Here is a 113290-nt window from a genome sequence, read left to right on the forward strand (position 1 = left end):
CCGGTCGCCCGCGGAGAGCAGCACGTCGTCGGGGCCCTGGTACGGCCACCAGGACGGCAGCGACAGGTTCCGGCGGACGCCCGCGTCCAGGCCGCCGGCCAGCACGGCCAGCCCCAGGGCAAGCAGTGCCAGGCCGGTGACGGCGAGCAGCAGCCGGTTCGCCACGGTCCTCGGCGTCCTCGGCGTCCTCATCGTCTGATCACCCCTTCCCGGCCCGGCGGACCTGCACGGACAGCCGCGGCGCCCGGGCGAGCCCGAGCTGCTCCACACCCTCCGCGAGCGCGGCGGCCAGATCGGCGCGGACCTGGTCCGGCTCGCGGAAGTGCGAGCGGGTCCGGGCGGTGATCCGGCGCCGGCCCACCACGACGCGGGCGGTGCGCACCCCGGGCACCGCCATCGCCCGGTCCCGCAGGGTGAGCGCGGCGGCCCGCCGGTCCAGCCCCGCCCGGACGCCGCCGGGGGTGCGGGCCATCGGCAGGACCGCCCGCTCACCCGGGGTGACGGCGAGTACGACCAGCCACAGGCCGAGGAGGACCGTGCCGCCGGCGCCCGCCCGCAGCCACAGGTCGTCCAGCGGGCGCTGGGCCAGCTCGTCGGCGAGCCGGGTGCGCCAGGCCATGGCGGTCCGGCCGGCGCGGACCGCGGCGAGGTCGTACAGCAGCAGCCCGGCGCCGCCGAGCACCGCCAGCGCGGTGACCGCGGCGGGCAGCCGGCGGGCCGACCAGAACCGCCCGGCGGGCACCCGGCCTGCCGCGGCCGCCGACCCGGCGTCCTGGCCCGGCCCGGGAACGGCCCCAGGGCCCGGCCGGCGAGCGGCCCCCGGCCCCGGCCCGGGAGCGGCCACGGGGTCCGGCCGCCGGGGCACGGGGTCCGGTCGGGCCTCGGAGTCCAGTGGGGGCGCGGTGTCCGGCCGGGCCTCGGGGGCCAGTGGGGGCGCGGTGTCCGGTCGGGCCTCGGGGGCCAGTGGGGGCACGGTGTCCGGTCGGGCCTCGGGGGCCAGTGGGGGCACGGGGCCTAGCGGAGGCGCGGGGTTCAGCGGGGGCACGGGGCCCAATAGGGGCGGCGCGGGGTCCGGCGCGGCCGTTCCCGCCGGGGCGGGCATCGCATCGGGCCGGGGGACGGGACGGGGCCCGGGCACGGCCGCCCGCCCGGGAAGTGGGCCCGGCTCGGGAACCGGGTCGGACTCGGAGACGGCCGTCGGCCCGGGCGCCCCCTCGGGTGCGGCGACGGGACCGGGCTCGGGGACAGCCGCCGGATCGGGCGACGGATCGGATCCGGGCACCGGGTCCGCGTCCGTCACCGGACCGGGCACGGGCACGGCGGCCGGCCCGGCCGCCGGCTGCGGCACCGGGTCCGGCCCGGGGTCCGGCAACGGTGCGGGAGCCGGCTGCGGCACCGGGCCCGCTCCGGGGTCCGGTGCCGGGTCCGGGTCCGGGCGCGGGGCCGCTGCGGATTCGCTCATGTCACTCTTCCCTCACTCGCCTGCCGGACCACCGAGGAGTGCAGTCGCGCCACCTCCACCGTGACCTCCGGGACCCGCATGCCGGTCAGTTCCTCGACCCGGGCGGCGACATGACGGCGTACCGACCCGCCGGCGGCACCGAGGTCGAGCGGGTAGCCCAGCTCGACCTGGAGCCGCACCCGGGCGGTGCCGCGGCGCGCGGAAACCGACACCGAAGCCTGCGGGAGCCGCCGTACGACCGGCGCCGGCGCGTCGCCGGCGGCGTCCGGGAGCGCCTCCTGGGCCGCCTGTGAGGCGATCTTGGTGAACACCCGGTCGGCGATCCGCAGCGCGCCCCGCCGCCCCGGCGGAACGGACCCGGGGGTGGCCGGCCGTGCCATCAGCGCCGCCGGTCACGGCCGCCGCGGAAGAACTCCCCCGGCTCCATGCCGCCTTCGAGGAACTTCCCCGCGACGAATCCGAGCGCCCCGAGCGCTCCCACCAGCAGGAAGGCGGAGAAGCCGCCGAAGTACGCGGCGAATCCCAGCGCCATTCCCGCCACCAGCCCCACCAATGACATCTGCACCAGACCATCCCTCCTGACGTCCTGATCCTTGGACCCGCGCCGCCGCGCATCCTCACGCGCCAACCGGGCGAAAAGTTTTACGACTTGGCCGCGTGAGGACGGGCGTCCTGCCGTGTCCTACCCTCTGACAGGGCCCAAGGCCATGGTGCGAACAAGGAGATTCGCGTGACGACCAAGACCACATCCCCCGCTGCCGTCGCCCCCCGCACCGCCTCCGACGACCTGCGGCAGCCCGCCGCGGACGCCCCCTCCACCGCGGTCGAGAAGGCCGAGCAGCCCGTGCCGCTGCGGCCGCCGGCCGAGCGGGGCAAGACCTCGATCTCCGACTCCGTGGTGGAGAAGATCGCCGGCATGGCGGCCCGGGAGGTCCCCGGCGTGCACGCCCTGGGCGGCAGCCTGGCCCGCACCCTCGGCGCGGTGCGCGACCGGGTGCCGGGCAGTCGGCCGAACGTCACCCGCGGGGTGAAGGTCGAGGTGGGCGAGCGGCAGACCGCCGTCGACCTGGATCTGGTGGTCGAGTACGGGGTGCCGATCGGCGACGTCGCCGTCGACGTCCGGGAGAACGTGATCGAGGCCGTGGAGCGGATGACCTCGCTGGAGGTCGTCGAGGTCAACATCGCCGTGATCGACGTCCGGCTGCCCGACGACGAGGACGACGAGAACGAGGCGCGCGTCCAGTAACGGCCCGCCCGCGGGGCCCGCACGGGTGTGCCGCGCCCCGCGGGGCCCGCACGGCCCGCGGCCGGGGGCGTGCCGGACCGCGCCGGGGGACGTGCGGGCCGCGCCGGGGGACGTGCGGGCCGCGCCCGGCCCGGTGCCCGCGCCGGGCGCTCGCGGGGCGGTCGTGGGGCGCTCGCGGGGCGGTCGCGGCACGGCGGCCCGCGAGCGGCGGACAGGACAGCGAAGACCGGAGGATGGTGAACGCGACGCCGACCCAGCCGGCCGGTGGTGGCGACGGCGGCCACCGGCCGACCGCGGAGGTCTCCGGGCCGGCCTCGGAGCTCTCCGAACGTCTTCTGACCGCGCGCGCCGCCGAGGGCGACGACGCCGCCTTCGAGACCCTGGTGCGGCGGCACGGTCCGGTGCTGCTCCAGTTGGCCCGGCGGCTGCTCGGCAACGACGGCGAGGCCGAGGACGCGGTGCAGGAGGCGTTCGTCAGCGCGTGGCGCCGGCTGCCGGAGTTCCGCGGGGACGCCGCCTTCGGCACCTGGATGTACCGCATCGTCACCAACCGGTGCCTGAACGCGCTGCGTTCGCGGCGCCGCACCCAGCCCCTGGAGTCGGTCCCCGAACCGGCCGCCCCGGAGCACCAGTCGTCGCCCGCGCGGGCTGCCGAGTCGGCGGCGTCCGTGCACGCCCTGGCCACCGCCCTGGCCGGGCTGACGCCCGAGCAGCGCGCCTGCTGGGTACTGCGTGAGCTGCACGGTCTGCCCTACGAGGACATCGCCGCGGCGGTCGGCATCGGCGAACCCGCCGTGCGCGGCAGAATCTTCCGGGCCCGGCGCTATCTCACGGAGGCGATGGACACATGGCGATAGGGGGCGACCGGAACCGCTCCTCCCCGGACGGGTCGCCGGCCCCGGGTGCCGGCGACGACGAGACGCTGCCCTGCGGCGCCCGGCTCGCCGCCCTGTGGGAGGACCGGTCGGCGGTGGCCGGGCACACCGGCTGCCCGCACTGCCGTGCCGCACTGGACGACCTCGCCGTCCTCGACCGGGCCGTGGCCGGGGCCCTCACCGCCCGGCCCGGCCCGGCCCACGGCGCCGGCGGCCCCGGAGGCGACGGCGCGGGGCCCGCCGCCCGGGCCCCCGGCGACGACCTCGCGGACGCCGTCACGGCCCGGGTGATGGACGTGGTCCGGACCGAGCTGCGGCCGGGCCGCACCCTGCCGCTGGGCGGCGCGGACTCCGGTGACGACTGGATCACCGAGGCCGCCGCCGCCCGTGTGCTGCGCGCCGCCGCCGACGCCGTCCCCGGGGTGGCGGCCGGGAGCTGCCGGATCGGCCCGCTGCGCCTGCCCGCGTCCGGGCTGCTGCCGCTGCCCGGCACCCGGCTGCCCAGGGGCCCGCTGCGGGTCCGCCTGGAGGTGGCGATGAGCGCCCGCTGGACGGTGCCGGGGGTGGCGGCGCTGGTCCGGGAGCGGGTCGCCGCGGCGGTCGACCGGGAGTTGGGCCTGGAGGTGTCCGCGATCGACGTGTCGGTGATCGACCTGTTGGACGAGCCGGGACCGGGCGACGGCCCGGCCGGGGCACGGAGGGGCGCGCCATGAGCCTGACGGCCGGACAGCGGCGCATCGCCGCGGCGGCGGCCGGGGCCGCCCGCGAGGTGCCGGGGGTGGCCTATCTGAGTCCCGGCGCGGCCCGGCGGCTGCGGCGGGCGCTGACGCGCTCCGAAGCGGCCGGGGCGGGCGAGGAGAGCGCCGGGGTGCGGGTCACGCCGTACGGGGACCGGGCCGGGTGGACGGTGGAGGTGTCCCTCGCGGTGTTCGCCGGGCACCAGGCGGCCCGGGTCGCCCGGCAGGTGCGGGCCGGGGTCACGGCCGCGGTGCGGGAGGCGGACGGGGACCGGGCGGAGTGCCGGGTGGCGGTGCGGGTCACGGTCACCGCCGTGGTCTGAGCCGGGACGGGGCCCTGGCCGACTCCAAGCCCCCGGTCGGCTCATGCGCCTGGCCGGGCTCCGGCTCCCGGCCGGCACAGGCCCGCGGCCGGCTCCGGGCCCCCGGCCGGCTCCGGGCCCGCGGCCGGATCAGGCCAGTTCTCTGGGCGGGGTGCGGTTCTCGTCGACCTTCTCGGTGCGGACCAGTTCGCCCCACACCACGTAGCGGTAGCGCGAGGTGTAGACCGGGGTGCAGGTCGACAGGGTGATGTAGCGCCCGGCCTTGGTGCGCCCGGACTCCTTGGGGATCGGGTCCAGGACCCCGACGTTGAACTTCGAGGTCTCGCTGAGCTTGGCGTAGACCTTGTAGACGTACCAGGTGTCGCGGGTCTCGAAGACCATCACGTCACCCTTGTCGAGCCTGTTGATGTTGTGGAACTTGGCGCCGTGGCCGTCCCGGTGCGCGGCCAGGGTGAAGTTGCCCTTCTCGTCCCAGGGCATCGCGGACTTGATGGGCTTGGTGTAGAAGCCGGCCACCCCGTCGTTGAGGATCCCGGTCGAGGTGCCCCGCTTGACCAGCACCTCGCCGTTGTCCATCGCCGGTACGTGCAGGAAGCCGATGCCGTCCTTGGTGTCCAGCTTCCCCGGCCCCTGGGCCCAGACGTCCCGGACGTGGTTGCCCTGCCGCTTCGCCTCCCGGTCGGCGAGCACGTTGGTCCACCACAAGGAGTACACGACGAAGAGCGCGAGCAGCACCCCGACGGTGATCAGCAGCTCGCCGAAGACGCTGATGGCGAAGGCGATCCGGCCGCGGGTTCGGCGCGGGGCGGGAGTCCGCGGCGCCGCCTCGTCCTGTCTTTCCTGCTGCTCGGTCCGTGCCACCGCGTCGTACTCCGTTCGTTGCTCAGCCGACCAGCGCGTCCGGCTTGCCCTCGCCCCGCGGCCGTTCCTCGACCATCTTGCCCCAGACGATCATTCGGTACGTACTGGTGAACTCGGGCGTACAGGTGGTCAGTGTGATGTACCGGCCCGGCTTGGTGAAACCCGAGCCCGGCGGGACCGGCCCGATCACCCCGGTGTTGGACGGCGAGGTCTGCGGCAGGATGCTCGCCATCTCGTACACGAAGTAGGTGTTCTGCGTCTCCACGATGATCTCGTCACCGGGCTTGAGGCGGTTGATGTAACGGAACGGTTCGCCATGGGTGTTGCGGTGTCCGGCGACCGCGAAGTTGCCCTTCCGGTCCCAGGGCATCGCGGTCTTGAGCGAGCCCTGGCCGTAGTGCCCGACCATGCCCCGGTCCAGCACCCTGTGTTTGTCGATGCCCTCGGCGACCGGCACCTTCACGTCCAGCTTGGGGATGTACATGATGGCGAAGCCCTTGCCGGGCGAGAAGGTGTCCGGCGCCCGCTCGGCCCGCTGCTCGGCCCACCGCTTCTGCAGGCTCCTGGCCTCCTCGTCGGCGATCGCCTTCGCCCTGATGTTGGACCACCACAGCTGGTAGGTGACGAAGAGCAGCATCAGCACGCCGAGCGTGATGAAGAGTTCACCGGCCAGCCGGCTGAGCACCACCCCGGTGCTGTCCTTGCGGGCGCGGGCGGCGCGTCTGGCCTCCAGCCGGGTCAGCGGGGCGCGGCTGCCCGCCGGGGCGGGCGCGGCTCTTCCGGGCGGCCTTCCGGGGGAGGGGGCGCCGGCCCCGCGCCGGCCGCCGCGACGGGGCGCCTGCCGGGCCGCCCGCCGCCGGGCGGCGCGGCCCTGGGCGGGGAGTGAACCGGCCGGGGCGGGGAGTTCGGCGCGGCGCAGCGCGACGGTCTCGTCGTCGGCGACCGGCACCGGTGCGCGCGCGGTGGCCGGGGCGGGCGCGGTGGCCGGGGCGGGCGCCGGGGCGGGCGGTTCGGGTACCGGGACCCGGAGGACGGCGGTCTCCTCGTTGCGCGACGGGGCCGCGGGCACCGGCGTGGCCGGTCGGGGGGGTGCCGGGGCCCGGAGGGTGACGGTCTCCTCGTTGCGTGACGGCCCGGCCGCGGGCGCCGCCCGGCCGGTGGGCGGCGGCTGCTCGGGCGGCAGCGGGCCGGGCAGCGGGCCGACGGGGGCGGCCGGTGGACCGGGTGCCGCCGCGCCGGGCGGCAGCGGGTCGGTCAGCGGGTCGTCGAGCCGGTCGACGGCCGCCGCGAACGCGTCCTGGTCCCCGTACGGGTCGTAGCCGTACGGGACGGGCTCCGGGGCGCCGCCCTGGGAGGCGCCCTCGCGCTCGGGGCGGACTGCGGTCACCCGGCGGCCTTGCCGCCGACCTTGCCGACCACCGGTGCCAGACCCTCCGACCGCCGTACCGCGTCCTGGTCACCGCACATGGCGAGCCAGTTGGCGAGCATCCGGTGTCCCCACTCGGTGAGCACCGACTCGGGGTGGAACTGCACGCCCTCCACCATCCGGTCGCGGTGCCGCAGGCCCATCGGGATGATCCGTCCGGGGTCCGGGGTCTCGGTCCAGGCGGTGATCTCCAACTCGGGCGGCAGGGTGTCGCGTTCGACCGACAGCGAGTGGTAGCGGGTGGCGGTGAACGGGGTCGGCAGGCCCTGGAAGACCCCGGCGCCCTCGTGGAGCACCGGCGAGGTCTTGCCGTGCAGCAGTTCCGGGGCCCGGTCCACCACCCCGCCGTAGGCCACCGCCATGGACTGCATCCCCAGGCAGACCCCGAAGACCGGGACACCGGTGGCGGCACAGTGCCGCACCATCTCGACGCAGACGCCGGCCTGCTCCGGGGTGCCGGGCCCGGGGGAGAGCAGCACGCCGTCGAAGCCGTCCTGGGCGTGTGCCAGGGCCACCTCGTCGTTGCGCAGCACCTCGCATTCGGCACCCAGCTGGTACAGGTACTGCACGAGGTTGAAGACGAAGCTGTCGTAGTTGTCGACGACCAGCACGCGCGCGGGGCTCATCGGTCACCCGCCATTCCGTTGTCCACGGTCACGTCGTTGAACGGCAGCAGCGGCTCGGCCCACGGGAAGACGTACTGGAACAGCACGAAGACGGTGCCCAGCACCAGCAGCAGCGAGATCAGTGCCCGCACCCATGCGTTGCCCGGCAGATGCCGCCAGATCCACCCGTACATGCCGTCCCTTCCGTCGGTGCAGCACCAGAGTAAGGGGCGCGGCAGGCCGCCGGAGGCTCAGTCACCCAAAGCCGGGGACTCGCGGCGGCCGGGCGGGAAGAATGCTGTCCGGGTGCACCCACCCGGGCCCGGCCGGGGCCGTCGGCCCGACCACGGGGCGCGGTGGCGCGGGACCGGACGGGGTGGCGCGGGACCGGACGGGGTGGCGCGGGACCGGGCGGGGTGGCGCGGGACCGGACGGGGTGGCGCGGGACCGGGCGGGGTGGCGCGGGACCGGACCCGCCGTGCGCCGGCGGCCCGGCAGCGGCCGGGCGGTCACCGGTCCGGGTCCGGGTGCGGGCCGGGCGGTCACCGCGGCCCCGGGGACCACCGCCCCGGCTCCGGCATCGGCACCGGCACCGGCACCGGCACCGGGCTACGGGACCGGCTTCGCCTGCTGGAGGTCCACGGTGCCGGAGTAGCCGGGCAGGGTCACCGAGCCGTGCTCGTCGACGTCCCAGCCCAGGCCGTACGCCCGCACGTACTCCTTGTAGTTCCCGATGGCGGGCGAGGCGTCGAGCGCCCGCCGCAGCGTGTCCCGGTCGCCGACCGCGGTCACCTTGTAGGGCGGGGAGTACAGCCGTCCCTGGAGGATCAGGGTGTTGCCGACGCAGCGGACCGCGCTGGTGGAGATCAGCCGCTGGTCCATGACCCGGATCCCCTCGGCGCCGCCCGCCCAGAGCGCGTTGACCACCGCCTGCAGGTCCTGCTGGTGGATGACGAGGTCGTTGGGCTGCGGGTCGGGGACACCGGGCACCAGCGGGGTGGCGTCCGGCGGCGCGTCGGTCAGGGTGACTGTCAGCCCGGCACCGCGCACCGGGCTGGTGCCGGCCGCCTTCTCCAGCGCGGCGAGGCGGGCGTCCTCGGCCGCGGTGGAGTCGTCGTCGCGGCGGGCCAGCCCGTCGACCTCGGAGCGCACCGTCGCGGTGCTCTCCTCCAGCCCGGCGTTCTTGCGGCTGCGTTCCTGGATGAGGTCGGAGAGCCGCAGCATCGATTCGTCGCTGCGCAGGTCGGTGCCCTTGGCGGTGTTGAAGCTCATCCAGAAGATCAGTCCGGCCAGTGCGAAGACGGCCGCGGTCAGCAGCCGGACCGGCCGGAAGGACCGGAACGAGGGGCGTCGTGGTGCCGGGTCGGGGAAGTCAGCAGAATTGCTCAACGTACCCTTACTCCTTACGACGCCGCGGAAGCACTACGCTAACGGACGCCCGGGGGATGGTAGTGCTGCCCCGTCGCCGTCCGGCCCCGGTGCCGCCAGCCGTACAGATTCCGCGCGGTCACGCAGCGCATCGACAGGAGAGTTCCTCGTGCCGAAGTCACGGATCCGCAAGAAGGACGAGTTCACCCCGCCCTCGTCGTCCTCGGCCAAGCAGGCGACCAGCATCAGCCTGCACACCGGACACCGCTGGGTGGCGCCACTGATGCTGGCGCTGTTCCTCATCGGTCTGGTCTGGATCGTCCTCTTCTACGTGACCGAGACCAAGCTGCCGATCGAGACCATCGGGAACTGGAACATCGTGGTCGGCTTCGGGTTCATCGCCGCCGGGTTCGTGGTCTCCACGCAGTGGAAGTGACCGGCTCGCCGGTACCTCACCCCTGAGGTGTCCACAGAGTTATCCACAGCAGGGGAAAACTCAGAAGATCTGTGGATAACCCCTGCGAGGTTGACGCCGGTCTGACTGGTCGGACAGACCGGCGCCGCCCGCCGCCCCCAGGACTGCCTGGGGAAACACAGATGAGCGCGCCCCCTGGGCAGATGTTGCAGATGTTCTCCACAGGATGCACAACTTCGGTCATCCGCTGTGGACAACCGATCAGCCGGCGAGCTGGACCGTCCGCACGACGATCGTCACCAGGATCAACAGCAGGACCAGCGCGGCGGTCCCCCACTGCACCAGATCGCGCCGCTCCCGGGGTGCGTGCACCAGGCCGTAGGCCACCGCCGTGCCCGTGATCAGGCCGCCGATGTGGGCCTGCCAGGCGATGTTGCTGAAGTAGAAGGTGATGAGCAGGTTCACCGCCAGCAGCACCGCGACCGGCCGCATGTCGTAGTTGAGGCGGCGCATCAGCACCGCGGTCGCCCCCAGCAGTCCGAAGATCGCCCCGGACGCGCCCAGGGACGCCTGCGCCCCGTCGGAGACGAGGTAGCTCAGCGCGCTGCCGCCCAGCCCGGACAGCAGATAGAGCGCGAGGAACCGGGCCCGGCCCAGCGCCGCCTCCAGCGGCGGGCCCAGCCACCACAACGACAGCATGTTGAACGCGATGTGCATCGGCTCCTCGTGCAGGAAGGTCGCGGTCAGCAGCCGGTACCACTCGCCCTCGGCCACCCCCACTTCCTGCACCGAGCCCGGGTCGAAGGCCCTGCCGACCAGCAGCAGCTCGTCCAGCAGCCGGTCCCCGACGACCAGCACGGCGACCCACATCGCCACGTTGAGGCCGAGCAGGACCTTGGTGACCAGCCGCGGGTCGTCCGCGATCACCCCGCCCGCGACGGTGCGCGGCCGGGCCGCGTCCGGTCGCGTCCAGCGCACCGCGCCGGACCCGCCGCCGGACGCCGCGGAGGCGCCGGCCGGACCGCGCACGCACTCGGGGCACTGGAAGCCGACCGAAGCGCTGATCATGCACTCCGGGCAGATCGGCCGCTCACAGCGGGTGCAGCTGATACCGGTCTCCCGGTCCGGGTGCCGGTAGCAGCAGACCGCCTGGTCTTCCATGTCTCCCCTTGCCCTGCTTGCTCTGTGCGATGCTCTCCGGCGCGCGCGGTTCCACTGCGCGCCCCGCCCCACCTGCCCTCAAGACGGACGGGCGGCGCCCCGGGTTCCCGGGGCAGGCCGCGGCCCGTCCGGCGTCGCGGCGCTCCGCGCCCCGCGCCCGGCCCGGTTCAGCCGCTCCGGTGCTCCACCACCACGGACTCGATGACCACGTCCCGCAGCGGCCGCTCGGTGCGCGGATTGGTCGGGGTGTCGGCGATCCGGTCGACCACCCTGCGGCTCGCCGCCTCGGTGACCTCGCCGAAGATGGTGTGCCGGCCGGTGAGCCAGGCGGTCGGGGCGACGGTGACGAAGAACTGGGAGCCGTTGGTGTCCGGCCCCGCGTTGCCCATGGCCACCAGGTACGGCCGGTCGAAGACCAGCTCCGGATGGAACTCGTCGGCGAACTTGTAGCCCGGGTCCCCGATGCCGCTGCCCAGCGGGTCGCCCCCCTGGATCATGAACCCGCTGATCACGCTGTGGAAGACCGTGCCGTCGTACAGCCGGTCCGTCGTCCTGCGTCCGGTCGCGGGGTGGACCCACTCGCGAGCGCCCTCCGCGAGCTCGACGAAGTTGCGGACCGTCCTCGGCGCGTACTCCGGCAGCAGGTGGATCTCGATGTCGCCCAGGGTGGTCTTCAGGGTGGCGTAGAGCTGCTCTGCCACGATCCACCTTCCGTAGTTCTCAGCCGCGCCGGGCTCCCGCCGCCGGTTCCCACCGGCCCCGGCTCACCGGCGCGCTCCGATCCTCGCACGTCCGCGGGGACGAGGAGTAGCACGGCGGGGCTCGCCCCGCCCGCCGCCGGGCGCCCGCGGGCTCCGGCGGCGCGCCGGCCCCCGGAGCGCGCGCCGGGGCACCGTGTGCCCGGGGACAGAGCGGGCGGGGGCGGGTGCGGCCCCGAGCGCGCGCCGGGGCACCCCCGGGCCGGCCGGCGCCGCACCGTCCACCGGCGGCCCGCGTCCACCGGTGACCCGACCGCCATGACCCGGATGCCCGGCCGCGCATGCCGCCCGGCACACCGGCAGGCATGATCTTCAATGAGGCGGAAAGATGACACTTCGCCCAGTAGGGGACGGCCCCCGAGACAGCCGAGCCCCGGAGGACGCCACCGAGGAGGATGATCCCGTGACCCGCACAGACACCGTGCGCGCCGCGACCGGCACCGCGAAGGAGAACGTCCTGCACGCCGCGGAGGTGGTGGCGCCGTACGCCGGCACGGCGAAGGAAGCCGCCACGCACTACGCCCACCAGGCCCGGTCGCGGCTCGGACCCAAGGTGACGCACGCCGCGCACCGCGCCCAGCACGCCACCGCGGCCTGGTACCACGGGCCGGTCGCCCGCCAGGTCGAGAGCGCCCGCGCCGCCCTGCCGCCCGGGGTGGACGCCGCCGCCTGCCGTGCCGCGGCCCGCACCCGGGATGCCGCGCGGCACGCCGCCGACTACACCACCCCCCGGGTCCAGCACGCGCTCGCGGTCGCCGGCCCCGCCCGGGACGAGGCCCTCGCCCGGGGCGCCGCCGCGGTGGCCGCCCTGCGCGGCCAGGTGACCGCGGCGGAGATCGGCAAGCTGGCCAGGCGGCGGGCCCGCCGGGCCCGCAACGTCCGCGCGGTCAAGCGCGTCACGGCCGTCGGGCTGCTGGCCGGCGGCGCCCTCGCCGCCTGGAAGTGGTGGGACAAGCAGGCCAACCCGGACTGGCTCGTCGAGCCGCCCGCGGCCACCGAGGTCGACGAACGCACCACGTTGACGTCGGTGGACGGCGACAAGCCCGGCCCGGTCCGGCTCGACCCGGAACTGCAGGCCCGGTCCGACACCCCGCCCGAGGAGCGCGACGGCGGCAAGGAGGGGTGAGCGTCCCGCGGCCCGGCGGCCCGGGGCGCGGAAACGACGAGAGCCGGGTGGACCCGATCGGGTCCACCCGGCTCTCGTGTGACGTGCGTGGAGCCTAGGAGAGTCGAACTCCTGACATCCGCCATGCAAAGACGGCGCTCTACCAACTGAGCTAAGGCCCCGTCGCCGATCAGGATACCTGTTGCCGGTCCCCTTTCCCGACCGGGTATCGCTCGTGCGTGCCACCGTCCGTAGGATGCCTCGCGAGATTCGCGGCAGCGAAGCGAAGGGGAGAGAGCGAGATGGACGCAGCACAGCAGGATGCCACCGCCCGCGCACGGGAGCTGCAGCGGAGCTGGTACGGGGAACCGCTGGGGGCCCTCTTCCGCCGCCTCATCGACGACCTCGGCCTCAACCAGGCCCGGCTGGCATCCGTCCTCGGTCTTTCCGCGCCCATGCTGTCGCAGCTCATGAGCGGTCAGCGGGCGAAGATCGGCAACCCGGCGGTGGTGCAGCGGGTGCAGGCGCTCCAGGAGCTGTCCAGCCAGGTCGCGGACGGCCGGGTCAGCGCCGCGGAGGCCGCCGAGCGCATGGAGGAGATCAAGAAGTCGGCCGGCGGATCCGTCCTCAACACCCAGCCCACCGCCAGCACCGGCGCGCCCACGGTGCGCCGCGTGGTGCGGGAGATCCAGTCGCTGCTGCGCTCGGTGTCGGCCGCCGGGGACATCATCGAGGCCGCGGACTCGCTCGCCCCCACCCACCCCGAACTGGCAGAGTTCCTGCGGGTGTACGGCGCCGGGCGCACCGCCGACGCCGTCGCCCACTACGAGTCGCACCAGAACTGACCGGCGGTGACCGGCTGAACCACCACCGGTCGCACCTGGATCTCACCGAGCAGGGACGGACGAACGGACGGGCGCGGGCAGGCGATGGGCGAGGTCTTCGCGGGTCGGTACGAGCTGGTGGACCCGATCGGCCGCGGCGGCGTGGGAGCCGTCTGGCGCGCCTGGGACCAGCGACGACGACGCTACGTGGCGGCGAAGGTGCTGCAGCAGAGCGACGCGCACACCCTGTTGAGATTCGTCCGCGAACAGGCGCTGCGCATCGACCATCCGCATGTGCTGGCGCCCGCGAGCTGGGCGGCCGACGACGACAAGGTCCTGTTCACCATGGACCTGGTGGGCGGCGGCTCGTTCGCCCACCTCATCGGTGACTACGGGCCGCTGCCGCCCCGCTATGTCTGCGTACTGCTGGACCAGTTGCTGTCCGGGCTGGCCGCGGTGCACCAGGAGGGGGTGGTGCACCGGGACATCAAACCGGCGAACATCCTGCTGGAGGCGACCGGTACCGGACGGCCGCACGTGCGCCTCTCGGACTTCGGCATCGCCCTGACCAAGGGCGAACCCCGGCTCACCGAGGCCGACTTCGTCATGGGCACCCCCGGGTACTTCGCGCCGGAGCAGATGCAGGGCGCCGACCCGGACTTCCCGGCCGACCTGTTCGCGGTCGGTCTGGTGACGCTCTACCTGATCAGCGGCCACAAGCCCGACGCCGAGGCGATAGTGCGCCGGTTCCAGGAGCAGGGCGTGCCACCGGCCCCGGAGGGGGTGCCGGAACCGCTGTGGCAGGTCGTCGCCACCCTGCTGCAGCCCGACCCGGAAGCGCGGTTCCGGACCGCCACCGGAGCCCGGAAGGCCCTCGCCACGGCCGTCGAGCTGCTGCCGGAGCCGGGCATCGACGACGAGCTGATCGAGGTCTTCGACCACCTCGGCCCACTGCCCGCCGGCTACGGTCCGGACGGGCCGGAGCGCAAAGGGTCGCGTTCGCATCGCAAACCCCCGTCCGCGGAGTCCACGACCGTCTCCCCGGTGCCGCCGGCGACTCCGCAACTGCCGCCGCCCGCCCCGGACACCGGTGGCTTCCCGCTCCCGCCGCCCCGGCCGGACATGATCAGCCCCGGGCCCGCGGCGGTACGGCCCGCCCCGGACGCGCCCGGGCCGGCCGCGGGCCCGGCGGCCGGGGAGCCGGGCCCGGGACGGCGGGCGCCGGCGGCCGGGGCCCCGTACGGTGGCCGGCCGCCGCACCCCGGCCACTACGGCGAACCGGTGCGCCCGTACGACGGTCCGCTGCCGCCGGGGGGCACCGTCCCGCCCGCCCGCGGGCCCGTCCCGCCGCCGGCCGCCGCGCCGCCCGGTGGCCCGGTGCCCCCGCAGGCGCCGCCGCGGCCGCACGGCGCGGCACCCCGGGGATACGGCGCCGCCCTCCCGCCGGACCGGCCGTACGGATCTCCGGCCGGCCGCTACGGGCCCGCCACCGGCGGCCCCGCCACCCCGGCACCGGCACCGCCCGGGGCCGGGCCGGCCGGAGCCCAGACCCCGCCGCCCGGCCCCGCGCCCACCCCGCCACCGACACCGACGCCCACTCCGTCGCTGACACCGACACCGACGCCCACCCCGTCGCTGACACCGACACCGACGCCCACCCCGACCCCGACGCCCGCCTGGCCACCGGCCGTACCGTTCCCCGGGCAGACGACCGGCCCCGCCGCCCGACCCCACGGGACGCCCCGGTGGCAGCCGACCGCCCAGGCCGGGCCGGCCGGGCAGATGGCTCCCGGGGCGGCGGCGCGCAGGCCCGGGCCGCCCGCGAGGGTGGTCGTCCCGGTCCTGCTCCTCGCGGCGCTGTGCTTCGTCGTCGGGGCCTGGGCCTGGCTGGCCTCGGGCTGACCGGCCAGGCGCGGCGGGCCCGGCGATCACCGGACCGCCGGCCCGCTCGGTGACCGGTGGCCGCACCCGGACCCGGCCCGTTCCCGGCCCGTCCCCAGCTCGTTCCCGGCCCCGCCCCGGGGGTGGTGCCGTCCCCCGGCCGGGCCGGCGCCGTCCCGCGTGGCACGGCGGCATGGCGCCGCCCCGCGGCGGTCAGCCTCCCGCGGCGCCCGCCCGGCGGCGCGCGATCACCGTCCACCACCCGAGCCCCAGCAGCAGCGCGGTACCGGTGCCGAAGCCCGCGTACGCCACCGCCCGCAGCGCACGGTTCTCCCCCTCGCCCGGCGACGCCGCCGTTCGCGGCCCGGTCGGCGGCTGCCCGAGGCCCGCTCCGGGGTCGCGGACGTACTCCGGTCCGGGCTGCCGTTCGCCGTCGACCACGACCCGCAGGGTGACCGGCGCCGTGTCCCCGAAGTAGTCGGCCGCGTCCGGGTGCAGGGTCACCGCGAGGTAGTACTCCCCGGCCAGGCTCACCGCCTCGACCTCGCTCTTCGCCCGCGTGTACCGGTTGCCGTACGCCACCGGCGCGGTGCGCTCCAGCACGTCCTCGGCCCGTTCGCCGCGGTACGGCGCGAAGCCGCCGCGCCGCACCAGGCCGTGCATCGGGTTGTACAGGCTCACCCCGAACGCGTCCCCCAGCCGCCGTTCCCGGCCGTCGTCCGCGCCGCCGCCGGCCCGGTCCGCGGGCGAACCGCCTGCGGGCGGCCGGGCGCCGGGCAGTTCGGCCTCGGCGTAGAGCTGCTGCCCCCAGCCGAGCGGCACCCGGAAGAAGCGGGTCTCACCGGGGGCGATCCGGGTCTTCCACACCCCGGTGGACACCAGCCCGGCGGTCCGGAAGTCGGTGCCGCCGGCCCGCTCCCGGGCGCCCGAGGCGTTCCGTTCCGGGACGGCCGGCGGCTCGGTGCTCCAACTGCCCGGCGACGGCGGCGCGGTCGGCCCGCCCTTGACCGCCGGTTCCTGGGCGAACTGCAACTCCAGCGGCCAGCGGGCCGGTTCCCGGTCGTCGTCGCGGCCGCCGGTGCGCTCCACCGCGAAGTCGTAGGTGCCCGCTTCCCGGCAGGGCGAGGCTCCGCCGGGCCGGGGGATCCGCGCGGCGTAACCGGCCAGCGGATAGGCGAGGTCGACCGCTTCGGCGGTCGGGCGGGCCTGGTCGCAGAGCTTGCCGTCGGCGCTCACCAGGGACAGCTTGACGCCGTCGCTGAAGGCGGAGACCGGCGAGCCGGGCCGGGGCACGGCGACCGCCGACACATAGGCGGCGGACTCGCCGTCCAGCCGGACCCGGTAGTGCCGGGTCTCACCCGCCCCGATGGAGTCCACGTAGCTGCCCAGCGGCATCATCGTCGGCGCGTTCCCGGCGGTCGCGGTGCCCCGGATCTCCCGGCCCTGCGGGCGGTAGGCGGCGATCTCCCGGTCACCGTCGGCCGGCGCGGCCCCGGCCGGCCCGGGGAGCCCGGTCACCGCCGCGAGCGCCACCGCCGCCACCAGGCCGGACCTGATCGCGCCGCGGTCCTTCATCCCGCCCCCATCGCTCGTCGTGCCGTCCGTCGCGGGCCCGGGGCCGTCGGCCGGGCGGCGACCGGTCGTTCGCGGCAGTGAACCCACTGCCGCGGGCCGACGTCAACGGGGCCCCGACCGCCATGGCGGTCGGGGCCCCGTTACAGGACTTTATGCCTCAGACACCCGAACCTGCGGGCACGGAGTCGGTCGCCTCCGTCCACAGATCCTGCTCGGCGCGATCCGCCTGGATCTGGCGGTACACGAGGAGCCCGCCGATGGCGGCCAGTGCGACCAGGAGAAGCTTCTTCACCGCGCGACCTCGTCTTTCGTTGACGTAGGGGACCTCTGGCGCCCGATGATACACACCGCCCGATATCAATCGGTGACCTATACCCAGGCAGAAGCGGCAACAACCTGCCGTATCCGGAAGCCGTATGAGATCCGGCCAGTAACCCGCCAGTAACCAGCCACCCCCCGGGCGGTATCCGCGCCACGGGCGGCCTCAGCGCCCGCCTCGGCCCCGCTTCCGGCCCGCCCGCCCCCGGAGACCAGGCAGACCGCCACAGCGCCTGGAAGGGCCACCGAGGGCACGGTGGGGCGCCCTCCGGTGAACGGGCCCGACCGGACTTCCGTCGAACGGCTGCCCACCGCACATCCGGCCGCCGTTCCCGGGCCGCGGGACGCACCCGCCGGAACACGGCACCTCCGCGGGCCGACCGGCGGCGGAACGTGCGGCGGAGCGTCCGGCGGCCGCCCGGGACCGCCACCGCACCGGCCGGGAACAGCGAAGAGCCCCGGCCACAAGGGCCGGGGCTCTTCGCTGCGGTGCGGCTACCAGGACTTGAACCTGGGGCCTCTTCCTTATCAGGGAAGCGCTCTAACCGTCTGAGCTATAGCCGCGCGTTCGCTGCACCGAAAGATTAGCGCACCACCTGCCCTGTCCCAAAATCGGTTCCCGATCGGTCCCCGGCGGGTGGTGCGCCAGCCCGCTACTCGTCCTCCGCCAAGGTCAGCTCGACACCGCCGACGAAGCCCGCGGACAGGTTGTAGATGAAGGCGCCCAGGGTGGCCAGCGCCGTCGCGAGCACCACGTTGATCACCGCGATGATCGAGGTGAACCCCAGTACCCGCGGCAGCGACAGGAAGGACTCCAGGTCGAAGCCGGTGCCCTTCTGGCCCTCGGTGGCCTCGCTGATGGTCCCGCCGACCGTGCTGAAGACGCCCATCGCGTCCATCACCATCCACAGCACCGCCGAGGCGACGACCGTGCAGATGCCCAGGGCGATGGCGAGCAGGAAGCTGACCTTCATCACCGACCAGGGGTCGACCTTGGCCACCCGCAGCCGGGCCTTGCGGGTCCGCGGCAGGGTACGGCCGGCGGCCCCGGAGGCGGCCTGCTTGGGCCGCCGCGCGGTGGCCTTCCGGGCGGCGGTCCCGCCCTGGGCCCCGCCCGCGGCCGCCGGCGGGGCGTAGGCCTGGGGCGGGTGGTACGGCTGCGCGGACTGCTGCCGGGCAGACCGCTCGCCGGGGAGCGGGCCGGCCGCGAACGGCTCGTACTGCGGCCCTCGGGCATCCGTCACGGTTCGCGTTCCCCCTTGGGAGGCGTCAGCCGTGGAGCCACCGGCGCCCGCCGCGGGCGCCGGTCCGGTACCGGACCGCCCCTGGCCGTCCGCACCGCCGCCGCCCGCCGGGGCGCCCGTGGCTCCGCTCACGACTTACTCCTCGGTCTCTTCGGCCGCGGGCGGGGTGCCCTCGGCCGTCACCTCCGGCTCGGCACCGTCGGCCTCGTCGGTCGCGTCGACCTCTTCGGCCTCTCTGCCTGCCTCGGCGTTCCGGGCGATGCCCACGACGGCATCGCGCTTACCCAGGTTGATCAGTTGGACGCCCATGGTGTCACGGCCCGTCTCCCTGACCTCGTTGACCCGCGTGCGGATCACACCGCCGCCGAGGGTGATCGCGAGGATCTCGTCGTTCTCCTCCACGACCAGCGCGCCGACCAGCGAACCGCGGTCCTCCACGATCTTGGCGGCCTTGATGCCCAGGCCGCCGCGACCCTGGACGCGGTACTCGTCCACATTGGTGCGCTTGGCGTACCCACCGTCGGTGGCGGTGAACACGAACGTACCGGGCCGCACGACATTCATCGAGAGGAGTTCGTCCCCCTCGCGGAAGCTCATGCCCTTCACACCCGAGGTGGCACGGCCCATCGGCCGCAGCGTCTCGTCCGTCGCGGTGAACCGGATGGACTGCGCCTTCCTGCTGATGAGCAGCAGGTCGTCGTCGGCCGACACCAGCTCCGCGCCGATCAGCTCGTCCGAGCCGCCGCCCGCCTCGTCCTCGGTCTCCCGCAGGTTGATCGCGATGACACCGCCGGAGCGCGGCGAGTCGTAGTCCTTCAGCGGGGTCTTCTTCACCAGGCCCGCCTTGGTGGCGAGCACCAGGTACGGGACCGCCTCGTAGTCCCGGATCGCCAGGATCTGCGCGATCCGCTCGTCCGGCTGGAAGGCGAGGAGGTTCGCCACGTGCTGGCCGCGGGCGTCCCGGCCGGCGTCGGGCAGCTCGTACGCCTTGGCGCGGTACACCCGGCCCTTGTTGGTGAAGAACAGCAGCCAGTGGTGGGTGGTGGAGACGAAGAAGTGGTCGACGATGTCGTCCTCGCGCAGCTTGGTGCCGCGCACGCCCTTGCCGCCGCGCTTCTGCGAGCGGTAGTCGTCCGTCTTGGTCCGCTTCACATAGCCGCCACGGGTGATGGTGACGACGATGTCCTCCTCGGCGATCAGGTCCTCCATGGACATGTCGCCGTCGAAGGGCACCAGCTGGGAGCGCCGGTCCTCGCCGAACTTCTCGACGATCGCGGTCAGCTCCTCGCTGATGATCTGCCGCTGCCGCTCCGGGGAGGCGAGGATCGCGTTGTACTCGTTGATCTTCGCCTGGAGCTCGTCGTGCTCCTGGATGATCTTCTGGCGCTCCAGGGCGGCCAGCCGGCGCAGCTGCATCTCCAGGATCGCGTTCGCCTGGATCTCGTCGATCTCCAGCAGGCCCATCAGGCCCTCGCGGGCGACGTCGACCGTGTCGCTGCGCCGGATCAGGGCGATGACCTCGTCGATCGCGTCCAGCGCCTTGAGCAGGCCGCGCAGGATGTGGGCCCGCTCCTCCGCCTTGCGCAGCCGGAACCGGGTGCGGCGGACGATGACCTCGACCTGGTGGGTGACCCAGTTGCGGATGAACGCGTCCAGCGACAGGGTGCGCGGCACCCCGTCCACCAGGGCCAGCATGTTGGCCCCGAAGTTGGTCTGGAGGTCGGTGTGCTTGTACAGGTTGTTGAGGACGACCTTGGCGACGGCGTCCCGCTTGAGCACGATCACCAGGCGCTGACCGGTGCGCGAGGAGGTCTCGTCACGGACGTCCGCGATGCCGCCGATCTTGGCTTCCTTCACCAGGTCGGCGATCTTCTGCGCCAGGTTGTCCGGGTTGACCTGGTAGGGCAGCTCGGTGACCACCAGGCACTGGCGGCCCTGGATCTCCTCGACCTCGACCACCGCGCGCATGGTGATCGAGCCGCGGCCGGTCCGGTACGCCTCCTCGATGCCCTTGCGGCCCACCACCAGCGCGCCGGTCGGGAAGTCCGGGCCCTTGACCCGCTCGATCAGCGCGTCGAGCAGTTCCTCGTTGCTCGCGGCCGGGTTGGCCAGGAACCACTGGGCGCCCTCGGCGACCTCGCGCAGGTTGTGCGGCGGGATGTTGGTCGCCATGCCGACCGCGATCCCCGCCGAGCCGTTGACCAGCAGGTTCGGGATACGGGACGGCAGAACGGTCGGTTCCTGGTTACGGCCGTCGTAGTTGTCCTGGAAGTCGACGGTCTCCTCGTCGATGTCCCGGAGCATCTCCATGGCCAGCGGTGCCATCTTGCACTCGGTGTACCGCATGGCGGCGGCCGGGTCGTTGCCCGGCGAACCGAAGTTGCCGTTGGAGTCGACCAGCGGCATCCGCATCGACCAGGGCTGGGCGAGCCGCACCAGCGCGTCGTAGATGGAGGTGTCGCCGTGCGGGTGGTACGTACCCATGACGTCGCCGACGACGCGGGCGCACTTGTAGAAGCCCTTCTCCGGTCGGTACCCGCCGTCGTACATCGCGTACAGCACGCGGCGGTGCACCGGCTTCAGGCCGTCCCGCACATCGGGCAGCGCGCGGCTCACGATCACGCTCATCGCGTAGTCGAGGTACGAGCGCTGCATCTCGGTCTCGAGTCCGACGGTCTCGATGCGCATCGCCGCCCCCTCGGCGGCGGCAGCGGCGGAGGCCTCGGCAGGCGTAGGGGTGTTCTCGTCGGCCATTGCTGGTCAGTGATCCTTTCGAAGCGGTCCGGCGACGGGCCGACTCAGATGTCGAGGAAGCGGACGTCCTTGGCGTTGCGCTGGATGAACGAGCGCCGGGCCTCGACGTCCTCACCCATGAGCACCGAGAACAGGTCGTCCGCCTGGGCGGCGTCGTCGAGGGTGACCTGGCCGAGGACGCGGTGGTCGACGTCCATGGTGGTCACGCGGAGCTCTTCGGCGTTCATCTCGCCCAGACCCTTGAAGCGCTGGACCGAGTCGTCCCTGATCCGCTTGCCCTGCTCGCGGCCGGCCTGGATGAGCGCGTCCCGCTCGCGGTCGGAGTAGGCGTACTCGAAGTCGTCCCGGCCCCACTTGATCTTGTACAGCGGCGGGCGGGAGAGGAAGACGTGCCCGGCCTCGACCAGCGGCCGCATGAAGCGGAAGAGGAAGGTCAGCAGCAGGGTGTTGATGTGCTGGCCGTCGACGTCGGCGTCCGCCATCAGGATGATCTTGTGATAGCGGAGCTTGCCGATGTCGAAGTCGTCGTGCACCCCGGTACCGAACGCCGAGATCAGCGCCTGCACCTCGTTGTTCTGCAGGATCTTGTCGACGCGGGCCTTCTCCACGTTGAGGATCTTGCCGCGGATCGGGAGGATCGCCTGGTACTGCGGGTTCCGGCCGGACTTGGCCGAACCGCCGGCGGAGTCACCCTCGACGATGAAGATCTCGCACTTGGTCGGGTCGTTCGACTGGCAGTCGCTCAGCTTGCCCGGCAGCGACGCGCTCTCCAGCAGGCCCTTGCGGCGGGTCAGGTCGCGCGCCTTGCGGGCCGCCACCCGGGCCGTCGCGGCCTGGATGGACTTGCGGATGATGTCCGCCGCCTCGTTGGGGTTGCGGTCCAGCCAGTCGCCCAGGTACTCGTTGGTGATCTTCTGGACGTAGGTCTTCGCCTCGGTGTTGCCCAGCTTGGTCTTGGTCTGGCCCTCGAACTGCGGCTCGCCCAGCTTCACCGAGATGATCGCGGTCAGGCCCTCGCGGATGTCCTCACCGGTGAGGTTGTCGTCCTTCTCGCGGAGCAGCTTCTTGTCCCGGGCGTACCGGTTGATCAGGCTGGTCAGCGCGGAGCGGAAGCCCTCCTCGTGGGTACCGCCCTCATGGGTGTGGATGGTGTTGGCGAAGCTGTAGACACCCTCGCTGTACTGGGTGTTCCACTGCATCGCCACCTCGACCGAGAGCATCCGCTCCTTGTCCTCGGCCTCGAAGCCGATGACGGTCGGGTGCACCAGCTCGCCCTTGCGCGAGTTCAGGTACTTCACGAAGTCGACGATGCCGCCCTCGTAGTAGTACCGGACGGCGAGCGGGTTGCCGTCCTCGTCGACGTGCGCCTCGCGCCGGTCGGTCAGCGAGATGGTCAGCCCCTTGTTGAGGAACGCCATCTCCTGGAAGCGCCGGGACAGCGTCTCGAAGGAGTACTCGGTGGTCTCGAAGACGTCCGCGTCGGCCCAGAAGGTGACCGTGGTGCCGGTCTCGCCGACCTGCTCGTTCTTGGCCAGCGGAGCCGTCGGCACACCGAGCTTGTAGTCCTGGGTCCAGCGGTAGCCGTCCCGCTTGACCTCGACGGCCACCCGGCTGGACAGCGCGTTGACGACCGAGACACCGACACCGTGCAGACCACCGGAGACCGCGTACCCGCCGCCGCCGAACTTGCCGCCCGCGTGCAGCACGGTCAGCACGACCTCGACGGCCGGCTTCTTCTCCACCGGGTGCAGGTCGACCGGGATGCCACGGCCGTTGTCCACCACGCGCACCCCGCCGTCCGGCAGGATCGTGACGTCGATGGTGTCCGCGTGCCCGGCGAGCGCCTCGTCGACGGAGTTGTCGACCACCTCGTAGACCAGGTGGTGAAGGCCGCGCTCGCCGGTGGAACCGATGTACATACCGGGGCGCTTGCGGACCGCGTCCAGACCCTCCAGGACGGTGATCGCGCTGGCGTCGTACGACGGCGGCGGTGCCGATGCCTCGCCGTCGTCGCCGGACGGGATGTTCTCGTTGAGGTTGCCGGAATCGGCCACGAAGCGCCCTTTCTGGCACAGCACAAGCCGTCTCCGGGGCTGGCGGGAGCGGCTGCGTCGTTCAGTGCTTGTCGACGTGTCCACGCGAACTACGCGGGATTACCACCAGTCTACCGGTAGCAGCGACATGAATGGGGGTTTGCGGGCGCCTGAGTACCCATGTGCCGCCCTGAACCTCCCGCAGCCGACTCCCCATATCTGGGTACGGGCTCCAAGAGGCTCACACCGGCACTCAGCGCTTCCGACTGTCAACCGCGGGCTACCGTGACCGGGGTCACGCGACAGCCGCCGACGAACCGGTTGTCCACACCCCTGGAAGCCCCGGCACACCACCCCATCGCATGACCATGCGAGCACGTGTGCGAACCGGTACGGGCCGCCGACGGGTGCGGCTCGGGACCGCCCCCGGCTCAGCCGTAGGTATCGCCGTAACCGGTGCTGCCCGGCGCCCGCAGCGGCCCGTACCGGCGCGCGGGGCCGCCCGGCCCCTGCACCTTGATCAGCCGGACCGTGCCCTGCCCCAGGTCCTGGTTGAGCCGGGCCACCAGCTGCGGCGCCAGCAGCCGCAACTGCGTCGCCCACACCGTCGAATCGCAGCTCACGGTCAGCACCCGGGCGTCCTCGTCGTACCGCAGCGGCGCACAGTGCTGGGCCACCTCCGGCCCGACCAGCTGCGGCCAGCGGCCCATCACCCCGCCCACCGCCGCCGGGGTCTCCCAGCCCCGCTCGGTGATCAGCCGGTTGATCGCCGCGCCCAGCGGCAGCGGGTCCCGGCCGTCGGCGCGCGCCCCCGACCGCAGCCCCCCGCGGCGCGCCTGCTTCCGCTGCTGCGCGGCGGCCCCCCGCGCCCGGGCCTGCTCCTTCGCCGCCCGCAGCGCCACCCGCGCCAGATCCACCCCGGAGGGCGCCGCGGCCGGGGCCCCCACCGGACCGGCGTCCGGGGTCCGCGGGCCGTTGACCGGCTGCTCGCTCATACCCGCTCGACCGTGCCCTCCGCGACCGCGTACCGGGCGCCGCGCAGCACGTCCGGTACGTCGTCGTCCACCGCCGCGGTCACCAGGACCTGCTCGCCCGGCGCCACCAGCTCCGCCAGCCGCTCCCGCCGCCGCGCGTCCAGCTCGGCGAAGACGTCGTCCAGGATCAGCACCGGGTCGGTGGACTCGGCCCGCAGCAGCTCGTACGAGCCCAGCCGCAGCGCCAGCGCGTAGCTCCAGGACTCCCCGTGACTGGCGTACCCCTTGGCCGGCAGCTGCCCCAGCCGCAGCACCAGGTCGTCCCGGTGCGGGCCGACCAGGGTCACGCCGCGCTCGATCTCCTGCTTGCGGGCGCCGCCGAGCGCGTCCAGCAGCACCCCGTACAGCTCCTCCCGCGTCCCGGCGGTGAGCGGCTCGGGGCCGGTCGAGGCGCGGTAGTCGAAGGCCACCGGGCCACCGCCCGGCGCCAGCTGCTCGTAGGCCTTGTCGGCCAGCGGCTGCAGGGCCGCGATCAGATCGAGCCGCTGGGCGAGCAGCTCGGCGCCGGCCCGTGCCAGGTGCTGGTCCCACACGTCCAGGGTGGACAGGTCCGTTCCCGACCGCCCGCCGTGCCGCCGGGCCATGGCGGCGGACTTCAGCAGCGTGTTGCGCTGCTTGAGCACCCGGTCGTAGTCCCCGCGCACCCCGGCCATCCGCGGACTGCGCGCGGTGACCAGTTCGTCGAGGAACCGGCGCCGCTCCCCGGGGTCCCCCTTGACCAGCGCCAGGTCCTCCGGCGCGAACAGCACCGTCCGCAGGATTCCGAGCACATCACGCGGCCTGACCTGCGAGGACCTGTTGATGCGGGCCCGGTTGGCCTTGCCCGGGTTGAGCTCCAGCTCGATCAGCTGCCGGCGCTCGCCCTGCACCACCGCGGCCCGCACGATCGCCCGGTCGGCGCCCATCCGCACCAGCGGGGCGTCCGCGGAGACCCGGTGGCTGCCCAGCGTCGCCAGATAGCCGATCGCCTCGACCAGATTGGTCTTGCCCTGGCCGTTGGGGCCGACGAACGCCGTGACGCCCGGGTCGAGCGGAACCTCGGCCCGGGCGTACGAGCGGAAGTCGGCGAGTGAGAGATGTGTGACGTGCACGGTTTTCCTGCCGACCTCCCCCGGCGTGCGGTGCTTGCTGTTTCTTCCGGTGGCCCGGCTGCTACTTGTTCTCCACCGCGTGGCCGCCGAACTGGTTGCGCAGCGCGGCGATCATCTTCATCTGCGGGGAGTCGTCCTGGCGGGACGCGAAGCGCGCGAAGAGCGACGCGGTGATCGCGGGCAGCGGCACCGCGTTGTCGATCGCGGCCTCCACCGTCCACCGGCCCTCGCCGGAGTCCGCGGCGTAGCCCCGCAGCTTCTCCAGGTGCTCGTCGTCGTCGAGCGCGCGGACCGCCAGGTCCAGCAGCCAGGAGCGGATGACCGTGCCCTCCTGCCAGGAGCGGAAGACCTCGCGGACGTCGGTGACCGAGTCCACCGCCTCCAGCAGCTCCCAGCCCTCGGCGAAGGCCTGCATCATCGCGTACTCGATGCCGTTGTGGACCATCTTCGCGAAGTGGCCGGCGCCGACCTTGCCCGCGTGGACCGCGCCGAACTCCCCCTCGGGCTTGAGCGCGTCGAAGACCGGCTGCACCTTCGCCACGTGCTCGGCGTCGCCGCCGTACATCAGGGCGTAGCCGTTCTCCAGGCCCCACACCCCGCCGGAGACGCCGCAGTCGACGAAGCCGATGCCCTTGGCGGCCAGCTGCTCGGCGTGCTTCTCGTCGTCGGTCCAGCGCGAGTTGCCGCCGTCGACGACCACGTCGCCGGGCGAGAGCAGCTCGGCGAGCTCGTCGATGGTGGTCTGGGTCGCCACCCCGGCCGGCACCATGACCCACACGACGCGTGGCCCCTGCAGCCGTCCCACCAGCTCTTCGAGGCTGTGCACATCGGCGATGTCCGGGTTGCGGTCGTATCCGATGACGGTGTGGCCTGCGCGGCGGATGCGCTCGCGCATGTTGCCGCCCATCTTGCCGAGGCCGACGAGACCGAGCTCCATCAGTGATCCTTCATGACGTAGTCCTTGCGCTGTCGCGCGCTTCGTACCCGGGTCCGAGCCTACGCCCGCCATCCCGTGCACATCCGTGGGCTCAGCCGCTCAACGGTGGCGGGGCGGGACCCGGGAGGGCACCGCCCCGCCGGCCGCCGGGCGACGGCCGCAGCGGTCACCGCCCCCCGCGGAGGAGGGCCGGACCGCGGAGCGCGGGTCAGCCGGAGAGCCGGACCGGCATGATCAGGTACTTGTACGCGTCGTCCGCCTCCGCGTCCACCGCCGGGCGGCCGCTGAGCAGCGCCGGCTTGGTGGAGGTGGTGAACGACAGCTGGGCGACCGGGGCGTCGATCGCGCTCAGTCCGTCCAGCAGGAAGGTCGGGTTGAAGGCGATCGAGATGTCGTCGCCCTCGAGCTGGGCGTCCACCCGCTCCACAGCCTGTGCGTCGTCGCTCGAGCCGGCCTCCAGGATCAGCACGCCCTGCTCGAAGCTCAGCCGGACCGGGGTGTTCCGCTCGGCCACCAGGGCCACGCGCTTGACGGCCTCCACGAACGGCGCCGTCTCGATCACCGCCACCGAGTTGAACTCGGTCGGGAACAGCGTCCGGTACTTCGGCAGGTCGCCTTCGAGGAGCCGGGTCGTGGTGCGGCGGCCGGCGCCCTCGAAACCGATCAGGCCCTCGCCCGCGCCCGCGCCGGAGAGCGCCAGTGCCACGGTGTCGCCGCTGGTCAGCGACTTGGCCGTGTCCAGCAGCGTCTTGGCGGGGACCAGCGCGACCGCGGAGATGTCCGGGGTCTCCGGCTTCCACAGGAACTCGCGGACCGCGAAGCGGTAGCGGTCGGTGGAGGCCAGCGTGACGGTGTCGCCCTCGATCTCGATCCGCACACCGGTGAGCACCGGGAGGGTGTCGTCCCGACCGGCGGCGATGGCGACCTGGGCGGCGGCGGCGGCGAAGACCTCACCGGGCACGGTGCCGGTGGCGGTGGGCATCTGGGGCAGGGCCGGGTACTCCTCCACGGGCAGGGTGTGGAGGGTGAAGCGCGAGGAGCCGCAGAGCACGGTGACCCGTACACCGTCTGTGGAAATCTCCACCGGCCGGTTGGGGAGCGAACGGCAGATGTCGGCCAGCAGCCGGCCGGACACCAGGACGGTGCCCTCCTCGTCGATGTCCGCCTCCACCGAGACCCGGGCCGAGACCTCGTAGTCGAAGCCGGAGAGGCTCAGCGCGCCCTCCTCGGCCTTCAGCAGGAGGCCGGCGAGGACCGGCACCGGCGGACGGGCCGGAAGGCTGCGGGCCGCCCAGGCCACTGCCTCCGCCAGTACATCGCGCTCCACCCGGATCTTCACCGTAAGCCGCCTCCTGCTTGTTGCTGGCTCGCCTTGCTGGCCTTCGTCGTCGGCTGACTGCCGCCAGACCAGTCTGACGCACGCCACCGACAGCGTGGACGGCTCGGGGTCAAGTCGGAGCGAGGGGCCCCGGGCGGCTCGGCGCCGAGTTGTGCACAGGCCCCGCTTCGAAACGATTTCCGCGCTCTCTCTACGTGGTCGTAGTAGTAGGGCCTGTGGAAACCGTGGAAAACCTGCTTTGCGCAGGTCAGACCCGCTTTTTTATCCACTGCCCCTGTGGGTGGAGGCAGTGGATAACCAGGGGGTGCTGTGGATCGGGGAAAGTTCTGCACACCCGATGCACAGGGGATGCCTGGTTCTCCCCAGCGGCATCCCCAGTTTTACCCAGGTTCCCCACAGCCCAATCAGGCATCTTCATGTGACGCCTTTCACTCGCACCGGCGACGAGGGGTGTTGTGTTGCCGAACAGTGGACAAGGGTGTGGAGAAGCTGTGGGCAAGGGCCGGTTCGCTGTGGGCGGCCGGTGGACAACGCGGAGCGGGTGCTGTGGACAGATCCTTCATCCACAGTCTGTGGAAGCCCGTCGGCCACAAATCCACAACCGGCTGACCTGGGCTGATCATCATCCCCGATGACGAGCTGTGGACAAGATCGGGACAACCTCGGCTTCCCCAGGGTGTGGACGGTGGAAAACCGCGATTCCTGTGGAGAAACGGAGCCTCGGGACAGGTAATCGAACACGGCGGCAGCCCTGTTCGGTGCGGGTGTGCGGACCACGGAGCGTCCGGAAGCGGATCTGACGGCCCGGGAAGCCCCCGAGCGGCCCTGGGGAAGGCCGCGGGAAGCCCGCCGGAAGGCCCTCCACAGACTCCTGGGAGGTGTGGGGAAGCCGTTCCGGGGAAGCCGGCGGAGGCTCTGCGGAGGCTCTCGGGGAACTCTCGGGAAGCCGGCGGAGGCTCTTGGGGGCAGGCGGCTGGGCGCTCGCCGGAAGCCTCCGGGCCTTCGGGGACGTGCCTGCGGGAGGTCGGCAGGCAGCTCGCCGGAAGCCTTCGGGTACGGGCCTGCGGATGGCTCTCGGGAGCGTGCCGGAGGAGGCCGTCGAGAGGCCTCGGGGAGCCGCGGGAGCGCCGCCAGGTGTCCCGGGAAGCTTTCCCGGACGCGTTCGGTCGCGCCTCGGACGGGTTCCGGACGTGTCCCGTCGCGCCCCGGACGGGCCTCGGGCGCGCCCCGGACGGGCCTCGGGCGGGCCCCGGACGGGCCCGGGCGCGAAGCTGGGCGTGCCTCGGGCGGGCTCCGGCGGGTGGTGCGGGGGCTTAGGCGCTTGCGGCCGCCGCCGGCGCGTGTCCGGCCGCGGACGGCGCGAAGGGCGCCGCGGAGTCCTCCTCCGAAGCGCCCTCGGCGGCCCGCCACACCGCCTCCGCCGGCCCGGCGGGCCCGTGGCGGAGTCCGGGCGGCCCGGCCGGTCAGCCGTTCTTGATGCGGTTCGTCAGCTCGGTGACCTGGTTGTAGATCGAGCGCCGCTCGGCCATCAGCGCCCGGATCTTGCGGTCCGCGTGCATCACGGTCGTGTGGTCGCGGCCGCCGAACTGGGCGCCGATCTTCGGCAGCGACAGGTCGGTGAGCTCGCGGCACAGGTACATCGCGATCTGCCGTGCGGTGACCAGCACCCGGCTGCGCGAGGCCCCGCACAGGTCGTCCACGGTGTGCCCGAAGTAGTCCGCGGTCGCCGCCATGATGGCGGGGGCGGTGATCTCCGGGGCGGCGTCCTCACCGCCGGGGATCAGGTCCTTCAGCACGATCTCGGTCAGCCCCAGGTCCACCGGCTGCCGGTTGAGGCTGGCGAACGCGGTGACGCGGATCAGCGCGCCCTCCAGCTCGCGGATGTTCCGGGAGATCCGCGAGGCGATGAACTCCAGCACCTCCGGCGGCGCGTTCAGCTGCTCCTGGACCGCCTTCTTCCGCAGGATCGCGATGCGGGTCTCCAGCTCCGGCGGCTGCACATCGGTGATCAGTCCCCACTCGAAGCGGTTGCGGAGCCGGTCCTCCAGCGTCACCAGCTGCTTGGGCGGCCGGTCCGAGGACAGCACGATCTGCTTGTTGGCGTTGTGCAGGGTGTTGAAGGTGTGGAAGAACTCCTCCTGCGTGGACTCCTTGCTGGCCAGGAACTGGATGTCGTCGACCAGCAGGATGTCCATGTCGCGGTAGCGCTTGCGGAACGCGTCCGCCTTGCCGTCGCGGATGGAGTTGATGAACTCGTTGGTGAACTCCTCGGAGCTCACGTAGCGCACCCGGGTCCCCGGGTACAGGCTGCGGGCGTAGTGCCCGATCGCATGGAGCAGGTGGGTCTTCCCCAGGCCGGACTCGCCGTAGATGAACAGCGGGTTGTAGGCCTTGGCGGGTGCCTCGGCGACCGCGACGGCGGCCGCGTGGGCGAAGCGGTTCGACGCCCCGATGACGAAGGTGTCGAAGAGGTACTTGGGGTTCAGCCGGGCCGTCGGCTCACCGGGGCCGGTGGCGGGCGCGGGCTGCGCGGCGAGCGGTCCGGGAGCGCCGGTGGGCGCCCCGGGGACGGCCTGGCCCCCCGGACCGCGGTGGCCGCCGGGGCCGGCGTGGTCCCCCGGGCCGGGACGGCCGGCCGGTCCGACGCGCGGCCGGTCCGTCGGCTCGCCGTGGTCGCGGCGCTGCTGCTCGTACGGGCGCCGGCCGTGCTGCGGGGCGTACGGGTCGCCGGCGTCGGCGAAACCGCCGAGCCGCGGCTGCTGCCAGCCGTACTCCTCCTGCGGGCGGGGCCAGGCGCCGGGCTCGGGGCGCTGCTGGGGGTAGTCGGGATACGCGGGACGGGCGGTGGGCAGCTCGTCCGACGGCCTGCCGTAGCCGTCGTAGTTCTCCCGGCCCTCCCGCTCGTACGGCTCGCGGGCGTCCCGGCCGGTCTCGTAGCCCTCGCGCTGGTCCCGGCCGTCGTACGGCTCGCGCTGCGGTTCCTCGTAGCGCGAGGACGGCTGCTGGTGGCGCTGCGGCGGGGCGGGCGGCTCGCCCGCGGAGTCGTCGACGGTGATCGCGATCCGGATCGGGCGCCCGCACTCGCGGCTGAGGGTCTCGCTGATCAGCGGCGCCAGCCGGCCTTCGAGCACCCCCTTGGCGAACTCGTTGGGCACGGCGAGCAGGGCGGTGTCGGCCACCAGCGCCAAGGGCTGGCACCGCTTGATCCAGTGCTCGTCCTTCGCCTCGACGCCGTGGCCGCGCCCCTCGCCGAGGAGCTGCTCCAGCACGCGTGGCCACACTGCGGCAAGATCGGCAGGTACGTCAGCCACAGGGCACGCTCTCTCACTCGCTGGGTGGGGGACGCCGACAGGTCCCACCGATGTGTGGTTCTCGGGACGGGCGGGAAGGATTCGGAGCCCAGCTACGGTAGTCAGGCCGAGGTGTGCGGTTCAAGTCGTTGTCCACAGGGTGTGTACAAATGTGCCATGTATGGACGCCCGGCGTTCTACTGACCCCGTGACCCGGCGGACTCCGGGCCCGGAACCGGCGGCTCCGGGAGCCCGCCGCGGTGCCTCCCATCCCGCCCGCACGGGGCCCGGCGGGGCACCGGTTTGACCGGACGGCCACGCCGCGCGTACCGTAACCAGGTCGAGTTGTCGATGGCTGCTGCCGCCTGCCTCCGATGGGCAAAGACCACTCCGTGTGGTCGTGAAGCGGTGCACTCGGGCGTATTGCGAGCTTCTCGTGGGCGCACGGTGACAGCCAGGCGATGTCCCGCCATCACCCGATTCATTTCTGGAGCCCCCGAGTGAGCAAGCGCACCTTCCAGCCGAACAACCGCCGCCGCGCTAAGACCCACGGCTTCCGGCTGCGGATGCGCACCCGTGCCGGCCGCGCGATTCTCGCGGCCCGCCGTGGCAAGGGTCGCGCGCGTCTTTCCGCCTGATCGCATCAAGGTCATGACGTGCTGCCTACCGAGCATCGGCTGAGGCGGCGCGAGGACTTTGCGACCGCGGTACGCCGAGGACGCAGGGCCGGGCGCCCGCTCCTCGTCGTCCATCTTCGTAGCGGTACAACGGACCCGCACGCACCTGGGGAGAGTGCTCTCCCGGTGCGTGCGGGTTTCGTCGTCAGCAAGGCGGTCGGCGGCGCGGTGGTCCGCAACCTGGTGAAGCGGAGGCTTCGCCATCTGATGCGGGACCGCCTCGACCGTCTGCCCGCGGGTAGCCTGGTGGTCGTAAGGGCGCTGCCCGGTGCCGGTGAGGCGGACCACGAGGAACTGGCCCGCGACCTGGACACCGCTCTGCGGCGTCTGCTCGGTGCCCCTACCGGAGGTAAGGGGACGGTACCGCGATGAAGTACCCACTGCTCTGGCTGATCAAGCTGTACCAGTGGACCATCAGCCCGATGCTGGGGCCGGTCTGCAAGTACTACCCGTCGTGCTCGCACTATGGCTACACGGCCATCAACGTGCACGGCGCGGTGAAAGGGACGGCGCTGACGGCCTGGCGCATCCTGCGCTGCAATCCATGGTCGTCCGGTGGTGTCGATCATGTCCCTCCCCGGAAGCGTCCGGTCTGGCATCAGCGGCTGAGGAGCCGCCTCGGCGGGCAGACCGCTCTACCGCCCGCCGCACAGCCCGAGACTCAGCCCAATGCCCAAGGAGCCTGATTCGTGGACACGATCCTCGGTCCTCTTTATGACGCAGTTTCCTGGATCATCGTCCAGTTCCACTCGTTCTACAGCCTCATCTTCGACGAGGACAGTGGCTGGGCGTGGGGTCTGTCCATCGCTTCGCTGGTGGTGCTGATCCGCATCTGTCTGATCCCGCTCTTCGTGAAGCAGATCAAGGCGACGCGGAACATGCAGGTGCTCCAGCCGAAGATCAAGGCGATCCAGGAGCGCTACAAGTCCGACCGGCAGCGCCAGTCGGAAGAGATGATGAAGCTCTACAAGGAGACGGGCACCAACCCGCTCTCCAGCTGTCTTCCGATCCTGGCTCAGGCGCCGTTCTTCCTCGCGCTCTACCAGGTGCTGAACAAGATCGCGAACGGCCACAAGGTCGGCTTCATCGACGACCAGTCGCTGGTGGACAGCGCCCGTGAGGCGCACATCTTCGGTGCCCCCATCGCCGTGAAGTTCATGTCGAGCGAGGAGAAGGTCCAGGCTCTCGGGGCCACGCTCACCGATGTGCGGGTCGTCACGATCACCATGATCGTGCTGATGTCGGCCTCGCAGTTCTTCACGCAGCGCCAGCTGATGACCAAGAACGTCGACCTGTCCGTGAAGACGCCCTTCATGCAGCAGCAGAAGGTGCTGATGTATGTCTTCCCGATCATGTTCGCCGTCTTCGGCATCAACTTCCCGGTCGGTGTCCTGCTGTACTGGCTGACCACCAACCTGTGGACCATGGGCCAGCAGATGTACATCATCCGCCGGAACCCCACCCCGGGCAGCGTGGCCTACCAGAAGCGCCAGGAGCGGCTGCGGGCCAAGGGCAAGATCACCGAGCCTCCGGCCGAGGTCGAGGCGAAGAAGGCCGCCGAGGCCGCGCGCGCCAACCGCCAGCAGCCCAAGCGCCAGAGCAAGTCGCAGCGCCAGTCGGGTCCGACCACGGGCCAGCCGCAGACCAGGTCCCGCGCCGAATCCGGCTCCACGGATGTGAGCAAGACCGGCGACTCCCCGTCGCTGGAGAAGAAGAGCCCGCAGAAGAAGGGGGCGCAGGGCGGTAAGTCGGCCGGCGGCTCCCGTAACGCCAAGTCCGGGCAGCGCAAGGGCCAGCAGCGGCCCAAGCACCCGTCCAAGAAGTAAGAAGGAGTCCATCCGTGACGGAAGGCACCATGCCAGCTGCCGAGGCGGGCGACACCCTGACCCGCCTCGAGCAGGAGGGGGAGATCGCGGCCGACTACCTGGAGGGGCTGCTGGATATCGCGGACCTCGACGGCGACATCGATATGGACGTCGAGGCCGACCGCGCCGCAGTGTCGATCATCAGTGACTCGACCAGTCGCGACCTGCAGAAGCTGGTGGGACGCGATGGTGAGGTGCTGGAGGCACTCCAGGAGCTGACCCGTCTCGCGGTGCACCGGGAGACCGGTGACCGCAGCCGGCTGATGCTGGACATCGCCGGTTTCCGGGCCCGCAAGCGGGAGGAGCTCACCGAGCTGGGCGCCAAGGCCGTGGATGAGGCCAAGGAGAGCGGGCAGCCGGTGAAGCTCAAGGCGATGACCCCCTTCGAGCGCAAGGTGGTCCACGACGCGGTCGCGGCCGCCGGTCTCCGCAGCGAGTCCGAGGGCGAGGAGCCCAACCGTCGAGTGGTAGTGCTCCCCGCCTGACCCGGGCGGGTGCCACCGGGCCGGCCCGGTGCACGAAAACCCCACGGCCCCGTCTGTCCGCAGGCGGGGCCGTATCTTGTCAGCCTGATATCAGCAGAGTGCCTTGGTATGGAAGGACGGTTCTCGTGACGGAAGCAGAGGAGCTCCCCCCGGCGCCGGAGGTGGCGGAGGACGTTTTCGGTGAGCGCTTCCCGGAGGCCGTTCGGTACGGCGAGCTGCTGGCTGATGTGGGGGTCGCCCGTGGACTGATCGGTCCCCGGGAGGTGCCGCGGTTGTGGGAGCGGCATCTGCTCAACTGCGCGGTGCTCTCCGAGGTGGTGCCCGACGGTGTCACCGTGTGCGACGTCGGGTCGGGTGCGGGACTGCCGGGCATTCCGCTGGCACTGAGCCGCCCGGATCTGCGGATCACCCTGCTGGAGCCGCTGCTGCGCCGTACGAACTTCCTCCAGGAGATGGTCGAGCTGCTGGGGCTGGACCATGTGACGGTGGTGCGCGGCCGGGCGGAAGAGGTCCTGGGCAAGCTGCCGCCGGTGCATGTGGTGACGGCCCGCGCCGTCGCCCCGCTGGACCGGCTCGCGGGCTGGGGCGTGCCGCTGCTCCGTCCCTACGGCGAGATGCTGCTGCTCAAGGGGGACACCGCGGAGGAGGAGCTGAAGCAGTCGCGGGCGGCCCTGAGCAAGCTGGGTGTGGTGGAGACGTCGATCCTGCACGTCGGTGAGGGCATCGTGGACCCGCTGTCGACCGTGGTCCGGGTGGAGGTCGGGGAGAGCCCGGGCGGTGTCCGCTTCGCGGCCAAGCGGGCCAAGGCGGCTCGGAAGGGTACGCGCCGCCGTCGCTGACCATGCCGGGGGCGGCCCTCGGGGAGCCGGCCGCGCCGGCTCGGTGCGGTGATCAAACCGGGGCAGTGCTCCATACAAGCTGTCAAAACTATGCATTTCGGAGTGTCGCCGCGGCTGCCCGGGGGTCCCCGTGCATGGTGTTTCACGTGAAACGCCGTTCTCTGCTGCATGGAATCATCAGCCGAGGTCGTGCGGCTGCCGCTCCGCGCGACCCCCGTCCCCGTCCGGATGTGGATTCATCCACAGGAGAACGGGCCTCGCTGGTTCACAACCCCGAAAGCATGGCAGGCTCTGTTCATTGCGAGCCTGAAGTCGAGGAGAGTGAATCCTTGCGGTCCGACGCCAACATCGCGGGGCCGATGACCGATCCGGTCCCCGGCCCCCGTACCGAATCGCCGGGGGAGGACGTTTCTCCCGCCATGCCCCCCGCTTACGGGCAGGAAGGGCACACCGAGACCCCACCTCCGATGGACGACGCCCCCGTCGGCAGAGCCGCCCAGGCGGCGGTGCAGGCGATGGGCCGGGCCAGGGAGGGTCTGCCCCGGCCGGACCAGACCCGGGTGATCGTGGTCGCCAACCAGAAGGGCGGCGTCGGGAAGACCACCACCACGGTCAACCTGGCCGCCTCGCTGGCGCTGCACGGCGGCCGGGTCCTGGTGATCGACCTCGACCCCCAGGGAAACGCCTCGACCGCGCTGGGCATCGACCACCATGCCGAGGTGCCGTCGATCTACGACGTCCTGGTGGACAGCAAGCCGCTCTCCGACATCGTGCAGCCGGTGCCGGACGTGGAGGGGCTGTTCTGCGCTCCGGCCACCATCGACCTGGCCGGTGCGGAGATCGAGCTGGTGTCGCTGGTCGCCCGGGAGAGTCGGCTGCAGCGCGCCATCCAGGCCTATGAGCAGCCACTGGACTACATCCTCATCGACTGTCCGCCCTCACTGGGGCTGCTGACCGTCAACGCCCTCGTCGCGGGGGCGGAGGTCCTGATCCCCATCCAGTGCGAGTACTACGCCCTGGAGGGGCTCGGTCAGCTGCTGCGCAACGTCGACCTGGTGCGCGGCCACCTCAACCCCAAGCTGCACGTCTCCACCATTCTGCTGACCATGTACGACGGTCGGACCCGGCTCGCCTCCCAGGTGGCGGACGAAGTGCGCAGCCACTTCGGCAACGAGGTGCTGCGCACCAGCATCCCGCGGTCGGTACGCATCTCCGAGGCACCCAGCTACGGGCAGACGGTCCTCACCTACGACCCGGGCTCCAGTGGCTCGCTCTCCTATCTGGAGGCGGCCCGCGAGATCGCGCTCCGCGGGGTCGGAGTCCACTACGACGGTCAGCATGCGCATGTGCTGCCCGCGAACAACCAGCACAGCATGCAGGAGGGGATCCAGTGAGCGAGCGACGGAGAGGTCTGGGTCGTGGGCTGGGTGCGCTGATTCCCCCAGCGCCCAAGTCCGCGGATGCCGCCGGCCCGGCGGTGACGGCAGGAGCGACCTCGCCCAGCGCGGTACCGGTCTTCACCGCCGAACGGGGAGTAGCGGCCGCCCGGGTGGCCGCCCTTCCGGGGCACGGCGTTTCACGTGAAACAGAGCCGGCGCCGGTGGAGCCGGAGGTACCCGCCCCGGCCGCGGTGACCACGGAGGAGGCGCCTGCCGGGGCGCACTTCGCCGAGTTGCCGCTGGACGCGATCACCCCGAACCCTCGTCAGCCGCGGGAGGTGTTCGACGAGGACGCCCTGGCCGAGCTGGTCACCTCCATCCAGGAGGTCGGACTCCTCCAGCCTGTGGTCGTCCGGCAGTTGGGGCCCGAGCGCTACGAGCTCATCATGGGCGAGCGTCGCTGGCGCGCCTGCCGTGAGGCGGGACTGGAGAAGATCCCGTCGATCGTCCGGGCCACCGACGACGAGAAGCTGCTGCTGGACGCGCTGCTGGAGAACCTGCACCGCGCGCAGTTGAACCCGCTGGAAGAGGCGGCCGCCTACGACCAGCTGCTGAAGGACTTCAACTGCACCCATGACGAGCTGGCGGACCGGATCGGCCGTTCCCGCCCGCAGGTCTCCAACACCCTCCGGCTGCTGAAGCTCTCGCCTTCGGTGCAGCGGCGGGTGGCGGCCGGTGTTCTTTCCGCCGGACACGCCCGCGCCCTGCTGTCGGTGGATGACGCCGAGGAGCAGGACCGGCTGGCGCACCGCATCGTGGCCGAGGGACTCTCGGTGCGTGCGGTGGAGGAGATCGTGACCCTGATGGGCTCGCGGTCGAGCAGCTCCCCCAAGGCGAAGGGCCCCCGGGCAGGGGCCCGTCTCTCGCCGGCGCTGACCGACCTCGCCTCGCGGCTCTCCGACCGCTTCGAAACCCGGGTGAAGGTCGACCTGGGGCAGAAGAAGGGAAAGATCGTCGTCGAGTTCGCCTCGATAGAGGATCTCGAAAGGATCCTCGGCACGCTGGCACCCGAGGAGGGGCCCGTGCTGGAGCAGAAGCTCTCCGAGGAGGCGGAGCGGGCCGAGAACGACGAGTAGCCGCACCTGGTGACCGAGAGCGGGTCGATGTTCCGGCAGTACCGGAGCACGACCCGCTTTCTTTCCTCCATGGTTCCCCGGTGGCGGTATCGGCGTGGGTTCCGCGCCGTTAGCATGCGATCAGATCGGGCGCATCAGCCGCGACACCATGGCTGGTGAGAGAAGTAAGGGACGGGCTGTATGGGGCGCCGACTCGCACCGCTCACGCTGGACAACCTTCCGGACATCCCCAAGCGCTGTCGTTCGTGTGTCTTCTGGGAACTCGACCCGGTCAGCGGTGAGGCCGCCGTGCGGGCCGGGCGCCCGGAGCTGGAGAAGGAAGCCTGGATCTCCGGGGTCCTGCTGGAGTGGGGGTCCTGCGGACGGGTCGTCTATGTGGACGAGGTGCCGGTGGGCTTCGTGCTCTACGCCCCGCCCGCGTATGTGCCCCGGTCCACGGCGTTCCCGACCAGCCCGGTGGCGGCGGACGCGGTGCAGTTGATGACGGCCTGGCTGATGCCCGACTATCAGGGGCAGGGCCTGGGGCGGGTCATGGTGCAGACGGTGGCGAAGGACCTGCTGCGGCGCGGCGTCCGGGCGATCGAGGCCTTCGGGGACGCCACCTGGAAGGAACCGGCGTGCGTACTGCCCGCCGATCACCTGCTGGCCGTGGGATTCAAGACCGTGCGCCATCACCCGCGCTATCCGCGGCTGAGGCTGGAGCTGCGCACCACGATCTCCTGGAAGGAGGACGTCGAGCTGGCGCTGGACAGGCTGCTCGGCGCGGTCCAGAAGGAACCGGCTCTCCGTCCGCTGTGAACGTGGAGCGGGCCCGCCCCCGTGATGGGGGCGGGCCCGCTCCAGGTGGAATCGCCGGGGGGTTTCACGTGGAACCCCGCGCGTTCGCCACAGCCGGTCTCAGGCGAGGAAGTCGGCCAGGTCCCGCTCGATGGCGGCCTTGGGCTTGGCACCGACGATGGTCTTGGCCACCTCGCCACCCTGGTAGACGTTGAGGGTGGGGATCGACATCACGCCGTACTTGGCGGCGGTGGCCGGGTTCTCGTCGATGTTCAGCTTGGCGATCACGATCTCGTCGTGCTCGGCCGCGATCGCCTCCAGCGACGGAGCGATCTGGCGGCACGGACCGCACCAGGCGGCCCAGAAGTCGACGAGCACCGGCTTGTCGCTCTTGAGGACCTTCTCCTCGAAGTCGGCGTCCGTCACGGTAACCGTGGCACCGGCCATGGCAGTCTCCTTAATCCGATGATGCAGGGGGCAGGGCAGTGGTCAGGCGGCGCTCTCGCCGTCGGCGAGAGCCGCGAGGTGCCGCTCGGCGTCCAGCGCGGCGGAGCAGCCGGTGCCGGCGGCGGTGATCGCCTGGCGGTAGGTGTGGTCCACCACGTCACCCGCGGCGAAGACACCGGTGATGTTGGTCCGGGTGGACGGAGCCTCCACCTTCAGGTAGCCCTCGTCGTCGAGCTCGAGCTGGCCCTTGAACAGCTCGGTGCGAGGGTCGTGGCCGATCGCGATGAACAGGCCGGTCACCGCCAGCTTCGAGGTCTCCCCCGACTGCACGTTGCGCAGGGTGAGACCGGAAAGCTTGCCGTCGCCGTGCAGTTCGGCGACCTCGCTGTCCCAGATGAAGGAGATCTTGGGGTCGGCGAAGGCCCGCTCCTGCATGGCCTTGCTGGCCCGCAGCGAGTCGCGGCGGTGCACGATGGTGACCGACTTGGCGAAGCGCGACAGGAAGGTCGCCTCCTCCATGGCGGTGTCGCCGCCGCCGATCACGGCGATGTCCTGGTCCTTGAAGAAGAAGCCGTCGCAGGTGGCGCACCAGGAGACACCGCGGCCGGAGAGCTCGTCCTCACGCGGCAGCCCGAGCTTGCGGTGCTGGGAACCGGTGGTGACGATCACCGCCTTGGCGCGGTGGATGGTGCCGGCGGAGTCGGTGACGGTCTTGATCTCCTCGGAGAGGTCGACCGCCACCACGTCGTCCGGGACGAGCTCGGCACCGAAGCGCTCGGCCTGGGCCCGCATGTTGTCCATGAGGTCCGGGCCCATGATGCCGTCACGGAAACCGGGGAAGTTCTCCACGTCGGTGGTGTTCATGAGCGCACCACCAGCCGTCACGGAGCCCTCGAAGACCAGGGGCTTCAGGGCGGCGCGGGCCGTGTAGAGCGCGGCCGTGTAGCCCGCGGGCCCGGAACCGATGATGATCACGTTGCGGACGTCGCTCACTGATGTCTTCCTTGTCTCTGCTGACGGTGACGGTCGGGGAGGCTCATCCCACCCAACGGATCCTACGGGCCAAGCATTCCCGAGGCGCCCGGCGCCCGGCGCGTGGCTCGGCCGGATGGCGCCCGATCGGGCCGCGTCGGACCGGGCAACCCTGCCGTCAGAGGGCGGCCGTGCCGGGCCGGGCGCGCCGCGGCGTCGCCGGGCGCGCGGTACGCCGGCCCGGGGCGCGGCTCAGTCCCGGGAGTAGGTGCGGGTGAGCAACTGGGTGCCGGCTGCCGGCGGGGCCGCGGTGGTGCAGGAGGCATCGATCACGAAGGCGTCGACCAGAGAGCTGTCGGCGGGGTGCGGCAGCACGACGATGAAGACCTCGGTGCCGTCGTAGACGCTCTGCTCGGCGGCGATGGGGGTCTCGGACCGGCCGGTGCCGGCCTGGACGCAGGAGGGGACCTGTCCCTCTTCCGGGGCCCGCAACGGGGTGCTGCCGGTGGTCCCCTCCGGGGCCGTCCCGCTCGCCGGCGGCTCGCCGAAGGTCTTGTCCCGCTGCTCCGGCCGCCCGTCGTCGAGAAGGGAACGGACCCGCCCCTCCAGCTCGGAAGCCGCGAGCGAGCGCTTGGTGTCGGTGCCGCCGGCCGCCGCCTGCTGCGCGGAGGCCGGCGAGTCGTCGTCGACTCCGGAGGACTGCACGAGGAAGGTGCCCAGGCCGATCACGGCCGCGGCGCACGCCGTGCCGAGCAGTACCCGGGGCCAGCGGCGTGCACCCTCCCGGCCCCCGCCGCGGCGGGGGGTCTTCCGCCCGGGCCCGGTGGCCGCACGCGGTCGGCCCGCCGGCCGGTCGGCGGACCGGCCGGCCGGCGGGCTCGCCGCACCGGGCTCGGCAGCGATCCCCGCGTCCGCCTCCACGGTGTCGAACGATGTTTCACGTGAAACGGCGGGGTCCCCGGGGGCCGCGTCCGCCGTCTCCCCGTCCAGGGGCCCGGCGCCGAAGGCCCGGGGGCCGCCGGGGGCGGTGGCGTCCAGGAGTGCCTCGGCGGCGAGCGCGGCGTCGATCCGGCCCGCGATGTCGGCAGGCATCCGGACCGGACCGGGGAGGGTTCCCAGCAGTGACCGGATCTCCTCGAGGGAGGTGCGGACGTCGGCACACAACGGACAGTCGTCCAGGTGGCGACGGAGTGTACGGCTGCGATCGAGGGGCAGAAGGCCCTCGGCGAGTGCCGAGATCTCCGCGACCTCCGGGTGCTCGTCCGAGCTGGTCGTGGATGTCACGCCCTTCCACCTCCGCCCTTCACGGCATCTGCGTCGTTCGGTCCTGCCGCCGGTGGGACGGATGTCCCCTGCGTCCGGTTCCTTCCCCCGGCCGGTGGTCCGTTATCCCCTCTCGAGGGGTGGAGATGTGACAGAAGTGGCTGCAACCGGGCTCTGCCCCGGGCGCACCGGCTCTTCACGGTGCCGGTGGGCACACCGAGCATCTCGGCGGCCTCGGCCACCGGGTAGCCCTGCATGTCGACGAGCACCAGGGCGGCCCGCTGCTCCGCGGGGAGGGAGCCCAGCGCCTGGATCAGCTGGCGGTGCAGATCGCCGCGCTCGGCGGGCGCGGCGGCCGACTCATGGGGTTCGAGGAGCTGCTCCAGCCGTTCGGTCTCGGCGACCGGGGAAGTGCGGCGGGAGGCGGTCTTGCGGGCCCGGTCCAGGCAGGCGTTGACAGTGATGCGATGGAGCCAGGTGGTGACGGCGGACTGGCCGCGGAAGGTGTGCGCGGCCCGGTAGGCGGAGACCAGCGCGTCCTGGACCGCGTCCGCGGCCTCCTCGCGGTCGCCGAGGGTGCGGAGCGCCACCGCCCAGAGCCGGTCGCGGTGGCGCCGGACTATCTCGGCGAAGGCGTCGGGGTCGCCCTCCACATGGCGCGCGAGAAGCTCGGCGTCGCTCGCCTCGGCGACTGCGCCGTCGTCCAACGTCCGGTCCCTCCCACCCACCCGGCCGGCTCAGCCGGTGAACTTCACTTCGGTGATCGCCTGCTTGTAGGGCTTCTCGTAGTACTGCTCAGGCGGAGATTCCGGCAGCGCGGTGAGCCAGACGAGTACGTACCGCGTCTTCTCCTCGCCGGTGACCTTCAGTTTGGCGGTGGTGTCGGTCGTCTTCGTGGGGCCGAGCAGCCGGGTGAACCCTCCGACGGGGTCTCCGGACGAGCCGGAGGGGCTGAGCGAGTCCGTGGCGTACAGCGCGATCTCGGTGTAGGTGCCGGAGGTGCCGGGATAGCGCAGCCCGATCTCGGCGCCGCTGATCCGCCGCTCCTCGCCGAGGTCGTAGACGATGCCCACGCCCTTCTTGACGCTCGGGGCGAACTCCGGCCCGTCGAGGAAGCCACTGGTGCGCCAGACCGTCGAGGTGTCGCCGTCATGGGTGAGCGGGGCGGTGTCGGCGTTCTGCGGCGTGCCGTCCGGGTAGTACTCGGCCGCGTCCTCGATCGCGAGCGGCTTGCTCGGCGGCGGCTTGGGCTTGTCGTCCTTGTCCTTCTGCTCGGAGTGGTCCGAGCCCCCGGAACGGGACTCCTCCTTCAGCAGGGTGTCGGCCAGCTGCCAGCTGCCCAGTCCGAGCGCGGCGATGAGCAGGGCGGAGACCGCCCACTTGAGCGCTTTCCCGGTGCGGCTCTGGAGCGGGGGCGGCGGAGGAACCGGCGCCGGGGCGACCGGGCCGGGGTGGCCGGGCCGGTTCGGGGGCTGCCCGTAGGCGCCCGGCCGGTAACCGCCGGGCTGGAACGCCTCCGGTGGGGTGAACGCCGGCTCCGGCGGGCGGATGCGCGGCATGGCGGAGACCGCCTTGGCCAGCTCCTCCGGAGTGGTGCAGGGGGGCTCCTGCCGGGAGGCGGTGGCCCCGTCGTTCACCAGGGCCCGCATCGCCAGATCCGACAGGCCCCGGTGCACCCCGGCCCGCACCTGGTCGGGCGCGATCAGCCCGACGCCCTTGGGCAGGCCGGCGAGCCCGTAGGCATCGGTCTCGTACGGCCAGCGCTGGGTGAGCGCGGCGTAGAGCAGGGCACCGATCGCCTCGGTGTCGGAGCGCTGCGGCTTGTCGGCGGAGATACCGCGGAGCGCGGCCATGACGGCGAGGCCGCGGATGCGGTACTGGCCGGATTCGGTGCGCAGCACCGAGCCGGGGTTGAGACGCAGGTGCGCCAGGCCTTCCCGGTGGGCGGCGGCCATCGCCTGGGAGACCTGGCTCACCAGCTGGTACGCCTCGTGTGCCTCCAGCGGCCCGCCGGCCAGCACGGCGGCGAGCTCGGTGGCGTCGGGGAGCCACTCGTGGACCACGTAGACGAGGTCGTTCTCCTCGACCGCGTCCAGTACCTGGACGAAACGCGGGTCACCGAGCAGCGCGGCCGAGCGGGCCGCCGCGAGCACCGGCCGGGCGCGGGAATGGTCCGCGGGCAGCACATGGACGCCCACCGCCCGGCGCAGCTTCTCGTCGACCGCCCGCCAGCTGCTGAAACCGTCCAGGCGGGTGACGCACTCCTCGAGTCGGTACCGTCTGGCCAGTTTGTGGCCGCTGTGCAGTTCCGGGGGGCTCGCTTTGGCAGCGGCGCTCTCGTTCCGAGTCGCGTCCGTGTCCTCGCGGGCCGTCTTCTCGGTTCCCGCCCCGTCGGTCGTGGCCTTTTCCGCATCGGCGGCCGACGGCTTGTCGCCGTCGTCATCGGCCACGTCGACGGCAGCCGTGCTCCGTTCCGCCACCGTCGCTCCCTGCCTCCCCATCCGTCTGTCGCCCTGGCTCAGAGCCAAGACAATTGTGCCCGCAGTCCGCCGCTATGCACGACACGTGATGGCGGATGATGGTTGCGCTCTGCTCACCTGCCGAGACGTCCGCGGACCATACCAACCATGGCGGTGAGTTCGTCGATCCGCATCCGTTTGGCGGCGAGGTAGAACACGCCGATCAGTACCAGGCCGCCGCCGCACAGGGCGCCGAGCGAGCCCGCGATGCCGTTGCCCACGGCGTCGGTGATGAAGTAGGCGGTCGCGCCGCCGAGCACGGCGGCCGGAATGCTCGCGCCCGCCAGACGGGTGTAGGTGCGGACCACCCGGCGTCCGTCGAGGTCGCCGCCGAGCCGGGTCCGCAGCCGTGCCCAGGCGATGCCCACACCGGCGGCGTAGGCGAGGCCGTAGGCCGCCGCCATGCCCACCACGACCCACCTTGCGGGCAGCACCAGGTAGCAGAGCGCGGAGACGGCGGCGTTGACCGCGGCGACGATCACCGTGTTGTAGAAGGGGGTGCGGGTGTCCTCGTAGGCGTAGAAGCCGCGGAGGATCACGTACTGCACCGAGAACGGGATCAGGCCGAGTCCGAAGGCCATCAGGATGTAGCCCATGGACTGGGCGGCCGTGGTGCCGGACGCGCCGAAGAGCAGGGTGCACATGGGGGTGCCGAGGGCGACGAAGCCGAAGGCGATCGGGACCACGGCGACGGCGGAGGTGCGCAGCCCCTGGGAGATGTCGTCGCGGACGGCCCCCGCGTCGCCGTCGTGGGCGGCCCGGGAGATCCGGGGGAGCAGCGCGGCCATCACCGACACCGTGATGATCGCCTGGGGCATGCCCCAGATCAGCTGGGCGCTGGTGTAGCCGATGTAGCCGGTGCCGGGGAAGCCCTTGTTGGCGGCCTCCGCGCCGGCCGAGGTGGCGAGCTGGGTCACCACCACCGCGCCGGCCTGGTTGGCGAGCACGAACAGGACGGTCCACTTGGCGAGCTTCGCGGCCTTGCCCAGGCCGTGACCGCGCCAGTCGAACCGGGGCCGGAAGCGGAAGCCGGACGCCCGCAGATACGGGAACATCGCCAGCGCCTGCACGGCCAGTCCGAGGAGGGTGCCGATGCCCAGCAGCCGGATGCCCTCGGGGGTGATCGTGGTGACGTCCATCTTCGTCTTGCCCCAGCTGCCGAAGACGTAGATGAACAGGCCGAAGGTGGCGATGATGACGATGTTGTTGAGGACCGGGGTCCACATCATGGCGCCGAAGCGGCCCCGGGCGTTGAGGATCTGCCCGACCACCACGTGGAGGCCCATGAAGAAGATGCACGGCAGGCAGTAGCGGGCGAAGGTGACCGCGACCTCGTTGGACGCCTCGTCGCTCGACAGCTCGGGGGAGAGCAGTCCGATCAGCAGCGGGGCGGCGAAGTAGGTCAGCGCCACCAGAACGCCCAGGACCACCATGGTCAGGGTGAGCAGCCGGTTGGCGTAGGCGACGCCCCCGTCGTCGTCCTCCTTCATCGCCCGGACCAGCTGGGGGACGAAGACCGAGTTGAGTCCGCCGCCGATGGTGAGGAAGTAGACCATCGTCGGCAGCGCGTAGGCGACGGTGTAGGCGTCGCCGAGGACCGCCCCGCCGACCGCCGCGATGATCACCATCTGGCGCACGAAGCCGGTGAGCCGGGAGACGAGGGTGCCGGCGGCCATCAGCGCGCTGGACTGCAGCACGCTGGCCGCCCGGGAGCGCTTGGCCGGCCCGGTGGACGATGAGGGGTTGTTCACGGGAGGTGCGGGGGGTGTTGCGGGCGGGCCCGGAGGCGCGGCCGGGCCCGCCGTCTGGGGAGCCGCAGCGGCCCGGGGCGCCTGGGACGGCGGCTCGGCCGGGTACTGCTGCTGGGGATGGTGCTCGTCGAGGTACTGCGGCTGATCGGTGTAGTGCTGCTGCTGATCGGGATAGTGCTGCTGCTGGTCGGTGTAGTGCTGCTGGTGGGGCTGGGTGTACTGCGGCTCCCCGTACTGCTGCGGGGCGTACTGCTGCTGCTGGTAGTGCTGCTGCGGGTAGTGGTCCTGAGCGTACGGCTGCTGGTGCCCCTGGTCCGCGGGGCGCTGCGGCTCGTACGGCTGCTGGTCGCGGAAGAGGTGCGCGAAGGCGTCGTGCTGCGCCGGGGGCTGCTGGCCGCCGGGCGCCCGGCCGACCAGATCGTCCACCCCCAGGTACTGCGTGGCGGCCGGATCGTCACCGTAGGGCAGATGGCGGGAGGGGCCGTCCGGCTCGGGGGCGGGCGTCTGGGCCCACACCCGCGGGTCCGGGCCGTAGGGGGAGGCCGGCGGCTGCTGGTAGAGCGGGGTGTCGTTCCGGTACGCGTCCGGCGCCGGGGGGTGCGCGGACCTGTCGTACAGCGCGTCGGTCAGCGGATCATGGGCGTACGGGTCCTGGTAGGGGTACGGCTCGAAGGACCCGGTGACGTACGGGTCCTGGAGGTAGGGGTCCTGTACGTAGGGCAGCTGCCCGTAGGAGACCTGTCGGGGATCGCCCAGGTACGGGTCGTGCTGATGCGGTTCCGGTGCGTACGGGTTCGGTGGGGCGGGCTGCGGCGGGACCGGGCCTGCCGGGTCTTCGCCCGGGCCATGGCCGCGATCACCGTCGTACGGCGCGTTCATCGCTACCCCACCTCATCGTCTGCGGCCGGTTCGGCCCCACCAGTGCTCAATGGTCCACTTTCTCACCTGAGCCGGATGGCTCAGCGCTTTGCGAACCGGTGTCCGGTGTCGGGTCACTCGGCTGCCCGGGGACGACGGCGTCCGGGGCGGCGTTCTCGTCCGCCTGTTCGCCCATGTCCCCGGCCGGGTCCTCACTCTCCGCCCGCACTCCGTCGCCGTGCTCGCCGCCGTCTTTGTTGCTCTCGTCACTGTGTGCGGCGCGCTTGCGCTGGAGGTAGATCCGGATGCCCGCCAGGACCAGCAGCAGCACGCCGCCGGCGATGACGAGCAGGACCGTCGAGGTGGACTCGGTGACGTTCACCTCGAAGTGCATCTCCCCGCCGTAGGCCTGGCCGTCGGCGGTGTACAGCTGGGCGGTGACCCGGACCCGGCCGTTGGCGTAGGCCGTGGTGCCGAACTTCACCGACTGGCTGTGGCCGCCCTCCACCCGGATCGGCTGCCCCTCCCCCACGGCCAGCCGGTTGCGCTGCGAGGAGACCAGTCTCAGCTCGAGGCCCTTGATGTCCTGCCGCAGGCCGTTCTGCACGGTGACCGGGATGGTGGCGCTGCGCCCGGACAGGGTGATCGTCGACTTGGGGATCAGCCTGACCAGTCCGGTCAGCGACTTGAGGTCGCGCTGCACCGCGTTCCGGAAGTTCTCCGCCTGCCTGCCCTCACCACGCCATGAGGTGGACATGCCCCGCAGGATCGAGGTGCCGTACGGGGTGACCACCCGGTCCCGTACCGAGAGGATCTGCTGGAACTGGTCGAGCGCGGTGTGGGTCTCCTGGACGGTCTTGAAGGCCGAGGCGGGCAGTTCCCTGCCGCGCAGCGCGTCGCTGTACGCCCCCCGGCCCGGTACCCGCTGGGTCGCCGCCGGGTCGGGCTCGGCGGTGGCGGTGGCCCGCAGCTGCTGCGGCTGGGACCAGCGGTTGCCCGACAGGCTCCGCAGCGCGGTCGCCATCGCTTCGACCTGCCGCGCGGTGGGCATGCGCTGGGGCGCGACGAGGATGCTGCGCTGGTTCTCCGGCGCCTGCAGGGTGAGCATTTGCGACTGGGCGAGGAACCACTGGACGGCCAGGGTGCGGCTCTCGGCGGTCGGCATGCCCCGGGAGAAGGCCGTGGAGAGCCGGGCGTCCGCCACCACCGCGGTGTTGCCGCCGCCGATCTGCCGGGCGGCGCTGGGCGTGTAGAGCAGGCCCCCGGTCTCCTGGAGGCTGTCGCTGCGGGCGATCACGTTGCGTGCGCCGGCCGAGGTGGCGACGTCGATGATGGACGGGTCGACCGCGCCGTCCACCGGCCAGGCGAAGTCGGTGCGCGGCGTGATGCCCAGTACCGACTCCACGGTCGTCGAGGCGAGCTCGGTGGCCGTCTGGAGGTGGCTGAGCGCCCCGTGGTTCTTGCCGCGGTGGGCGAGGGAGGCCAGGTCGGGGTCGGCGAAGGGCAGCGCCACCACTTCCTTGCCCTCGATGGCCCGCTGCAGGTCGCCCAGCCACTGCTCGGCGGCCTGCTGGCCCTTGCCGGCGACGGTGTCGTCGCCCTCCCCCCGGACCTCGTAGGGCTTGGTCATCGCGTCCGCGGTGGCGAGCAGGTCGGGATCGATCACCCAGGTGACGGGGAGGTCCTTGCCGAGGGCCACCATCCGCTGGAGCCGCCCGCCGGGGGCCAGCTCGTCCTTGAGGGTGTCGTTGCGGAAGACCGGGCTCTGCTGCTCGTCGGTGCCCGTGCGTGCCGTGAGGTGGGTGGAGGAGACCAGCGGCCACAGGAAGGTGAGCTTGGTCTTCTTCGTCGCGGCGGACGGCTGCCAGGGCAGGAAGGTCCGCTCTATGCCGAGCACCTGGTCCCAGCGCCGCTCGGTCGTCTGCCCGGTGAGGGAGACACCCATCTGGTAGGCGCCGGCGTTCGTCAGGTTCAGCTGCTCCACCGGGACGGAGAGCCGGAAGTCGCGGCTGGCACCGGACCGGAGGGCCCCGATCTCCTTGCTGTACTCGCCACGTATCTCGGTGCCGTCCTGCGCCGGGTCGTAGCCTTTGCGCCGGGCGGCGTCCGCTATCGCGGTCCTGCTGTTCATCCGGGGGCCGACCCGCAGCGCCACATAGGCGTCCTGCACCGTGGAGTCGCCGTCATTGGTGACGGTGCCGCTGACCGTGACGGTGCCGTCGGCGGTCGGGACGGTGGGGGTCACCGTCTTGATCGCGACGTCCACCGTGCGCGAACCGGTGGGCGCGCTATCCGCCCGGGCGCCAGGGGCCGCCGGGAGCTGCGCCAGACCGGCGAGCAGGGGCACCCCGGCGAGTAGCGCCGCGGTCCGTCTGAACCACCGGCGGGCAGGAGCAGAAGGGGTCCCCGGGATCTCTGCCGCCTCGGCCACGCGCTCGCCCGTCCCTCGTCGTCTGTGGTCGTCGTGATGTGCGTCCTCGCATCGTAACGATCCCGGGCGGAGCGGAGTGCTGCGGAGGGTTACACAAGATCGTCACTACCCGGTTGCGACCCACCTGATGATCATTGGGTGATCCGTGGATGACCCCCGGGAGAAGAACGCGGAGGCCGTCCGCCGCAGCTCCACGTACCCTGTTCTGTTGTGCCGAATGCCAACAATGACAGCCTTGCCCCGCAGCCGACCACGGAGCTCAGCCAGGCGCAGCGCCGTGCGGTGAGCGAACTCCTGCGGGTGTCCCCCGTCGCCGACGACCTCGCCCGTCGTTTTCAGGAGGCCGGGTTCACGCTTGCCCTGGTCGGCGGATCCGTGCGCGACGCGCTGCTCGGCAGGCTCGGCAACGATCTGGACTTCACCACGGACGCCCGTCCGGAGGACGTGCTGCGGATCGTGCGTCCGTGGGCCGACGCCCTGTGGGAGGTCGGCATCGCCTTCGGCACGGTCGGCTGCCGGAAGAAGGCCCCGGGCGGGGATGCCGCGGTTCAGGACTATCAGATCGAGATCACGACATATCGGTCGGAAGCGTACGATCGGACCTCCCGCAAGCCGGAGGTCTCCTACGGGGACTCGATCGAGCAGGACCTGGCCCGCCGGGACTTCACCGTCAACGCCATGGCGGTGGCGCTCCCGCAGAAGGAGTTCATCGATCCGCACAACGGGCTGGAGGACCTCGCCGCACGGGTGCTGCGGACGCCCGGCACCCCCGAGGAGTCCTTCTCCGACGATCCGCTGCGGATGATGCGGGCGGCGCGGTTCGCCGCGCAGCTGGACTTCGAGGTGGCGCCCGAGGTGGTCGAGGCGATGACCGCGATGGCCGACCGGATCGACATCGTGTCGGCGGAGCGGGTGCGGGACGAGTTCAACAAGCTGGTGCTCGCCGCGATGCCGCGGAAGGGGCTGAGGCTCCTGGTCGACACCAGGCTGGCGGACCGGGTGCTCCCCGAGCTCCCGGCGCTCCGGCTGGAGCGTGACGAGCACCACCGGCACAAGGACGTCTACGAGCACACGCTGATCGTGCTGGAGCAGGCGATCGGCCTGGAGGACGAGGGCCCGGACTTGGTGCTGCGGCTCGCCGCGCTCCTCCATGACATCGGGAAGCCGAAGACCCGCAGGTTCGAGAAGGACGGCCGGGTCTCCTTCCACCACCACGAGGTGGTGGGCGCCAAGATGACCAAGTTCCGCATGACCAAGCTGAAGTACTCCAACGAGCTGGTGAAGGACGTCTCGCGGCTGGTCGAACTGCACCTGCGGTTCCATGGCTATGGCACCGGAGAGTGGACCGATTCGGCCGTGCGGCGGTATGTGCGGGACGCCGGTCCGCTGCTGGAGCGACTGCACAAGCTGACCCGTTCGGACTGCACCACCCGGAACAAGCGCAAGGCGAACGCGCTGGCCCGGGCCTATGACGGGCTGGAGGAGCGCATCGCGCGGCTCCAGGAGCAGGAGGAGCTGGACGCGATCCGCCCGGATCTGGACGGCAACGAGATCATGGAGATCCTCGGCCTCGGCCCCGGTCCGGAGGTGGGCAAGGCGTACAAGCATCTGCTGGAGCTGCGCCTGGAGCACGGTCCGATGGAGCGTGACGCGGCGGTCGCGGCACTCAAGGAGTGGTGGGCGGAACAGTCCGCGGGCTGACGGGACCCGTCAGCCCCCCGGGGCCGTGTTTCACGTGAAACACGGCCCCGGGAGTGCCCGGCGGACGACCGAGGGCGGTGTTTCACGTGAAACCACGTGGACGCCGCCCTCGGTCGTTCCGGTCGAGGGTCCCCGACGGACGACTACTTCTTCTTGTTGTCACCCAGGCAGAGCGTGAACGAGTCACTGCCTTCTTCCCAGGTGATCGAGGCGACCGCGCCCTCGATGCTCCGCGGGTCACAGGTCAGTGACGCGATGCCGGCGCCATCGGCCTTCTTGAGGACCTTGTACGCGGCCTTGGTGTCGGTGCAGTCGAGCTGCTCGATCTCCGGCTTGGTGGTGGTGCCCTTGTTCTGCAGGCAGTCGCCGACGGCCAGCTTCTTGGTGTCGTCCTCGCTGCCGCCGGCGAAGTAGGCGCCGATGGCTATGGAGACGCCCGCGATCGGCAGGATGACGTTCCTGAAGATCTTCTTCTTCGAGCGGCGGGGCGGCTCCGGGGCCGGCGGGGCGGGGTAGGCGCCCAGCTGGCCCTGGGGAGCGGCGGGCTGCTGAGCGAACGGGTTCTGCCCCTGAGGTGGCGGAGTGGTCACTGATTTCCTTGAGCTGACGAACGAGTGGGTTGCGTGCGTAAGGTACAGCGATCATCAGGCGCCCCATCGGCGGGCCCGCGTGACGTACCGGTGGACCGGGCACGGCGGCGGCCCACCGCCCTTACCGTCGGCGGAAGCCGGTGACCAGCGGGACGGCGGCGTAGACCGCGGTGACCGTCAGGATCAGTGCCACGGACCGCCCGTCCGGGGGCAGTATCAGTGCGGCCACCCCCGCGGCCCCGACGAACCCCACGTTGAACAGCACGTCGTACAGCGAGAAGATGCGCCCCCGGTAGCCGTCGTCCACCGTGGCCTGCACCACGGTGTCGGTGGCGATCTTCCCGCCCTGGGTGGCGAGCCCGAGGACGAAGGCCGCCACCAGCATCGGCGGCGGCTCGAAGGGCAGCCCGAGCCCCGGCACCAGTACCGCCGCTGACGCGGCGCACAGCCCGATCCAGCCGGAGGTGCCGAACCGCCCCACTCCCCATGGGGTGATGACGGCGGCCACGAAGAACCCGGCCCCCGACACGGCCACCGCGAGGCCGAGCAGCGCGAGCCCGTCCGAGCCGGCGTCGGCCCAGGCGTAGCGGCAGAGCATGAGCACCATCACGGTGAGCGCGCCGTAGCAGAACCGCATCATCGTCATGGCCGTCAGGGCGCGGGCGGCCGGCCGGCGGCGGCGCAGATGCCGGAGACCTTCGGCGAGCCCGTGGGCGGTGCTCAGCAGGACCTTCCGCAGCCCCGGGTGGAGTTGGCCCGGGTCGGGGCCCAGCAGGCCGGCCGGCATCCGCAGCGCGGCGAGCGCGGCGACGAGGTAGACGGTGGCGCCGAGCAGCACCGTCAGGGCGTCCGCGGTGCTCTCCTGGGAGGGCGCGGCCAGGCGCAGCAGGAAGGCCAGACCGCCACCCGCGGTGGCCGCCAGGGTGCCCGCGGTCGGCGAGAGCGAGTTGGCCATGACCAGTTGCTCGTCCCCGCGCACCACCCGGGGCAGGGCCGCGGAGAGTCCGGCGAGTACGAACCGGTTGACCGCGGTCACCGACAGCGCGGAGGCGTAGAAGATCCAGTCCGGCACCTGGGCGAGGATCAGCACCGCGGTGCCGGCGGCGAGTCCGCCGCGCAGCAGGTTGCCGTAGAGCAGCACCTGGCGGCGGCGCCAGTGGTCCAGCAGCACTCCGGCGAACGGGCCGAGGAGCGAGTAGGGGAGCAGCAGGACGGCCATCGCGGAGGCGATGGCCGCCGCGGATGTCTCCTTCTCCGGGGAGAAGACCACGTACGCGGCGAGCGCTACCTGGTAGATGCCGTCGGCCATCTGCGAGAGCAGCCGGACGGCGAGCAGACGCCGGAAGTCGCGCAGCCGGAGCAGCACGCGCAGATCACGTACGACGGGCATGGCGCTCAGCCTCACACACCACACAGGCCCCCGGGGGTATGACCCGGGGGCCTGCGATCAGGAAGTGCCGATCGGGGGTGCCGATCAGACGGGGTGGTCGAACGCTGACGGCGTGTTTAGCGCTCGACCTCGCCCTTGATGAACTTCTCGACGTTCTCACGGGCGACGTCGTCGAAGTACTGCACCGGCGGCGACTTCATGAAGTAGGAGGAGGCGGAGAGGATCGGGCCGCCGATACCGCGGTCCTTGGCGATCTTCGCGGCGCGGAGCGCGTCGATGATGACACCCGCGGAGTTCGGGGAGTCCCAGACCTCGAGCTTGTACTCCAGGTTCAGCGGGACGTCGCCGAACGCGCGGCCCTCCAGGCGGACGTAGGCCCACTTGCGGTCGTCCAGCCAGGCCACGTAGTCCGACGGGCCGATGTGGACGTTCTTCTCGCCCAGGTCGCGGTCCGGGATCTGGGAGGTGACGGCCTGCGTCTTGGAGATCTTCTTGGACTCCAGGCGCTCGCGCTCGAGCATGTTCTTGAAGTCCATGTTGCCGCCGACGTTCAGCTGCATGGTGCGGTCCAGGATGACACCCCGGTCCTCGAACAGCTTCGCCATCACGCGGTGCGTGATGGTGGCACCGACCTGCGACTTGATGTCGTCACCGACGATCGGCACACCGGCCTCGGTGAACTTGTCCGCCCACTCCTTGGTGCCGGCGATGAAGACCGGCAGCGCGTTGACGAAGCCGACCTTGGCGTCGATGGCGCACTGGGCGTAGAACTTCGCGGCCTCTTCGGAGCCGACCGGCAGGTAGCAGACCAGGACGTCGACCTGCTTGTCCTTGAGGACCTGGACGACGTCGACCGGCGCCTCGGAGGACTCGTCGATGGTCTGGAGGTAGTACTTGCCCAGACCGTCCAGGGTGTGGCCACGCTGCACCGTGACGCCGGTGTTGGGGACGTCGCAGATCTTGATGGTGTTGTTCTCGCTGGCGCCGATGGCGTCCGCGAGGTCGAGGCCGACCTTCTTCGCGTCGACATCGAAGGCGGCCACGAACTCCACGTCACGGACGTGGTAGTCGCCGAACTGCACGTGCATCAGACCCGGCACGCGGCTGTTCGGGTCGGCGTCCTTGTAGTACTCGACGCCCTGCACCAGCGACGCGGCGCAGTTGCCCACGCCGACGATGGCTACGCGAACCGAACCCATTCCGGTTGCTCCCTGTTCGTACTAGACAGAGTCCTGCGGGGGTGCAGGGACTCACTTGGTGGTGTCATCGGACGGATCCGGCCGGGTACCACCCCGATGCCGGGGCAGGCCGCCCGTGTCTTCTGACCGGTGCTGTCCCCCGGCGCTTTGCCCGGGGGACTCCGGCGCGGCGGGGTCGTTGCGCTGGTCGCGCCCGGCCCGCTCGCTCTCGATCAGCTCGTTCAGCCAGCGGACCTCGCGCTCCACGGACTCCATACCGTGGCGCTGAAGCTCCAGGGTGTAGTCGTCGAGCCGCTCGCGGGTACGGGCCAGTGAGGCACGCATCTTCTCCAGACGCTCCTCCAGGCGGCTGCGCCGCCCTTCCAGTACCCGCATCCGCACATCACGCGAGGTCTGACCGAAGAACGCGAAGCGGACACCGAAGTGCTCGTCCTCCCAGGCGTCCGGGCCGGTGTGGTCGAGCAGCTCCTCGAAGCGCTCTTTCCCCTCGGCCGTCAGCCGGTAGACGATTTTCGCCCGGCGTCCGGAGAGTGATGTCGCGAGGGCGTCCTCCCCCGCGGTGCCCGGTTCTTCGATCAACCAGCCGTTGGCGACCAGCGTCTTCAGGCACGGATACAGGCTGCCGTAGCTGAACGCGCGGAACACCCCGAGCGAGGTGTTGAGGCGTTTCCGCAGCTCATAGCCGTGCATCGGGGACTCGCGCAGCAGGCCGAGGACAGCGAACTCCAGGATGCCGGAGCGTCTGCTCATGCCCCGCCTCCTTGTCGCCTTCGTCGCCTATGCCGAGCTGATGTATCGAGTCGATACATCCAGACGATAGAACGAGCACCCCCCGGGGACAAGAGGGGGCACGGTGAACGGCGTCACATCCAGGATTCGTTGAAGTCAACCTGCCTGATTTGGAGTGAAGATGGCGGGTCGGCGAGTTTTGACCGTGCGTAGTCTGTTCGCCATGCAGACCACCGGGAACCGTGTGACGCCGCCGAGCGTCCTCGTCCTGGATGCAGTGCGCCCGGACGCGGCCAGCGGCGGCGCGCACTTCGGGGGGACCGGAAGTCACCTGCCGCTTTCAGGCGATAGCGCCTGCCCGAGGAGTAGTCGTTCCAATGAGCGAGCACCGTCGCAAGCCACCGCAGCCTCAAGGCGGTGGACGAGCCGCGGCCCGGCGCGCTGCGCAGCAGCCGTCCGGCCGTCGTGCAGCGCCGCCGCACAGCAGCACCGGGTCGGAGGACGCGCCGCACAGTGAGGAGCGCCCGTACGGCGGCCGGGCCGAGGCTCGCCGTGCCGCGCAGCGTGGCGGCCGCCGTCGGGCCGCCGAGCCGGGGGCCGCGGGGGGTGCGGGCCACGGCTCGGCGGGTCACGGCGGTGGCCGCCGCGGCGGGGGCGGCGGCCGCGGCAAGGGAGCCGATGACGGCCGCCCGCCGAAGAAGAAGCGCTTCATCGACTACCCGCGCGCGGGCAAGCGCGGGTTCCGCCGCTGGGTGCCGTCCTGGAAGCTGGTCTCGGGAACGTTCCTGTTCTTCATCGCCCTGCTGGTCGGCGCGGTGGCCATCGGTCTGATGATCGTGAAGGTGCCCATTCCGGCGGAGGCCGCGAAGGTCCAGAAGAACGTCTACTACTGGTCCAACGGCGAGCAGATGGTCGTCGCCGGCGGTGGTGACTACAACCGTCAGATCGTCCCGCTGAGCAAGATCCACAAGTCCATGCAGAACGCGGTGATCGCCGCGGAGAACGCCAGCTTCTACGACGACGCCGGCGTCGACCCGATGGGCATCGCCCGCGCGGTCGTCAACATGGCCAAGGGCGGCGCCACCCAGAGTGGCTCGACCATCACCCAGCAGTACGTGAAGAACACCTACCTGGGCCAGGAGCAGACGCTCAAGCGCAAGGTCACCGAGCTGTTCATCTCGATCAAGGTCGGCGCCACCCAGGACAAGGACGACATCCTCGCCGGGTACCTCAACACCGCGTACTACGGGCGGGGCGCCTACGGCATCCAGGCAGCGGCCCGCGCCTACTACGGCACCGACTCCGACAAGCTCACCCCGAGCCAGAGCGCCTTCCTCGCCGCCACGCTGAACGGCCCGAACCTCTACGACCCGGCCGGCGGCATCGGCTCCGCGGCCACCGCGGAGAAGAACCTGGAACGGGCCAAGAACCGCTGGGAGTGGATCCTCAAGCGGGAGGTCGAGACGGACCGGATGACCGACGCCGAGCGCGACAAGTGGGTCGCCAAGGGTTTCCCCGACCCGCAGCGGCCGAAGCCGGCCACCAACAAGGCCGGCCAGATCGGCTACCTGACCAACCTGGCCGACGAGTACATCATCGAGACGACCGGCATCAGCCGCGGCGAGCTGCACAAGGGCGGCTACCAGATCCACACCACCTTCGACAAGAAGAAGGTCCAGCAGCTGTCGGCCGCGGTCGAGAAGGTGACCAAGGAGAACATCAAGCCGAAGCTGCGCCCGGACACCGACAAGTACGTGCAGTTCGGCGGGGCCTCGGTGGAACCCGGCACCGGGAAGATCGTCGCCGTCTACGGCGGTGAGGACGCGCTGAAGCACTGGAACAACAACGCCGACTACACCGGTGTGCAGGTCGGCTCCACGTTCAAGCCGTTCGTGCTGGCCGCCGCGATGACCGACGGCAAGCGCGACCCGGCGCAGCCCGCGGAGCAGCCCGCGTCCAGCCGGACCAAGGTCTCCCCGGACAGCATCTACAACGGCGACAACAAGCTCACCCTGCGCGAGTTCGACGGCTCCGTCTGGACGGACGAGAACGGCAAGGAGTGGCACCAGAAGAACGACGGGAACGCCGACTACGGGCCGATCGACCTGCGCACCGCCATGCAGGAGTCGGCGAACACCCCGTTCATCCAGCTCGGCATGGACGTCGGGGTGGAGAAGGTGCGCGACGCGGCGGTCCGCGCCGGCCTCGACAAGGACGAGTTCACCTCGCTCACCCCGACCTTCTCGCTGGGCACCTCGGCCCCCAGCGCCATCAACCTGGCCGGCGGCTACGCCACCTTCGCCGCCCGGGGCATGCAGGCCGACCCCTACTCGGTCGAGTCGATCGAGCGGAACGGCGTGCAGATCTGGAAGCACAAGGACAACACGGAGCGGGCCTTCGACACCGCGGTCGCGGACAACGTCACCGACGTGCTGAAGACCGTGGTCGAGGAGGGCACCGGCAAGAACGCCCGGATCGGCCGCCCGGCAGCGGGCAAGACCGGCACCACCGACGACAACAAGTCGGCCTGGTTCTCCGGCTACACCCCGCAGCTGTCCACCGCGATCGGCATGTGGCGGATCGACGACCAGGCCAAGGGCGCGGACAAGAAGTTCCTCCCCATGTACGGCGTGGGCGGTGAGGCGACGATCCACGGCGCCTCGTTCCCCTCCGAGATCTGGGCCGACTACATGAAGGCCGCGATGGAAGGCAAGGAAGCCAAGTCCTTCCCGGAGCCCGACCCGATCGGTGAGGACGTCTACGGCAACGGGGCCAGCCCCGACCCGACCACCGCCCCGCCGACCCAGAAGCCGACGGAGACGCCGTCCACGAAGACGCCGTCCACGACGCCGTCCACCAAGACGCCGTCCACCGAGCCGACCCCGACCGACAGCTGCGACCCGCTGGACCTGGAGTGCCAGGGCGCCGACGGCGGACAGAACGGCGGGCCCGGCGGGGGCGACCCCGGCGGCCACAACGGCGGGCCCGGCGGCGGCCCGGGCGGTGACGAGACCGAAGAACCGACCACCGAACCGCCGACCGACGACAGCGGCGGCTGGTTCGGCGCACCGGCCGGCTACCGCCGGGAGTGACCGGCCGCCGACCCCGCCGGGACACCGGACGCCGGTGACCCACCCTCCGGGACACCGGCCCTCCGGGGCCGGGGCGGACCCGGAACCGACCGCGGCCGCGTGGAGCGCATCTCGCTCCCCGCGGCCGCGGGCGGGGTTGCCCCCCGCCCCGCGCCACCCCCCCCCCCCCGCCCCCGGGGCGGCCCCCCGCCCCCCCCCCCCCCCCCGGGGGGGGGGGGGCCGGCCCCCCGGCCCCGGGGGGCGGGGGGGGGGGGCCGCCCCCCCCCCCCCACGACCGCCCGGCGGCGACCGGGGACGCGGCGGGCCGGCCCCCCGGCCACGGCCCCCGGCCCTGCCGCGGGCCCGGAGGCCCTTTCCCCGGCCGTGAACCGCCGCCCGGGCCGGACCGCCCTCGCCGCCCCGGCGCCGCGGGTACGGCAGGATGGCCCGCATGACGAGCGTGCCTGACGATTCCCGGCCGGTGCGGCCGACCGCCGAGGACGAGGTCGCCGCGGCCGGCAGTGAGCTGCTCGGTGGGCCGGCCGGCCGCCACGCGCTGCTCGGCGTCAGCTGGTGGACGCCGGTGCGGGTGATCGCCCTCGTCGCCATCGGGATGTTCGCGCTCGGCATGGTGCAGAAGGCGCCCTGCTACGACGGCGGCTGGTTCCACGGGGCGACCACCCAGTACACCCGCGCCTGCTACTCGGACATCCCGCACCTGTACGGCAGCAGGGGCTTCGCCGACGACGTCGTGCCGTACTTCGACCGCATCCCGGACGACATCTCGGGCGGCATGGAGTACCTGGAGTACCCGGTGCTCACCGGGCTCTTCATGCAGCTCGCCGCCTGGATCACCCCCGGCGGCGGCTCGGAGGAGGACCAGGCGCAGCTCTACTGGCTGGTCAACGCGGGCATGCTGATGGCCTGCGCGGCGGCGATCGCGGTCTGCGTGGCCCGCACCCACCGCCGCCGCCCCTGGGACGCGCTGCTGGTCGCCCTGGCCCCGGCGTTCGCGCTCACCGCGACCATCAACTGGGACCTGTTCGCGGTCGCGCTCACCGCCGGCGGGATACTGCTGTGGTCGCGCGGGCGGACGCTCGGCGCCGGCGTGCTGCTCGGCCTGGCGACCGCCGCCAAGCTCTACCCGCTGCTGCTGCTCGGACCGCTGCTGCTGCTGTGTCTGCGCGCCGGGCGGCTGCGGGCCTGGCTGACGACGCTGTGCGGGGCGGTGGGGGCCTGGCTGGTGGTGAACGTCCCGGTGATGCTCTCCACCCGGGGCGGTCTGCACATCCGCGAGGGCTGGAAGCAGTTCTACGCCTTCAGCGAGGAACGGCCGGTCGACCTCGGCTCGTTCTGGATGATCATCTCCCAGCGCACCGACGACCCGCTCACCGACGCCAACACCTACGCCATCGCGCTGATGGCGCTCGCCTGCACCGGGATAGCGGCACTCGCGCTGTGCGCGCCGCGCCGCCCGCGCTTCGCGCAACTGGCCTTCCTGGTGGTCGCCGCGTTCGCCGTCACCAACAAGGTCTACTCACCGCAGTACGTGCTGTGGCTGATCCCGCTCGCCGCGCTGGCCCGGCCCAAGTGGCGGGACTTCCTCGTCTGGCAGGCGACCCAGGTGATGTACTTCGTCGGCGTCTGGATGTACCTGGCCTACACCGGCAGCGGCGACACCCACCGGGGGCTGCCCCCGGAGGGGTACCAGCTGGCCATCGTCATCCACCTGCTGGGCACGCTGTACCTGTGCGCGGTGGTGATGCGGGACGTGCTGGTGCCGGAGCGGGACGTGGTGCGCCGGGGCGGCGCCGACGACCCCTCGGGCGGGGTGCTGGACGGGGCGCCGGACGTCTTCGTGCTCGGCGAGGCGCACGATCGGCTGCTCGACGGCCGGGACCAGGAGGTGGCCGCGCCCGCGCGGCCCGCCGGGCCGCTCCCCGGCCGGTACGGCACCGGTCCGCAGGGCGGGGCCGTGGCTCCGGCCGGGGGCCCGGACGGCGGTGCCTCCGGCAGCCCGGCGGGAGGCCGCGACGGGGGCGCGCGGTAGCGCGGTCACGCCCCGCCACGGCGGGACGGGCAGGGCCCGGGCCGGCTTCGTGGAAGCGCGGCGCCGGGCCCCGGGGGTGCGGTCGGCCTCAGCGGTCGAGGATGCGGTCGAACTGGGTGGTGGTGTGCCGCAGGAAGGCGACCAGCTCGTCCCCCACCTGCGGCGGAGCCACGTCGCCGGGCACGAAGAGCAGCGACACCTGCATGTGCGGGGGCTCGGCGAACCAGCGCTGCTTGCCGGCCCACACGAACGGCGACAGGTTGCGGTTGACGGTCGCCAGACCGGCCCGGGCCACACCCTTGGCCCGCGGCATGACGCCGTGCATGGCCTTCGGCGCCTCCAGCCCCACGCCGTGCGAGGTGCCGCCCGCCACGACCACCAGGCAGCCGTCCGAGGCGACCTTCTGCTGCCGGTAGCCGAAGCGGTCACCCTTGGCGACCGGGGTGACGTCCAGGACCGCTCCGCGGTACTCGGTGGCGTCGTGGTCGCCGAGCCACAGCCGGGTGCCGATACGGGCCCGGAAACGGGTCTGCGGGAACTGCTGGCGCAGCCGGGCGAGTTCCTCGCCCTTGAGGTGGCTGACGTACATAGTGTGCAGCGGCAGCCGCGCGGCACGCAGCCGGTCCATCCAGGCGATGACCTCCTCGACCGCGTCCATGCCGTCGGTGCGGTCCAGCGGCAGGTGGATGGCGAAGCCCTCCAGCCGGACGTTCTCGATGGCGGTGTGCAGCTGCGGAAGCTCCTCCGGGGTGATGCCGTGCCGCTTCATGCTGCTCATGACCTCGATGACCACCCGGGCGCCGGCCAGGCCGTAGGCGCCGTCCACCGAGGAGACCGAGCGGATCACCCGGTCCGGCAGCGGCACCGGCTCCTCGCCGCGCCGGAACGGGGTGAGCACCAGCAGATCGCCGCTGAAGTAGTCCTTCATCCGGGCCGCTTCGTAGGTGGTGCCGACGGCGAGGATGTCGGAGCCGATGCGGGCGGCCTCCTCGGCCAGCCGCTCGTGGCCGAAACCGTAGCCGTTGCCCTTGCAGACCGGGACTATGCCCGGGAACTGCTGGATCACGGACTGCTGGTGGGCCCGCCAGCGGGCGGTGTCGACGTAGAGGGTGAGCGCCATGGCGGACCCGGAACCTTTCTCGTGGCTGCGGTGTGTCGAAGGTGCCGGCCGCTCCAGGAGCGGCCGCGGCGCGGCGGTGTGCGACCGCCGTCGCCGAAGGGACGGGAGGGGCGGGGTGCCCGGAGGTCAGCGCCGCGACATGTAGATGTCGAGCGCCTTGTGCAGCAGCTTGTTGAGCGGGAAGTCCCACTCGCCGAGGTACTCCGCGGCCTGGCCGCCGGTGCCCACCTTGAACTGGATCAGGCCGAAGAGGTGGTCCGACTCGTCCAGCGAGTCACTGATGCCCCGCAGGTCGTAGACGGTGGCGCCGAGGCCGTAGGCGTCCTGGAGCATCCGCCACTGCATGGCGTTGGAGGGGCGCACCTCGCGCTTGTGGTTGGCGGAGGCGCCGTAGGAGTACCAGACGTGCCCGCCGACGATCAGCATGGTGGCGGCGGCCACCGCCTCGCCCTCGTGGAGCGCGAAGTACAGCCGCATGCGGTTGGGGTCCTCGGAGTTGAGGACGTTCCACATGCGCTGGAAGTAGTTGAGCGGCCGCGGCCGGAACTTGTCGCGCTCGGCGGTGATCTCGTACAGCCGCTGCCACTCGGCGAGGTGCTCGTAGCCGCCCTGGACGACCTGGACGCCGGCCTTCTCGGCCTTCTTGATGTTGCGCCGCCAGAGCTGGTTGAAGCCCTTGTGGACGTCCTCCAGGGAGCGGTTGGCGAGCGGGACCTGGAAGACGTAGCGGGGCTGCACGTCGCCGAACCCGGCGCCGCCGTCCTCGCCCTGCTGCCAGCCCATCCGGCGCAGCTGGTCGGCGACCTCGAAGGCGCGCGGCTCGATGTGGGTGGCCTCGACGTCCCGCAGCCGCTTCACATCGGGGCTCTGGATGCCCGACTTGATGGCGGCGGCGTCCCAGCGGCGGATGACCACCGGCGGGCCCATCTTCACCGAGAAGGCGCCCTGCTGCTTGAGGTGGGCGAGCATCGGCTGCAGCCAGTCGGAGAGGTTCGGCGCGTACCAGTTGATCACCGGCCCCTCGGGGAGGTACGCCAGATACCGCTTGATCTTGGGGAGCTGCCGGTAGAGGACCAGACCGACGCCGACAAGCTGTCCGGACTTGTCGAACCAGCCCAGGTTCTCCGCGCGCCACTCCGCCTTGACGTCAGCCCATGCCGGTACCTGCATGTGGCTGGCCGCGGGCAGGGTCTGGATGTACGCCAGATGCTGCTCTCGGCTGATCGTCCTCAGGGTCAGGCTCATGCGGGGCGCTCCTCGGCAGGTTTGTCCCCATGGTCGGGGCTCCGGCTCTCGCGCCGAAGCCTACTGCGACAAGGGAGCGCCCCGTCTGGGCGCACGTGCGGTGCGCCCGGGTGGCCGTCGTCCGGGCTATCCGAGCACACCGCCGAACAGGCCGCCGTGGGCCATGCCGAGGAAGAAACCGAAGGCGGCGGCGCCCATGCCGATGATCAGCAGGAACCGTTCGGCGGTGGTCACCGAGATCATCTGGCCCCAGGCGCCGGTGATGATCCCGATCAGGCCCGTCCACGAGCTGAGCAGATGCAGGCCGTGGAACTGGGCGGTGATGAAGGCGATCACGCCGAGTACCAACGTCGCGGCGGTCAGGCCGTCCTCGAGGGGATGGGGCTTCCCGTCGGTGTCGAGGAAGGCGAAAAGGCTGCGGCCGTGCTGGGTCCGTGCTGCATGTGCCATGTGGCACCTCCGAAGACCAAGGCGGCGAACTGTAACGCCGCTCACACCCGATGTGTACAGATTGCGGGGACCTGCGACCGGATTTCAACCGGAAGCACGAGGACGGGTAGGCTGTACGGTCTGCGCCGGTCTCTGCCCGGAAGCGACACACCGCCTGAGGCGATGCGTCGTGGAAGGCTGGTACCCACCGGTGCGGAACGCATCACGACCCTCCTGCCACGGAACGACCGTGGCCGCTTGAGTCCAAAGGAGGTGGGTTCTACATGCGTCACTACGAGGTGATGGTCATCCTCGACCCCGATCTGGAGGAGCGCGCTGTCTCCCCCCTGATCGAGAACTTCCTTTCCGTGGTCCGCGAGGGCAACGGCAAGGTCGAGAAGGTCGACACCTGGGGCCGTCGTCGTCTCTCGTACGAGATCAAGAAGAAGCCTGAGGGCATCTACTCGGTCATCGACCTGCAGGCCGAGCCTGCGGTCGTCAAGGAGCTCGACCGCCAGATGAACCTGAACGAGTCGGTCCTCCGGACCAAGGTCCTTCGTCCCGAGACCCACTGAGCGCCTGCGCGTTCAGCGGTAACCGGGCTGCATCGCAACGAGTAGCAAGCAGCAATCCCGCCGAGAGGTTCCCCCAATGGCAGGCGAGACCGTCATCACGGTCGTCGGCAATCTCGTCGACGACCCCGAGCTGCGCTTCACCCCCTCGGGTGCGGCGGTCGCGAAGTTCCGTGTCGCGTCCACCCCCCGCACCTTCGACCGTCAGACCAACGAGTGGAAGGACGGCGAGAGCCTGTTCCTGACCTGCTCGGTGTGGCGGCAGGCGGCTGAGAACGTCGCGGAGTCGCTCCAGCGCGGCATGCGCGTCATCGTTCAGGGCCGGCTGAAGCAGCGGTCCTACGAGGACCGCGAGGGCGTCAAGCGCACGGTCTACGAGCTCGACGTCGAAGAGGTCGGCGCCAGCCTGCGGAACGCCACGGCCAAGGTCACCAAGACCAGTGGTCGCGGCGGCCAGGGCGGTTACGGCGGCGGTGGCGGCGGCGGCCAGGGTGGCGGCGGCTGGGGCGGTGGCTCCGGCGGCGGCCAGCAGGGCGGCGGCGCGCCCGCCGACGACCCGTGGGCCACCGGCGGACCGTCCGGCGGCCAGCAGGGCGGCGGCGGTGGTGGCTGGGGCGGCGGCTCCGGCAACTCCGGCGGCGGCTACTCGGACGAGCCGCCCTTCTAGGTCCTCCGGGGCTCCCGGCCGCGCCGTTTCACGTGAAACACCGTGGAACGGCCGGGCGGGCCACCGGTCGACCGTGAGGGCGACAGCACAAACTTCTTGATCACACTGGAGAGAGACAATGGCGAAGCCGCCTGCTCGCAAGCCTAAGAAGAAGGTTTGCGTGTTCTGCAAGGAGAAGATCTCCTACGTCGACTACAAGGACACGAACCTGCTGCGGAAGTTCATTTCCGACCGCGGCAAGATCCGTGCCCGCCGGGTCACCGGCAACTGCACCCAGCACCAGCGTGACGTCGCCACGGCCGTGAAGAACAGCCGTGAGATGGCGCTGCTGCCCTACACCTCCACCGCGCGCTAAGGGAAGGGTGACCGACACATGAAGATCATCCTCACCCACGAGGTCTCCGGCCTCGGTGCCGCCGGCGACGTCGTGGACGTCAAGGACGGCTACGCTCGCAACTACCTGGTCCCGCGCGGTTTCGCGATCCGCTGGACCAAGGGTGGCGAGAAGGACGTCGAGCAGATCCGCCGCGCCCGCAAGATCCGTGAGATCGCCACGATCGAGCAGGCCAACGAGATCAAGGGCCAGCTCGAGGGCGTCAAGGTCAGCCTGAGCACCCGCGCCGGCGAGGCCGGCCGCCTGTTCGGCTCCATCACCCAGGCCGACATCGCTTCCGCGATCAAGGCTGCCGGTGGCCCGGACGTCGACAAGCGTCGCATCGAGGTCAGCGCGCCGATCAAGACCCTGGGCTCGCACCAGGTGTCCGTGCGCCTGCACCCCGAGGTTGCCGCCAAGCTCGGCATCGAGGTCGTCGCGGCCTGACGCCGCACTTCGGCCACGCGTGACGAGGGGCCGTATCCCCACCGGACCGGTGAGGATACGGCCCCTCGGCCGTGCCGCGGACGGCCGGATCGGGCGGCGGAAGGGCCGGACCCGGCCGCCGTCCCCGTCCGCCCGGCCGGTTCAGGAGCGCACGGCCCCGGTGACGATCCACCGACCGGACCGGGTGCGGAGCCACAGGGTGACCATCCGGACGGCCATCATCAGCGCCATCGCCCACCACAGGGCGGTCAGCCCGCCGCCGAGGGCGGGGACGAGGAGCGCCACCGGCGCGAAGACCGCGAGGGTGGCGATCATGGCCCAGGCCAGGTACGGCCCGTCGCCGGCGCCCATGAGGACGCCGTCGAGGACGAAGACGACGCCGGAGACCGGCTGGGTGACGGCGACCACCAGGAGGGCGGGCAGCAGCGCGTCGTGCACCGACGGGTCCGTGGTGAACAGCGGGATGAACAGCGGGCGGGCGAGGACCACCAGCAGCCCCAGCACCACCCCGGAGGCGATTCCCCACTGGAGCATCCGGCGGCAGACCGCCCGTGCTCCGGCCTCGTCGCCGGCTCCCAGGTAGCGGCCGATGATGGCCTGGCCGGCGATGGCGATCGCGTCCAGGGCGAACGCGAGCAGGCTCCACAGGGTGAGGATGATCTGGTGCGCGGCGACGTCGGCGTCACCGAGGCGGGCCGCGACGCCGGTCGCCACCAGCAGGATGGCCCGCAGCGAGAGGGTGCGTACCAGCAGCGGCGCCCCGGCCTGGGCACAGGCCCGTATCCCGGCCGGATCGGGGCGCAGGGCCGCCCCGTACCGGCGGGCGCCGCGGACCACGACGACGAGGTAGGCGGCGGCCATCGCCCACTGGGCGATCACGGTGCCCCAGGCGGAGCCGGCGATGCCGAACCCGGCGCCGTACACCAGCGCCACGTTGAGCGCCGCGTTGGCGGTGAAGCCGGCGATCGCCACGTACAGCGGGGTGCGGGTGTCCTGGAGGCCGCGCAGCACGCCGGTGGCGGCCAGCACCACCAGCATGGCGGGGATGCCCAGGGAACTGATCCGCAGGTAGCTGACGGCGTGCGGGGCGGCGTTGCCGGAGGCGCCGAAGAGGTCGACCAGCGCGGGTGCGGTGGGGATGGTCACGGCTATCAGCGCGGCGCCGAGCAGGAGGGCGAGCCATATGCCGTCCATGCCCTGCCGGACCGCACCGGGCAGATCGCCGGCGCCGACCCGGCGGGCCACGGCGGCGGTGGTGGCATAGGCGAGGAAGACGAAGACGTTGACGGCGGTGGTGAGCAGGGCGGCGGCGACACCCAGCCCGGCGAGTTGCGGGGTGCCGAGGTGGCCGACGACGGCGCTGTCGACCATGACGAACAGCGGCTCCGCGACGAGCGCCCCGAAGGCCGGGACGGCAAGGGCGATGATCTCGCGGTCATGGCTGCGGCGAGCGCTGCGGGGGGCTCGGCTCAGCTCCTTCGGGACGCTCTCGGGGGCCTGTGTCATCCCATCAATCTAATCTTCCACAGGTAAGAGACTCAAGTGCAATGCAGTCCTTACATCGCGTAGCGGGCAGTGATCTTCTCTGCGCCGTTTGTCGCGATCTCGCGCGGGGTGCGAAAGTTTTTCTTCCCCACAGCCATTGGATGAGGAAAGCCCAGGTCAGGGCGTTGCTGTCAGGGCGGGTGTGGGGTTGTCCACAGCGCTTTCCCCCGTGTCGTGCACAGCTTCGGCGACGTTCTCCACAGGAAGTGCTCCTTCGTCCACATGGCCTGTGGATAACCAGATTGGCGGACGGCCCTCGGAGCCCTACCGTGGTGCGGCGCCCGCCGCTGTGTCCGGGGCTCCGCCGGAGTCGCGACCGGGGCTCCGACCGGAGCTGTGACCGGAGCCGAGCGTCCCCAGTTGTCAGTGCCGTGCCGTAAGAAAAAGGGGCACCGCGAAGTCCGCGTCGCGGACGGGAGGAGGTGGCGGGTTGAGTATGCCCGAGCCCCTGGACGACCCCTGGGCGGATGCCGGCCCCAGCGACCGGCTGCCGTCTCCCCGGGTCCGCCGAGGCGAGGGCGGCCGGCCCCCCTTCGACGGTGGCGGACCGCGGAACGACCGGGGCTCCCGGGACGACGGCTCCGACGGCGGCCGGGACGGCGGCGGCTGGGACGGCCCGAGCTTCGAGCGGGTGCCGCCGCAGGACCTCGACGCGGAGCAGTCGGTGCTCGGCGGCATGCTGCTGTCCAAGGACGCGATCGCCGACGTCGTCGAGGTGCTCAAGGGCAACGACTTCTACCGGCCCGCGCACGAGACCGTCTACCAGGCCATCCTCGATCTCTACGCCAAGGGCGAGCCGGCCGACCCGATCACGGTCGCCGCTGAGCTCACCAGGCGCGGCGAGATCGCCCGGGTGGGCGGCGCCTCCTATCTGCACACGCTGGTCCAGTCCGTCCCCACCGCCGCGAACGCCGAGTACTACGCGGAGATCGTCCACGAGCGGGCGGTGCTGCGCCGCCTGGTCGAGGCCGGCACGCGGATCACCCAGATGGGATACGCGGCGGACGGTGACGTCGACGAGATCGTGAACAAGGCGCAGGCCGAGATCTACGCCGTCACCGAGCAGCGCACCAGCGAGGACTACCTGCCGCTCGGCGACATCATGGAGGGCGCGCTCGACGAGATCGAGGCGATCGGCTCCCGCAGCGGCCAGATGTCCGGCGTGCCCACCGGCTTCACGGACCTGGACTCGCTGACGAACGGGCTCCACCCCGGCCAGATGATCGTCATCGCCGCCCGTCCCGCCATGGGTAAGTCCACCCTCGCGCTGGACTTCGCCCGGGCCTGCTCGATCAAGAACAACCTGCCCAGCGTCATCTTCTCGCTGGAAATGGGACGCAACGAGATCGCCATGCGTCTGCTGTCCGCCGAGGCGCGGGTGGCGCTGCACCACATGCGCTCGGGCAGCATGACCGACGAGGACTGGACCCGGCTGGCCCGCCGGATGCCGGACGTCTCGGCCGCTCCGCTCTACATCGACGACTCGCCGAACCTGTCGATGATGGAGATCCGGGCCAAGTGCCGCCGCCTCAAGCAGCGCAACGACCTCCAACTGGTCGTCATCGACTACCTCCAGCTGATGCAGTCCGGCGGCGCGCGGCGCCCGGAGAGCCGCCAGCAGGAGGTCTCGGACATGTCGCGAAACCTGAAGCTGCTGGCGAAGGAGCTGGAGGTGCCGGTGATCGCGCTGTCCCAGCTGAACCGTGGCCCCGAGCAGCGCACCGACAAGAAGCCGATGGTCTCGGACCTCCGTGAGTCGGGCTCCATCGAGCAGGACGCCGACATGGTCATCCTGCTCCACCGGGAGGATGCCTACGAGAAGGAGTCGCCCCGCGCCGGCGAGGCCGACCTGATCGTCGCCAAGCACCGAAACGGCCCGACCGCCACCATCACGGTCGCCTTCCAGGGCCACTACTCGCGCTTCGTGGACATGGCCCAGACCTGAGCCCGGGGCGGCCCGGGGTCGCGAACCCCGGGCCCCGGGCCGCTCCGGTCCCGCATCCGGCCGCGGACCGCACCCTTCTCCGCACCGGACCGCCGGTCCCACCGGCTGCCTGTGCGTCGGCCCGTCGATCCCACCGGCCCACGCGTCGGGCTGTCGAACGCACCGCTCCGCGCGTCGGACCGTCGGTCGCCTCGGTCGCCGCACCGGGCCGGCCCGCGGCCCGGTGCGGGGGGGGTCACACCAGTTCGGGCTGCGGCTCCGGCTGCGGTACCGGAGCGGCTTTCCGCTCCCACCCCGCGGTGGTCCGTACATACGCGTAGATCACCGAGGCCATCGCCAGCAGGAGCAGCGGTCCGAACACCCAGGGATGCTCGGCCATCTCCATCGGCAGATAGCGATAGGACACCAGCAGCGCCGCGAAGACCGCCGCGCCATAGCCGACCAGCCGGATTCCCGACTGGTCCCAGCCGCGTACGTGCGCGCGCAGCGCTCCCTCGATGGTGAGCGTGAACACCACGCCGGCGATGAGGTCCACGCCGTAGTGGTAACCGAAGCCCAGCGTCGCGGCGAGCGTGGCGATCAGCCAGAACGTCCCCGCGTAGCGGAGAATTCGGGGGCCCTTGCGGGAATGAATGAAGATCGCGATGGCCCACGCGGTGTGCAGGCTGGGCATGCAGTTGCGCGGGGTGATCTCGTCGTAGGGCATCGGCTGCGGGTTGCCGAGGGCCGGCAGCGTGTCCGGCCACAGATCGGCCACCGCCCAGGGCTCACCGCCGGTACCGAAGGCGCCGGTGCCGTAGGCGAAGATCGGCCCGACCACCGGGAAGATCATGTAGATGCTCGGCCCGACGAGGCCGATGACCAGGAAGCTGCGCACTAGATGGTGGCGCGGGAAACGGCGCTCGGTCGCGACGTGGCGCAGCTGGTACATCGAGACGACGACGGCGGCCACCGCGAGCTGTATGTAGACCCAGTCCAGGACGTGGGTGCCGATCGGGTCGGTGGCCTCGACGAGCCGGCCCATCAGCCACGACGGGTCGCCCAGCGCGTGGTCGGCGGCCGCCAGGTACTGGTCGAGCACCGTCGGGCGGGTCTTGGCGGTGATGAGCAGCCAGGTGTCGCCGGTCTTGCGGCCGGCCACCAGCAGCAGACCGAGTCCGACGCCCTTCAGCAGCAGGGCGCGTTCCCGGCCGGTGCGGCGGGTGACGGCGAGCACCGCGCAGCCGAGCATCACCCACAGCGCGCCGTTGCCGAAGGGGTGGCCATCGGTCGGTCCGGCGTCGACCGCCCAGCGCACCAGGAAGAAGACGATGTCGATGGCGATCGCGGCGCCCGCCGCGATGAACCGCTGCCGCCAGGTGAGCACCACCATCATCAGCGCCATGCTGGCGTACAGCAGCGGCCCCGATTTGGGAGCGAGCACCACCTCTTGCGCCTGATTGGTCATCGGCCCCGGCAGGCCGTAGTGACGCGCGGCGATCTCCAGTGCGACGAGGAATCCGAGGGTCACCACACCTGCCGCGGCCCACAGTATCGTCCGTGGTTGACGCCATGCGGCGAGCGTAATTCTGCCGTTTATTCGCGAAAGCACCCGCGATGCTATGGATATCAATTCAATGGCCGATTGCTAGATGTGGGTTAAATGAGTCGCTCACCGTGCTGGATGGCGTGGTTTTCCGGTGAAGGACGGGCGTTTGAGGGCGATCGTCATGAGTTCGAACATGCTAACGGAGCAGTGTGGGCGGACTTCAGGGGCCACGAGGGTGCGAAGGCCCGCCGGTCCTCGGTCACATGACGGGTGCGAGGGGCCCCACCGGGGCGGCTCGGTGGACCCCGCATCCCCCTTCTTCCGTGGGCTCGGCGCCGACCGCGGACCGACCGGGCCGGTGCGGCCGTCGCGGTACGGGGCCTCAGCCCCGCAGGCCGGCGGCCTTGTGCGCGCGCTCGGCGAAGACCTCCTCGCGGCGATCCGTCATCTGCCGCAGCGCGTCCCTGCGGTCCCGCCGGGAGAGCCGGTCGAGATACGTCTGTCCGGCGAGATGGTCGGTCTCGTGCTGGAGGCACCGGGCGAAGTAGCCCGTCCCCTCGATCGTGAGGGGCTCGCCGTCCTTGTCGAACCCCCGCACGACGGCGCGATCGGTGCGTGGGACGGCCATGGCGGCGCCGGGCACCGACAGGCACCCCTCGAAGCCGTCGTCGAGCCGGCGCCGGGCCGGGGCGGGGAGTTCGAGGACCGGGTTGACGACGTGGCCCACGTGCCGGACGCCCTCGTCGTCCGGGCAGTCGTAGACGAACAGCCGCAGGCCGACCCCCACCTGGTTCGCGGCGAGGCCGGCACCGTCGGCCACGTGCATGGTCAGGAACATGTCGTCGATCAGCGCCGACAGTTCGGAGCTGCCGAACTCGGTCACCGTGCGGCACGGACGGCTCAGGACCTCCTCGCCCACCACCGTGATCCGGCGTACCGAGCCCCGTGCCGCCTCCGGCGCCGGTGCGGGATGGGAGTCGACGGGTTCGCCCTGCACCCGGACTCGCCGATCGGTGGGACGCGGTCGGTCGTGGTGAACGGACATCGCCGTCTTCCTCTCATCTCGGGCCGCACGCCGGGAGCGCGGCCGCCCGATGGCTCCCGGCACCGGACTTGCGAAGGTCTTTGCAAAGTAGCAGACTTTGCAAAGTGTCAGGAGAAGATCTCGCCATTCCGTCCGGCCGGCCCGCCGGGACCGGTGAGGGGCTGCGCGAACACGAGGTCCGCACCGCCCTGCTGGACCTGCTCGCCGAAGTCGGCACCGTCACGGCGTCCGAAGCCGCAGCCCGGCTCGGCTACAGCTCCGGTCTCTGCTCGTTCCATCTGCGCCAGCTCGCGCGCCACGGACACATCGAAGAGGCCCCGCACAGCGGCGGCCGGGTGCGCCCCTGGCGCCTCCGGCAGCAGACGGCCGCGGCCGGCCCGCCCGCCGAGGACTTCCACGACCTCGCCCGCGGCCTGGAGGACGAGAGCTGGCAGCGGTGGCTCGACCGGCGGGACCGGGTCCCGGCCGACCTGCGCCACGACGAAGCCTTCAGCGCGGTGGCCTACCTGACCCCCGAGGAGACGAGCCGGGTCGCGGCCGCGATCCGCCGGGCGCTCGCCCCCTACGAGGACCGCGAACAGCGGCCCCTGGCCCGGCCCGACGGTGCCCGGCCGGTCGCCCTCATCACCCGGCTGTTCCCGCTGCTCCCCCACCCCGCGGACGATGCCGGCCAGGCCGGGGAGACTGGGGAGGCCGGGGAGGGCGGCTCACCGCCCGCTTGAGGACAGCACGACGGCGGGACCGCTGCCGGCCCACCGGTGCGGGACGGCCACCGGCCCAGAGATGATCACGTCCATGACCGAGATCATCCTGATGTCCGACCCGAGGGTTGCCGCCGTGCCCGTCGAGGAGTGCGGCGAGCGACTGGTCGACCTACGGCGGGACGGCACCCTGCTGGTGGACCCGCGGAAGTCGGAAGGCTCCCACGGAGCCTTCGCCCACCTCCGGGAAGGGGTCCTCGACCGGCTCCGGCACGCGCAGACGCTGCTGCCCGCGGGGCTGCGGCTGCTGTTCGTCGAGGGCTACCGCCCGCCGTCCCTGCAGCGTCACTACTTCGAGGAGTACGCCGACCAGCTCCGCACCGAGCACCCGGAATGGGCCGCCGGCCGGATCCACTCGGCAGCCAGCCGCTATGTGTCCCCGCCGGAGATCGCGCCGCACAGCGCCGGGGCGGCGGTCGACCTGACGCTCGCCGACCGCGACGGCCGGGAACTCGACCTGGGCACCCGTATGAACGCCAGCCCCGAGGAGAGCGCCGGGGCCTGCTACACCCGGGCCGACGGCATCAGCGACGAGGCCCGCTCGCACCGCGACACCCTGGGCACCGCGCTCACCGCGGCCGGATTCGTCAACTACCCCACCGAGTGGTGGCACTGGTCCTACGGGGACCGCTACTGGGCCCTGGCCACCGGAGCGGCGGCCGCCGTGTACGGGCCCAGGGAGCTCGACCGGCCGGCTGCCTGAGGGGCCGGCGGGTTCTCCGGACGTCGCGGTGCCCCTCCCGTGGTGACGACCGTCGGAGGCGGGGCAGGTGGCACCTGGCCGAGCGGCATCGGCCAGGTGCCCGCCGGGGCGGCGCTCAGAAGGCGCCGACTCCGGTCAGTTCACTGGACAGCTCCCACAGCCGGGCGGCCGCCTCGGGGTCGGTGACCCATGGCTTGACCCCGCCGACGAGCATGTCGTCGGTGGTGGCCGGCTCGGCGATGTCGCAGTCCTGGCAGTAGCGGCCACCGTGGCCGTCGAGCAGGGGAGAGGTGGCCGCCCACACGGCGGTGGCCGCGCCCTGCTCGGGGGTCTTGAAGCCGGGGGCCGGCGAGCCGTCCGGGGTGACCCAGCCGAGGGCCGGCCACTCCTCGCGCGGCACGTGGCGTTGCAGCGGGGTGAGGATGCTGCCCGGGTGCACCGCGAAGGCGTGCACGCCGTCGCTCGCACCGAGCCGGTCCAGGTGCAGGGCGAAGAGCGCATTGGCGGTCTTGGACTGCGCGTAGGCGAGCCACCGGTCGTAGCCGGTGCGGAAGTGGAGGTCGTGCCAGCGGATGCCGGACAGGAAGTGCCCGGAGGACGCCACCGCGACCACCCGCGACCGGCCCGGGGTCAGAGCCGGGCGGAGGCGGTTGACGAGCGCGAAGTGGCCGAGGTGGTTGATGGCGAAGTGGGCCTCCCAGCCGGGGCCGAGGCGGGTCTCCGGACAGGCCATCACCCCGGCGTTGTTGATGACGATGTCCAGGCCGCGTCCGGTGTCCAGGAACGAGTCGCAGAAGGCCCGGACGCTCTCGAGGTCCGCCAGGTCGAGGGTGTGCACCTCGGTGCCGGGGATGCCGCGTAGCGCCTCCTTGGCGGGGCCGGTACGGCGGGCGGGGACGACGACCCGCGCTCCGGCCCGCGCCAGGGCGCGCGTGGTCTCCAGGCCCAGCCCCGAGTAGCCGCCGGTGACCAGGGCGGTGCTGCCCGACAGATCGATGCCGGTGAGGACGTCGGTGGCAGTGCTGTGGCTCCCGTGACCGGAGCCGATCTTCCGCTGCTTGGTGATCATTGCGGTGACGCTAGGACCTGGAGTGCACGCTAGATCAAGCCCGCGCGGCTCCGGCCGTGCCGCGGAACCGGTACGCCGGACTCAGGCCGGGGCAGCCGCCCGGCCGACGAGGGAGCGCAGCGCCGTGCCGAGGAGCGAGACGCCGTCCCGGATGGTGCCGGCGTCGTTCGCGGCGTAGCCCAGTACCAGCCCCGGCCGGTATCCGCCGAGCGTGTGCCAGGACAGCGGCTGCACCTTGACGCCGTGGGCGAGGGCCGCGGCGGCAAGCTCGGTGTCGTCGAGGTCCGCGTCGAAGGTGACCATCAGATGCAGTCCGGCGGCGGCCCCGTGCACCACCGCCCCCGGCAGCTGGGCCGCCATCGCCTGGATCATCGCGTCCCGGCGGCGGTGGTGACGCCGGCGCAGCAGACGCAGCTGGCGCTCCAGCTCACCGGATTCCATCAGCCGGGCCAGCACCAGTTGCGGCAGTACCGCGCTGCCCAGGTCGGCGAACCGCTTGGCGGCGGTGAGGGCTTCGTGGTGTCCGGGCGGCGCGAGGACCCAGCCGATGCGCAGCGCCGGAGCCAGCAGCTTGGAGACGCTGCCGGCGTACACCACGTGCTGCGGGAGCATCGATCGCAGCGCGGGGACCGGTGGCCGGTCGTAGCGGTGCTCGGCGTCGTAGTCGTCCTCGATGACCAGACCACCGGTCTCCTCGGCCCAGCGCATCAGCTCCCGGCGCCGTGACCCGCTGAGCACCACACCGGTGGGGAACTGGTGGGCCGGGGTGACCAGTACGGCGGGCGCGCCGGTGGCGCGCAGCGCGTCGACCCGGATGCCTTCGGTGTCCACCGGCACCGGAAGGATGCCGAGCCTCCGGCCGGACAGGTGCTGGCGGGCCCCCAGCGATCCGGGGTCCTCGACCGCGACCCGGGTGATCCCGGCCTCGCGCAGCACCTCGCCGAGGAGCGTGAGGGTCTGGGCGGTGCCGGTGACGATGAGGATCTCCGCCGGGTCGGCGTGGACCCCGCGGTTGCGGGCGAGCCAGCCGGCGACGGCCTCGCGCAGCGCCGGCGCCCCGCGGGGATCGCCGTAGCCGAGGTGGGACGAGGCGAGACCGGAGAGCACCGAGCGCTCGGCGCGCAGCCAGGCGCCGCGGGGGAACGCCCCGAGGTCCGGCATACCGGGGGTGAGGTCGATCCGGGCGGGCGCCGTGCGCAGCCGGTCGTAGACGTCCGGGCCCGGTACGGCGGGGAAGACCTCGGCGGACGGGCCTCGCGGGCCGGGTACCCCGCGGTGCGGCGCCGCCGTACCGGCGGCCGGTGCCCGGGGAGCCAGCGGGCGCCCGGACGGCGCCGGGACGGCGACGACGATCGTTCCCTTCCGGCCCCGGCCGACGGTGTGCCCGTCCTCCGCGAGACGCTGGTACGCCTCGGTGATCACGCCCCGGGAGACCCGCAGCTCGGCGGCGAGCACCCGGGTGGCGGGCAGTCTGCTGCCCACCGGCAGACGACCGTCCGCCAGGGCCAGCCGTAGCTGCCGGGTCAGCCAGTCGGCCCGGCCGCCGGTCGGGGCTTCGCCGATGTCCAGTTGCAGGAAGTCGGAACCGGGCCCTGGCGGAGAGCCGTTGGACCGGTCCGTGGCGTCGTCATTGGACCTGTGCACTCGGCCATCGTGGCAACAGGGTGGGGCCATGAACACAGCGACATCGATCGAGTACGTCCACGGCTACTCGGAGCGGGAGTCCCATCGGCTGGGGGACCAGGCGGACACCCTGGCGGAGCTGCTCCACGAGGGGACGGCGTACCCGGCGGGGAGCCGGGTGCTGGAGGCGGGCTGCGGGGTGGGGGCGCAGACCGTGCATCTGGCGGCATCCAGCCCGGGAGCGACGATCATCGCGGTCGACCACTCGGCCGCCTCCCTGGCGCAGGCCCGGGACCGGGTCACGGCGCACGCACCCGGCTCGGAGGTCGAGTGGCGCCACGCGGACCTGCTCGACCTGCCGTTCCCCGACGCCGCGGTCGATCACGCCTTCGTCTGCTTCGTGCTGGAGCATCTGGCGGACCCGGCACGCGCCCTCGCGGAGCTGCGCCGGGTGCTGCGCCCCGGCGGCACCCTGACCGTCATCGAGGGGGACCACGGGTCGGCCCTCTTCCACCCCGACGGCGCCGCGGCTCGTGCGGTGATTGACTGTCAGGTCCGGTTGCAGGCCGCGTCGGGAGGCGATGCGCTGCTCGGTCGCCGGCTGCAACCGCTGCTCTCCGCCGCCGGATACACGGAGGTGCGGGTCCGCCCCCGGACGGTCTACGCCGACCGGGCCCGTCCGGCGCTCGTCGAGGGCTTCACCCGGCACACCTTCATCGCCATGGTGGAATCGGTCCGGGCCGACGCGCTGGCCGCCGGGCTGATCACCGGGTCCGCGTGGGATCGGGGGATCGCCGAGCTGCGGCGCGCCGCGGACCCGGACGGCACCTTCCACTACACGTTCTTCAAGGCGGTGGCGGTGAACCCGTGAGCGCTCGGGGGGTGCGGACCGGTGCGCCGCCGGGGCGGCGGCAACGGCCGGCTTGCCGGGCGTCCGGTGTTTCACGTGAAACACCGGACCGGTCCGGGCGCCTTCCGTGTGGTGTTTCACGTGAAACACCGCGTCGCTGCCCGCTGCCCGCTGCCCGCTGCCCGATGCCCGCTGCCCGCCGCCGCGCCCGGAGGCCGCGGCGCCGGTCCGGGATCAGCGCGCGATCATGATCACCGACGCGGTGACGCCGACGGTGATGATGACGCCGCGCAGCACGGTGGGCGACAGGCGCCGGCCCACCCGCGCCCCCAGCAGACCGCCCAGGATCGCCCCGACCCCGATCACCGCGGCCGCCGCCCAGTCCACGTCCGCGACCGCGATGAAGACCACCGCCGCCGCTCCGTTGACGATGGCGGCGAGGACGTTCTTCGCGGCGTTGAGCCGTTGCAGGTCGTCCTGGAGGAAGCTGCCGAAGAGGCCCATGAGCAGCACACCCTGGGCGGCGCCGAAGTAGCCGCCGTAGACACCGGTCCCCAGTACGCCGAACCACATGGGCAGGCCACCGTCCCGGCTCCCCTCGCCCTGCCGCTCCTTCATCCAGCGGTTCAGTCTCGGCTGGAGCAGCAGCAGCACACAGGCCATGATGATCAGGACCGGCACCACCGCGTCGAACGTCTCCGCGGGCAGTTGCAGCAGCAGCAGAGCCCCGACGAGGCCGCCGATGAGTGACCCCACACCCCACCGGATCAGCCGCTTCGACTGGCCCCTGAGTTCGCGGCGGTAGCCGTACACGGCACTGAGTACGCCGGGTACCAGGCCGACGTTGTTCGACACATTGGCCACCACCGGCGGGTACCCGAAGGCGAGCAGGGTGGGAAAGGTGATGAGGGTGCCCGATCCGACCACCGCGTTGATCCCGCCGGCCGCGACTCCGGCGGCGCCGATGGCCACCAGCTCCAGTGCATCCACATCGACACCTTCCGACGACACGTTCCCGGGCGCGTGCCGTGGAGCCGACCGTGCCCAGCGTTCCGGGCCATGGCGGGCATCCGGGGGATCGCCGCCGGGGTCGGCACCCGTCCAGGCTCCTCAGCAGTCCGGACTGCCGTGAAGTGCCTGGACGGGTTGCCGCCTGGGCCCGGAACGATCGTCGTCCACGAGGAAAACCCAAGTCAATCCTCGGGTTTTCTTGCACATCCCCAAGCAATGGCTTGAGGTGGCGCGGTCGGGACCGGTCCGGTGCGGCCCGCCGGGTCACCCCATGACGTCGGCGAGCTCCTGCAGCAGGCGCCGCTTGGGCCGGGCACCGACCAGCGACTTCACCGGCTCGCCCCGCTGGAAGACCAGCATGGTGGGCGTCGCGAGCACCCCGTAGGCGGCCGGGGTCCGGGGGTTGTGGTCCACGTCCAGCTGGACCACCTTCAACCGGGCCGCTTCCTCCTCGGCCATCTCGGACAGCACCGGCGCGAGCTGCCGGCACGGTCCGCACCAGGCCGCGGTGAACTTCACCAGGACCGGGCGATCGGCCTCCAGTACCTCCTGGGCGAACGTGGCGTCGGTGATCGCGGCGGGCCCGGCAGGCCGCTTCCCCGGCGTGGCCGGTACCGGCCGTATCGCCATTCCCGTGTGCTCCATCCCTCGTCCCCTCTTCGCGGTTGTCGGTCAGGACGTCAGTGCGTCAGCTCGCAGCGCGGTTCCGGTCCACCGGCGGCCGGGGACGCGGCCTCCAGTGCCGCGCGGGCCCGTACCGCCTGCTCCAGTTGCGCGCCGACCTGCTCCCGGATACGGCGGAGCCGGTCCATGCAGTCGTCGAGTTCGGCCAGCTTGCGCCGGTAGACGTCGAGCGAGGCGGGGCAGGAGTCGCCCGCCGGGTGCCCGGCGCGCAGGCACTCCACGAACGGGCGGGTCTCTTCCAGTTCGAACCCGAAGCCCTGGAGCATCCGGATCTCCCGGACCAGCCGCAGGTCCTCCTCGTCGTAGGTGCGGTAGCCGTTCCCGGCGCGGCGCGCCGGAAGCAGTTCCAGGGACTCGTAGTAGCGCAGGGTGCGTGTGGTGGTGCCCGCGCGCTCGGCCAGCTCTCCGATCCGCATGTCCTCGACGGTAGGCGTTGACGTGGACGTCAAGGCCAGCCTCCGAGGCGACCGGCCGGGAAGCCATCCGGACGGCCGCGCCGGGGCGGCCGGCGGGGGAAACTGTGCGGGCGGCGGTCCAGGGGGCGGCCGGGAAGCCGTGCGGACGGCGGCGCCGGGGGTGGTCCACCGGGTGCGGCCGGCACGGTCCGCGCCGCCCGGGCTCCTCGTAGGGTTCGCCCATGACGATTGATCACGAGTTCGCCGAGCTGCTGCCCGAGACCCGGCGCGCGCTGCTGCACCGCATCGCCGTGGCCCAGTCCGAGGGCCGTGCCCCGTCGCTGGTGGCCGCGGTGGTCAGGGACGGCCGTCCCGTGTGGACCGGGGCGCGGAGTTGTGTGGACGGGCATGCACCGGACCAGCACACCCAGTACCGCATCGGCTCGCTCACCAAGCTGTTCGTGGCGGTGCTGGTGCTGCGGCTGCGCGACGAGGGCCTGCTGGACCTCGCCGATCCGCTGGGCCGCCGGCTGGACGCGCCGCGGGAGGCCGCGGACGTCACCATCGCCCAACTGCTGACCCACACCTCGGGGCTGGCCGCCGAATCCCGGGGGCCCTGGTGGGAGCGGACCTCCGGGGAGCTTCGCCCCGAGCGCGCCGACCTGCTCGGCGACCGGCCGGTGATCCACCCGGCCGGGCGTCGTTTCCACTACTCCAACACCGGTTTCGCGCTGCTGGGCGCGGTGGTCGAGGAGTTGCGGGGGGCGCCGTGGGACGAGGTCCTGCGCCGTGAGGTGCTGGAGCCGCTGGGGATGGACCGTACGACGTCGCAGCCGCAGGCCCCGCATGCCGGTGGCTGGGCGGTGCACCCCTTCGCGGACGTGCTGCTGCCCGAGCCCGCCACCGAGACGGGGCTGATGGCTCCGGCCGGTCAGCTCTGGTCGACCACCGAGGACCTGGCGCGCTGGGCGGCGTTCCTCCTGGACGGGGACGAGCGGGTGCTCTCCGCCGGGACCCTCGCCGAGATGCGCACCGCCACCGCGGTGCCCGACCGGGACCGGGACCGGGACTGGGGACTGGGCATCCAGCTGACCCGGGACAACGGGCGGCAGCTGTTCGGCCACGGCGGTTCGATGCCCGGGTTCCTCGCGCAGCTGTGGATCAGCCCGGAGGACCGGCTGGCCGCCGTCGTGCTGTCCAACGCCACGTCGGGGCCCGCGGTCGGCGCCACCGCCGCCGACCTGATCCGGATCGTCGCGGAGCGCGAGCCCCGGATCCCGGAGCCGTGGCGACCGCTCCCCGAGGCCGAGGCCGACGCGGACCTGCTCGCGCTGACCGGCCTGTGGTTCTGGGGGAGCGCGCCGTTCGTGCTGCGGCTGCGCGCCGAGCGGGGGCTGGAGCTGGCGATGGCGGACGGCCCGTCGGCGCGCGCCGCGCGGTTCCGCGCGGAGGAGGACGGCACCTGGACCGGGCTGGAGGGCTACTACGACGGGGAGACGCTGCGGGTGGTGCCCGGCGCGGGTGGCTTCGGTGCCGCGGACACCCATCTGGACGTGGGCACCTTCGTGTTCACCCGGCAGCCGTACGGGCCCGGCGGGGCGGTGCCGGGGGGTGTCGACCCGGAGGGGTGGCGCGGGCTGTAACCGCACCGGCGAAGACCCGGGGGCCGGTCCGGCCGGCTCTCCGGGTTCTCCGGACGACCGCAGCAGAAGAAACGGACTTTCTGAATCCGTTTCCTCCGGGGCTTCTTTCCTCTAGAATTGATACACCCCACCCGCTTGGACGATGTGGAGCGCGTGCCCCGGTTAGGCACCGCTCCACCGAGGAGGCCCGTAGGTGACGGCCGAGGACGAGACGCTGCGCTCCGATGCCAGACGGAACCGGGCCCGCGTGCTGGAAGCGGCCCGATCGGCGTTCTCCGAACGGGGTCTGACGGTCCCTCTGGGCGAGATCGCCCGGCGTGCCGGGGTGGGAGCGGGCACCGTGTACCGCCATTTCCCCTCCAAGGAAACGCTGTTCCAGGCAGTGGTGGAGGAGTCGGTGGAACGATTCACCGGCGAGGCACGGCAGTTGGCCGGAGCGGAGGACCCGGCCGAGGCCTTCTTCGTGTTCCTCACCGGAGTTGTCCACCGGGCGGGTGCGGACAAGGCGCTGCGGGAGGCGCTGGGCGCGCTCACCGAGGCGCCGTACCGGCGGCGCAGCGACGCGCTGGAGGAGTTCGGCAGGGCGGTCGGCGTGCTGCTGACGCGGGCTCAGGAAGCGGGTGCGGTACGGCAGGACGCCGACCTCGCCGATGTCCGGGCACTGCTGGTCGGAGCGCTGGCGATGGAGCGGCACCGGTCGTCGGCGGGCGGGCCCGGCCGGGCCATGGTGATCCTCTGCGACGGGCTGCGGCCACCCGGATCCGGTTCCTGGCCGGCGCTCCCGCCGCAGCGGTCCAACGTTACGAAACCGCGCCCACGGCGGGCCGGTAGTAACGGAACTGATGGCGAGGACCGTAACGAAACCCGAGCCTGGGTCTGCGAGGTCTGCGGTGGGCTGATGCGTCCGGCGCGGACCGGTCGCCCGGCCCGCTTCTGCGGCGCCGCCTGCCGGCAGAAGGCCCACCGCAGACGGGCCAGGCAGGACGGCGCCTCCTCGGCCTGAGCCCCGGCGAGCGCCTGTTCCGGACACCCGGGGCGGTGCGAGAGCGGCCGGCGGGCACCCTTCCGGGGAGCCGGTTCGCCGGTGAACCGCCCGGCGGATCCCCAGCGGGGGCCGGAAGGAACGAGCCGGGTGTTTCGTGACAGCGGGCGCGGCCCGTACCGCCGGTCCGCGCACGCGCCACAGCAGCCCCTCGGTGGCGTCCATCGGCGTTGCGCGGCAGCATGGTTGACGGACCATCAGGGCAGAGCGGAGCTGAGCGCGGACCGGGCGGGGCCCGGTCAGTCGAGCGGCAGCTTGAACCCCACATGCGAGGCTTCGAAGCCCAGCCGCTCGTAGAACCGGTGCGCGTCGGCCCGGGTGGCGTCGGAGGTCAGCTGCACCAGTCGGCAGCCCTCGCGGCGGGACGCGTCGATCGCCCACTCGATCAGCAGGGTGCCCAGGCCGCTGCCCCGGTGGTCGGCGTGGACGCGGACGCCCTCGATGACCGAGCGGGTGGCGCCGCGCCGCGACAGCCCCGGGATGACCGTCAGCTGCAGGGTGCCCACGGTGCGCCCGTCGTGGACGGCGACCACCAGGTGCTGGTTGGGGTCGCCGGCCAGCCGGTCGAAGGCGGCCTGGTACGGGGTGAGGTCGTCCGGCGATTCCCGGCGGGCCCCGAGGGGGTCGTCGGCGAGCATCGCCACGATCGCGGGAAGGTCGGTCGAGGTGGCCGGGCGTATCCGGAAGTCGCTCATGCCCGGAGCGTAGACCGGCCGGGGCGGCGGCCGAACGGACGGGCGGCCCTCCTGCCGGGCGCGGGGCGGTCGGGGCCCTTGGCGCGGGGTCCGGTGCCCAGGGCCCTTCGCCTGGGGCCTGGGGCCGGGGGCTTCGTCCGGCTCAGGTGTCCAGAACCCTTCGCGCTGGTCAGGGGCCCGGGGTCGTCGCACGGGGTCCCCGTGGCCCGGGGCCCTTCGCGCGGGGTCCGGTGCCCGGGGCCCTTGGTGCGGCTCGGGTGACCGGGGCGCGTCGTGCGGCTCGGGTGACCGGGGCGCGTCGTGTGTTCAGGTGCCCGGGCCGTCGTACGGGTCCGCGGTTCGAGCCCCGTCGTACGGGGGCCGTGGTCGGGCCCGGCGGCCGTCGGTGCGGGCCACCCGCCGCCCGGACCGGTGCGGCCGGCGGGTCAAACGGACGGTTCCAGGGCCTCGACGGCCGCGACCAGCGGGGCCAGCTCGGGACGCTTGGCGGCTTCCCCCAAGGCTTCCCGCAGCGCGGTCTCGTTCGTCGGCCGGGCCTCTTCGAGCAGCCGGAGGCCGGCCTCGCTGACATCGGTGTAGATGCCGCGCCGGTCGGTGGGGCAGATGTAGCGGGACAGCAGCCCGCGGTCCTCCAGCCGGCCGACCAGCCGGGTGGTCGCGCTCTGGCTCAGCACGACGGCGTCGGCGAGCTGGTGCATCTGGAGGTGGCCGCCGTCGCCGTCGTGCTGGTAGCTGAGCACGTCGAGCACGGAGTACTCGCGGACGCTGAGACCGTGCGCCGCCTGGAGTGCCCGCTCGATGTGCGTCTCGATCCGCCCGTGCAGCGAGGACAGGGCGCACCAGCCACGGGCCATGGCCGGCGGGTTCTGCCGGGTCTGCGGGGTCTGCGGCATGGGTCCCTCCTTGGGTTCGCACCACCAGGTGGTGCTGGTGCCGTACGTCCAGGATACGGGAGGGTGAAATAGTCGGCCCTTGCAATTAATCGGCGTATGCAAGTATTGTCAACGCGCCCAACCTCCCCATGCAAACAATCCGAAGGGCCTCGTCATGCCTCTCGCCCTCCTGGCGCTCGCCATCGGCGCCTTCGGGATCGGCACCACCGAGTTCGTGATCATGGGCTTGCTGCCCGAGGTCGCGAACGACTTCGACGTCTCCATCCCCCTGGCCGGCTACGCCACCACCCTCTACGCGCTCGGCGTCGTCCTCGGGGCGCCGCTGATGACCGTGCTCGGCACCCGGCTCACCCGTAAGCAGATGCTGCTGCTGCTGATGGGCGTCTTCATCGTGGGCAACGCGCTCACCGCCGCCGCCCCCGCCTTCGGTCTGCTGCTCGCCGGGCGCATCGTGGCCGCCTTCGCCCACGGCGCCTTCTTCGGCATCGGGGCGATCGTCGCCGCGGACCTGGTGGCGCCGGAGAAGCGGGCCACCGCCATCGCCACCATGTTCACCGGTCTGACCCTGTCCAACGTGGCGGGTGTGCCCGCGGGCACCTGGCTCGGCCAGCAGGTCAGCTGGCGCGCCACCTTCCTCGCCGTCGCCGCGCTCGGCGTGATCGGGCTGCTGGGGGTCGCCAGGCTCGTGCCGGCCCAGCCCGAGCGGGCGGCCTCCCGGCTCGGCAGCGAGCTGGCCGTCTTCCGCAACCCGCAGGTCGGCCTCGCGATGCTGATGACGATCCTCGGCTTCGGCGGCGTCTTCGCGGCCGTCACCTACCTCGCCTCGATGATGACCGAGGTCACCGGCTTCGCCGAGTCCTCCGTCACCTGGCTGACCGCCGCCTTCGGCGTCGGCCTGTTCGGCGGGAACCTGATCTCCGGCCGGCTGGCCGACCGGTCTCCGATGCCGATGCTGTACGCCTCGCTGAGCGGCCTCGCGGTCTCGCTGGGCCTGTTCACCTTCACCGCGCACCACAAGGTCGCCGCGGTGGTGACCCTCGTACTGATCGGAGCCTTCGGCTTCGCGACCGTCCCGCCGCTGCAGAAGCGGGTGATGGACCAGGCCGCCGCCGCGCCCACACTGGCCTCGGCCGGCAACATCGCGGCCTTCAACTTCGGCAACGCCCTCGCCGCCTGGCTGGGCGGGCTGGTCATCTCCGGCGGCCTCGGCTACACGGCGGTCAACTGGGTGGGGGCGCTGATGACGGTCTCCGCGATCCTGATCGCCCTGTACGCCACCCATCTGGAGCGGCGCACCGCGCGGTCCGGCCGGGTCGTCGCCGGCGGGGGGACCGCCGCCCCGGCGTCCGGGTCCGCCGTAGAAGCGGGGGCGGTGACCGTTCGCTGACCCGCCGCACCGTGGCTCTCCGGCACGGCCGCGCCTCTCCCCCGCGCGGCCGTGCCGGAGTCCGTTGCCGCCCGGGGGCGGGACGAGCCGGCCCGTCCGGACGCCGCGGTGCCACCGGTGGTCCCGAGCCCCGGCGGGGCGTGCCGGCGGCCCGGGGGCCGGTCCGCCGGCCCCGGCCCTACGCGGGCGTGGCCCGGCCCGGCCCGCCGGCCCTGCCCGGTGCGGGCGTGCCCCGGGCCGGGGCGGGCGTGCCCGGAGAGGGTGTGACCCGGTCCGGGGCGGGCGTGCCCCCGTCCCGCCCGGTGGCCGGACCGCGCCGGACGTGTCCCCGGGCCCGGCCCGCTTCCCGCCACCGCCGCCCGCGCGCGGTCAGCCCCCAGGGCTTGAGCACCGAGATCGCGGTCATGAACAGGTACGCGGTGGTGGAGACCGCGGGGGCGGCGACCAGGTCGGCGAAGAGCGGGACCGGTTCGCCGGCCCGCAACCGGTCCACCTCGGCCGCCGCGTCGTCGATGCCGGACCGCAGGGCGAAGACCGACGCGGCGGCGGTCGCCAGGGTCAGCCAGAACTTCGTCCACACCCAGCGGTACCGGGCCAGGCCCCAGGAGGTACCCAGCGCCAGCACCACCCCGCTGACCAGCGTGAGCAGGCTGATCGGGATGATCATCCAGTCGCCGAAGATCTTCATGGCGCGGTACGCGGCGGCGCCGGTCTCCGCGGAATCGGTGGTCGCCCCCGAGACGCCGAGCACCAGCAGGCACAGGGAGAGCCCGAGCCAGGCGACGGAGACGGCGACATGGAGGACGAGCCAGGCCCGCCGCGCCGGGCGGGAGAGCTGGAACGCCCCGGTGGTGCGGCCGGTGGTGGTCGATCGGTTCGGCTTCATGCCCCCACGGTCGCGCGCACCGCCCGGAACGGCGTCTCACGAGGGGAGTATCCACGGGTACGCGGATGCGAGTACGCCTACGCTCGGCTCCCATGACGAGACTCCACCTGTTCGATCTGGACGGAACGCTCATCCACGGATCGGCCGCGGCCATCGAGATATCCCGGCAGTTGGGCGTCGACCGCGAGATCGCCGAACTGGAGCGGGCTTTCGCCCGCGGTGCGCTGGTGCCGGGGGAGTTCGCGGTGCGCGCCTGCGCGCTGTGGAGCGCGCTGACCGAGGCGCAGGTCGCGGTGGCGTTCGAGCAGGCGCCGTGGCTGGCGGGGATCCGCGAGGTGTGGGCGGACATCCGGGCGCGCGGGGAGCGGTCCGCGGTGATCTCGCTCTCGCCGGGTTTCTTCGTGGAACGGCTGCTGGACTGGGGGGCGGACGCCGCCCGCGGCTCGCGGTGGCCGTCCGTCCCGTTCCGGGAACCGGTCGACCCGGCGGGAATTCTCAACCCCACCGCCAAGGTCCGGATCGCCGATGAACTCTGCGCGAATTTCGGTCTCACCAGGGCCGACTGCGTTGCTTACGGAGACTCCAGGTCGGATGCCGAACTCTTCGCCGTGGTGCCCATGTCGGTGGCCGTCAACGCAGATCACCATGTGAGTGGAATCGCCTCGTACGCGTATACGGGGAGGGACCTCCGGGAGGCGTACGAATTGGTGGATAAGCGGGGGTGATTGCGCCATGTCGGAAGTGCCTGGGCCTGCCGGGCACAGGGGTTGTGGAAATGACGACGCCCGGTAGGGTCGTCCCCGGTTCCGTGCCAGGACGCTGTCGCGGCACCGCATGGGCCGAAGCAGCCTAACGGGACAAAGGCTCCTGTTGTGGGGACTTCCGGCTATGTGTCCGTTGCGGGCCGAACGAGTGGCAGGCTGCTTGGAGAGGCCGACGCCGGACACCGTGGACGGGGCCGTCGCCGGAATCTCCGCCGGGTCGTCGAGAGCGGAACCAATTGGCCCGAGTGAGCAATGAAGCGGGCAATCGCGGGCAGATCCCGGATCGAGCAAGTCGAAAACCGACAGAAAGATGTTCGAGGCGAGGCAACCATGGACGCTCCGACCAGCACGTCGTCTGCCGATGGCGGCGACTCCGGCGGGAACAGCGGCGACTGGGGCTGGTTCACCCCGAGCAGCGGGAAGAACGCCGAGCCCGACGATCGGCAACCGGCCGCGGACGGCACGGCGGACGGCCCCAGCCGACCGGTGAGCCGGATACGACCGGTGGGCAGCGGCGCCGAGCGCCGTACCGGTGCCCTCGCCGGGCCGGGACCCGGCGGCCCCGCGCCCCAGGCACACCCCGGAGCATCCGGCCCCGCGCCCCAGGCACCCCCTGGGCCCCGGACATCCCACGGAACATCCGGCCCCTTCGGGCCGCGCACCACCGTGCCCGGGCAGGGGGCCCAGCCGCAGGCCGACCCGCTCGCCGTCTCGTCGCTGTACCGCGAGGAGCCACCCCGGCACCGCGAGGAGCCACCCCGGCACCGCGAGGAGCGCCGGCCCGAGGAGCGCCTCCAGCGCCAGGTGGAGCATCCGCGCCCGGATGACCCGCAGCGCGGGGAACACCCCCGGCGCCATGAGGAACCCCCGCAGCCTCCGCACCACCAGCAGTCCCCGCACCACACCCAGCTCCCGCATCACCAGCAGCCCCCGCAGCACCCTCAGTCCCCGGACCCCGAGGCGCACCCCCGGCACTCCGCGGAGTACCCACGCCCCGCGGAGCACCAGCGCACCTCCGACCCGGTGCCGGCCGCCACGCGTACCCAGGGCCGGGCCCCGGCCGCCGCGCGGGGACCCGCTCCGGAACCGGTACCGGCCCCGGCGGCGCCCCGGCCCGCCGGCACCCCGGACGCGGTCCGCCCCGCCGACGCGGCCCGTCCCGCGGACGCCGCCCGTCGCCCCCGGGATGCCGCCCGCCCCGCGGACGCCGCCGCGCCCGCCCACCCGGACGAGGGCCGGTCCCCGACCGGGCCCGCCCGGACGGCCGACGACCGGTTCGCGCCCGGCGCGACCCGCCCGGCGGCGACCCCCGACCGACCCCTCCGGTCGGCCGCGCCGTCCGGACCGGCGGCCGGCGGGCTGCCCTCCCCCGGCCCCGCGGTCGCGCTCGCCACCCCCCGTCCGGAGGCCGGCCGCGGCTCCCCGGACGCGGTGCTGATCCGCCGCACCATGGCGGAGATCGAACCGATCGCGGACAAGGTCACCTCGTACTTCTACGCCCTGCTCTTCGTCGGGAACCCCGAACTGCGGGACCTGTTCCCGGCCTCCATGGACAGCCAGCGCGACCGGCTGTTCAGGGCGCTGCTCACCGCCGCCCGGCACGTCGACGACACCGACACCCTCACCGAGTACCTGTCCCACCTCGGCCGCGGCCACCGGAAGTACGGCACGCTGCCCGACCACTACCCGGCCGTCGGGGAGTGCCTGATCGGCGCGCTGACCCGGTACGCGGCGCGGAGCTGGGACGCGGAGACGGAGGCGGCGTGGGTGCGCGCCTACACCACCATCTCCCAGATCATGATCGACGCGGCGGCGGAGGACGAGCTGCACCATCCGGCCTGGTGGCAGGCGGAGGTGGTCGCGCACGAGCTGCGCACCAACGAGATCGCGGTGGTGACGGTCCGCCCGGACCAGCCGTACGCGTTCCGCGCCGGGCAGTACACCAGCCTGGAGACACCGTGGTGGCCGCGGGTCTGGCGGCACTACTCGTTCGCCTCCGCGCCGCGCCCGGACGGCCTGCTCTCCTTCCACGTCAAGGCGGTGCCCGCGGGGTGGGTGTCCAGCGCGCTGGTGAACCGGGCACGCCCCGGCGACGTCCTGCGGCTCGGCCCGCCCGCCGGCTCCATGACGGTCGACCACAGCACCGACAACGGGCTGCTGTGCCTGGGCGGCGGCACCGGCATCGCGCCGATCAAGGCACTGGTGGAGGACGTCGCCGAGCACGGCAGGACCCGGCCGGTCGAGGTGTTCTACGGCGCCCGCCACGACCAGGACCTGTACGACATGGACACCATGATCGAGCTGGAGCGCGCCCATCCCTGGCTGTCGGTGCGGCCGGTGGTGTCGGACGGCCCGACCGCCGGGCTGAGCGGTCAACTGCCCGACGCGGTCCGCAGATACGGGCCGTGGAACGCCTACGACGCCTATCTGTCGGGGCCGCCCGGGATGATCCGCAGCGGGGTGGACGCGCTGGTGGGCGCGGGGGTGCCGACCCACCGCATACGCCACGACTCCATAGAAGAGCTGGTCGCGACCGGAGACTGAGGGCAGGGGCAAGGACTGTGGACGACGGCCGAGTCGAGCACGAACGGACGGCGACGGCGACCGAGGTACGGCCGGGAAGCGACGGTGAGCACGCCCTCCAGCAGCGCCTGGGCACCGTCGAGCGGGCCGACCGCTTCTACGACGAGCAGGTACTGGACCATCTCAACCCGAGAATGCGGGAGTTCGTCGCCCGGCAGGAGATGTTCTTCCTGGCGACCGCCGACCGGCACGGCGAGTGCGACAGCACCTTCCGCGCCGGGCCGCCCGGCTTCCTCCGGGTCTTCGACGACCGGACGCTCGCCTACCCCGAGTACCGGGGCAACGGGGTGCTGGCCAGCCTCGGCAACATCGAGGAGAACCCCCATGTGGGCATCCTGCTCCTCGACTTCCTGCGGGACCGCATCGGGCTGCACGTCAACGGCACCGCCCGGCTCGTCGAGGACGCCGAGATGCGGACCCTGCGCACCGGGCTGCCGGTCGACCCGGTGCCCGGCCGGCGGGCGGTGGTCTGGGTGGAGGTGACCGTGGAGGAGGCGTACATCCACTGCGCCAAGCACATCCCGCGGCTGGCCCGGGCGGTACCCGCGCAGCCGCGCCGGGCGCGGCCCTCCGGGCCCGGCGACGAAGACGCACCGCCACCCGGCCCGGACCGGGAGCGGCCGGGGCGGGAGCCGGAGCCCGCGCCGGAACGGCGCGACCAGGACTGGGGCACCGACGACGTCAGACGGAAGGGCGGGGACTTCTTCGGCGCGGCGGCCGAGGCGGACCGGCGCGGCCCGCGGCGTACCACCCCCCGGCAGCACCAGGAGCCGCACGATCCCCAGCGGTGGCGGGTGGAGGCGGAGCGCGCACTGGCCCGGGCCCGACAGCCGCGGGCCGACACGGCGAACCAGCCGTTCACCGGCTGGTTCGGCTGACGACGCCACCGGCCGGCTGACGCCCGCACCCGCCGGCCGGGCCCGGTTGCCCCGCCGACCAGTCCCGGCCACCTCGCGGCACGGCCCCAGCCCGCGGCCCGGCCCCGGCGCCCGCCCGGGGACCCCAATCAGCCCAGGTCCTCGGCGAGCAGCGCCAGCACCCCCTCCACGTTCGCGTCGAGGTACTCCCGGAGCGAGGGCGGCACCACCTCCACCGACGCGATCCCCTTGCGGTCGAAGGGGATCCGCACCACCTCGTACTCGCCGCGCGGCTCGTCCACCTCGGGACCGTGCCGCCGGGAGAGGTCCATCGAGGCCAGCCGGCAGACGAAGAAGTGCTGCACCTTGACCCCGCCCGCCTCCGCCGCGGCGCCCGGCTCCTCGCCCGGGTCCCCGGTGTGCGGGACGGTGTCCACGAAGGCGGGCACCACGTGGGTGATCGTGGCGCCCAACTCCTCGTCGACCTCCCGGTGCAGCGCGGCCACGACGGAGGCGTCCTCGGGCTCCACCCCGCCCCCCGGGGTGATCCAGTACGGGGGTTCTCCGGGCTTGGTGCGCTTGATCAGGATCATTTCCGGCTCGGTGTCGCCGTCGATCAGAATGGCGCGAGCGGTGCGTTTGACCACGGGTCGGTCGGTCATAGCTGACATCTGCCGCAACCGGCGGCGGCTGAAACCCGCCGGTGCGGCGCGTTCCTATACCGCCGCGGCGTCGTCCAGGGCCCGGAGCACGTCGGCGACGAGATCCGCCGGATCCTCCACACCCGCGGAGAGGCGGATGAAGCCCTCCGGGACCGCGTCACCGCCCCAGCGGGCGCGGCGTTCGGCGGTGGAGCGCACCCCGCCGAAGCTGGTCGCGTCGTCCACCAGGCGCAGTGCCCCCAGGAACCGCTGGGCGTGGTCGCGGTCGGGCAGGGCGAAGGACACCACGCACCCGTACCGGCCGCGCATCTGGGCCGCGGCGAGGGGGTGCGCCGGGTCCTCCGGCAGGCCCGGGTGGCGCAGTCCGCTGATCTCCGGCCGGTCCCGCAGCGCTTCGGCGAGCGCGAGGGCGTTCGCCGCCTGCCGGTCCAAGCGGAGCTGGAGGGTCGCCAGCGAACGGTGCGCCAGCCAGGCCTCCATCGGCCCGGGGATCGCGCCGACGGTCTTCCGCCAGGTGCGTACCCCGGCGGCCAGCGACGGGTCCCGGGTGGTGGCGTAGCCCAGCAGGACGTCACCGTGGCCGGTGAGCGCCTTGGTGCCACTGGCCACCGAGAAGTCCGCGCCCAGCTCCAGCGGGCGCTGGCCGAGCGGGGTGGCCAGGGTGTTGTCGACGGCGACCAGGGCGCCCTGGGCGTGCGCGGCGTCGGCGAGCCGGCGGATGTCGCACACGTCGAGGCCGGGGTTGGACGGGGTCTCGAGCCACAGCAGCCGGGCGCCCGCCAGCACCTCCAGCTGGGCGTCGCCCCCCGTCGGCGCGGTCCGCACCTCGATGCCGTAACCGGTCAGCCGCTCGCGGAGCCGGGCCAGCAGGTTGTAGCCGTCGCTGGGCAGCACCACGGCGTCGCCCTGGCGCAGTTGGGAGAAGAGGACGGCGGAGATGGCGCCCATGCCGGAGGCGAAGACCACCGTCTCGGCGTCGGCGCCGGGGGACTCCAGCTCCCCGATGGCCCGCTCCAGCAGCGTCCAGGTCGGGTTGGCGTCCCGGCCGTAGGTGTACGGGCCGGCGGCCGGGTCGGCGTCGCCGTGCAGGTGGTAGTGGGCCGCGAACGCCGGCCCGGGGAGGGCGGCCTGGTAGGTCTCGGGCTCGGGCAGGCCGGCCCGTACCGCTCGGGTTCCGTCGCCGTTCACGCGTACTCCTTCGTGCCGTCGTGCTCGCCGCTGCTCCGCCCGGTCCCGCCGGCACCGGGCGCCGGGGCGTCGGTGTCCAGGGCCCGCCGGACCGTGGCCAGCAGTCCTTCCATCGCCGCCTCGACCATCTCCAGGCATTCCAGGAAGTGCTCGCGCCCGCCGTAGTAGGGGTCCGGCACCTCCAGATCATCCGGTGCCGGGTGCTCGAAGGAGCGGAGCAGCCGGATCCTGGCCGCGTCGCCGGGGGTGGGCGCCAGCCGGCGGAGCTCGTCGAGGTGGCCGCTGTCCAGCGCGATCACCAGATCCAGCCGCGCGAACCAGTCGGCCTGGAACTCGCGGGCCACGTGGTCCTGCTCGTAGCCGTGCTCGGTGAGGACGGCGACGGTCCGGTGGTCGGCCGGTTCGCCCTCGTGCCAGCCTCCGGTGCCCGCGCTGCCGACCTCGACCAGTCCGTCCAGCCCGGCTTCCTCGACATGGGCGCGGAAGACGGCCTCGGCCATCGGTGAGCGGCATATGTTGCCGGTGCAGACGAAGCAGACGCGGTAGGGCAGGGCTCTCATGAGCCCCATCATCCTCGACCGCATTCAGTCCTTGTCGTCGGGCAGCACGACATGGAGGGCCCAGGCGACGACGGAGACGATCAGGGCGCCGACCAGTGCGGTGCCGAAGCCGTCGACGTCGAAGCTGAGATCGAACTTCCCGGCCAGCCACGAGGTCAGCAGCAGCATCAGGGCGTTGATCACCAGGGTGATCAGGCCGAGCGTGAGGATGAACAGCGGAAGCGCCAAGAGCTTCACGACCGGCTTCACGATGACATTGACCACACCGAAGAGCAGCGCCACGAGTATCAGGGTGAGGACCTCGTGGCCGAAGTTGTCCCCGGCCAGCGTGATGTCCTTGAGCAGCCAGATGGCCACCGCCAGAGCTCCGGCGTTCGCGAGCGTCTTGACTACGAAATTCTTCATGCTGAGATCGTGGCAGACGAGATCGACACATCAAGGGGCTGCGAAGAGATGAAGGCGTTCCGACTGGACGAACTGGAAGCGGAGCGGGCCGCCAACGACGGCGCGTATCTGCAGTTCCTGCGGGAGCGGAACATGTCGGTCGGGCTGTACGCGCTGGACGCCGGCGCCGTCGACCCGCAGCGGCCGCACAACCAGGACGAGGTCTACCTGGTGGTCAGCGGCCGGGCCTCGATCACGGTCGGCATGGAGACCACCCAGGTGGGTCGGGGCAGCGTGGTGTACGTGCCGGCGGGGGTGGCGCACAAGTTCCACCACATCAGCGAGGACCTGCGGGTGATGGTGGTGTTCTCCCCGCCGGAGAGCTGAACCGCCGGAGAACTGGATCGGGGGCCGAACCCGGAGCCGAGCCGGAGTGCCGAGCCACCGGAGAGCCGAACCACTGGGGAGCTGAACCGTCGATGGCCGGCGCCCGCCGCCGTGGGCCCGGCGGTACGGCCGGATGAGCCGGGCCGGGTCGCCCGGCCCCGGCCGCGGCTTGCGGTGCCGCGAGGGCTGCCGGACGGGCGGGCGCTCGCGGGCCGCGGGACCGGCCGCCGGGTCCACCGGGGAGCTGAGGCCGGGGGCCGGAACCCGTAGGGGACCGATCAGGGGAGGACGGGGGGCGCGGAACCGTCCGCGGCGCCCCGGGGCGTCCTAGCATCGAAGACGTAGCAGGGGGGCTGCACGTCATCCGGACGATCCAGCCAGAAAGCAGGGACCGACAGTGGCCGCGAAGAACGTTTTCCAGGGCTTGCCGTGGTGGGTGACGTGGATCGCGGTGCCGGTCCTCGTCCTCGCGGTCTTCGGCGGCCTCATCCTCAGCGTCGTGGGCCTCATCGCGTGGTTGGCGTTCCGGGTGCTGCTGCTCGTGGCGCTGATCGCCGGTTTGATCTATGTCGTCCGGAAATTCACCTCTTCATCGTCTTCATCCCGAGGTGACTGGTAAACGTAAGCCGGGTCCACGGACGGGTACGCCGCGTGAGCGACTTCGCGCACCCATCTCCGGCCTGAAGGCATTACTCCGGTTAAAGTGCGAGACTCCGACGCCCTCCTCGGCGTCTGCCTCGCAAACACACCCCGGGGGTGCCTGTTGGCGACAGCGAACGAGGGTGCGGCCGCCGAGCCGACCCTGATCACTTCGGTGCAGCGCGCGCTGCGGCTGCTGGAAGCCGTCGGCGCCCATCCGGCCGGAGCTCCGGCCAAGCAACTCGCCCGGGCGGCGGGGCTGCCCCTGCCCACCGCCTACCACCTGCTCCGCACGCTGACCCACGAGGGCTATCTCCGCCGCGAGAACGGCGTCTTCGTCCTCGGCGTGGCGGCCGAACGGCTGGGCCGGGCCGGTGCCCGGGAGCGGCAACGGGCCCGGATGGCCCGGACCCTGGCCCGACTCGGCGAGGAATTGGGCGTGGCCGTGTACTTCTCCGTGTATAGGGAAGGCGAAGTCGAGGTCGTCGCGGTGGCTGACGGCCCGGAGACCCCCGCAGTCGAGGAGTGGGCCGACTTCAGGCGGACCGCGCACGCGCACGCCATCGGTCAGTGCCTGCTCGCACAGCTCGACGAGCGGGACCGGGAGGATCACCTGTCCCGGCATCCGGTACAGGCCATCACTCCGTACTCGGTACGGGACGCCGGCGACCTGCGGCGCCGGCTCGCCGGTCGGCGCCGTGCGCAACCGGTGTACGAGAGGCAGGAGTACGCACTGGGCACGGTTTGCGGCGCGTTTCCTGTCCCGGCGGGTCCAGAAGCGGCCACCCTGGCTATTTCCGTACCCTGCACCCAAGCGGAGCGACTCCGTCCTGCGATGGATTCGCTACGCTCCAGAGTCAACTACATCATCAGCTCCCTCTCGTTCTCTATCAGTATCTGAAAACGCACTGCTTGTGGTCCGTCAGGCACTTGGCGGAGCATGTTGTCAAGAGGGCCAAGGGGTTAAAACCCGGCCATTCCCAATCGATTCGGGGCGGCGAACGATGCGAGACATGCGCGACACAGTCCAGGCGGAAGTGACGATGTCCTTCGTGGTCTCCCAGGACCTGTCCTTCCGTATCCCGGTCGAGCTGGCGTACGACAGCAATGATCCGTACGCCGTGGAAATCACCTTTCACTTGCCCGGGGACGCCCCCGTGACCTGGGCCTTCGCACGTGAACTGCTGCTCGACGGGCTCAGCGGGCCGGCCGGGGAGGGCGACGTCCACATCACCCCCGCCGGACCCGGCACCCTGGGCGGGGACCTGCTGGCCGACCCGCCGGGGCGAAGCGAGGGCGAGCCGGCCCAGGGGGTGTTCATCCGGCTCCAAGTGGGCGGGGAAGGGGCCCTGTTCCGATCCGGCACCGCCCCGCTGATCGCCTTCCTGGACCGCACCGACCGGCTGGTCCCGTTCGGCGAGGAGCGGGAGGCGGGCGATCCGGTCGCCGACCTGGACGCGGTCCTCGGCCAGATCCTCGCCCAGGACCGGTACGCGGGCTGAGCCCGGCCCGGAACGAACCGGGCGGGAGCGCCCCCGGGCCGCTGCAGAATCGGTCCGGCGAGCCGCCGCCCTGGCGGAGTGCCCGAGGGGGCCGCGTCCGGACACGGGCCGGATCCGGCGGGGCCGGCTCCGCCGGGGTCGTGCCGCCTGCCGGGCGGAACGGGTCCGTTGCGTGCGTGCCGCCTGCCGGCGGAGCGGGTCCGGGGGTGCGTGCCGCCTGCCGGCGGAGCGTGCCCGGCGAACCCGGGTCCGGCGAGCCCTTGCCCGGGTCCGGCGCGTCGGTGCCCGGCGGAGCTTGCCCGGGAGTCCTCGCCGCGTGCACCCGTGCCGGGCGGAGCGCGCCCGGCGCCGTGCCGCACGCCCGGGTGCCGCGGCCCGGCCGGGCGAGCCCGTGTGCCTGGCAACGCCACCGCCCCGCCGCCGCCCGCCCCGCGGCGGGCCCGCACCGGACGACCGGAGCCCGCCGCGCCGCCGCCACCGCGGCGCACCGGCGCCGGCCGCCGGGAGCCTGCCGCGCACCGCCGGCCGTCGCCTCCGCGGCCCGACGATCGGCCGGCGGCCCCGAAGCCCGCCCACCGCACGCCGCCCGCGTGGCCTGGGCGCCCCCGGCGGCCCGTCCGGCTAGCGTCCGCCCCGCGGCTTCGCCCGCCGGCGGCGGCCCCGCCCGGCCCCCACACCCCGGCCCGGCGCGCTCGCCCCGGCGGACCCGGGCCTGCCCCCGGCGGCTGCCCCGCCGCCGGCCGCCGCGGGCCGGTCGGCCGAGACCACCAGCGCGGCCAGCGCCGTGGTCACCGGCACCGACGCCACCAGCCCGATGCTGCCCACCAGGGTGCGCAGGATCTCCTCGGCGACGATCTCGCTCGTCGCCACCGTGCCCACCCCGCTGTCCGCGATGCTGAACAGCAACAGCAGCGGCAGCGACGCACCCGCGTAGGCCAGCACCAGGGTGTTGACCACCGAAGCGATGTGGTCCCGGCCGATCCGCATGGCGGCCGCGTAGAGTTTCCGCCAACCCGCCGACGGGTCGGCGTCCTTGAGCTCCCAGACCGCCGAGGTCTGGGTCACCGTCACGTCGTCCAGCACGCCCAGCGACCCGATGATCACGCCGGCCAGCAGCAGGCCGCGGATCTCGATGTCGGGGTACAGCCCGTGCACCAGCCCGGTCTGGTCGTCGGTGTTCCCGGTCAGCGCCGCCCAGCCGATGAACACCGAGCCCAGCACCGCGATCAGCAGCAGTGAGATCAACGTGCCCAGTACCGCCACCGACGTCCGGGCGGTCAGCCCGTGGCAGAGGTAGAGCGCGATCAGCATGATGGCGCTGCCGCCGATCACCGCCACCAGCAGCGGGTTCGAGCCCTGCAAGATCGCCGGCAGGATGAACGTGGTCAGCACCCCGAAACTGATGGCCAGCGCCACCAGGGCGAAGACCCCGCGCAGCCGGCCCACCGCCACCACGACCAGCGCGAACAGCCCCGCCAGCACCGCCATCGGCATCCCGCGGTCCACATCGCTCACCGAGTACTGGAGGTTCTTCGGCGCCTTCGGCGCGTACGACAGCTTCAGCTTCTGGCCCGTGGTGTAGTGCCGGGAGGCGCTCGGCTGCACGATCTCGTCGAACCGGTGGCCCTCGTCCTTGCCGGAGGTCACCTCGATGGTGGCCCGCTCGCACGGCTCGTCCGCATCGCCCGGCGGCCGCGCGGCGTCCCCCTCGCCGGGGGCCGGCGGCTGCTGCGGCTGCGCGTTGACGTCCGCGCAGTTCACCTCCTCGACCTCCACCACCCGGCCGGAGGCCCTCTGCTGGTCGAAGCCGAGTCCGCTGGGTCCGCCCCTGCTGCCGTCCGGCGTGCCGCCGGGCCACAGCACGATCAGCCCCACCACGACCACCGCCGTGAAGGGGATCAGCACCGCGGCGATCACCTTCCGCAGATGCGCGGATACCGGAGTGGCCGGGCCGTGTCCGTGTCCGTGCCCATGGCCGTGTCCGTGCCCCGGTGACGGGCCGGGCGCGGGGCGGTGCGCGTCGTCGTGCGAGTGGTCCTCAGGTGTCGGAGTCACGGCCCGATCATCGCAAGAGAAGGTGGGCCCCCTGTTCAGCACGCCCGGACAACCGTTAGCCTCATGGCACCTTTGCAATCGCGGGAGCTCGGAGCACCGGGCTGAGAGGGCGCTGACCTCCGTGGCGAGCAGCCGGCCGAGCCGGCACTCCGCTGCGGACACCGCTGCGTCGACCGCTGAACCTGTTACCGGGTAATGCCGGCGTAGGGAGTAGGTCTGATGACCGTTCAGGATGCACACACGCCTGCCGCCAGCCAGGTCGAGCAGATCGGCTGGCACAAGGACTACGTGACCGGTTCGCGCCCGGACCTCCGGGTTCCGGTGCGGCGCGTGCACCTCACCAATGGCCAGGACGTGCGCTTGTACGACACCTCCGGCCCGTACACCGACCCGGCCGTGGAGACGGACGTCCGCCGCGGCCTGTCGCCGCTCCGGGAGAACTGGATCGTCGGCCGGGGCGACACCGAGGAATACGCCGGGCGCCCCCTGCGCCCGGAGGACGACGGGATCAAGCACACCGCGCCGCGCGGCGGCCTGAAGAACCTCGACGCGGTCTTCCCCGGCCGCCCGCGGCTGCCCCGCCGCGGCCGCGACGGCGCCGCGGTGACCCAGCTCGCGTACGCCCGGCGCGGCGAGATCACCGCCGAGATGGAGTACGTGGCGGTCCGCGAGAACGTCTCGCCGGAGACCGTGCGCGAGGAGATCGCCGCCGGCCGGGCCGTCCTCCCGGCGAACATCAACCACCCGGAGATCGAGCCGATGATCATCGGCAAGAAGTTCCTGGTGAAGGTGAACGCCAACATCGGCAACTCCGCCGTCACCTCCTCCATCGAGGAAGAGGTGGAGAAGATGACCTGGGCCACCCGGTGGGGCGCCGACACGGTCATGGACCTCTCCACCGGCCGCAACATCCACACCACCCGCGAGTGGGTGCTGCGCAACTCCCCCGTGCCCATCGGCACCGTGCCCCTCTACCAGGCCCTGGAGAAGGTCGACGGCAAGGCCGAGGAGCTGACCTGGGAGATCTACAAGGACACGGTCATCGAGCAGGCCGAACAGGGCGTCGACTACATGACCGTGCACGCCGGCGTGCTGCTGCGCTACGTGCCGCTGACCGCGCGCCGCAAGACCGGCATCGTCTCGCGCGGCGGCTCCATCATGGCCGCGTGGTGCCTGGCGCACCACAAGGAGAGCTTCCTCTACGAGAACTTCGAGGAGCTCTGCGAGATCCTCGCCTCCTACGACGTCACCTACTCGCTCGGTGACGGCCTGCGCCCCGGCTCCATCGCGGACGCCAACGACGAGGCGCAGTTCGCGGAGCTGAAGACGCTCGGCGAGCTGAACCGGATCGCCAAGCGGCACAACGTCCAGACCATGATCGAGGGCCCGGGCCACGTCCCGATGCACAAGATCAAGGAGAACATCGACCTCCAGCAGGAGATCTGCGAGGAGGCGCCGTTCTACACCCTGGGCCCGCTGACCACGGACGTCGCGCCCGCCTACGACCACATCACCTCGGGCATCGGCGCCGCGATGATCGCCTGGTGGGGCACCGCGATGCTCTGCTACGTCACCCCCAAGGAGCACCTGGGCCTGCCCGACCGCGACGACGTCAAGACCGGCGTCATCACGTACAAGATCGCCGCCCACGCGGCGGATCTGGCCAAGGGGCACCCCGGCGCCCAGGAGTGGGACGACGCCCTCTCCGACGCGCGCTTCGAGTTCCGCTGGGAGGACCAGTTCAACCTGGCCCTCGACCCGGACACGGCCCGCGCCTTCCACGACGAGACGCTCCCCGCCGAGCCGGCGAAGACCGCGCACTTCTGCTCCATGTGCGGCCCCAAGTTCTGCTCGATGAAGATCTCCCAGGACATCCGCCGCCGGCACGGCGGTGAGCTGGACGAGATCGAGGCCGGGATGGCGGAGAAGTCCCGGGAGTTCGCCGAGGCGGGCAACCGGGTCTACCTGCCGATCGCCGACTGACCCGGCGTCCCGGCTCGCTTCCGGGCCCGGCCCACGACGGCCGGGCCCGGAGCGGTGCCTTCGCGATGCCGCGCTCCGGAGCGGTGCCTTCGCGATGCCGGGCCCCGGAGCGGCGCCTTCGCGGCGCCGGGCGCCGTGCCGGGGACCGGTGGTGCGGGTGTCCCGTCACCGCTGCGGGTGTGCGGGGGCGTCCGGGCGGTGGCCTGGCGGCTCGGTCCGGGGCCCGGGGCGCTCAGTTGGCCAGCGGCAGCTGTACGACCAGCAGCTTTCCGGCCATGGTGACGCCGCCGTCCATGGCGATGGCCAGGTCGTCCGCGTAGATGTGCGGGCCGTCCACGGACGGGGCGCCGCCGTCCTCGCCGTCCTCCGAGCCCACCTCGCCGAGCAGGTAGGGGATGGGGCTGTGCCCGTGGACCACGCGCCGGCCGCCGTAGGTCTGGAGGAGTTCCCGGGCGGCCAGCGGGCCGGCGTCCTCGTCGCGGAAGGCGAACCGCTTGGTGAACTTGCGGAACAGGTCCCAGCACTCGTCGGCGTCACTGCGCTGGAGCGCCTCGGTCACCGCGTCGTTCACGGCCTCGATGGAGTCGCCGTACTCCAGGTAGGCGGTGGTGTCGGAGTGCACCAGCAGGTGCCCGTCCTCCTCGGCCATCGCGTCCAGCCGGGACATCCACTGCAGGTGGTGGTCCTCCAGCCGGTCCATGTCGGTGCGCTGCCCGCCGTTGAGCAGCCAGGCGGCGTGGAAGGAGGCGGTGCCCGCGCCGGAGTTGACCGGGGTGTCGCCGAAGCGCTTGGCGCCGATCAGGAGCAGTTCGTGGTTGCCCATCAGGGCCTTGCAGTAGCCGCCGGCCGCCGCGGCCTGGGCGGAGAGCTGCATCACCAGGTCGATGACGCCGATGCCGTCCGGGCCCCGGTCGGTGAAGTCGCCGAGGAACCACAGCCGGGTGTTGCCCGCCGACCAGTTGCCGTCGGCGTCGATGAGCCCCTCGGCGGCGAGGGCCGCGCGCAGTTCGTCGTGGTAGCCGTGGACGTCGCCGACGACGAAGAGCGGTCCGGGGCCGTCGGTCGACTCGGCGGGGCGCGCGGCGTCGGGGACCGGGGTGAGGGTGACGGTGGGCCGGTCGTCCGGGGGGACCAGCGGGCGGTCGACCATGGTGTGCCCGGGGCCCATGAGCGGCAGGCTGCGCTCGGTCGGGGTGTACTCCGGCACCTCGGCGGGGGTGGGGGGCTGGGCGGAGGTGGTGGCCGGCTGGGGCGTGGCGTAGGGGCGCGGGCGCACCGGAGGAGGCACCGGCGACGTGGCGTACGTGGGTACGGGCGGTTCCGCCGCCGTGGTCCGTGCCGTGGGTCCCAGACCGGCCCCCTGAGTCATCGACCCCTCCACCATCGCGCTGCCGTGCACCTTGAGGACCGTGCCTGGTCGAGGGCGGTCCGCGGTGTCATCCGCCCATCATAGGAATGACGGTCAGGGCTTGTGACGCACCAGGGTGCCGTCAATCGGGGCCAGGCTCCACTCCACCGGCCATTTCTCCCGAATTGACCTGGTAGCGATGGCGCACAGACTACCGACGACATGGCGTTGTCCGGTTGTTCAGCCTCCGGTGGGGCCGCGTGGCGGGCTGACCGTGGTGCGCGGTGGCCGCCGCTGTGAGGAGGTCCGGATCATCAGCTCGGTCGGTATGACCTGTTCGACCGGTCGTCCGGGGTCGTGCCCCTCGATGGCGTCGATCAGCAGTTGGACCACGGCGGTGCCGATCCGGCGCGGTTTGAGGGAGAGGGTGGTGATCGGTGGGTCGGTGGCCGAGTAGACGGCCGATTCGCTGCAGCAGATGAGCAGCAGGTCGTCGGGGACGCGCAGGCCGTAGCGGCGGGCGGCGGCGAGCAGATCGGTGCCGTTGGGGTCGAACAGGCCGTAGACGGCGTCCGGACGGTCGGGCCGGGCGAGTAACCGGTCGGCGGCCACCGCGCCGGCGCAGGGGTCGTGCGCCGGGTACTCCTCGTACACCGGCTCCTGGCCGACCCGCTCGCACCATGTCAGATAGGCGGTGGTGGACAGCCGGGTGTAGGTGTCGGTGGAGGTTCCGGTGAGCAGTCCGACGCGGCGGGCGCCGGCCTCCGAGAGGTGTTCCAGCAGGCCGGTGACGGCGGCGGTGTGGTCGTTGTCGACCCAGGCGGTGACCGGGAGGGTGCCGGCCGGGCGGCCGTCGCTGACGACGGGGATGCCCTGGCGGAGGAGTTCGGCGACCACCGGGTCCTGGTCGGAGGGGTCGATCACCACGGTGCCGTCCAGGGCGACGTTGGACCAGACGTCGTGCCGGGAGGTGGCCGGGAGGATGACGAGCGCGTACCCGCGGGCGAGGGCGGCGGAGGTTGCGGCGCGTGCCATCTCCGCGAAGTAGGCGAACTCGGTGAAGGTGAAAGGTTCATCCCCGTATGTGGTCACGGTCAGGCCGATGAGGCCGGATTTGCCGGTACGGAGGGTGCGGGCGGCCGCGGAGGGCCGGTAGCCCAGCCGGTCGGCGACCTCGCGGACGTGGCGGCGTGTGGCGTCCGGTAGTCGGCCCTTGCCGTTGAGCGCGTCGGAGACGGTCGTGATCGAGACGCCGGCGGCGGCGGCCACGTCACGGATGCCCGCCCGCCCCACCCGGCGGCCGGTGGGTCCGCTCACCTGGTGCTTCCCTACTGCTGTCATGGCGTGCCGATAGTAGGGCTCCGGTGGCACCTCTGAGGGGTACCGGCGATGGGGGTCGGCAGGCACGATTCTGCAAGAGGAATGTCGTCAATTGTCCTTGGAAATCAAGGTAGTTGTGGTGTCGGGTATGCCTCTGTAGGCCCGTGGCATATCTACACCTGCCGATTGGTCCATGTTTCGAAGAGGTCTCAACTCACCTGCACGGGTGACGCGCGCCAGGGCGCTCGCCACGGGCGCGCGCCAGCCACGCGCGCGCCCCCAAGGGGGGACCGGCGGGTCGGCGGCACTCCGGGGCGCCGCCGGGCCCCTGCGGCGCTCCGGGGCGGCGGGGGCGGGGCCGGCGGATCCGGGCGGCCGCGCGGGCGGGCCGGGTGGCCGGGCGCCCCGGGCCGCGGGCGGTGCCGGACGGCCGCCGGGCGGTGCGGGGACGAGGCCCCGTCGCGGTTCCGTGCGGGGGCGGGATCCGGTCACGGTCACGGTCACGGTCATCACGGGCCCGGGGTGGCGCTGGGACGGGGCCCGTCGTGGTTCCGGTGCGGTGCTGGACCGGCCCCGGGCGGTGCGGCGCGGGGCGGGGGTGCGATCCGGTCACGGTCACGGGCCCGGGGTGGTGCTGGGACGGGGCCCGTCGCGGTACCGGGGCCGTGCGGGTGGGTTCCGGGTGGCACCGGGACGGGCCCCGGGCGGTGCGGCGCGGGGCCGGATGCGGTCGCGGGGCGGGGGGTGGGATCCGGTGGCGGATCCGGGCGCCGGGGGCGGTCGCGCGGAATCACTCCTTACGGCGACCGGGGGAATCCTCTTAAGGTGTGCAGTATTGATGAGCCCGGACGGTCGAGGAGGACCCGCGGTGTCTGAGAAGAGCCCCAAGCTGCGCGCTGCGCTGGACGGCATTCCTACCTACAAGCCCGGGAAGCCCGCTGCCGCGGGTGGCCCGGTCGCCTTCAAGCTGTCCTCCAACGAGAACCCGTATCCGCCGCTGCCGGGCGTGCTGGAGAGCGCCACCCGGGCGGCCGGAACGTTCAACCGGTACCCCGACATGGGCTGTACCGCGCTGCTGGCGGAGCTCGCGGAGCGCTTCGACGTACCGGTGGAGCACCTGGCGACCGGCACCGGGTCGGTGGGCATCGCCCAGCAGCTGGTCCAGTCGACCGCCGGGCCGGGGGACGAGGTGCTGTACGCCTGGCGGTCGTTCGAGGCGTACCCGATCGTCACCCAGATCTCGGGCGCGACCTCGGTGCAGGTGCCGCTGGACGAGAACGAGGGCCACGACCTGGACGCGATGGCCGCGGCGATCACCGACCGGACCCGGCTGATCTTCGTCTGCAACCCCAACAACCCCACCGGTACCGCGATCCGCCGGGCCGAGCTGGAGCGCTTCCTGGACCGGGTGCCGTCCGACGTGCTGGTCGTGCTGGACGAGGCGTACAAGGAGTTCATCCGCGACGAGCAGGTGCCGGACGGCATAGAGCTCTACCGCGACCGGCCGAACGTGTGCGTGCTGCGCACCTTCTCCAAGGCGTACGGGCTGGCCGGGCTGCGGGTCGGTTTCGCGGTGGCGCACGAGCCGGTCGCGGCGGCGCTGCGCAAGACGGCGGTGCCGTTCGGGGTGAGCCAGCTGGCACAGGACGCCGCGGTCGCCTCGCTGCGCAGCGAGGACGCGCTGCGGGAGCGGGTGGACGCGCTGGTGGCGGAGCGGGCGCGGGTGTGTGAGGGGCTGGCCGGCCAGGGCTGGACGGTCTCCGATTCGCAGGCGAACTTCGTCTGGCTGCGGCTGGGGGAGCGCACCCCCGACTTCGCGGCCGCCTGCGAGAAGGCCGGCGTGATCGTCCGGCCGTACGGGACCGAGGGGGTGCGGATCACCATCGGCGAGGTGGAGGCGAACGACATCTTCCTGCGGGCCGCGGAGGAGTTCCGCAAGGCCCTGTAGGGCTGCCGCTGCCCGCCCGTGGGGCGGGTGGCCGGATATCGGCCCCGAAACGCGTAGCTTCTCACAACTGATCGTTTTCGCCCCCTCCCACCCCCCGGTGAGAGGGGGCGAAAACGTGTGCGCCATAATTGCTTGTGAATGTGAACGCGTTCACAAGCGGGAGCTTTGTGCCGCTATGTGGGGGGCGACCGCGGAGGGGTCTGTGGCTGCGGCCACGGTGCGAGCACGACCGTAAGGAGCACGACGTGGATCTGGCTCTGGCGCCGGAGACACTGGCGCGATGGCAGTTCGGCATCACGACCGTCTACCACTTTCTCTTCGTTCCGCTGACCATCAGCCTGGCCGCGTTCACCGCGGGCATGGAGACGGCGTGGGTCCGTACCGGCAAGGAGAAGTACTTCCACGCCACCAAGTTCTGGGGAAAGCTCTTCCTCATCAACATCGCGATGGGGGTGGTCACCGGCATCGTGCAGGAGTTCCAGTTCGGTATGAACTGGTCGGACTACTCCCGCTTCGTCGGTGACGTCTTCGGCGCCCCGCTCGCGATGGAGGCGCTGATCGCCTTCTTCTTCGAGTCGACCTTCATCGGCCTGTGGATCTTCGGCTGGGACAAGCTGCCGAAGAAGCTGCACTGCGCCTGCATCTGGATCGTCGCCGCCGGCACCGTCCTGTCCTCGTACTTCATCCTGGCCGCCAACTCCTGGATGCAGCACCCGGTCGGCTACACCATCGACGAGGCCACCGGAAAGGCCCAGCTCACCGACATCTGGGCGGTGCTCACCCAGAACACCACCGTGGTCGTGGTCTTCCACACCCTCACCGCCGCCTTCCTCACCGGCGCCGCGTTCGTCGTGGGCATCTCCTCCTTCCACCTGTGGCGCGCCAAGCGCGCCCAGGACAAGGGCGAGGAGATCACCGTGGAGCGGCGCAAGCAGATCGGCGCGATGCGGTCCTCGCTCCGCACCGGCCTGGTCCTCGCGGTGGTCGCGGGCCTGGGCACCGCGATCAGCGGCGACGAACTCGGCAAGGTGATGTTCGAGCAGCAGCCGATGAAGATGGCCGCCGCCGAGGCGCTGTGGGAGACCGAGGACCCCGCGCCCTTCGCGATCTTCGCCGTAGGCGACGTCGACGAGGGGCACAACAGCACCGAGCTGGAGATACCCGGCCTGCTGTCCTTCCTCGCGCACAACAACTTCACCGACCCGGTCCCCGGCATCAACGACATCGCAGAACGCGAGGCGGAGCTGTACGGCGGCGACCCCGACGACTACGTCCCCGACATCTTCATGGCCTTCTGGGGCTTCCGGCTGATGATCGGCTTCGGTATGACCTCGTTCGCCGCCGGGCTGGTCGGCCTGTGGGCCACCCGCCGCAAGCTGTGGGTGGCGGAGGAGTTCCGCACCGGCGAGTACCAGGTGCCCCGGCTGATGGTCACCAGGAAGCGGGAGCTGAACCCGTTCCTCACCGGCTGGGCCTGGCGGATCGGCATCCTCACCATGGGCTTCCCGCTGATCGCCAACTCCTTCGGCTGGATCTTCACCGAGATGGGCCGCCAGCCCTGGGCGGTGTACGGGCTGATGAAGACCGGCGACGCGGTCTCCCCCGGCGTCAGCACCGCCGAGGTCATCGTCTCCATGTCCGTCTTCACCCTGCTGTACGGCGTGCTCGCGGTGGTCGAGGTCCGGCTGCTGGCCAAGTACGCCAAGGCGGGCCCCGACGTGAACGACAAGCCGCCGGCCCGCGATCCGCGGCTGCGGCCACCGTCCGGCGGCGCCCCCGGCACCGACCCGGGCGTGACCGCCGACAAGCCGCTGACCTTCGCGTACTGACCGGCCGGAGAGGACACATCGGGCCATGCACCTGCACGACATCTGGTTCCTGCTGATCGCCTTCCTGTGGATCGGCTACTTCTTCCTCGAAGGCTTCGACTTCGGCATCGGGGTCCTCACCCGGACCCTGGCGAAGGACCGCACCGAACGCCGCGTCCTGATCAACACCATCGGCCCGGTCTGGGACGGCAACGAGGTGTGGCTGCTCACCGCGGGCGGCGCGACCTTCGCCGCCTTCCCCGACTGGTACGCCACCCTCTTCAGCGGCTTCTACCTGCCGCTGCTGGCCATCCTGGTCTGCCTCATCGTGCGCGGGGTCGCCTTCGAGTACCGCCACAAGCGGCCCGAGGAGCGGTGGCAGCGCAACTGGGAGCACGCGATCTTCTGGTGCTCGCTGATCCCCGCCTTCCTGTGGGGGGTGGCGTTCGCCAACATCGTGCGCGGCGTGCCGATCGGGCCGGACAAGAACTACGCCGGCGACGTGACGGACCTGCTCAGCCCCTACGCGCTGCTCGGCGGGGCGCTCACCCTGGTGCTCTTCACCTTCCACGGCGCGGTGTTCGCCGCCCTGAAGACGGTGGGCGACATCCGGGCCCGGGCCCGGCGCCAGGCCACCGTGCTGGGCTCGGGGGCCGCGGTGCTGGCGGTGGCGTTCCTGACCTGGACCCAGGCCGACCTGGGCAACGCCCGCAGCCTGGTGGCGCTGTGCGTCGCGGTGGCGGCGCTGGCCGCGGCGCTGGCGATGAACGCCCGCGGCCGGGAGGGATGGGCCTTCGCGCTCTCCGGGATCACCGTGGCGGCCGCCGTCGGCATGCTCTTCCTCGCGCTCTTCCCGGACGTCATGCCGTCCTCGCTCGACCCGCGGTGGAACCTGACCGCCGAGAACGCGGCCTCCAGCCCGTACACGCTCAAGATCATGACCTGGGTGGCGGCCTTCATGACGCCGCTGGTCATGGCCTACCAGGCGTGGACCTACTGGGTGTTCCGCAAGCGGATCGGCACCCAGCACATCCCGACCGGGCACTGAGCGGAGCACAGCGGTGAAGCCGGTAGACCCCCGCCTGCTCCGTCACGCCCGAGCCACCCGCGGCTTCCTCGCCGCGTCCGTGGCGCTCGGGCTGGCGGGGGCCGGGCTCCTCGTCGTCCAGGCCACCCTGATCGCCGAGGTGGTGGTGGGCGCCTTCCAGCAGCAGCGCGGGCCGGACGCCCTGCTGCGCCCGCTGCTGCTGCTGGCGGCGGTGGCGGCGGGCCGGGCGGCGGTCGCCTGGCTCACCGAACTCGCCGCCCACCGGGCGAGCGCGGCGGTCAAGTCCGAACTGCGGATGCGGCTGCTGGCACACGCGACGCGGACCGCGGCGCTGCCGGGCATGGCCCCCGGCAGCGCCCCGGACGCCCCGCGGCACCGGCTGCTGGGCACGGGCGAACTGACGACGCTGGCCACCCGCGGCATCGACGCGCTCGACGACTACTTCGCCCGCTACCTGCCCCAGCTGGGGCTCGCGGTGGTGGTGCCGTGCGCGGTGCTCGCCCGGATCGTCACCGCCGACTGGGTCTCCGCGGCGATCATCGCGGGCACCCTGCCGCTCATCCCGCTGTTCATGGTCCTCATCGGCTGGGCGACCCGGAACCGGATGGACCGGCAGTGGCGGCTGCTCACCCAGCTGTCCGGCCACTTCCTCGACGTGGTCGCCGGGCTCCCCACGCTCAAGGTGTTCGGCCGGGCCAAGGCCCAGGCCGCCTCGATCCGCGCGATCACCGCCGACTACCGCCGGGCGACCCTGCGCACGCTGCGGCTCGCCTTCCTCTCCTCCTTCGCACTGGAACTGCTCGCCACCCTGTCGGTCGCGCTGGTGGCCGTCGGCATCGGGATGCGGCTGGTCCACGGCGAACTGGACCTCACCACCGGGCTGGTGGTGCTGATCCTGGCCCCCGAGGCGTATCTGCCGCTGCGGCAGGTCGGCGCGCACTACCACGCCGCGGCGGAGGGGCTGGCGGCGGCGGACCAGGTGTTCGCGGTGATCGGGGACGGCGCGGACGCGGCGGCCCCGGGGCCGGACGCCCGGGCGGCGGGCGGCGGCGCACGGACGGCGGCGGAGCCGGGCGGACCGGACGCCCGGGCGGCGGTGCCCCCGGCCGGTGCGGAGATCGCGCCGGCGGCGGTGGCCCCGGCCGGTGCGGAGATCGCGCTGGCGGTGGAGGGACTGGTGGTGGCCCGCCCGGGCCGCGCCGCCCCCGCGCTGCCGGAGACGACCTTCACGGTGCGCCGGGGGGAGACGGTGGCGCTGGTCGGCCCCAGCGGCGCCGGCAAGAGCACCCTGCTCGACGCCGTGCTCGGCCTGGTGGCACCCACCGGCGGCCGGGTGCGGGTGGCGGGCGCGGACCTGGCCGACGTCCCGCTGGAGAGCTGGTGGCGGCAGGTGGCGTGGGTGCCCCAGCGGCCCTGTCTGTTCGCCGGCACCCTCGCCGAGAACGTACGGCTGGCCCGGCCGGACGCGGACGACGAGGCGGTGCGCCGGGCGCTGCGGGAGGCCGGCGCACTGGAGTTCGCGGAGGCGCTGCCGGGCGGCATCGAGGCGCGGCTCGGCGAAGGCGGCGGCGGGCTCTCCGCCGGACAGCGGCAGCGGCTGGCCCTGGCCCGGGCGTTCCTGGCGGACCGCCCGGTGCTGCTGCTGGACGAGCCGACGGCGAGCCTGGACGGGGAGACCGAGGCGGGCGTCGTGGACGCGGTCCGACGGCTGGCGGCCGGGCGTACGGTGCTGCTCGTCGTGCACCGGCCCGCCCTGCTGGCGGTCGCGGACCGGGTGATCACCATCGGCGCGCCCGCGGCGACCGAGGAGGGGGCGGGCACCGGGGCGGCGCCGGGGCGGCGGACCGGTCCGGGCGGACCGGAACCGGCGAAGGCAGCGGTGGGCACCGCGGCGGTGGACATCGCGGCGGTGGGCGCCGAAGCGGTGACGGGGGAAGAGCCGGCGGGGGCAGCGGTGGGCACCGCGGCGGAGAAGGAGGAAGCGGCAGCGGCGGCGGCATCTGCGGCGGAAGCGGAGGCGGCACCTGCGGAGGAGGCGGCGGCACCAGCGGCGGTACCGGGCGGACGGGCCGGCTCCCCCGGGGCGCTGCTCCCGCTCCGCGGGGAAGCCCCCCGCTTCGCGCTCGCCCTGCTCCTCGGCAGTCTCGCGCTCGGCAGCGCCGTCGGGCTGATGGCCGTCTCCGGCTGGCTGATCTCGCGTGCCTCGGAGCAGCCGCCGGTCCTCCACCTCATGGTGGCGGTGACCGCGACCCGGGCCTTCGGTATCGGCCGGGCCGTCTTCCGGTACGCGGAACGCCTGGTCTCGCACGACGCCGCCCTCCGGGTTCTGGCGGAGACCCGGGTGGCCGTCTACCGGCGGCTGGAGCGGCTGGCCCCCGCCGGACTGCGGGACAGCCGGCGCGGTGATCTGCTGGCGCGGCTGGTGGGCGACGTGGACGCGCTCCAGGACCATGTGCTGCGCTGGCTGCTCCCGGTCGGCTCGGCGGTGGTGGTGGGCGGCGCCTCGGTCGCCTTCACCGGCTGGCTGCTGCCCGAGGCCGGGGCGGTGCTGGCGGTCGGGTTGCTGACGGCCGGGGTGCTGGTGCCGGCGGTGTCCGGCGCGATCGCCCGCCGGGCGGAGGGGCAGCTCGCCCCGGCCCGCGGCGCGCTCGCCACCCAGGTGGTGGATCTGCTCGCCGGGACGGCGGAACTGAACGTCGCCGGCGCGCTGCCGCGCCGGCTGGAGGCCGTCCGCCGGTGCGACCGGACGCTGACCCGGATCGCCCGTCGTACCGCGGCCGCCGCGGCCACCGGCGCCGGCCTGTCCGCGCTGGTCTGCGGGCTGACGGTGACGGCGGCCGGCTGGGTGGGGGCCGCGGCGGTCGCCGACGGGCGACTGGACGGGGTGTGGCTGGCCGCCGTGGTGCTGACCCCGCTCGCCGCGTTCGAGACGGTCGCCGGGCTGCCCGCGGCGGTGCAGTACCGGCAGCGGGTGCGCAGGTCCGCGCAGCGGGTCGGCGAGGTGCTGGACGCCCCGGCGCCCGTGGTGGAGGGGACCGGGGCGGCCCCCGGATCGCCGTTCCCGCTCGTCGTCAGCGACCTCACCGCCCGCTACCCGGGCCGCCCGGCCCCCGCGCTGCGGGACTTCCGGCTGACCCTCACGGCCGGCCGCCGGGTGGCCGTGGTCGGCGCCTCCGGAGCGGGCAAGTCCACGGTCGCCCAGGTGCTGCTGCGGTTCCTGGACGCCGAATCCGGTTCGTACACCCTGGCCGGCCGGGACGCCGCCGCGCTGGACGGGGACGGCGTACGGCGGCTGGTGGGGCTGTGCGCCCAGGACGCGCACCTGTTCGACAGCTCGCTCCGGGAGAACCTGCGGCTCGCCCTGCCGCGCGGTACTGACGGGCGGCCCGGCGGTGGCGAGGAGGAGGAGCGGCTGCGGGCGGCGCTGCGCGCGGCACGGCTGCTGGACTGGGTCGACGCCCTGCCGGACGGCCTGGACACGCCGGTGGGAGAGTTCGGCGCCCGGCTCTCCGGCGGGCAGCGGCAGCGGCTGGCCCTGGCCCGCGCGCTGCTGGCGGACTTCCCCGTCCTGCTGCTGGACGAGCCCGCCGAACACCTGGACCCGGTGACCGCCGACGCGCTCACCGCGGATCTGCTCGCGGCCACCGAGGGGCGCACCACGGTGCTGATCACCCACCGGCTGGCCGGGCTCGCCGACGGCGCGGTGGACGAGGTGATCGTGCTGGCCGGGGGCCGGATCGTGCAGCGGGGCGGATACCCGGAGCTGGCGGCGGCAGAGGGGCCCTTCCGGACCATGCTGGCGCGGGAACGTGCGGCGGAGGCGGTGGCCGGCCGGGGGAGCCCGGACGGGAGCCCGGTCGGCGGTCGGGGCACGGAGTGCCGATGCGGGGCCGGGGAGCCGGAGGGTGCCCGCGGCCCGGATGGGGTCGGGGTGTCGGAGGGTGCCCGCGGCCCGGATGGGGTCGGGGTGTCGGAGGGTGCCCGCGGCCCGGATGGGGTCGGGGTGTCGGAGGGTGCTCGGTGCCGGTGCGGGGCCGGGGAGCCGGAGGGTGCCCGTGGCCCGGACGGAGCCGGGGTGTCGGAGGGTGCGGCGGGGGCGGAGGGTGCGGATCCGCCGGGGCATCCGGATCACTCGGGGAACAAACGGCATTTTTCTCTGACATAACGCACCGACCGTGCCTACGCTCTGCACCATGGGAGCCTCCGCAGCACCGGATGACGCACAGGGCCCGGAGCCCGGTCCGCACCCGCGGCCGGATCCGGGCCCGCCGCCGGGGACCGGCCGGCCCCCGGTGCCCGGGGCGGCCGGGGCGCACGGTGATGGCGGCACCCGGGACTCCCTGGACGCGGCCACCGAGGCGACCCGCAGCCTCCAGGGCCTGTCCACCGAGCTGACCTCCCGGGTGCCGCGGCTGCTGGAGGCCATGCGCACCATCGGCAGCGAGCTGGACATCCACTCCATGCTCGACCGGATCGCCCGTACCGCGGCCGAGTTCGCCGGGGCCCGGCAGGCCGCCGTCGGGGTGCTGGCACCGTCCGGCCCCGGCCTCTCCGACGTGATCACGTACGGCGTGCCGGACGGTGAGCGGGACGCGCTCGCCGCGCTCCTCGCCGAGCGGCCGGAGGACCCGCGCCCGGGGCCGGCCGAACGGCTGCGGGTGCCGATCCGGGTCCAGGGCCGCCGGTTCGCCGATCTGTACCTGGCGGACAAGCGCGGTGGCGGCCGGTTCAGCCCGTCCGACCTCGGCATGGTCAAGGTGCTGGCGACCGAGGCCGGGATCGCCATCGGGAACGCCCGGCTCTACGAGGCCACCCGGCAGCGCGAGCACTGGATCGACGGTTCGGTCGCCGTCACCACGACGCTGCTCTCCGGCGGGGACGCCGAGGACGCGCTGTCGGTGGTGGCGGAGCAGGCACGCCGGCTGGCCGGCTCGGCGGCGGGCATCGTGCTCGTCCCGGAGGAGAACGGCGGCCTGGAGATCGTCGCCGCCAACGCCGACGACCCCGCCGGGCTGCTCGGCACCGTCGTCTCCCCGCGGGCCGCGATCGTGCCGCAGCTGCTGGCGGGCGAACCGGTCTTCATCGACGACTCGGCCACCGACCCGCGGATGACCGCCGACATCTCCGAGCGGTACGGCCCGAGCATGATGCTGCCGCTGAGCAGCGGGGACCGGGTGCTCGGCATCCTGGCCATCCCGCGCGGGCGCGGCGGCCGCCCCTTCACCGCGCTGGAACGCACGCTGGCCACCCAGTTCGCCGACCAGGCGGCCATGGCGCTGGTGCTCGCCGAGGCGCAGCGCGACCGGGAGCGGCTGGCGGTGTACGAGGACCGGGACCGGATCGCCAGGGACCTGCACGACCTGGTCATCCAGCGGCTCTTCGCGACCGGGATGATGCTGGAGAGCGCGCAGCGCCAGGCCCCGGTACCGGAGGTGCGGGAGCAGATCGGCAAGGCCGTCGACGAACTGGACGCCACCATCCACGAGGTGCGCACCGCCATCTTCGCGCTCCAGCAGGGGCCGGCGGAGGTCCCGTCCGGACTGCGCACCCGGGTGCTGCGCGAGATCGGCACCGCCGCCGTGCCGCTGGGCTTCCAGCCCTCGGTGGCCTTCCTCGGCGCGGTCGACGCCCGGGTCGGCGAGCTGACCGCGAAGAACCTGATCGCCGCGTTGCGCGAGGCGCTGTCCAACGCCCTCCGGCACGCCCGGGCCGGGCGGATCGAGGTCACCGTCGACGCCACCGTGAGGCTGCCGGACGGCCGGGACGGGGTGCGGCTGCGGGTCGCCGACGACGGGGTGGGCATTCCGGCCACCGGCCGCCGCAGCGGACTGCGGAACCTGGCCCGCCGGGCGGAGGCACTCGGCGGGGCCTGCAACTACGGGCCGGGGCTCGGCGCGGACGGCGGGGGCACCTCCCTGGTCTGGGAAGCGCCGCTGTAGCGCGGGCGCCCCGGGCGCCCGCTCACCCGGTCGGGGGTCGGGCACCGAACGGGCAGAAGTAGGACTTTCGTACTCCGATCGGTGTGTGGTGCGCACCGGCCGGGCGTGGCGGCGCCTTCGGCGGGCGGGCCCGGGCGAGCATCGCCGGCATGCGCGTTCCGTTCCGTGGCTGCCCGATCTCCGCCCGGTCCGCGGGTGCCCTCGCGGTGGCCGTCCTCTGCGGGGTGCTGCCGGTGCCCGGGCCCGCGCTCGCCGAAGACGGCGGGAGGGTGCCCGCCGCGGCGGTGCCCGGCCTGGCCGTGCCCGGCCTGGCCGTGCCCGGCCTGGCCGTGCCCGGCCTGGCCGTGCCCGGCCCGGCCGTGCCCGGCCCGGCCGTGCCCGGCCCGGAGGGGCCGGCCCAGGCCGCCGCCGGGACAGGCGCCGACGTCCACGGCCCGGGCACCCCAGGGGAGACCGCGACCCTCGCCGAGGGCCCGGCCGGGTCCGTCACCGGCGGTGCGTACCCGTCCGACCGGTCGCTGCCGGGACCGGCCCTGACCGGACCGGACCCGACCGGCCAAGCGCTCTCCGCGCGGCCCGGCTCCGGATGGCATGCGCACCGGCCCGCCGGCCCCGGCGCCACCGGGGCCGGCCGGGTGGCGGCCGCGCCGGCGGCGCCGGAACCCGCGGCGGGCGGCCCGGCCGCCGTGGTACCCGGCATGCCCGGTCGCGCGGCCCCGGCGCCGGGCACCCGGGCGGGCGCGGAGGTGCTGCGGCTGAGCGAGTGGCTGGCGCGGGCGGAGTGGCGGTACGACCAGGACCGGACGCAGGCCCGCGCCCGGCGGGTGGCGGTGGAGCGGCTGGAACGGCAGCTGCGACGGGAACGCCGCACCGAGGCGAGGCTCCGCCGGGCGGCCGGGCGGCTGGCACGGGCGCAGTACCGCAGCGGGGTGCTGCCGAACGCCCTGCGCAGCCTCAACGCCTTCGACTCCGCCAGCCTGGAGCAGGCGGTGCGGGACCGTTCACTGGTGAGCACGTTGCGGAGGGTGCACGCGGACAACGAGCGGCTGGCCCAACGGGTGCACGCCGAGGCGTTGGCCTCCCGCACCCTGACGTCCCGGCTGCAGCGGCTCGGCGCCGACCGCTCGGACACCGAGCGGAGGCTGGTGGGGGCGCGGGAGGAACTGCGCCGGGCGGCCGACCGGGCGGCGAGCGCGGGACGGTGTCTGGTGCTGTCGGAGGCCCAGCGGAAGGTCGCGGTCGCCACCCCGCCCGCGCTCCCCGAACGGGTCGTGCCGGCGGGCCCGGACGCGTCCGCCCCGACCGGCGGCCGGGCCGGACGCGACGGTGGCACCGAAGGAACCGGGCGCCCCGGTGCGGGCGGCGGACCGGCGGGGTCGCCCGCACCGGGCACGGAGGCCGGCCCGGGCCCGCTCGCCGCTCCCCCGATGCCGGGGACCCCGGTGCGCGAGATGCTGCCCGGCGTCTCGCTGCCGGGGGTCGCGGTGCCCGGGGCCGGGATGGCGGTGCCGCTCGCGGACCGGTCCGGGATCCTGCTGCCCGGCGACGTCGCCCGGCGGGGCGGGCCGGCCGTGCCGGAGCGGGGCGACGGCGCCGCCGCGCGGGTCCCCGCGGCCGCGGGGACGGCGGTCGCGGCGCCGCCGATGACGATGGCGGAGACGGGAGCGGGGGTCGGCGGGCACCGTCCCGCTGGTGCCGCTGGTGCCGCTGGTGCCGCTGGTGCTGCCGGTGCTGCCGGTGCCGTGGAGCCGGGTGTCCCCGGCGGCGGCCCGGACGGCCGGGCCGGTGCCGGCGCGGACGGCGGGACGGACGGGAAGAACACCGGGCACGCGACGAACACTGGGCACACTGGGCACACCGGAAGCCCCGGGGACGCCGGCCGCGCAGGCGCCGGGTATCCCGGGGGCGGTGACCGGACGGTGACCGGGGGGCCGGCCGGACAGGTGCCGGGCCGCGACGCCCCGGGAAGCGGCGGGGGGACGCCCGGCCCGCTCGCCGGGACCCCGCTCGCGCTCCACGGCCCCGGGCCCGACCTGGACTTCGGTGTCCGGCCGCGCACCGGGGCACGGGCCGACGCGGCACCCGAGGCCGACGGCGGCAGCGGCGCCGGCGGGCTCGGCACCTGGACCCTGCCGCTGGTGTCCTACGAGCTGTCGGCCGGGTTCGGCTCCGCCGGCTCCCGCTGGTCGCACGGGCACACCGGGCAGGACTTCGCGGTGCCCGTCGGGACGCCGGTGCGCTCGGTGGGGGCGGGCGAGGTGGTCTCGCTGGGGTGCGGCGGACCGTTCGGCATGAGCATGGTGGTGCGGCACCCGAACGGTGTCCACACCCAGTACGCGCACCTGTCGACCATCCTCGCGGGCGAGGGGGACCGGGTCCGCACCGGTGAGCGGATCGCCCTCTCCGGCAACACCGGCAACTCGACCGGGCCGCACCTGCACTTCGAGGTGCGGCGGACGCCGGAGTTCGGTTCCGGGATGGACCCGGTGCGCTGGCTGGGCGAGCACGGCGTGCAGCTGCGGCCGGGCGTCCGCAGCCACTGACCGGGCGTCTTCGGTCACCGATCGGCCGTCCGCAGCCACTGACCTGGCGTCTTCGGTCACCGACCCGCCGTCCGCAGCCGTTGACCGGCCGCCCGGGCTCACCGACCCGGACCCGCGACCGCGGGTCCGGCGCGAGGCCGGGAAGGGATTCCGGCCGGTGCGGCCCCCGGAGCACCAGGGGCGGTCAGCGGCCGGCCCGGTTCACGCTCCGAGGAGCCGCTCGATCGCGATGGCGACGCCGTCCTCGTTGTTCTCCTCGGTGCGGTGCGTGGTCGCGGCGAGTACCGAGGGGTGGGCGTTGGCCATGGCGTAGGACGTGCCCGCCCAGCCCAGCATCTCCAGGTCGTTCGGCATGTCACCGAAGGCCACCACCTCCTCCGGCGTGATCCCCCGCTCCGCGCAGCACCGGGCGAGGGTGCTCGC

99 protein-coding genes, 2 tRNA genes and 1 riboswitch (2 of these 102 cut by a window edge) are annotated in these 113290 nt (G+C 72.7%); of the genes, 45 read left to right on the forward strand and 56 right to left on the reverse strand.

The window, feature by feature from the left end; all coding sequences use genetic code 11:
• The 4 genes from ACH4B3_RS13760 to ACH4B3_RS13775 form a co-directional block, all read right to left on the reverse strand.
• A protein-coding gene (locus ACH4B3_RS13760) for an alkaline shock response membrane anchor protein AmaP (RefSeq protein WP_398463012.1) crosses the window boundary here: on the reverse strand, window positions 1-192 show its beginning. It extends 471 nt beyond the left edge of the window; 192 of the gene's 663 nt are visible here — the first part of the coding sequence; it begins with the start codon at window positions 190-192; its stop codon lies off the left edge, out of view.
• A gap of 7 nt (window positions 193-199) precedes the next feature.
• Window positions 200-742, reverse strand: a complete 543-nt coding sequence (locus ACH4B3_RS13765; RefSeq protein WP_398463013.1) for a DUF6286 domain-containing protein — start codon at window positions 740-742, stop codon at window positions 200-202.
• 716 nt (window positions 743-1458) lie between these two features.
• Window positions 1459-1842, reverse strand: coding sequence for an Asp23/Gls24 family envelope stress response protein (locus ACH4B3_RS13770; RefSeq protein ID WP_398463014.1), 384 nt, complete (start codon window positions 1840-1842; stop codon window positions 1459-1461).
• The gene (locus ACH4B3_RS13775; RefSeq protein ID WP_398463015.1) at window positions 1842-2027 is read right to left on the reverse strand and encodes a hypothetical protein; all 186 of its coding nucleotides are present in this window, start codon (window positions 2025-2027) and stop codon (window positions 1842-1844) included. The genes ACH4B3_RS13770 and ACH4B3_RS13775 overlap by 1 nt, the downstream gene beginning before the upstream one ends.
• 165 nt (window positions 2028-2192) lie before the next feature.
• On the opposite strand from ACH4B3_RS13775, the gene ACH4B3_RS13780 reads away from it, so the two are divergent.
• The 4 genes from ACH4B3_RS13780 to ACH4B3_RS13795 all read left to right on the forward strand — a co-directional run bounded on the left by ACH4B3_RS13780 (window position 2193) and on the right by ACH4B3_RS13795 (window position 4643).
• On the forward strand, window positions 2193-2708 hold the full coding sequence (locus tag ACH4B3_RS13780; RefSeq protein WP_398463016.1) for an Asp23/Gls24 family envelope stress response protein: 516 nt from the start codon (window positions 2193-2195) through the stop codon (window positions 2706-2708).
• A gap of 233 nt (window positions 2709-2941) precedes the next feature.
• Entirely contained in the window at window positions 2942-3565 is a 624-nt protein-coding gene (locus ACH4B3_RS13785) for an RNA polymerase sigma factor (RefSeq protein WP_398463017.1), read from the forward strand.
• Window positions 3556-4296: a hypothetical protein gene (locus ACH4B3_RS13790; protein WP_398463018.1), complete on the forward strand. Its 741-nt coding sequence runs from the start codon at window positions 3556-3558 to the stop codon at window positions 4294-4296. Before ACH4B3_RS13785 ends, ACH4B3_RS13790 begins: the two co-directional genes overlap by 10 nt.
• Window positions 4293-4643, forward strand: coding sequence for an Asp23/Gls24 family envelope stress response protein (locus tag ACH4B3_RS13795; protein ID WP_398463019.1), 351 nt, complete (start codon window positions 4293-4295; stop codon window positions 4641-4643). The genes ACH4B3_RS13790 and ACH4B3_RS13795 overlap by 4 nt, the downstream gene beginning before the upstream one ends.
• Window positions 4644-4772: 129 nt before the next feature.
• Here the strand turns inward: ACH4B3_RS13795 and ACH4B3_RS13800 are convergent, their stop codons facing one another.
• From ACH4B3_RS13800 to ACH4B3_RS13820, 5 genes are all read right to left on the reverse strand, one after another.
• Window positions 4773-5504 (reverse strand): class E sortase, encoded by a 732-nt coding sequence (locus tag ACH4B3_RS13800; protein ID WP_398463020.1) that lies wholly within the window; start codon window positions 5502-5504, stop codon window positions 4773-4775.
• A gap of 22 nt (window positions 5505-5526) precedes the next feature.
• Window positions 5527-6891 carry a class E sortase gene (locus ACH4B3_RS13805; RefSeq protein ID WP_398463021.1) on the reverse strand — a complete coding sequence of 455 codons (1365 nt, stop codon included), beginning with the start codon at window positions 6889-6891 and terminating at the stop codon, window positions 5527-5529.
• Window positions 6888-7556: an aminodeoxychorismate/anthranilate synthase component II gene (locus tag ACH4B3_RS13810; protein ID WP_398463022.1), complete on the reverse strand. Its 669-nt coding sequence runs from the start codon at window positions 7554-7556 to the stop codon at window positions 6888-6890. The genes ACH4B3_RS13805 and ACH4B3_RS13810 overlap by 4 nt, the downstream gene beginning before the upstream one ends.
• A complete protein-coding gene (locus tag ACH4B3_RS13815) occupies window positions 7553-7729 on the reverse strand; it encodes a hypothetical protein (protein WP_398463023.1) in 177 nt (58 codons plus the stop codon). The genes ACH4B3_RS13810 and ACH4B3_RS13815 overlap by 4 nt, the downstream gene beginning before the upstream one ends.
• Window positions 7730-8144: 415 nt before the next feature.
• Entirely contained in the window at window positions 8145-8924 is a 780-nt protein-coding gene (locus ACH4B3_RS13820; protein WP_398463024.1) for a DUF881 domain-containing protein, read from the reverse strand.
• Between the two features lie 148 nt (window positions 8925-9072).
• On the opposite strand from ACH4B3_RS13820, the gene crgA reads away from it, so the two are divergent.
• On the forward strand, window positions 9073-9339 hold the full coding sequence (crgA, locus tag ACH4B3_RS13825) for a cell division protein CrgA (protein ID WP_398463025.1): 267 nt from the start codon (window positions 9073-9075) through the stop codon (window positions 9337-9339).
• 240 nt (window positions 9340-9579) lie between these two features.
• Here crgA and ACH4B3_RS13830 read toward each other — a convergent pair whose 3' ends face one another.
• Together ACH4B3_RS13830 and ACH4B3_RS13835 are read right to left on the reverse strand one after the other, a co-directional pair.
• Window positions 9580-10479 (reverse strand): rhomboid family intramembrane serine protease, encoded by a 900-nt coding sequence (locus ACH4B3_RS13830; RefSeq protein ID WP_398463026.1) that lies wholly within the window; start codon window positions 10477-10479, stop codon window positions 9580-9582.
• 167 nt (window positions 10480-10646) lie between these two features.
• Window positions 10647-11180, reverse strand: a complete 534-nt coding sequence (locus tag ACH4B3_RS13835) for a peptidylprolyl isomerase (RefSeq protein WP_398463027.1) — start codon at window positions 11178-11180, stop codon at window positions 10647-10649.
• A gap of 460 nt (window positions 11181-11640) precedes the next feature.
• Here ACH4B3_RS13835 and ACH4B3_RS13840 point away from each other — a divergent pair, with 460 nt between their 5' ends.
• The gene (locus ACH4B3_RS13840) at window positions 11641-12363 is read left to right on the forward strand and encodes a DUF5324 family protein (protein ID WP_398463028.1); all 723 of its coding nucleotides are present in this window, start codon (window positions 11641-11643) and stop codon (window positions 12361-12363) included.
• A gap of 88 nt (window positions 12364-12451) precedes the next feature.
• Here ACH4B3_RS13840 and ACH4B3_RS13845 read toward each other — a convergent pair.
• Window positions 12452-12524: transfer RNA gene (locus ACH4B3_RS13845), tRNA-Ala, on the reverse strand.
• A 120-nt stretch (window positions 12525-12644) separates the two neighbouring features.
• On the opposite strand from ACH4B3_RS13845, the gene ACH4B3_RS13850 reads away from it, so the two are divergent.
• Both ACH4B3_RS13850 and ACH4B3_RS13855 read left to right on the forward strand, forming a co-directional pair.
• Complete coding sequence (locus ACH4B3_RS13850) at window positions 12645-13187, forward strand: helix-turn-helix domain-containing protein (RefSeq protein ID WP_398463029.1); 543 nt, start codon at window positions 12645-12647, stop codon at window positions 13185-13187.
• Window positions 13188-13271: 84 nt separating this feature from the next.
• On the forward strand, window positions 13272-15068 hold the full coding sequence (locus ACH4B3_RS13855) for a serine/threonine-protein kinase (protein WP_398463030.1): 1797 nt from the start codon (window positions 13272-13274) through the stop codon (window positions 15066-15068).
• Between the two features lie 192 nt (window positions 15069-15260).
• On the opposite strand, the gene ACH4B3_RS13860 is transcribed toward ACH4B3_RS13855, so the two are convergent.
• The 11 genes from ACH4B3_RS13860 to dnaA all read right to left on the reverse strand — a co-directional run bounded on the left by ACH4B3_RS13860 (window position 15261) and on the right by dnaA (window position 30683).
• Window positions 15261-16622, reverse strand: a complete 1362-nt coding sequence (locus ACH4B3_RS13860; protein ID WP_398463031.1) for a hypothetical protein — start codon at window positions 16620-16622, stop codon at window positions 15261-15263.
• Window positions 16623-16779: 157 nt separating this feature from the next.
• Entirely contained in the window at window positions 16780-16914 is a 135-nt protein-coding gene (locus ACH4B3_RS13865; protein WP_003958712.1) for a DLW-39 family protein, read from the reverse strand.
• Between the two features lie 516 nt (window positions 16915-17430).
• Window positions 17431-17504, reverse strand: a tRNA-Ile gene (locus ACH4B3_RS13870).
• A gap of 89 nt (window positions 17505-17593) precedes the next feature.
• Window positions 17594-18316 (reverse strand): DUF3566 domain-containing protein, encoded by a 723-nt coding sequence (locus tag ACH4B3_RS13875; RefSeq protein ID WP_398463032.1) that lies wholly within the window; start codon window positions 18314-18316, stop codon window positions 17594-17596.
• Window positions 18317-18319: 3 nt separating this feature from the next.
• Window positions 18320-20938 (reverse strand): DNA gyrase subunit A, encoded by a 2619-nt coding sequence (gene gyrA / locus ACH4B3_RS13880; RefSeq protein WP_398463033.1) that lies wholly within the window; start codon window positions 20936-20938, stop codon window positions 18320-18322.
• Between the two features lie 44 nt (window positions 20939-20982).
• Window positions 20983-23016 (reverse strand): DNA topoisomerase (ATP-hydrolyzing) subunit B, encoded by a 2034-nt coding sequence (gene gyrB, locus ACH4B3_RS13885; RefSeq protein ID WP_398463034.1) that lies wholly within the window; start codon window positions 23014-23016, stop codon window positions 20983-20985.
• A gap of 386 nt (window positions 23017-23402) precedes the next feature.
• The gene (locus ACH4B3_RS13890; protein ID WP_398463035.1) at window positions 23403-23966 is read right to left on the reverse strand and encodes a DUF721 domain-containing protein; all 564 of its coding nucleotides are present in this window, start codon (window positions 23964-23966) and stop codon (window positions 23403-23405) included.
• The gene (gene recF / locus ACH4B3_RS13895) at window positions 23963-25096 is read right to left on the reverse strand and encodes a DNA replication/repair protein RecF (RefSeq protein WP_398463036.1); all 1134 of its coding nucleotides are present in this window, start codon (window positions 25094-25096) and stop codon (window positions 23963-23965) included. The genes ACH4B3_RS13890 and recF overlap by 4 nt, the downstream gene beginning before the upstream one ends.
• A gap of 61 nt (window positions 25097-25157) precedes the next feature.
• Entirely contained in the window at window positions 25158-26033 is an 876-nt protein-coding gene (gene gnd, locus ACH4B3_RS13900) for a phosphogluconate dehydrogenase (NAD(+)-dependent, decarboxylating) (protein WP_398463037.1), read from the reverse strand.
• Window positions 26034-26241: 208 nt separating this feature from the next.
• Window positions 26242-27372 carry a DNA polymerase III subunit beta gene (gene dnaN, locus ACH4B3_RS13905; protein WP_398463038.1) on the reverse strand — a complete coding sequence of 377 codons (1131 nt, stop codon included), beginning with the start codon at window positions 27370-27372 and terminating at the stop codon, window positions 26242-26244.
• Window positions 27373-28835: 1463 nt separating this feature from the next.
• A complete protein-coding gene (gene dnaA / locus ACH4B3_RS13910; RefSeq protein ID WP_398463039.1) occupies window positions 28836-30683 on the reverse strand; it encodes a chromosomal replication initiator protein DnaA in 1848 nt (615 codons plus the stop codon).
• Between the two features lie 479 nt (window positions 30684-31162).
• Here dnaA and rpmH point away from each other — a divergent pair, with 479 nt between their 5' ends.
• The 9 genes from rpmH to ACH4B3_RS13955 all read left to right on the forward strand — a co-directional run bounded on the left by rpmH (window position 31163) and on the right by ACH4B3_RS13955 (window position 37841).
• Complete coding sequence (gene rpmH / locus ACH4B3_RS13915; protein WP_125638610.1) at window positions 31163-31300, forward strand: 50S ribosomal protein L34; 138 nt, start codon at window positions 31163-31165, stop codon at window positions 31298-31300.
• Window positions 31301-31318: 18 nt separating this feature from the next.
• A complete protein-coding gene (gene rnpA / locus ACH4B3_RS13920; RefSeq protein WP_398463040.1) occupies window positions 31319-31711 on the forward strand; it encodes a ribonuclease P protein component in 393 nt (130 codons plus the stop codon).
• Window positions 31708-32025, forward strand: a complete 318-nt coding sequence (gene yidD / locus ACH4B3_RS13925; protein ID WP_398463041.1) for a membrane protein insertion efficiency factor YidD — start codon at window positions 31708-31710, stop codon at window positions 32023-32025. The genes rnpA and yidD overlap by 4 nt, the downstream gene beginning before the upstream one ends.
• A 3-nt stretch (window positions 32026-32028) precedes the next feature.
• Window positions 32029-33165 (forward strand): membrane protein insertase YidC, encoded by a 1137-nt coding sequence (yidC, locus tag ACH4B3_RS13930; protein WP_398463042.1) that lies wholly within the window; start codon window positions 32029-32031, stop codon window positions 33163-33165.
• Between the two features lie 14 nt (window positions 33166-33179).
• Window positions 33180-33689 (forward strand): protein jag, encoded by a 510-nt coding sequence (locus ACH4B3_RS13935; RefSeq protein WP_398463043.1) that lies wholly within the window; start codon window positions 33180-33182, stop codon window positions 33687-33689.
• Between the two features lie 125 nt (window positions 33690-33814).
• Entirely contained in the window at window positions 33815-34528 is a 714-nt protein-coding gene (gene rsmG, locus ACH4B3_RS13940) for a 16S rRNA (guanine(527)-N(7))-methyltransferase RsmG (RefSeq protein WP_398463044.1), read from the forward strand.
• A gap of 281 nt (window positions 34529-34809) precedes the next feature.
• A complete protein-coding gene (locus ACH4B3_RS13945) occupies window positions 34810-35922 on the forward strand; it encodes a ParA family protein (RefSeq protein ID WP_398463045.1) in 1113 nt (370 codons plus the stop codon).
• On the forward strand, window positions 35919-37043 hold the full coding sequence (locus tag ACH4B3_RS13950; RefSeq protein ID WP_398463046.1) for a ParB/RepB/Spo0J family partition protein: 1125 nt from the start codon (window positions 35919-35921) through the stop codon (window positions 37041-37043). The genes ACH4B3_RS13945 and ACH4B3_RS13950 overlap by 4 nt, the downstream gene beginning before the upstream one ends.
• Before the next feature lie 180 nt (window positions 37044-37223).
• Complete coding sequence (locus tag ACH4B3_RS13955; protein ID WP_398463047.1) at window positions 37224-37841, forward strand: GNAT family N-acetyltransferase; 618 nt, start codon at window positions 37224-37226, stop codon at window positions 37839-37841.
• 99 nt (window positions 37842-37940) lie between these two features.
• On the opposite strand, the gene trxA (ACH4B3_RS13960) is transcribed toward ACH4B3_RS13955, so the two are convergent.
• The 7 genes from trxA (ACH4B3_RS13960) to ACH4B3_RS13990 all read right to left on the reverse strand — a co-directional run bounded on the left by trxA (ACH4B3_RS13960) (window position 37941) and on the right by ACH4B3_RS13990 (window position 48061).
• Window positions 37941-38267: a thioredoxin gene (gene trxA / locus ACH4B3_RS13960; RefSeq protein WP_398463048.1), complete on the reverse strand. Its 327-nt coding sequence runs from the start codon at window positions 38265-38267 to the stop codon at window positions 37941-37943.
• Between the two features lie 42 nt (window positions 38268-38309).
• On the reverse strand, window positions 38310-39260 hold the full coding sequence (trxB, locus tag ACH4B3_RS13965; RefSeq protein WP_398463049.1) for a thioredoxin-disulfide reductase: 951 nt from the start codon (window positions 39258-39260) through the stop codon (window positions 38310-38312).
• Between the two features lie 231 nt (window positions 39261-39491).
• On the reverse strand, window positions 39492-40523 hold the full coding sequence (locus tag ACH4B3_RS13970) for a hypothetical protein (RefSeq protein WP_398463050.1): 1032 nt from the start codon (window positions 40521-40523) through the stop codon (window positions 39492-39494).
• Complete coding sequence (gene sigM, locus ACH4B3_RS13975) at window positions 40520-41209, reverse strand: RNA polymerase sigma factor SigM (RefSeq protein WP_398463051.1); 690 nt, start codon at window positions 41207-41209, stop codon at window positions 40520-40522. Before sigM ends, ACH4B3_RS13970 begins: the two co-directional genes overlap by 4 nt.
• Before the next feature lie 30 nt (window positions 41210-41239).
• Window positions 41240-42982: a protein kinase family protein gene (locus tag ACH4B3_RS13980; RefSeq protein WP_398463052.1), complete on the reverse strand. Its 1743-nt coding sequence runs from the start codon at window positions 42980-42982 to the stop codon at window positions 41240-41242.
• A gap of 113 nt (window positions 42983-43095) precedes the next feature.
• On the reverse strand, window positions 43096-45651 hold the full coding sequence (murJ, locus tag ACH4B3_RS13985; protein WP_398463053.1) for a murein biosynthesis integral membrane protein MurJ: 2556 nt from the start codon (window positions 45649-45651) through the stop codon (window positions 43096-43098).
• A gap of 46 nt (window positions 45652-45697) precedes the next feature.
• Window positions 45698-48061 carry a DUF6049 family protein gene (locus ACH4B3_RS13990; RefSeq protein WP_398463054.1) on the reverse strand — a complete coding sequence of 788 codons (2364 nt, stop codon included), beginning with the start codon at window positions 48059-48061 and terminating at the stop codon, window positions 45698-45700.
• A gap of 210 nt (window positions 48062-48271) precedes the next feature.
• Here ACH4B3_RS13990 and ACH4B3_RS13995 point away from each other — a divergent pair, with 210 nt between their 5' ends.
• Window positions 48272-49762 carry a CCA tRNA nucleotidyltransferase gene (locus ACH4B3_RS13995; protein ID WP_398463055.1) on the forward strand — a complete coding sequence of 497 codons (1491 nt, stop codon included), beginning with the start codon at window positions 48272-48274 and terminating at the stop codon, window positions 49760-49762.
• Window positions 49763-49905: 143 nt separating this feature from the next.
• Here the strand turns inward: ACH4B3_RS13995 and ACH4B3_RS14000 are convergent, their stop codons facing one another.
• The 4 genes from ACH4B3_RS14000 to ACH4B3_RS14015 all read right to left on the reverse strand — a co-directional run bounded on the left by ACH4B3_RS14000 (window position 49906) and on the right by ACH4B3_RS14015 (window position 53691).
• The gene (locus ACH4B3_RS14000) at window positions 49906-50352 is read right to left on the reverse strand and encodes a hypothetical protein (protein WP_398463056.1); all 447 of its coding nucleotides are present in this window, start codon (window positions 50350-50352) and stop codon (window positions 49906-49908) included.
• A gap of 121 nt (window positions 50353-50473) precedes the next feature.
• Complete coding sequence (locus ACH4B3_RS14005) at window positions 50474-51742, reverse strand: MFS transporter (RefSeq protein WP_398463057.1); 1269 nt, start codon at window positions 51740-51742, stop codon at window positions 50474-50476.
• Window positions 51743-51858: 116 nt separating this feature from the next.
• Complete coding sequence (locus ACH4B3_RS14010) at window positions 51859-52941, reverse strand: inositol-3-phosphate synthase (protein ID WP_398463058.1); 1083 nt, start codon at window positions 52939-52941, stop codon at window positions 51859-51861.
• A gap of 51 nt (window positions 52942-52992) precedes the next feature.
• Window positions 52993-53691 carry a PadR family transcriptional regulator gene (locus ACH4B3_RS14015; RefSeq protein ID WP_398463059.1) on the reverse strand — a complete coding sequence of 233 codons (699 nt, stop codon included), beginning with the start codon at window positions 53689-53691 and terminating at the stop codon, window positions 52993-52995.
• Window positions 53692-54047: 356 nt separating this feature from the next.
• Between ACH4B3_RS14015 and ACH4B3_RS14020 the strand changes: the two genes are divergently transcribed.
• The gene (locus ACH4B3_RS14020; protein WP_398463060.1) at window positions 54048-56762 is read left to right on the forward strand and encodes a transglycosylase domain-containing protein; all 2715 of its coding nucleotides are present in this window, start codon (window positions 54048-54050) and stop codon (window positions 56760-56762) included.
• 430 nt (window positions 56763-57192) lie between these two features.
• Window positions 57193-58791 carry a glycosyltransferase family 87 protein gene (locus ACH4B3_RS14025; RefSeq protein WP_398463061.1) on the forward strand — a complete coding sequence of 533 codons (1599 nt, stop codon included), beginning with the start codon at window positions 57193-57195 and terminating at the stop codon, window positions 58789-58791.
• A gap of 88 nt (window positions 58792-58879) precedes the next feature.
• Here the strand turns inward: ACH4B3_RS14025 and ACH4B3_RS14030 are convergent, their stop codons facing one another.
• The 3 genes from ACH4B3_RS14030 to ACH4B3_RS14040 all read right to left on the reverse strand — a co-directional run bounded on the left by ACH4B3_RS14030 (window position 58880) and on the right by ACH4B3_RS14040 (window position 61606).
• Window positions 58880-59911 (reverse strand): alanine racemase, encoded by a 1032-nt coding sequence (locus ACH4B3_RS14030; protein ID WP_398463062.1) that lies wholly within the window; start codon window positions 59909-59911, stop codon window positions 58880-58882.
• A gap of 126 nt (window positions 59912-60037) precedes the next feature.
• Window positions 60038-61156 (reverse strand): lipid II:glycine glycyltransferase FemX, encoded by a 1119-nt coding sequence (locus ACH4B3_RS14035; protein ID WP_398463063.1) that lies wholly within the window; start codon window positions 61154-61156, stop codon window positions 60038-60040.
• A gap of 126 nt (window positions 61157-61282) precedes the next feature.
• Window positions 61283-61606, reverse strand: a complete 324-nt coding sequence (locus ACH4B3_RS14040) for a hypothetical protein (RefSeq protein WP_398463064.1) — start codon at window positions 61604-61606, stop codon at window positions 61283-61285.
• Between the two features lie 263 nt (window positions 61607-61869).
• On the opposite strand from ACH4B3_RS14040, the gene rpsF reads away from it, so the two are divergent.
• From rpsF to rplI, 4 genes are all read left to right on the forward strand, one after another.
• The gene (gene rpsF, locus ACH4B3_RS14045; RefSeq protein ID WP_006604399.1) at window positions 61870-62160 is read left to right on the forward strand and encodes a 30S ribosomal protein S6; all 291 of its coding nucleotides are present in this window, start codon (window positions 61870-61872) and stop codon (window positions 62158-62160) included.
• Window positions 62161-62236: 76 nt separating this feature from the next.
• Window positions 62237-62824 (forward strand): single-stranded DNA-binding protein, encoded by a 588-nt coding sequence (locus ACH4B3_RS14050; RefSeq protein ID WP_398463065.1) that lies wholly within the window; start codon window positions 62237-62239, stop codon window positions 62822-62824.
• A 118-nt stretch (window positions 62825-62942) separates the two neighbouring features.
• Window positions 62943-63179, forward strand: coding sequence for a 30S ribosomal protein S18 (gene rpsR, locus ACH4B3_RS14055; RefSeq protein ID WP_003978893.1), 237 nt, complete (start codon window positions 62943-62945; stop codon window positions 63177-63179).
• Window positions 63180-63197: 18 nt separating this feature from the next.
• Window positions 63198-63644 (forward strand): 50S ribosomal protein L9, encoded by a 447-nt coding sequence (gene rplI, locus ACH4B3_RS14060; protein WP_398463066.1) that lies wholly within the window; start codon window positions 63198-63200, stop codon window positions 63642-63644.
• Window positions 63645-63785: 141 nt separating this feature from the next.
• Here rplI and ACH4B3_RS14065 read toward each other — a convergent pair whose 3' ends face one another.
• Window positions 63786-65150 (reverse strand): MATE family efflux transporter, encoded by a 1365-nt coding sequence (locus ACH4B3_RS14065; protein ID WP_398463067.1) that lies wholly within the window; start codon window positions 65148-65150, stop codon window positions 63786-63788.
• A gap of 469 nt (window positions 65151-65619) precedes the next feature.
• Between ACH4B3_RS14065 and dnaB the strand changes: the two genes are divergently transcribed.
• Window positions 65620-67134: a replicative DNA helicase gene (gene dnaB / locus ACH4B3_RS14070; protein ID WP_398463068.1), complete on the forward strand. Its 1515-nt coding sequence runs from the start codon at window positions 65620-65622 to the stop codon at window positions 67132-67134.
• 235 nt (window positions 67135-67369) lie between these two features.
• Here dnaB and ACH4B3_RS14075 read toward each other — a convergent pair whose 3' ends face one another.
• Together ACH4B3_RS14075 and def are read right to left on the reverse strand one after the other, a co-directional pair.
• The gene (locus ACH4B3_RS14075) at window positions 67370-68746 is read right to left on the reverse strand and encodes a phosphatase PAP2 family protein (protein WP_398463069.1); all 1377 of its coding nucleotides are present in this window, start codon (window positions 68744-68746) and stop codon (window positions 67370-67372) included.
• Between the two features lie 298 nt (window positions 68747-69044).
• Window positions 69045-69707 (reverse strand): peptide deformylase, encoded by a 663-nt coding sequence (gene def, locus ACH4B3_RS14080; RefSeq protein WP_398463070.1) that lies wholly within the window; start codon window positions 69705-69707, stop codon window positions 69045-69047.
• A gap of 104 nt (window positions 69708-69811) precedes the next feature.
• Between def and ACH4B3_RS14085 the strand changes: the two genes are divergently transcribed.
• Both ACH4B3_RS14085 and ACH4B3_RS14090 read left to right on the forward strand, forming a co-directional pair.
• The gene (locus ACH4B3_RS14085) at window positions 69812-70429 is read left to right on the forward strand and encodes a helix-turn-helix domain-containing protein (RefSeq protein ID WP_398463071.1); all 618 of its coding nucleotides are present in this window, start codon (window positions 69812-69814) and stop codon (window positions 70427-70429) included.
• A gap of 73 nt (window positions 70430-70502) precedes the next feature.
• Entirely contained in the window at window positions 70503-71171 is a 669-nt protein-coding gene (locus ACH4B3_RS14090) for a M15 family metallopeptidase (RefSeq protein ID WP_398463072.1), read from the forward strand.
• A 115-nt stretch (window positions 71172-71286) separates the two neighbouring features.
• Here the strand turns inward: ACH4B3_RS14090 and ACH4B3_RS14095 are convergent, their stop codons facing one another.
• Window positions 71287-72240 carry an SDR family NAD(P)-dependent oxidoreductase gene (locus ACH4B3_RS14095; RefSeq protein WP_398463073.1) on the reverse strand — a complete coding sequence of 318 codons (954 nt, stop codon included), beginning with the start codon at window positions 72238-72240 and terminating at the stop codon, window positions 71287-71289.
• 81 nt (window positions 72241-72321) lie between these two features.
• Window positions 72322-73914 carry a PLP-dependent aminotransferase family protein gene (locus tag ACH4B3_RS14100; RefSeq protein WP_398463074.1) on the reverse strand — a complete coding sequence of 531 codons (1593 nt, stop codon included), beginning with the start codon at window positions 73912-73914 and terminating at the stop codon, window positions 72322-72324.
• Here ACH4B3_RS14100 and ACH4B3_RS14105 point away from each other — a divergent pair.
• Window positions 73913-74734 (forward strand): methyltransferase domain-containing protein, encoded by an 822-nt coding sequence (locus tag ACH4B3_RS14105; RefSeq protein WP_398463075.1) that lies wholly within the window; start codon window positions 73913-73915, stop codon window positions 74732-74734. The genes ACH4B3_RS14100 and ACH4B3_RS14105 overlap by 2 nt on opposite strands.
• A 213-nt stretch (window positions 74735-74947) precedes the next feature.
• Here ACH4B3_RS14105 and ACH4B3_RS14110 read toward each other — a convergent pair whose 3' ends face one another.
• From ACH4B3_RS14110 to ACH4B3_RS14120, 3 genes are all read right to left on the reverse strand, one after another.
• Window positions 74948-75703, reverse strand: a complete 756-nt coding sequence (locus ACH4B3_RS14110) for a sulfite exporter TauE/SafE family protein (protein WP_398463076.1) — start codon at window positions 75701-75703, stop codon at window positions 74948-74950.
• A 285-nt stretch (window positions 75704-75988) separates the two neighbouring features.
• On the reverse strand, window positions 75989-76354 hold the full coding sequence (trxA, locus tag ACH4B3_RS14115; RefSeq protein WP_398463171.1) for a thioredoxin: 366 nt from the start codon (window positions 76352-76354) through the stop codon (window positions 75989-75991).
• A 50-nt stretch (window positions 76355-76404) separates the two neighbouring features.
• On the reverse strand, window positions 76405-76824 hold the full coding sequence (locus ACH4B3_RS14120; protein ID WP_398463077.1) for a MerR family transcriptional regulator: 420 nt from the start codon (window positions 76822-76824) through the stop codon (window positions 76405-76407).
• A 221-nt stretch (window positions 76825-77045) separates the two neighbouring features.
• On the opposite strand from ACH4B3_RS14120, the gene ACH4B3_RS14125 reads away from it, so the two are divergent.
• A complete protein-coding gene (locus ACH4B3_RS14125; RefSeq protein ID WP_398463078.1) occupies window positions 77046-78446 on the forward strand; it encodes a serine hydrolase domain-containing protein in 1401 nt (466 codons plus the stop codon).
• A 193-nt stretch (window positions 78447-78639) separates the two neighbouring features.
• Complete coding sequence (locus tag ACH4B3_RS14130) at window positions 78640-79449, forward strand: TetR/AcrR family transcriptional regulator (protein WP_398463079.1); 810 nt, start codon at window positions 78640-78642, stop codon at window positions 79447-79449.
• Between the two features lie 278 nt (window positions 79450-79727).
• Here the strand turns inward: ACH4B3_RS14130 and ACH4B3_RS14135 are convergent, their stop codons facing one another.
• Both ACH4B3_RS14135 and ACH4B3_RS14140 read right to left on the reverse strand, forming a co-directional pair.
• A complete protein-coding gene (locus ACH4B3_RS14135; protein WP_398463080.1) occupies window positions 79728-80183 on the reverse strand; it encodes a GNAT family N-acetyltransferase in 456 nt (151 codons plus the stop codon).
• Between the two features lie 425 nt (window positions 80184-80608).
• Window positions 80609-81076, reverse strand: a complete 468-nt coding sequence (locus ACH4B3_RS14140; RefSeq protein WP_398463081.1) for a MarR family winged helix-turn-helix transcriptional regulator — start codon at window positions 81074-81076, stop codon at window positions 80609-80611.
• Window positions 81077-81230: 154 nt separating this feature from the next.
• On the opposite strand from ACH4B3_RS14140, the gene ACH4B3_RS14145 reads away from it, so the two are divergent.
• Window positions 81231-82463 (forward strand): MFS transporter, encoded by a 1233-nt coding sequence (locus ACH4B3_RS14145; RefSeq protein WP_398463082.1) that lies wholly within the window; start codon window positions 81231-81233, stop codon window positions 82461-82463.
• A 178-nt stretch (window positions 82464-82641) separates the two neighbouring features.
• On the opposite strand, the gene ACH4B3_RS14150 is transcribed toward ACH4B3_RS14145, so the two are convergent.
• The gene (locus ACH4B3_RS14150; protein ID WP_398463083.1) at window positions 82642-83349 is read right to left on the reverse strand and encodes a DUF2269 domain-containing protein; all 708 of its coding nucleotides are present in this window, start codon (window positions 83347-83349) and stop codon (window positions 82642-82644) included.
• A gap of 92 nt (window positions 83350-83441) precedes the next feature.
• On the opposite strand from ACH4B3_RS14150, the gene ACH4B3_RS14155 reads away from it, so the two are divergent.
• The 3 genes from ACH4B3_RS14155 (at window position 83442) to ACH4B3_RS14165 (ending at window position 87574) form a co-directional block, all read left to right on the forward strand.
• Window positions 83442-84074 carry an HAD family hydrolase gene (locus ACH4B3_RS14155; protein ID WP_398463084.1) on the forward strand — a complete coding sequence of 211 codons (633 nt, stop codon included), beginning with the start codon at window positions 83442-83444 and terminating at the stop codon, window positions 84072-84074.
• Between the two features lie 369 nt (window positions 84075-84443).
• Window positions 84444-86657, forward strand: a complete 2214-nt coding sequence (locus ACH4B3_RS14160; RefSeq protein WP_398463085.1) for a globin domain-containing protein — start codon at window positions 84444-84446, stop codon at window positions 86655-86657.
• Between the two features lie 17 nt (window positions 86658-86674).
• Window positions 86675-87574, forward strand: coding sequence for a pyridoxamine 5'-phosphate oxidase family protein (locus tag ACH4B3_RS14165; protein ID WP_398463086.1), 900 nt, complete (start codon window positions 86675-86677; stop codon window positions 87572-87574).
• Window positions 87575-87702: 128 nt separating this feature from the next.
• Here ACH4B3_RS14165 and ACH4B3_RS14170 read toward each other — a convergent pair whose 3' ends face one another.
• The 4 genes from ACH4B3_RS14170 to ACH4B3_RS14185 are packed head-to-tail and all read right to left on the reverse strand — an operon-like array spanning window position 87703 to window position 90368.
• Window positions 87703-88215, reverse strand: a complete 513-nt coding sequence (locus tag ACH4B3_RS14170; RefSeq protein ID WP_398463087.1) for an NUDIX domain-containing protein — start codon at window positions 88213-88215, stop codon at window positions 87703-87705.
• Window positions 88216-88269: 54 nt separating this feature from the next.
• Complete coding sequence (locus ACH4B3_RS14175) at window positions 88270-89403, reverse strand: cystathionine gamma-lyase (protein ID WP_398463088.1); 1134 nt, start codon at window positions 89401-89403, stop codon at window positions 88270-88272.
• A complete protein-coding gene (locus ACH4B3_RS14180) occupies window positions 89400-89954 on the reverse strand; it encodes a low molecular weight protein-tyrosine-phosphatase (RefSeq protein ID WP_398463172.1) in 555 nt (184 codons plus the stop codon). The genes ACH4B3_RS14175 and ACH4B3_RS14180 overlap by 4 nt, the downstream gene beginning before the upstream one ends.
• 33 nt (window positions 89955-89987) lie before the next feature.
• The gene (locus ACH4B3_RS14185) at window positions 89988-90368 is read right to left on the reverse strand and encodes a phage holin family protein (RefSeq protein ID WP_398463089.1); all 381 of its coding nucleotides are present in this window, start codon (window positions 90366-90368) and stop codon (window positions 89988-89990) included.
• Window positions 90369-90416: 48 nt separating this feature from the next.
• Between ACH4B3_RS14185 and ACH4B3_RS14190 the strand changes: the two genes are divergently transcribed.
• The 4 genes from ACH4B3_RS14190 (at window position 90417) to ACH4B3_RS14205 (ending at window position 92875) form a co-directional block, all read left to right on the forward strand.
• Entirely contained in the window at window positions 90417-90734 is a 318-nt protein-coding gene (locus tag ACH4B3_RS14190) for a cupin domain-containing protein (protein WP_398463173.1), read from the forward strand.
• Window positions 90735-91131: 397 nt separating this feature from the next.
• Window positions 91132-91353 carry a DUF5326 family protein gene (locus ACH4B3_RS14195; protein ID WP_398463090.1) on the forward strand — a complete coding sequence of 74 codons (222 nt, stop codon included), beginning with the start codon at window positions 91132-91134 and terminating at the stop codon, window positions 91351-91353.
• Between the two features lie 144 nt (window positions 91354-91497).
• A complete protein-coding gene (locus tag ACH4B3_RS14200) occupies window positions 91498-92274 on the forward strand; it encodes an IclR family transcriptional regulator (protein ID WP_398463091.1) in 777 nt (258 codons plus the stop codon).
• A gap of 112 nt (window positions 92275-92386) precedes the next feature.
• Window positions 92387-92875 carry an SsgA family sporulation/cell division regulator gene (locus tag ACH4B3_RS14205; protein ID WP_398463092.1) on the forward strand — a complete coding sequence of 163 codons (489 nt, stop codon included), beginning with the start codon at window positions 92387-92389 and terminating at the stop codon, window positions 92873-92875.
• A 621-nt stretch (window positions 92876-93496) separates the two neighbouring features.
• Here the strand turns inward: ACH4B3_RS14205 and ACH4B3_RS14210 are convergent.
• The gene (locus ACH4B3_RS14210; protein ID WP_398463093.1) at window positions 93497-94930 is read right to left on the reverse strand and encodes a YibE/F family protein; all 1434 of its coding nucleotides are present in this window, start codon (window positions 94928-94930) and stop codon (window positions 93497-93499) included.
• A gap of 70 nt (window positions 94931-95000) precedes the next feature.
• Window positions 95001-95157, forward strand: a riboswitch (TPP riboswitch).
• Between ACH4B3_RS14210 and thiC the strand changes: the two genes are divergently transcribed.
• The gene (gene thiC / locus ACH4B3_RS14215; protein WP_398463094.1) at window positions 95150-96913 is read left to right on the forward strand and encodes a phosphomethylpyrimidine synthase ThiC; all 1764 of its coding nucleotides are present in this window, start codon (window positions 95150-95152) and stop codon (window positions 96911-96913) included. Its footprint overlaps the riboswitch before it by 8 nt.
• A 232-nt stretch (window positions 96914-97145) precedes the next feature.
• On the opposite strand, the gene ACH4B3_RS14220 is transcribed toward thiC, so the two are convergent.
• Window positions 97146-98282 (reverse strand): metallophosphoesterase, encoded by a 1137-nt coding sequence (locus ACH4B3_RS14220; protein WP_398463095.1) that lies wholly within the window; start codon window positions 98280-98282, stop codon window positions 97146-97148.
• 219 nt (window positions 98283-98501) lie between these two features.
• Window positions 98502-99602: a LacI family DNA-binding transcriptional regulator gene (locus ACH4B3_RS14225; protein WP_398463096.1), complete on the reverse strand. Its 1101-nt coding sequence runs from the start codon at window positions 99600-99602 to the stop codon at window positions 98502-98504.
• A gap of 847 nt (window positions 99603-100449) precedes the next feature.
• Between ACH4B3_RS14225 and hisC the strand changes: the two genes are divergently transcribed.
• The 6 genes from hisC to ACH4B3_RS14255 all read left to right on the forward strand — a co-directional run bounded on the left by hisC (window position 100450) and on the right by ACH4B3_RS14255 (window position 112867).
• Window positions 100450-101529, forward strand: a complete 1080-nt coding sequence (gene hisC / locus ACH4B3_RS14230; protein WP_398463097.1) for a histidinol-phosphate transaminase — start codon at window positions 100450-100452, stop codon at window positions 101527-101529.
• 245 nt (window positions 101530-101774) lie between these two features.
• Window positions 101775-103358, forward strand: coding sequence for a cytochrome ubiquinol oxidase subunit I (locus tag ACH4B3_RS14235; protein WP_398463098.1), 1584 nt, complete (start codon window positions 101775-101777; stop codon window positions 103356-103358).
• Window positions 103359-103383: 25 nt separating this feature from the next.
• Entirely contained in the window at window positions 103384-104385 is a 1002-nt protein-coding gene (gene cydB, locus ACH4B3_RS14240) for a cytochrome d ubiquinol oxidase subunit II (protein WP_398463099.1), read from the forward strand.
• Window positions 104386-104398: 13 nt separating this feature from the next.
• Window positions 104399-108550 carry a thiol reductant ABC exporter subunit CydD gene (cydD, locus tag ACH4B3_RS14245; RefSeq protein WP_398463100.1) on the forward strand — a complete coding sequence of 1384 codons (4152 nt, stop codon included), beginning with the start codon at window positions 104399-104401 and terminating at the stop codon, window positions 108548-108550.
• Between the two features lie 28 nt (window positions 108551-108578).
• The gene (locus tag ACH4B3_RS14250) at window positions 108579-110324 is read left to right on the forward strand and encodes a GAF domain-containing protein (RefSeq protein WP_398463101.1); all 1746 of its coding nucleotides are present in this window, start codon (window positions 108579-108581) and stop codon (window positions 110322-110324) included.
• A 149-nt stretch (window positions 110325-110473) separates the two neighbouring features.
• On the forward strand, window positions 110474-112867 hold the full coding sequence (locus ACH4B3_RS14255) for a peptidoglycan DD-metalloendopeptidase family protein (RefSeq protein WP_398463102.1): 2394 nt from the start codon (window positions 110474-110476) through the stop codon (window positions 112865-112867).
• Between the two features lie 201 nt (window positions 112868-113068).
• Here the strand turns inward: ACH4B3_RS14255 and ACH4B3_RS14260 are convergent, their stop codons facing one another.
• Window positions 113069-113290: the end of an HAD family hydrolase gene (locus ACH4B3_RS14260; protein ID WP_398463103.1), read on the reverse strand. The gene runs 663 nt beyond the window's last position; only the last 222 of its 885 coding nucleotides appear in the window; its start codon lies off the right edge, out of view; its stop codon occupies window positions 113069-113071.

The organism is Streptomyces sp. NPDC018031, from assembly GCF_044327625.1.
In the GTDB taxonomy this organism is placed as follows: Bacteria; Actinomycetota; Actinomycetes; order Streptomycetales; family Streptomycetaceae; genus Streptomyces.

What these genes read in the sequence shown, in the direction of transcription:
- ACH4B3_RS14250 (WP_398463101.1), top strand. Translation starts at nt 108,579, where the DNA reads ATGGGAGCCTCCGCAGCACCGGATGACGCACAGGGCCCGGAGCCCGGT.
- ACH4B3_RS13795 (WP_398463019.1), top strand. Translation starts at nt 4,293, where the DNA reads ATGAGCCTGACGGCCGGACAGCGGCGCATCGCCGCGGCGGCGGCCGGG.
- yidD (WP_398463041.1), top strand. Translation starts at nt 31,708, where the DNA reads ATGAAGTACCCACTGCTCTGGCTGATCAAGCTGTACCAGTGGACCATC.
- ACH4B3_RS14030 (WP_398463062.1), bottom strand. Translation starts at nt 59,911, where the DNA reads ATGGCGCTCACCCTCTACGTCGACACCGCCCGCTGGCGGGCCCACCAG.
- rpsF (WP_006604399.1), top strand. Translation starts at nt 61,870, where the DNA reads ATGCGTCACTACGAGGTGATGGTCATCCTCGACCCCGATCTGGAGGAG.
- ACH4B3_RS13945 (WP_398463045.1), top strand. Translation starts at nt 34,810, where the DNA reads ATGGCAGGCTCTGTTCATTGCGAGCCTGAAGTCGAGGAGAGTGAATCC.
- ACH4B3_RS13855 (WP_398463030.1), top strand. Translation starts at nt 13,272, where the DNA reads ATGGGCGAGGTCTTCGCGGGTCGGTACGAGCTGGTGGACCCGATCGGC.
- ACH4B3_RS14220 (WP_398463095.1), bottom strand. Translation starts at nt 98,282, where the DNA reads ATGACTCAGGGGGCCGGTCTGGGACCCACGGCACGGACCACGGCGGCG.
- gyrA (WP_398463033.1), bottom strand. Translation starts at nt 20,938, where the DNA reads ATGGCCGACGAGAACACCCCTACGCCTGCCGAGGCCTCCGCCGCTGCC.
- ACH4B3_RS14100 (WP_398463074.1), bottom strand. Translation starts at nt 73,914, where the DNA reads ATGGCCCCACCCTGTTGCCACGATGGCCGAGTGCACAGGTCCAATGAC.
- ACH4B3_RS14125 (WP_398463078.1), top strand. Translation starts at nt 77,046, where the DNA reads ATGACGATTGATCACGAGTTCGCCGAGCTGCTGCCCGAGACCCGGCGC.
- ACH4B3_RS14160 (WP_398463085.1), top strand. Translation starts at nt 84,444, where the DNA reads ATGGACGCTCCGACCAGCACGTCGTCTGCCGATGGCGGCGACTCCGGC.
- ACH4B3_RS14225 (WP_398463096.1), bottom strand. Translation starts at nt 99,602, where the DNA reads ATGACAGCAGTAGGGAAGCACCAGGTGAGCGGACCCACCGGCCGCCGG.
- ACH4B3_RS13810 (WP_398463022.1), bottom strand. Translation starts at nt 7,556, where the DNA reads ATGAGCCCCGCGCGCGTGCTGGTCGTCGACAACTACGACAGCTTCGTC.
- ACH4B3_RS13785 (WP_398463017.1), top strand. Translation starts at nt 2,942, where the DNA reads ATGGTGAACGCGACGCCGACCCAGCCGGCCGGTGGTGGCGACGGCGGC.
- ACH4B3_RS14155 (WP_398463084.1), top strand. Translation starts at nt 83,442, where the DNA reads ATGACGAGACTCCACCTGTTCGATCTGGACGGAACGCTCATCCACGGA.
- rplI (WP_398463066.1), top strand. Translation starts at nt 63,198, where the DNA reads ATGAAGATCATCCTCACCCACGAGGTCTCCGGCCTCGGTGCCGCCGGC.
- ACH4B3_RS14035 (WP_398463063.1), bottom strand. Translation starts at nt 61,156, where the DNA reads ATGAGCCTGACCCTGAGGACGATCAGCCGAGAGCAGCATCTGGCGTAC.
- ACH4B3_RS14025 (WP_398463061.1), top strand. Translation starts at nt 57,193, where the DNA reads ATGACGAGCGTGCCTGACGATTCCCGGCCGGTGCGGCCGACCGCCGAG.
- ACH4B3_RS13830 (WP_398463026.1), bottom strand. Translation starts at nt 10,479, where the DNA reads ATGGAAGACCAGGCGGTCTGCTGCTACCGGCACCCGGACCGGGAGACC.
- ACH4B3_RS14050 (WP_398463065.1), top strand. Translation starts at nt 62,237, where the DNA reads ATGGCAGGCGAGACCGTCATCACGGTCGTCGGCAATCTCGTCGACGAC.
- ACH4B3_RS14185 (WP_398463089.1), bottom strand. Translation starts at nt 90,368, where the DNA reads ATGAAGAATTTCGTAGTCAAGACGCTCGCGAACGCCGGAGCTCTGGCG.
- ACH4B3_RS14255 (WP_398463102.1), top strand. Translation starts at nt 110,474, where the DNA reads ATGCGCGTTCCGTTCCGTGGCTGCCCGATCTCCGCCCGGTCCGCGGGT.
- ACH4B3_RS13850 (WP_398463029.1), top strand. Translation starts at nt 12,645, where the DNA reads ATGGACGCAGCACAGCAGGATGCCACCGCCCGCGCACGGGAGCTGCAG.
- ACH4B3_RS14105 (WP_398463075.1), top strand. Translation starts at nt 73,913, where the DNA reads ATGAACACAGCGACATCGATCGAGTACGTCCACGGCTACTCGGAGCGG.
- ACH4B3_RS14145 (WP_398463082.1), top strand. Translation starts at nt 81,231, where the DNA reads ATGCCTCTCGCCCTCCTGGCGCTCGCCATCGGCGCCTTCGGGATCGGC.
- ACH4B3_RS13815 (WP_398463023.1), bottom strand. Translation starts at nt 7,729, where the DNA reads ATGTACGGGTGGATCTGGCGGCATCTGCCGGGCAACGCATGGGTGCGG.
- ACH4B3_RS14010 (WP_398463058.1), bottom strand. Translation starts at nt 52,941, where the DNA reads ATGGGTTCGGTTCGCGTAGCCATCGTCGGCGTGGGCAACTGCGCCGCG.
- ACH4B3_RS13955 (WP_398463047.1), top strand. Translation starts at nt 37,224, where the DNA reads ATGGGGCGCCGACTCGCACCGCTCACGCTGGACAACCTTCCGGACATC.
- ACH4B3_RS14005 (WP_398463057.1), bottom strand. Translation starts at nt 51,742, where the DNA reads ATGCCCGTCGTACGTGATCTGCGCGTGCTGCTCCGGCTGCGCGACTTC.
- ACH4B3_RS14090 (WP_398463072.1), top strand. Translation starts at nt 70,503, where the DNA reads ATGACCGAGATCATCCTGATGTCCGACCCGAGGGTTGCCGCCGTGCCC.
- ACH4B3_RS14140 (WP_398463081.1), bottom strand. Translation starts at nt 81,076, where the DNA reads ATGCCGCAGACCCCGCAGACCCGGCAGAACCCGCCGGCCATGGCCCGT.
- def (WP_398463070.1), bottom strand. Translation starts at nt 69,707, where the DNA reads ATGTCCGTTCACCACGACCGACCGCGTCCCACCGATCGGCGAGTCCGG.
- ACH4B3_RS14040 (WP_398463064.1), bottom strand. Translation starts at nt 61,606, where the DNA reads ATGGCACATGCAGCACGGACCCAGCACGGCCGCAGCCTTTTCGCCTTC.
- ACH4B3_RS13790 (WP_398463018.1), top strand. Translation starts at nt 3,556, where the DNA reads ATGGCGATAGGGGGCGACCGGAACCGCTCCTCCCCGGACGGGTCGCCG.
- rpsR (WP_003978893.1), top strand. Translation starts at nt 62,943, where the DNA reads ATGGCGAAGCCGCCTGCTCGCAAGCCTAAGAAGAAGGTTTGCGTGTTC.
- ACH4B3_RS14020 (WP_398463060.1), top strand. Translation starts at nt 54,048, where the DNA reads ATGAGCGAGCACCGTCGCAAGCCACCGCAGCCTCAAGGCGGTGGACGA.
- ACH4B3_RS14095 (WP_398463073.1), bottom strand. Translation starts at nt 72,240, where the DNA reads ATGATCACCAAGCAGCGGAAGATCGGCTCCGGTCACGGGAGCCACAGC.
- ACH4B3_RS14015 (WP_398463059.1), bottom strand. Translation starts at nt 53,691, where the DNA reads ATGAGCAGACGCTCCGGCATCCTGGAGTTCGCTGTCCTCGGCCTGCTG.
- thiC (WP_398463094.1), top strand. Translation starts at nt 95,150, where the DNA reads ATGACCGTTCAGGATGCACACACGCCTGCCGCCAGCCAGGTCGAGCAG.
- ACH4B3_RS14170 (WP_398463087.1), bottom strand. Translation starts at nt 88,215, where the DNA reads ATGACCGACCGACCCGTGGTCAAACGCACCGCTCGCGCCATTCTGATC.
- ACH4B3_RS14205 (WP_398463092.1), top strand. Translation starts at nt 92,387, where the DNA reads ATGCGCGACACAGTCCAGGCGGAAGTGACGATGTCCTTCGTGGTCTCC.
- ACH4B3_RS14190 (WP_398463173.1), top strand. Translation starts at nt 90,417, where the DNA reads ATGAAGGCGTTCCGACTGGACGAACTGGAAGCGGAGCGGGCCGCCAAC.
- cydB (WP_398463099.1), top strand. Translation starts at nt 103,384, where the DNA reads ATGCACCTGCACGACATCTGGTTCCTGCTGATCGCCTTCCTGTGGATC.
- ACH4B3_RS14120 (WP_398463077.1), bottom strand. Translation starts at nt 76,824, where the DNA reads ATGCGGATCGGAGAGCTGGCCGAGCGCGCGGGCACCACCACACGCACC.
- ACH4B3_RS13860 (WP_398463031.1), bottom strand. Translation starts at nt 16,622, where the DNA reads ATGAAGGACCGCGGCGCGATCAGGTCCGGCCTGGTGGCGGCGGTGGCG.
- trxA (WP_398463048.1), bottom strand. Translation starts at nt 38,267, where the DNA reads ATGGCCGGTGCCACGGTTACCGTGACGGACGCCGACTTCGAGGAGAAG.
- gnd (WP_398463037.1), bottom strand. Translation starts at nt 26,033, where the DNA reads ATGGAGCTCGGTCTCGTCGGCCTCGGCAAGATGGGCGGCAACATGCGC.
- ACH4B3_RS13890 (WP_398463035.1), bottom strand. Translation starts at nt 23,966, where the DNA reads ATGAGCGAGCAGCCGGTCAACGGCCCGCGGACCCCGGACGCCGGTCCG.
- ACH4B3_RS13770 (WP_398463014.1), bottom strand. Translation starts at nt 1,842, where the DNA reads ATGGCACGGCCGGCCACCCCCGGGTCCGTTCCGCCGGGGCGGCGGGGC.
- ACH4B3_RS14135 (WP_398463080.1), bottom strand. Translation starts at nt 80,183, where the DNA reads ATGAGCGACTTCCGGATACGCCCGGCCACCTCGACCGACCTTCCCGCG.
- trxA (WP_398463171.1), bottom strand. Translation starts at nt 76,354, where the DNA reads ATGGCGATACGGCCGGTACCGGCCACGCCGGGGAAGCGGCCTGCCGGG.
- ACH4B3_RS14065 (WP_398463067.1), bottom strand. Translation starts at nt 65,150, where the DNA reads ATGACACAGGCCCCCGAGAGCGTCCCGAAGGAGCTGAGCCGAGCCCCC.
- murJ (WP_398463053.1), bottom strand. Translation starts at nt 45,651, where the DNA reads ATGAACGCGCCGTACGACGGTGATCGCGGCCATGGCCCGGGCGAAGAC.
- ACH4B3_RS14150 (WP_398463083.1), bottom strand. Translation starts at nt 83,349, where the DNA reads ATGAAGCCGAACCGATCGACCACCACCGGCCGCACCACCGGGGCGTTC.